Source organism: Sphingobacterium sp. UME9, from assembly GCF_014170215.1.
Taxonomy (GTDB): domain Bacteria; phylum Bacteroidota; class Bacteroidia; order Sphingobacteriales; family Sphingobacteriaceae; genus Sphingobacterium; species Sphingobacterium paramultivorum.
The window spans coordinates 230,687-346,029 of sequence record NZ_LZZP01000003.1 but is presented as its reverse complement, the minus strand read 5'-3'; the positions used below and the strand labels follow the sequence as shown (position 1 = coordinate 346,029).

Here is a 115,343-nt window from a genome sequence, read left to right as displayed (position 1 = left end):
ATTTTGCTGGCGATCCGTACCATAGAGGTAATTGTAATACCCCAATGTATGATTGTAAGTTCCATAGACATTAATCCTATTAACCCGATAGTTAAATGCAAGGTTTTCCAATTGTTTGGGACTGACACCATAGGCAAAGGCCGTGGAAATGTTTCCATTTAAGCCTTTTGTCTGATTTTTTTTGGTTTTGATATTGATTATACCTGCAGCTCCAGAGGCATCGTATCTGGCACTTGGATTATTGATAATTTCGATGGATTTGAGGTTATTGGATGACATCGATTTCAATACATCACTAAGTTCTTTTCCTGAAAGAAAAGTTTGTTTTCCGTCCAGGAGGATCTGTACCCCACTTTTCCCATTGAGTGTAATGTCTGTATCGTTTTCTATCTGCACACCAGGAGATCTCTTCAAAGCATCGAAAGCTGATATATCCTGTGAGCCTATGCTATTCTCTACATGATAGACGACTGTACCTCCATCTATAGAAAACAACTTCTTTTTACCTTCGACTTCTGCCGCTTCCAGTGTATTCTCCTGTCGGAGAAGATGTAGTGTCCCAACGTCGCCATTGGACGGATTAAACGAGCTGCTCCTCAACTCTTTATAACCAAGGTGCTTAATCAACAAATAATAGGTACCCGTTAGTTTATACGTAATCTGAAAACAGCCCGTGCTATCTGTCATTGAACTAGCTATCAGTTTGCCATCAATACTATATAAGCTTATTGTAGCCAGGAAAACAGGTACGTGATCAGGATTGACGACCTTACCCTGCACGATATTTTCCGTAGCTTGCCCATAAAGGGCTCCGCTCCATAAGAAGAATATCCCAATTGATAAGAATTTTGGTAAAGAAGTCATTCGAAAGTTGCCAATTCTAAAATCCATCCAATTTTCGGCTTTCGTATATTCAATTACAGTTTGACACGTCATCCTTTCTGTGGCAACTGGCTTAAGCGTGTCATCGGCACCTTCCTTTTCATCTTATTGGTCCATACGATTGTTCTGTTACCGCGATGCAGCAACGGAACTGGGTTTACGATCAAACATAACTGGTTTTTCACTACCGTCCAATAGAATTCCTATACCTTGAATCTGACCGTCCACATCGCTAAAGAAGTTAAAGAGAAGATTACTTGGTTCAGTATCCGCTACCCCATTTTTATCGACAGACCGTGGGTCAAAAACATCATAATGTCGGTGGATAAGAACAACCCTCTCATAACCGAGTTCACTGTATAACTTGTTATCCTTAAGCCTTACCTCAATAATTCCATATGCAGGATTTTCAAAAGAACCAGTATACTGTTTTAAGGAATGGGAAGGTTTCGTCGCTGTAACGGGCAACTTTTCTTCGTCTTCTTTTTTAATATGACGCAGTGAGTCAATTTCAGCCTTTTTTTCACCATTCCAGTCGATTGGATTCAAACCAAGAAGTATATCCGCTATAGAATTTCTGACCACCGTAGGAACTTTAGATACGTTTTGATTGGTTAATACGACAATTCCGAGTGTATCTGTTGGAAAAAATGCCACATTCGCAGAAAATCCATTAATATTTCCACCATGTTCTACTTGATAATGTCCTCTATAGGAGCCAATCATCCAGCCTAAACCATAATTGGAAAGGAAGACATCTTTATGTTTGTCTGGTAAAGCTGCATCCATCACCATTTGGGAGCTCGCAGCCTCATTTATATAATTTGCAGGAAGTATTTCTTTCCCATTGAAATAACCTCGGTTGAGCCAAACCTTGAGCCAATTAGACATGTCATTAGCACTGCTATTTATGCTTCCTGCTGGCCCCATACCACTAATATTATAATAATCAATCAGTTTTATCGTGTTATCTTTGGAAAGTGTATAGGGCAGAGAAGCATCGCTGTCCCGTTGAAATGCTAAGAGATCGGTATTAGAACGGGTCATTTGTAGGGGGGTAAAAAACTTTTCTTGTATATTTTGTTCCCATGTCTTACCACTCAATCGCTCCACAATCATTCCTTGAGCAAGGTACATGAAGTTATTATAGAACCATTTCATTCGCAGGCCTGAGCTGGGTTTCATAAATCTGACCCGCGAAATCAGACTATCTCTATTTTTGCTATTGAACAGAAACCAAGATAAATCATAGCGGGACAAGCCTGTCCTATGCGCCATTAGGTCTTTAACAACGATTTGATTATCCATCTCATCATTGTAAAACCGCAACGTTGGCAGTAAAGATACCGCTCGGTCCTCAAATGTTAGTTTGCCATCTGCTCTCAACAAACCTAACAATGAAGCAGTAAAAGCTTTGGAGCTTGAACCAATTGCAAAAAGCGTATTGGGTGTGACGGGTGTTTTATTCGCGAAATCACGATAACCAAATCCCTTATTATAAATTATTTTATCGCCTTTAACAACAGCAACGGCAAAACCCGCCACATGATGATCTTTTAAAACTTGGCCGAGAACAGAATCAATTGCTTCAAATTGATCTTTCTGCCTGCCTACTTTCCCAACCTGAGAAAATAGTGAAAAAGAAAACCAGGAACAAAAAATAAAGGTTAAAAGGAATTTCATATCAAGTTGGAATTTATACGAAAATACTTATTCAACTTGATTCCCGCAAACTCCTGAAGACATTGGCTTTAGCTATTTTATCCCCGAATGCTACTAGCAAGAGAAAGAAGAATACTGGCGCTGCAAAAGATTAAACTTCGTTTATTCTAGCGTTCACTCTTATCCCGCGATCTTACCAGTCAAATAGTTCAGAAGTTTTAAAATGATTTTAAACTTCTGCATGACGATTTTTGTTTATTGAAGGAATAATAAATAGTTAAGGTACCAAAGAGCAACTCTTCGGTTGAAGATAAGATGGAGTAATCAACTATTCCGTCGTATGAGTTATTTTAAAAGAGCTTTAACTCGATTACTGCTAACTAATATGCAATTGTTTATATGACAAAGATGACTTATTTCTGCTTGAAAAAGTAGTTTGGATATCTTAAGCGGAGGATACAATCTTTGTGGTATTTATAGTTGCTGTGTTCTCAATGTATAGATTTCTTCCATACTTGCTTTATTTTTTTCCACTTTATTGATGTCCCTTCCTTCTTTAGTCCATAAATAGGGATAAAAGATAAAAGCTTCATTGGCACTTAGTTTCTTGAAATCATCTTCCCAATTTTTCCAACGTAAATCCCTATAAAACACATCAATATTTCCACTAAAGCAGAAATTAATAAATTCTGTATAAGTTAGATCGAGCTGTTCATATTCATTATTATCGGGAGACAGATAGTATATTTTGCCTAAATCGTTTCCTAAATCACCTCCATTTAATAAGAAAAATCCACCTACAGCATCATCTGCAATAATTAAATAACCGGGTTTGTCGCCAAAATTCTGAAAAGTTTTCCCTTTATTCCAATTTGGTAGATTTCGATTTAATTTTTCGCTTCCAGAACCGTAAATCCCGATCCATCCATTATCAATCAAAATACCAACCGTATGAAAAACTATTGCACCCATTGGTGAAAGTGTTGATACTTGGGTATTAAATAATGCTTCATTGGACCTTAATGAGTCATTCTCTAAAATTTGAATCCTATTTTTTGCAGCATTTTTCCAAGCCATGATTAACTTTATGGCGTCTTCATCCTTATTAATAAGTTCTTTTAATTCTCTCATTTTGGCTTGCCCAAAAGCAAAATGAGAAAGCATGACAAATAGTAAGGTTTTAATAGTCAATTTCATACGGTCTGTTCTTTTTAGCGACTAAGCTTTCTACCTATTCTAAATTATAAAAGCATTGACTTCCAATCGCGCCACCACCATATTCCAGCACAAGCCTGTCATTTACCATAATGTAAGTGCAGCCGTCATTGTAACGCGCTTTTAAGCTATCGGCAATTGGTCTATCAAACACATTAAAGGAATATATTCCCATTCCGCTTCGTTGAAAGCTAATATTACAAGGTTCTCCGCTTGTAATACCGATACAATTTGCATTATCTAACTTTTCTTTAAGTGTTTTTAAAGTCCCTGTTGTCCAACCAAGTTTTTGCAATAAAGAGTCTGCTTTATTCGAATTAATTTTCACATCCCAGTTACTTTCAAACTTGCCGTCCACCTCCAAATGAAAGATACCTACCATATTGTTATTCTCAAATTCTATATGAACTAATTTGTTAGGTGGAATTATTTTGTTTATATAATTTTTGACTTCATAAATCTCGGCTCTTTTTTCCTCAAAGTTTTCTTTAAGTTCCGTTACAGAATAATCTTTGTCAACACCGCCAAAACCAGCCATAAACAAACCGATACCAACAAAAAGAATTAGAAACCCAATCCCGAATAAAAATAAAAATATGTTTAGAATAACTCTCATTTGTCTGTGGCACATTATTAAACTAACATCTAGCTTATCAAACAATTATGCGATAATAAATGGTTTATCGGTCTACAAATCTAATAACCTATTCTTTCGTATAATTCGACTTTCCGTTTACATCCACCTGCTTACCTAAATACTTTGGTTTTCTATTTCTCATTATATCCAAAACGGCTTTCGCAACTGATAGTTTTTCTCTCAATACATAATATTTATACCCCGGGTAAGCGCCCCGATCTGCACTATAGCCGAATGATTTTATGCCCAATTTATCGCCCAGATAAACACATCTATTTAGATGATATTTCTGAGATACCAAGATTGCCGTATCAACATTAAATATATATTTTGCCCGGTACATGGTCGAATAGCTATCGAACCCAGCATAGTCAATGTAAATTTTTGCGGTATCGATGCCATTTTTCTGACAGTACAACTTCATTACGCTAAGCTCATCGTACTCGTCTCTTCCGTTGTCTCCCGACAACAATATTTTATCCACTTTGTGGTTTTTGTACAACGAAATCCCAGCATCGAGTCTATCTTTCAAATATCTACTTGGCTGATCACCATTGATACCAGCGCCAAAAATGATGGCGACCTTGGTTCTTGGCACATCTTTAAGTTCCGTGAAAATCACCGAATCTGTTTTAGCCGTTACATTGCTATTGGTTATCACCACAACAACCAGGGCTACTAGACATAGAGCGACGACCACTAAAACGAACCTTTTAATCTTTTTCATTAGCTTGATTTGTTCATGATAAACTTATCATTTTAAACACAAATTTAACAGTACAACCTATTAAAAATCGAACCAATTATAATTCGCTGAAGATAAATTATCATTCGTAGGCACTTACGTGCTTTTCGGTATATTTCATATGGCTATTAATGCACTAGAATTTAAACATAACCAACATCGCTTTATGATCGGTTGGCCACACGCCTTCGGGCAGCAGGAAGTTATCTTCACTATCTTTTTCCTGCTTCTGCCCATACTTTACGGTTTCCACAGGACCGACAATGTTAGCTTTTACTGGCTTCAACGGCTTTTTGCTGCGGTAATAAACGTAATCGATCCGATCCCGATCATCCGCTGTGGGTGCCCATGCCAATTTCTCAATGGGAACATCCTTGTTAAAAGCAGGGTAAGTAAAACCAGGATGACTGACCGGATTGGGATGTAATTGACGGAAGCTATCTATAAATCCGGCTTTTTCTAATAAAACCGAACAGTCCCAGGGAACCACTGCCCCACGATGGTCAAAAAGATCTTTTGTTGCCAATGTCCAATCCAAATGCGAAGGCTCATTAAAATCACCTGCAATAATAAACGATTGTGATTGATCCTCTTTCTCTACATCGCTCAGGATATCCTGGATAGCTTCATCACGTTTGCTTTTCCGATTAGCCTCGATAATGGTACCTACGTCTGAAACAGGACGATCTAACTTTTTCCAGGTCACACCATCATAACCACGTGGCAAATAGCAAGCATAATTCGTGTAGTCCAAGTGTAAAGAATAACATACAAAAGAACGCTTTCCAATCTTGATCTTACTTTTTAAAACACCGCCCATAGTACTATCTTTTTCATAAAGCGCATGCTGTGATTCAATCGGATATTTGGAAATAAAACCGACATCCAGTTTTGCGTCACTGGACTGGCCAAAATATATAGCACCCTTAGCTTTGAGTTCCGTTAGTATACGCTGAATAAAATCTGTTCCCTTGTAATTGCGGACTTCACTAAAGAGAACGACGTCTGCATGCTTGGCAATAATTTCGTCTGCAATCGCAGGAAACCCATTCGGCACGACAGTCCCCTCCTGCCAGATATTGATTTGCAGTACCTTTACCTCATTTTTTGCCTGAGCGAAGAGCGTATGCCCTAAAAGGGTTATCACCAAACACAATATAATTTTTCTTAATTTCATTGGAGTTGTCTATTTCTATGAACAAGCATTACCACAACGTTCTTATCGAAATGCGGTTTCTACCATTATCTTATAAGCGAGTTTCTTACTTATTTCTGTAATAACCAAATAATTTTATCCACATTATCAACTCCACCCCATTGTCGTAGACTTGCTTCATCAACTTTTTCGCGATTTGTATCGAATTCATAAGTAGGATACCTCCAACGCAAAGGCATTTTCGTATTTGTAACATTTTGATCAGCTTCAATTGAATAGCATTATATTTAGCAGCATTCCAAAATTTATTAAATAGCGAATTATTTAATATCTTAGCCATACAAAGTTTTAGCATAACGGATAGCAAGCCAAAAGTGGGTGGCATATTCATAAATGGTCGCCCGAATGATGAATGGAACTATTATGCAGGTCCCTGGGTAAAGGCACAAAATACCGAAATAAATATTGAGACACCACTGGTCATTAACAATTAAAAAAGCATTAGCTCCGATATCGCCTTTTCACTTAAACGCCTTTAAGCAGTGTGTGAATATGCTGCTAAAATCAGATCAGCCTGAGTCGGGAAGCCTAACAATCAAATACGATGAGTTTGAAACAAACGTTTTATAAAGTACGAAGTTCTAAAATAGTTCAGGGCATTCTAATAGCCAACATTTTTGCATTTCTAATTATTGGTATGCAATCTTCATTGCTGCCCAAGGATGTGGGTGTACTTGTCTTTTCTGAGTTTGTGATTATTCCACTGTTGATGGGTATTATTATGGCTTGGTGTTGGAAAGATACCAACATGAGAGGAACACAAATAACGGCATGCTCTATCTTGGGTAGTCTCATGGCTATCTTACTGAGCTTTATATTCTTAGGTGAAGGCATTATTTGCCTCTTAATTGTTTCCCCTCTTATTTTTGGTTTTGTTATCGCAGGCGCCTTTATTGGAAGGTCAATGTTTAAAAAGAGCAATCAAAAATTGAATATAAGCATTGTTAGCCTGTTACTTGGAATTTTTATTGTTGACTCCCTGAGTGATCATCATCACGAAAATATGGTCTCCGATGAGATCTTGATTCATGCGAGTCCAGCACAAGTATGGCAGCACGTGGTCGCCTTCGATCCGATATCTCAGAAGGAAAGCTATTGGCTCTTTAATATAGGAATGCCGAGCCCAATGGCCACAACGGTAAGTGAGCATAAACTGGGCGCAAACCGAAAATGCATTTTCAGCAACGGATATATTTTCGATGAGAAGATTGTAAAATTTGACGTCAATGAAAACTTAGTTTTTGATATCATTGATCAACCCAAAGACCCTGAAATTATGGGACATATAGATATCAAAAGAGGTCAATTTATGTTGAAAGACAATGGAAATGGTACCACTACCCTTATCGGGAACAGTTGGTATAATCTCCATGTCTTCCCTACTTGGTATTATGACCTTTGGGCAGAAAGTATCACTAGGAATGTCCATTTCCGAGTAATGGAGCATATTAAACTATTAAGTGAGCGATAACCTATGTTTTCTTTTGTGGTAAGAAAACTTGGCTTTTTAAAGGATATCCCTTTATTAGCTATTCTATTTGATAGTCTTATGAGACTTTGGATGTTCATTGCGAAGCCCGAACTGCTACATTGGATCGATGACCTGGAAGAAAATGTCGAACGTATGCCCGGGACGACGGTTGGGATCCATAAATATGGCGGGACTGCGTTCAATTATTTGGGAAAGGAATTCGCACATGTACATAGCAATGGTTTAGTGGACATTTTATTAAATAAAGAGCTAAAAAAATCATTAATGATGGACGGAAAAATCAAGGACCATCATCTATTTAAAAATTCAGGATGGATCAGTTTTTACCTTTACAATAAGCAAGATGTTGCCTATGCCTGTTACCTCTTGCAAAAGGCTTACGACCGTGCTAGAGAAAAACAGAATTCTGTATTCTGTTAGACAGGCTTTGATCTTCATGAATTGTTCAGTCGCTGCAATAATTAGCGAACCTAGTTAGACAGCAACTGATTTTTCCATCAACATGGTCATTCCGAAAACGCTTTGACCATATGTAGGACCTTTCCATAATTTAGAAAGTCTTTATCTTTTATAATTAATATCTTTGCCGTATGAATATTGAACAGATCAAACAACCTTTCCTCAAAAAATTCCCTGGAGATTTTTCCAATAATCCTACACAGCGAGGCACGCCAAAAGTGTTATTTGCTACGATCGAAGCTGCTGGGTTTGAACAGCCTCAACTGATTGCTTTCAACGAGGCTCTTTCTGAGGAAATAGGGCTGGGTAAATTTGAAGAAAAGGATCTTAACTTTTTGGTAGGATCTCACCTACCTAACAATATTCAGACCTACGCTACAGCTTATGCGGGGCATCAATTTGGTAACTGGGCCGGACAACTGGGCGATGGTAGGGCTATTCTTGCAGGCGAAATTACCAATGCCGAAGGTAAGAAGACCGAAATTCAATGGAAAGGAGCTGGTGCAACGCCCTATTCAAGACGTGCAGACGGAAGAGCCGTATTGCGGTCTTCTGTACGTGAATACCTGATGAGTGAAGCCATGTATCACTTGGGCATACCTACTACCAGGGCCTTAAGCCTGGCCTTTTCGGGAGAAGATGTTCTTCGGGATATCATGTACAACGGCAACCCACAATACGAAAAAGGAGCCGTGGTAATCAGAACCGCCGAAAGCTTCCTTCGCTTTGGACATTTTGAACTGATGTTTGCTCAGGGGGAGCACAGCTTATTACAGGATCTGCTTGATTTTACGATTGAAAATTACTTCCCTGAAATTGTTTCATCCGATCAGCAGAAATATAAAGATTTTTTTGAAAATGTATGTAACCGCACGGCAGACTTAATGGTAGAATGGTTTAGAGTAGGTTTTGTGCATGGGGTAATGAATACAGACAATATGTCGATCTTAGGCCTAACGATCGATTATGGTCCCTATTCAATGATGGATGAATATAATTTAAATTTCACCCCCAATACCACGGATCTACCAGGAAGGAGATATGCATTTGGAAAGCAGGCACAGATTGCAAACTGGAATTTATGGAAACTTGCGAATGCCCTCCAACCTATCATCAACGATGAAAAATTCCTTGAAAACACCCTAAATAATTTTGGCATTTATTTTTGGGAAGCTCATGACAAAATGCTTTGCAAAAAATTCGGATTTGATGGGCTAAAAAAGGAAGATGAGACGTTTTTTAACAACTGGCAGGGTTTAATGCAAGAACTCACATTGGATCATACCCTATTCTTCAATCAATTGGAAAAAATAACTGCAGAAACTGATTTACATGAACATTTTAGCCCAGTAGCTTACGCTGTTTTAAATGAAGAAAAGCTTAGCAGACTTAAAGACTTCATGGAACAGTATCAATCCCGCTTGTATTCAAATTCAATTTCAAAAGCTGAGTCCCTGGATTTAATGAAAAAAACAAACCCCAAATTTATACTGCGGAACTATCTGCTTTACCAATGCATTGAAGAAATTAATGCTGGAAAAACAGCAATGTTAATGAAACTAACGCAAGCATTAGAAAATCCATACCAAGAATTATTTCCGGAATTTTCCGTCAAACGTCCTTCTAGCTATGACAACACCGCAGGATGTTCTACACTTTCATGCAGTTCATAGTACGAGATCCCCCTCTCGTTAAGCATTCAGGGGGGAATTAAAGTTTAGGATTTGTAGATTTTCTAAAAATAATAATACTTAGTAGCCAGCCAACAAGTAAGCCTACTAAGAGATAAGACTCTAGATGCATATCTTGAAACCGAACGCTGGGTATATCACCATCCGAAGTAAACTCGGCCCTTCTTAACAGGTCTCGTATCTGAGCAACTTTAAATTTTAAATAAACCAAGCGCACCCAACACAATATAAGTCCCGAAGTACTGATAATTAGAAGGGAAAGCCGTTGATTTCTTACCGAAGATACTTTACAATAATTTTTGACTGACAGATACAGAAAAGGGAAAATCCCAAAAGAGAAAATAAAAATCAGTGTTGGTAAAACCTGGCCAGGTAGACGCCAGCTATCCTTAAACAAGGGGCTTTCACCTATAATTTCGGTTGTAAAAAACATTAAAAACCGATCTCTAATAAAAAAGGCAATTAGACACAATACGGTTGACAATCCAATAGCAATTTTGTATTCTTTCATCTTTTTCATTTCAATGAGCTAGGAGTAGGTAAAGCCGGAAACATAGGTTATCGACTTAAACCATTTTGGATATTGCTTTTACATTGTTCGATTTGCTTTTTCATTACTTTAAGTTCCCTTATCTTAGCATCTATCTGTTCCAATTTAAGATCGAGCACTTCCATTTTACTTGTCTGAGTTAGCTCTTTTTGATACCATGCATCAATAACCTGCTTAATTTCAGCTAACGTAAAACCTACAGCTTTTGCCATCTTTATGAACCTCAGTTTTTCGGTTACTTCATCATCGTAATAAACGTAGTTATTGGAAGTTATATCCTTTTTTGTCTTGCCAGAAATGAGTCCACTCTTTTCATAAAAACGTATAGTTCCAATAGGAATGTTCGCTTCCCTCGCTAGTTGACTAATTAATTTCACTTGATAATCAATAGTTTAAAAAAATATCACAAGTATAAAGTATACTTCATACTTGTTGGTTGTAAAAATACAGTTTAAATTTGTCTATAGAAAATCAATGGTCGCTATAAATATCTTTTTATCATGAAAACAGCATATTCCGACAAAGAACTTATTAAACTTGTACCCGGCTTCACAAGCAATTTTATCGTAATAAATGACATTTCAATCCATTATGTTCACGGAGGCAAAGGAGACCCCATAATTCTTATTCCGGGTTATCCAGAAACATGGTGGGCGTATCATCATGTAATGCCTATATTAGCAGAAAGCAACCAAGTATTTGTAGTTGAAATTAGAGGAATGGGTAGCTCTGATAAACCGGAAAATGGTTACGACAAAAAGAACATCGCCAAGGATATCTACAAATTAGTAAAGCATTTAGGCTTGGACAGCGTTTTTATTGCAGGTCACGATATCGGTGCACATGTTGCTTTTAGTTTTGCTTGTAATTATCCTCAAGCAACTAGCAAATTGATACTGCTGGATACACCACATCCAGACCCAAGCATGTATCAGCTTCCTATGTTACCTGTTTTGGGGGGAACTTATCTATATCCATGGTGGCTAGCTTTTAATCAAGTAAAAGAATTACCAGAAAGGTTACTTGAGGGACGCATGTCAATCGTCATCTCTTGGTTATTTGACAACCTGCTGATTAATAAAGATAGCATAAGCCAATTTGATAAATCTGTTTATAGTGAAGCTTATGACAATAAAGATGCTATTCGTTGTTCCAATGCATGGTATCAAGCCTTTCCACAGGATATTAAAGATTACGCGAGCTACAGTAAATTAGAAATGCCAGTCCTGGCGATTGGTGCAAGTGGCTATGACCTACTGCTTCATTCATTACCGGAAATCACCCGTAATCTAACACTTAAAAAAATTGAAAACTGTGGCCATTTTATTCTTGCGGAAAAACCTATTGAAACCGCCGAATTGATCAAAGCGTTTTTATTGACAATCTAATTTCGGATGAAATCAACTTGTAATAAAAAGCAACGGTTGCAGGCCTATCCTGAAAGAATTTTTCATCTTCGAGGATATGATCTGTCCTGGTTTCAAGATAAAAACTTAAAAGCTATAATCTACCCCAAAACTAATATAACCCGGCAAAAGTTTATATTCGGTGCTGGTATTATAAAGGTCTGTCAATTCAGCATTTCTGAAAAAGCGAGTATTAAAAATATTTTTTGCTGTCATGGTAAATCTTGTCCTATGTTGCCGCAATTCATAAGATAAGGAGAAATCCGAAAAATAATAGGTCTTGGAATCCTGCCCAAGGAAACTGCCAAAGCGATAGGATTCATTCTTTAGATTACACTGTATATTTTTTCCCATATTCAAAAATACATTCAGAAATCCGCGGCTATTATTGAGTGTAGTTTTGCTATCTGAGCGATAAGTAACCGACTGCAGGGCATAACCTGTGTAAATATTCAACCTGGATTTCCATGCACTTCTAAACGATAGTCCATAATCATATGTCTCTGTATGAATTTGACGATTGCCCACGCCCACCACCAATGTTTCGTAATCTGCCGTGTTTGCACCTAAGTCCAGACGGAAATTTCCACCTACAACTTTCAGGTAATAATTGAGATCTGCCTTGTAATTGCTGCTCTTTTTGTTTTTAAGCAATACTTGTTGCACAAGGCTAAAATTGGGGTCTAAACTGCTTTCTGTACCCATATAATCAAACAAAATCTGATGTCCGGCCGAAAGGTTCGCAAAAAAACGATCTGTCATACTGCCATAGGTGTACATCAGCGTGCCACCAGAACTACTTAAGGTCGCTAGATTATCCGTTCCTCGAATAAAGTTTCGAACCCCTGTCGTATAATAATGGGGAATTAGCTCGGTGAGTGAGGTATTCTGTTGCTGAAAATAGAGATCTGTTTCCAGTCGCCCTTTTGGGTGGATAACCCATTTCCCCGATAGTCCTGGAGAAAGCAACAGGTTATTTTTATGTTTGGGTTTCCCAAAATCTGTCAACCTGTTCTGTACAAGACCTGCCTGCAAGCGGGGTGTCAATTCCCATTTATTTCGTTTAAAGGTATACTTGGAAATAAGGTTCGTCTGAAACACGTTTAAGTCCATCGCATTGGAAAATCCCGAAGGAGAGACTGCTGTCCCACCTGACTCGTCTGGATTTAATAACAACTTCAATTCAGTGTTGAGCTGTTGCTGCTGGTAGGCCATATTGAAGGCCAACTCAAAAAAATCACCATTTTTCTTTCGGCTTACATAGTGTGTAGTAGCCCCCAGATACTGCAGATTATTTTCGATATGTTGTTTTACCGCATGGATATCTTTACCTCCAAACAAATCTTCATAATAGTATTGATTGATACTGTAGTCCGATGGCGACTGTTGCTTTATCCAACGTAGTGAGCTGACCAGTACATCCCGCTCCGAAAATTTGTAGCTATAACTCAGATTATGGTTGGTCAAATATCCTTTACTTTTGGTCAGTTCCTCACTTTGAACACCATTAAACAGTAATGCACCCAAATCATTTTTTCTCAGAGAACCTAGTGTACCTGAATAGCTCAACAGTGTACGCTTATTGGGCTCCAACTGCAGTTCCAGTTTCGTGAAGTAGTTATCGATGTTTCTGGTAAACTGATAATCTTCGGTATTGGTAAATTGAATATCCTGCAAATGATAGTTCTGCACGGTATTTCGATAAAATGATTTTTTAGTAGGATTTGCAAAACCAAGCCATTTGATCTTTAACTGTGGGGTCGGATTTAAAATGGTATTCAAGGACAACAGCTTATCGTTATTGAAATTCGTTCTTTTATAATCAAAACCGGGCAAATTTGGCGTATTATCTATCAAAGTAGGTGTTGTTATTCCGACACCAATCTGACCTGGTTCATCAGGAGAACCAGACTGGATCAGGTGGTTAATACTGCTTACGGCATCGACTCCATTATTGTTAGCAGCACCTAATAGGTAATATTTGCTCTTTTTTCCAAAATTCATCAAGTTCGCATTGGCCTGATAATATTTTGGACCTATGGGAACCACCTGCGCATCCACCGAGCCAAGCCACTGTGCCCTGCTTTCCTCCTTAAGTTGCAGATTTAGTGCAATTTTGTCCGAATTTTCAATACCTTTCAGCTGTTTATTATTAGAATACCGCTGCAATATCTGAATTTTTTCCAAGGGACGAACGGACATACTTTGTGTCAGCAGGCGATAGCCCTTTTCAAAAAAATCGTCCCCTTCCACCATCACTTTTTCTACTTCTTTATTGCCTATTTTGATACTCCCATCGGTCCCCACCTGAATGCCGGGAATCTTTCGAAGAAGATCCTCTACCGTACGCTCGTCACCCTGCAAAAAGGATTTCACAGCAAGCTCAATGGTATCTCTGCCCCGGCGGTAGGGGCCTTTGGAATGGACAATCACTTCCTGCAATTGCTCCACCCCTCCAGCTGATAACTGTACATCAATCAGCGTGTCGGCCTGCGTAGGCGTAATCGAAAGTGAAGCCGGCTTAAAGCTCAGCGCCTTGAATAGCAACGTAAATGGTCCACTTTGGGCCGTTTGCACATGATATTTGCCTTGGCCGTCGCTAAACGTATAAGCCAACATTTTGTTATCGCCATCACGCCGTAAATCAATACGTACCCCTCCTAACGCTTTTCCCTCAGTACTAACGCTTCCATGGATAGCAACCTGTCCATGTACGACCATAAACAACAGACAAAAGCTGAATAAGGCCGCTATCTGCTTATTGATGTTCCCATTCATACACTTGCTCTACACTGCCTCTAACTTTTTGCTTATCAACGCTTACACCTTCCATCATTGGCATTTTGCTGTACATAATACGCATTTGTTCTTCATTGATTTGGTCGTCTTTCTTGACAAATTCTTCCAGGCTCAATTTGGGTAAAGACTGGATATATTTATCATTTACGGGAATATTTCCCGCATAGGGATAATTTACCTCCTTCAGGTACCAATAGTTCGGATTGGCACTTTCGTTATACAGCATCACAATAAGGCCCGGCAAGCCACCAAATTTCGATGGTCCCACAGGTACGGGAATATCATTGGTATAATAAGCGACCAAAGTAGTTCCACGATAAGAGGCCGTTGCTTTGTGGCATACATGTTTGCCTAAAGTATCCACATCGGTGTAATCGGTATTCCAGACCAATGCCGGAAATTTGTCCGTCACCAAATAGTTAACACCTTGAATGGAACGGGTTTCTAGCTGTTGGTCAGCATTATTTTGATGGATCACGACCCTGTTATACCTCTTGCCAGATCCGATTGTTATCGAAAATGAGGAAGCGACTTCATCATCGCCATCTTTGTTGAGCTCCTGCTTGCGTATTGGCATCGAATCACGAACAGCAATCTTCACTGTTCCATCATAATAGACATCTTCTTTAAAAGTAGCCATGGCTGATGGGATGTATTCATATATCGCATGAAGCCGCTGTGCAGAAGATAATCTGGAAAGGAATAGAAATAAAAAGAATATATAATATTTACGCATGATAATTTAGTTTAGAAAGACGGGGTCAAAGCCCCGCTTTTGTTTTTGTGTAAGAATGAATAAAAGTTTAGTTGTTTGCAACCCAGTCATGCATTGCTGCAAAGAAATTAGCACAGCCGCCAGCTGAAGAAGCATAATCTGTGTAGACAGCGCTGCCTAATAAAACACCATCACAGCTATAAATACTTACTTTAAAATTACAGCGTACGAATGCCGCATTCGTTTCCGTGGTTGCCTCGGTAACCCTAACCGTATTGTTGGCCAGGCGCTGGGAAGTTGTTTTCACAGATGCATTTCCGTTGACTGTTGTTGCGGCTGTCTTGGCCGAAGCAACAGATGATAGCATAACCATTGCTACCAAACTCATCATTAATCTTTTCATTATCTTTAAATTTACTTGTTAAACCATGGTATGTTTTGACGGCATACCCTTGTATATGGCAGTAAAAATAAAGACACATTTAATTATTTAAATGATGATTAAATATCTGTAAATGGTCACTTAGAATTCGTAGCTTATTAGTTACTATTCGCAATGGGCTCATCACTGAATAATTCGAATTATGGAGCAAATCGTTTTGAGGTAACGCAGTAAAAAGCTCTCCTAAATACCTGTTGAGGGAAGCTAAATAAAATTTTCTCGATAATGACCAATGCTTGGAGCATCTGTCGTTATAATATTCTCATTTTGGTCAAAAGCATATAGCGAGGAATTCCTGTCACTAAAATACTTGCCTTAAGGCAAGTATTTTAGGCCTTTTATGCTTTAGTTTTATAAGATATATGCTTTTTAATCATGCAGAATCTATTTATAGCTATTACAATAAGTTGTTTTGTATTATTTTGGTTCGCTGTACGCCACAAACTTTCTACGCGAGTTTATATCATTTGGTCGCTCTTCATATCATTTGCCGCTGTTGCAGGGTTCTTTATACAATTTCCCCCATCTTTCGCCTTAACGCTATTGGGTACAGTTATAACAATCGTCTGTTGTTCGATACTATTGGTTAATACAAAAATAAATATGTATTTGGCTTTGGCGATCCATATCTTGCGTATTCCAGTAGAATTTATTCTCTATGCTTTATTCAAAGCTAAAATGCTGCCGCGAGAAATGACTTTTATTGGCTGCAATTATGATATAGTTTTCGGAATTACTGCCTTAATATTTTTGATAACGGGCATATTCTTTCGTAAAATTTTCAATTTCCAGATTTTCAGATTATGGAACATATTCGGTATTTGCTCAGTTCTCATTGTTGTTCTTCTAGGAATACTGTCATCCCCAATTCCTATACAATTGATCGCTTATGATCAGCCAAATATTGCTATGTTACAATTTCCATATGCTTTATTGCCCAACCTGGTGGTACCCTTGGTAATCTTATCCCATATCCTGCTTTTGAGGAATTCAGTTACATCAACATTTAGATAATACGTCTATGGAAGAGCTTCTTTGGATTTCTATCCCTAAAGACCGCCATCTTTAGGAAGATCAGGCAATTGCGCACTATTATGTCCATCAATCTTCTGTGCCGCTGCAATTGAAACAACCAAATCATTCAGCATAGAGCTTGCTGCTGTCGGCGAGTTAGGAAGCAAAACCAAATTACTTCTGCTATTGGCGCCGATAGCATTCAGTGTATCATAATGTTGCGTAACCACGATTAACGCAGAGGCTTCCTGTGCATTGATATTGGCAGCATTCAGCATTTTTACAGATTCTTCCAGTCCCTTCGCAATCTCTCTTCGCTGATCTGCGATACCCTGTCCCTGTAGTTTTTTAGATTCTGCCTCAGCTTTTGCTACAGCAACAATTCGTATTCTCTGAGCTTCAGACTCATATTCTGCGGCTGTTTTTTCGCGTTCAGCAGCGTTGATTCTGTTCATGGCATGTTTGACCTGTTCATCAGGATCAATATCTGTCACTAATGCTTTAATAATATCGTAACCGTAGCTTTGCATCGCATCCTGCAATTCACTTTTTACGGCAATGGCAATATCATCTTTTCTTACGAAAACGTCATCTAATTTTGTTTTTGGAACTTCAGCACGCACAACATCAAAAACATACGATGTGATCTGATTTTCGGGATTCTCCAAACGATAATAAGCATCTTTTACGTTGTCTCTGATTACCTGATACTGGACAGAAACTTTCATCTTGATGAAAACATTATCGAGTGTTTTGGTATCAATAATGACATCCAATTGCTTTATTCTAAGATTCAGACGTTTAGATATTTGATCCAAAAACGGAATTTTTAAATGCAAACCAGCATGACTTACTTTTAAAAATTTACCCAGCCTTTCTATCACAGCAGCAGATTCTTGTTTTACCGTATAAAATGAAGCAAATAATGTAATAAGTCCAAAAAAGACTAGAATTCCTAAATATAGCATAACCTTAAATTTAATATTGGTGATATACAAACTTACATGTTTACATTGTTATTCTTATATCAATTCCTTCATTTTTCGGTAAATATCAACCGCTAAATTATCATCTCCAAATATCACAATGGTTCATCTGATCGTAGTAGGCATAATCAACGCTTTGCCTCTGCAATCCTGGCATAAAGCTACCTCCGCTGATACTCCCATTTATAAAACGAAAGCAGCTGCTATAACAAATACGTGAGAGTATCAAGACGATATAATTCCACAAAGGATCTTTCATCAATTCGGGCTCCCGCATATGCATAACACCTTGATAGATGGACAGCACTCCACCCAAACAAAATATGAAAATAGAAACCGCAAAAGACAAAAAACGGAGGAGTTATTATTTGGGCCAATCAAGCTGAACTTGATCTCCTGGGTTATCGTAAGGAAGAATATTTTGATTTCCCCTTCACCAGCGTTTCAAGCCAAATAGGATATAAAACTATATAGAAGAAGAACTTATGCATATTATTAATGAAAATCATGCTGATTTTATTTAACTTAGTGTCTAGATAATATGAAACCTAGATTAAACCTAATTGAAATCAATAGCGATTGTATATTACCATGGATGAAACGTCAGCCAAACTTCCTCTGGATAATGCTGTCTATTTTACTAATAACACTCAACCAATTCGCTCAAGGAGCAATTTCAACAAATAAAAATAAACTGCTTCATACTGTTAAGGTTGTTTATTTTTATCCTGCTGACACAAAACTATCTTCCGATTGGAAAAATCGTCTCGACCGAACACTGAAAGATATCTCCTCCTATTACAAAACTGAGCTTGGAAATTCGGGATTTAAGAGTGATGGTATCTCTTTTGAGACAGACGATTCTGGTTATCGGTACCACTTGGTTCAAGGGGCGAAATCCTCAAATGATTATACAATAAATTCAGGGCGTGAAATAGAAAATGAAATCTTCGAAAAACTGGCACCTGCTATCAATCCAAACACCGAACATATCCTTGTTATTAATGCTTTAAGCCATAAAGATGAAAATGGTACCTACATCTTTCATTCGCCATACTATGGAAGGGGCTCTGCTTCCTCGGGCTTGTGCATGGTTGCAGACTGCGACCTCCTAGATCCGGCACTACTCACGGACGCAAGCACCAAAATAACTTTTACTGAGATGTTTGCCACAAATAAAGCATGTACTGTAGGAGAGTTCAACAGTTGGTACCTTGGTGGGATCGCACATGAAATGGGCCACCTTTTTGGATTACCACACGATCATGGTTTTCCAAATGAGTTCAATTCAAAAACGATTTCCTTAATGGGAGAATATGGCAGCAGGCACTACAAAGACGAAAAATGGGGAGGTTTAAAATCAGCTAAATTTTCCAAAGCCTCAGTATTTCAATTAAGTAGTCATCCCATATTTACACAGCGACCAAAACCTATCCAACAAAAAAACGAATTCCTATTACAATCATTTAAGCTATTTCAAGCTGAAAATACGACAAAATTAAAGCTCCAGTACCGTGCAGGTACAGTACCATATGGCGTTGTAGCGTTGATTCACCCTTATAATACCTCCGAGTATTTGAGCAACAGCTTTACCGCTGTAGTCAACCAGAGCAATTCTGTAGAAATTGATATCGTTCCTTTTGAAGGCAATATACCCTATGAAATTAGAATGCTGTTTTTATTTGACAACGGATCAGTTAAAGAATACCGAAAAATGGTTAGCCATAGTAACGATGGAGATTTCCTAACCATTAACAATTTTGGTCAGGCTACCGTCAATGACCTGATTAGAGTAGTAGAAAATGACAGCCTGGATAATCAAAAACAGGCCAAGTTGAGTATCTTAAATCAATTGTTGCAGGACGACCAACCCATCAACCTTAAAACCATAAAAAAGGATAGTATTTTTCTTTCTGACGCAGCATGGGAAGAAGCTTACGTAGGTTGGGAAAACCCAGCGAGAAATTATTACACAGCAGAATCTAACGCTTTATTTTTCCTAGAAAACAGCGCTAAGGTATATCGCAAAGGATTATATGCCCATGCACCATCCCTATATAAGTACAAGCTTGCAAAAAAGTGGCGGCAATTAAAAATCATCGCAGCTTTACGTGACGGCGCTCAAAAACCAGAGGGCATTCAATTTATCATCCGTGGTAATGGGAAAATCCTTTCTTCCCATAATGTCAAGCCCAATGAACAGCATCTTTTTGATCTAGATATAACAGGTGTCGATGATCTTGAGCTCCTTACGCAAGATCAAAGCGGCAACAACTTTAATGCCTGGTCAATTTGGTGCAACCCATGTCTTATAAAATAAAAAAACGACGCCCCCTATTCATCCAGTTCGTAAAGGTATTTCCAGGAGCTTACATATTCCAGAGTTGGCCTGGCAATTTGATCTCACTCCTATTTTCTTTGCGGTTCAGCAGCTCATCAAAATTTTTTGCCATCACAAAAAACCGAACCTTGGCTAGGTCAATCAGGGCAAGGTAATGTGTAAATACCTTTTGTATTTCTGCTTCCGTCGGCTCAGTGCTCAGCGCCACAATGTTGTCCTTATTTGCTGCGTGCCACGTTAAAGCAATATTGGTATGGATACCTGAAAAATCGCCGTCATCATATTTTTTTGGCAGACCATACGTATACATTGCTTACTATTTGTCAGCCTATGCCACCTTCCCTATTGCCGCTGTTAGGCTTCACGAAAATTAAGATAAAAAGGCTTTTTATCCGCGCTGTAATTTGAGTTTGAAAATCATTTGCTTAACTACTATTCGTTAGCGATAAAATGGTGATTTTCCCTATATTTAATCAACGTTAGACGATGGACATAATCGTTGACAATTTGATTCATAAATGATGATGGGTAAGGTTATTGATGTTGCCAGTTATGCATGGTATTGCTTTCAGATTTGGATTGGCTAATCTTGGAGAACACATACGATGTAACCTAGGAGAGAAAGAACTGGGAAATAGGGATAAACAAAACTGTGCTTAGAGAAGGATTGAATACCTCTACTGATACAAGTAACATACGAATGATAAATAAGTCAATTTTTTGTATAAAGGATGAGTAAACTGCCTAAATCTTATTATAACAATACCGATACTTTATTCCTGGCAGAAGATCTGTTAGGAAAGGTACTCTATACGCAAAAAGACGGCCTGCTAACAGGGGGTAGAATTGTCGAAACTGAAGCTTACTTTGGCGTTATGGATAAAGCATCTCATGCATTTAACGGAAAGAGAACCTCCAGGACTGAGCCGATGTATCGTGAAGGTGGTGTGGTCTATGTATACCTATGTTATGGGATTCACCATCTGTTGAATATTGTTACTTCTGGTGCAGCGGATCCTCAATGCGTTTTAATCAGGAGTATTGAACCGCTCGTTGGCATTGACGTGATGGCGTTACGGAGACACGTGTTGCCAGAAAAACCTTCATTTTCCAACGGACCGGGTTCTGCGGCCAAAGCTTTGGGAATTGACGCGTCATTTAATGATGCGCTATTGACCGACGACCGCATTTGGATTGAAGATCAGGGATTAAAATACAATCCCGCACAAATCGGAAAAGCAGCACGAATCGGTATCGCTTATGCTCAGGAACACGCGGCTCTACCCCTACGTTTTTTTGTAAAGGAAAGTAAATATGCCAGAAAGTGACCATTCATTCGTCAGCCCCCGCAATTGGGTTTCAATTCATGTTCGTAACTCAATTTCAATTACGTTCCATATTTTTTAACTTTACTATACAGATGAAATACAAAACAATAAAACCAACATGATCAATCAAATAAAAAAATTTAAAGGCAATGCACTTGCGCTGGAATTAATAGGAACATTTACAGAAACTGATGCGCTTTTGATAGAACAGCTTTTCGAAGCAAAATTGAATGAAGGTTATGCGCATGTCAACATATTGATTAAGGTTAAAGACATGTCTGTGATGAAAGACATGAAATTAAAAGCATTTTTTGAAGGGGAATTATGGGGAATTAAACATTTCGGAAAAATCGGACGCTGTGCGGTTGTATCCCATTCTGATTTCATGAAGTCAATAGTCAATATTGAAAACAAGATGCTCCATTTATTTAACTCGGCTTTAGAAGAGCGATATTTTGATGAAAATCAGTTAGAGGAAGCATTAGAATTCATCGAGAACAGCAATAAAAAAATTTGATCTGCGAATTACGCATAAATCAAATGGCTTATCCTGAAAAAATTAATATAATTTAATGATAAAAAATAGTTTTTTATTCTTTGACTTTTCGCATATTAGTCCCTGTTAAATTAACCAATTTTGAACGAGTAACAAATTATCACCATGGAAAGACCTTATGATGGTATTGCAAATATTGACCAAACGTCAAATGGATACCAAATTACCATCCCAGCAAAAAAACATATGCCTATCATAGCATTCCTTAGTTTGTGGCTGGTCGCTTGGTTTATTGGATTAAATTTTGTTGGAGGCTCGTTCGTAAAGGACTTTTTTAATAACGGAAATAGCGGATTAGAATTTGATCGGTTGTTTCAAGTAATCTGGTTGATTGGCTGGACTCTGGGGGGCTTATTTGTGATTAAAACATTATCGTGGTACTTAATTGGAAAAGAAATCATCGTGATAGATCGTGAGCAGATCAGCATCGCCAGAAAAAATGATATATTCTTCAGAAATAAGATATTTGATCTACGGGAAGTAAAGAATTTTCATATCGAAGAGGAGCCCTTTGAATTCGTTTTTTGGGGCCGCAGGAATGATTTGTCGTTGTTTAAAAATAGAGGGACTATTCGATTTGAATATGGTTTTAAAACAATAAAATTCGCGAATGATATGGATCAAGCTGAAGCGAATTACATCTTAGAAACATTAAGATCATCGGGGTATCTGAACTCAGCCAATTTTGATTAATTTGATTAAACAAATAGTGAGACAGACGACAATGATGCAGTTTTATTGCTTAACTTTCGGAGCAGCCTGCTGTTTTTCGATTATTTTTCTGAACAGGACAAATTCTAAGACGGTGCTGGCTAGATAAACAACAGAAAACAGGAGCAGCATTTTTAACGGGTCGAGAACCATATTATATTTATAAACTCCAACCAAAATATAAATAATCAGTAAGACCAGACAAACAGCAGGTATTCCCGAAAATGTCAGAAACGATAATACTTTATTTCGGCGAATTTTTTCGATGTGATTTAGAAAAAATAGTAAAGAACATAAAATCACTACGAAAAGATAAATTGTTGAAAAACCTAAATTGACAACAATGTCCAGTATAACTATAATCGTCTCCAGAAATCCTGTAGCAGCCGTATTCGTCTCTGCGATAACAAGTCGGTATAGGATAAATAGCGCGACACTTATCAGTACATTAACCAACCAAAATCTGAATATAATTTTTCCCATATTATCCGTATTTTTTATAATTACTGTTGTCTATTCATCGATACCACTTTCAAGTACGCTTACAAAGATATCAAGTTATTTTCCGGGAGTGATGTACGAATATAAATTCTGTCTACGCGAATAATAATTGTTCCGCTGTCCAATAAGCCTAACGGAGGATGAAACGATGCCAAATCCAGCTCGCCCAGAATTAATCAAAAAATAACCAACTGCTAAAATTAATCGCTTGAAACTAGCCCGTTTTTGGAGGATGTACGGATCAAGCACAGATCAAGCACGGATATAACACTGATCAGGCACAAGGGATTAGTGCTTTGAAAATGCTTTAAACGTACTTAGGTGGCACCTCCGTGTTGGATAAAACGGCTATTTTTTTCCTTCGGAAAGCATACTTAATATTTAACTTAAAAGAAACACAATCTTAATATACCGCTTATATTCGAGGTCAATAGAAGAAATTATACAAGTCTTCTACGGCAAATCGTATTTGCAACCAAAATTGGTATATTGCACTACAATATAGTGTAAATTTTAAATTATCCGGATCGATTGACTGAATACCCTAAAGCAATTAAATTCAAATATTCATGGCGCAAGTACCAACTACGGGTACTTGAAGAATTACAAGAGCATCTTAAAGATGGTCATTTACATGTGGTGGCACCTCCTGGTTCAGGTAAGACGGTTTTGGGGCTTGAAGTCGCTATACGCATCAATAAACCAACACTAATTCTCGCACCGACACGTGCAATCCGTAACCAATGGATACAAAGGTTCTGTGAACTTTTTCTTCAAACGGACACCATGCCGGACTGGATCTCCAGGGATATCCGGAATCCGAAATTTTTCACCGTAGTAACCTATCAGGGGCTGCATGCTGCCTGCAATGATCAGGATGCACCGGAGCTCGGGTCAAACCTTGAGCTTATCCTAAAGGGATTGAAATCGCAAAAAATCGGCACGATTGTCGTCGACGAAGCACACCATCTTAAAAATGAATGGTGGCATACATTAACCCATATAAAGAAAAAGCTGAAGCCGACGGTTGTTGGTCTAACAGCAACTCCACCTTACGATGTCACTCCAACAGAATGGCAGCGCTACATGGATCTCAATGGCCCCATAGATGCAGAAATTTCGGTTCCCGAACTTGTCATTGAGGGTGATCTATGTCCGCATCAGGATTATATCTATTTCACCAATCCTAGCCAAAAGGAAAGACAGTTTATTGCCGATTACAGGGATAGCATGCTTAAACTGTTTAAGGAAGTAAGCAGCGACAAAATCGTACTTCAGGCGGTCCAAAATCATCCAATATGGTTAAACCCGATGGGTGATCTCGACTGGGTCTATAATAACCTGAAATATTACTCAGCATGCTTAATTTTTCTCCATGCCAACCAAATTCCAATTCCCGAGCTCCATATAGAGATCATCGGTGGCAAAGATTTTAAAATACCTCGCCTGGATTATGAATGGCTCGAAATTCTACTTGAATTTTATCTGTACCAAGAAAAGGTACATTTCAATGCGTTTGAAGAACACCGCAACATGCTAGAAAATAGATTACAAAGGCATGGTGCCACGGAAAGAAAACGGGTGAACTTTTCCCAAAATAGCCGTGTCCGACAATATTTGACATCCAGTATCAGTAAAATGGACGCTATTACAGCGATTGTGGATTTTGAATATGAAAAATTGGGTAAAAACCTACGGTTGGTAGTCCTTTCGGATTTCATCCGAAAAGAATTCTATGTAAGCACCGATCACAATACGCTTGAATTGAACAAAATAGGTGTCATCCCTATTTTCGAAAAATTGAGACGGGAAAATAAGAATAATAAGAAAATCGCTGTGCTTACAGGATCCATGATCATTATTCCGGCTAGCACTTACGCTGCATTTCAAACCACTGCTGCTAAGTATGATATTTATGACAACGCTGCCAGCCCTGTTCCTTTTGATGCAAATTACCTTTTAATAAACCAGACAGAGGGACTTAAACACGATATCGTTCACATCGTCACACAGCTATTCCAGGCTGGAGAAATTGAAGTCCTAATGGGGACCAAGTCATTGTTAGGTGAAGGCTGGGATGCTCCGGCAATCAATGCACTGATTTTAGCGAGCTTTGTCGGCTCATTTGTACTTTCCAATCAGATGCGGGGTCGGGCTATCAGAGCGCAACAGGGCAATAAGGACAAAACGGCAAATATCTGGCATTTGGTATGTGCAGACTCCACTTCCGCAACAGGCGGTGATGACCTTAAATTATTAAAGCGACGGTTCAAAAGTTTTGTCGGCGTCTCGCTGCGACAAGAACCTGAAATTGAAAATGGTATAGGCCGTTTTGATCTACCCGAAAACATAAACAACGTTGGGGAAATTTCACGGAAAAATGCGGAAATGTTACTATTTGCTGCCAACCGAGAGAACCTCAGACAGCGGTGGAATGATGCGCTTAGCAAAGGAGTGAATCTCGTCGAGGAGATCAAGATACCTTTTACGGAAGAACAAGATTACCAACGTGTAAAATCATTGTATCTCAACAAAACAATTAGAAATGTACTCGCGACAGTGGGCGCTGCCTGGCTTAGTTTTGGACTTGACAATGTACAGGGATTTTTTAGAGCATTAAAAAATATGCAAAGCCTAAAAGATTTTTATATTTACATGGCCAGTTTGGGTGCAGTCGGAATGCTGCTTTTCGGTAGAAATACAGTCAGGTCACTCAGACTATATTTGAAATACCGAGATATTTCCAAAGATCTCAACCAAGTGAGTTATGCACTCTTAAATGGCTTGCTAAAAGCTCATATCATACGGACTGATCGAAACGAAGTACGCGTAGAAACGCAAGTTGATCGCTCGGGTTCCGTCTACTGCCATTTAGAAGGGGGCACAACATACGACAAATCAATATTCATCAATGCATTACAGGAGATTATAGCACCGATCAATAATCCGCGTTATGTGATTGTCAGGAAAAACAAATTTGCTTTTTTTGTCAAGCAGGAAGATTATCATGCTGTTCCGGAACTGCTGGCACGCAAAAAAGAGTTCGCCGAATATTTTAGCAATCAGTGGGAAGCACACGTAGGGAATTGTGATTTAATCTTTACCCGAACAATTACTGGCAGAAAATTGATCTTAAAAGCACGGGCGAAATCATTAGCGGCACAACTGGATGAAAACGTACTGCAGGTAAGTAAGTGGCGGTAATCCGAAAACGTTATGTCAGGTAAAATAAAAGATTTTCCACTATAAAAAATTAAAAAATGAAAATAGTTTCCTCACTCTTATTGTTACTGGTATTTTCATCAGGATGCAGTCAAACCAAGCAAGAAGCCATCATAGAAAAATACCTCAAAAACGGTGCTTATCGCTATCATTATACCCTACAGGGGTGGGAGGATAATATTAATAAAGCCCTTCAAAAGGATTCGACCATTGCCATATTATGGCAAAACAAGGCTCTTCCCTACTGGAAAATGAAAAAATATGATTTAGCATTACAATGCTATAACAAAGCGGTCCTTTATGACCGCGAAAGCTACCTCGGAAGGAGGGGATATTTAAAATGTATTTTTCAAAAAGACTATACAAGCGCAATTGCCGATATGGAAATGGCTGAAAAAGAATTTGGTTACGGTTATCAAAATGATCACTCCTATCAGTTCTATATTTCATTATGCTATTTACAACAGAACAATTTTGAAAAAGCAGCACAAATCTTGACAAAAGACTTCGAAAAAACAATAAAAGATCGCGGAGAGAACTGGATTCATTTTTTGGATTTATTTTATATGGGAATTATTCAATATGAATTAAGGGAGTACGATAAGGCAATTTTATATTTTGACAAGTCTTTGCGTGAATATGTAAATTTTTCAGATGCAAAATATTATAAAGGACTTTGCTTACTACAGAAAAAAGATGCTGTCAATGCCGAAAAACTCATGCGAGAGGCTAAAGTCAATGCTGAACAGGGATTTACAATAACAGAGGACGACTCATTTTATGAGTCCTTTCCGTATAAAGTAAATTGGCATATGGCAAAATGGACCATACCGAATTACGTAGAAAACTAGGATTCTCCTCAGATTGATATTACTCGAGCAACGCCACAATTGCAGGATCCTCGGGATCTGTTTTTGGAGGAAAATGCTTCATAAGCCTGCCATTTTCATCGATTAGATATTTCTGAAAATTCCACAAGACAGCAGAACTTTCTACGCCGTTCAAGCTTTTGTTGGTCAACCACTGATAAATAGGCGCCTGCCGTTTTCCTTTAACATCAATCTTTGCTGCCATCGGAAAAGTTACGCCGTAATTCCGTTGACAAAAAGCAGCTATTTCGGCATCCTTACCAGGTTCTTGGTCTAAAAAATCATTTGAAGGAAAACCTATAATAACCAACTTATCACTGAATCTTTTATATAAGCGTTCAAGTCCCTCGTACTGAGGTGTAAACCCACATTTAGAAGCGGTGTTTACGACGAGTATCTTTTTACCCTTAAATTGCGTGAAATCGATGGACGAGCCGTCCAGCCCCTTAACTTTAAATCCATATAGCGTAGCTGATTTCAAAGCCATATCTACTTTAACGTTACCATTGGTGAATAAATAATAGGCCACACCTGCGGCGACTACCGCCACAATGAATAAAATTATAAAGAGCATTTTTTTTATTTTTTTTTGAAACATGACAATCGATATAAGCACGAAACCATCCCAGAATCGTCTTTACTCAGGTCGATGAACACCCTTGGACTTGCGACCAAGGACGATACATAAGAACCTTGTCGATCAACGTTGTACAAGGCAAAACGTATTCTGCAAAGTCTTGTAAACGATGAGTTCAGCGTTTACAATGGATTAAAGTTACTAAAGAAAGTCTGAATTGGAAATGAAAAATGCTTTTCTGATCGGATAATAAAACAAGATAAAAAACCGAATCTTCATGACAAAGATTCGGCTACACTATTAAACTATATAAACCAATTGTGTACGTTAAAGTTGACTTATTGAGGGGATGTTGGTCTATTTGGGCTTAGCCCTATCTGTCCCTTTAGCATCTTTCCACCATCCATTGTAATCCGGAGATAATAATCTGAAGAACAAACAGTCCCATCTTCATCCATAGATTTAATCCCCAGCCCAACAGGAACATCCTGTTGAGTTGCAGCTGTCTTCGCTATCTGATTGGATTCGTTGTACTCATCAAACATGGACACATAAATACTCTTGACACCAAGCGCGGTCAAATTATAGAATTGTCGCCACATAAAATCACCATGTTTTCGTTGCCCCTCCTGCAGTGACCCCGGCAATACACAGGGCTGATAGTCTATGTTATTTAAATTGCAAAACTGTAGATCAGCATTTTGGATATGCTGCGCATAATGATCCACGTCTGCAATGGTTCCGATGCGGCCTACCATCCAAGGTGACAACATATCAAATGATTTGTAGACATCGATATAGCCTTGTCTCGAATCTCCTCCTGTTTGTGCCAACCTCCAGTGTGTTGGCGTACCGCCCATGACATAACAGCCTTGATCGCGAAACCACTGAATAACCTCCAGACAGACGGCTGCTGACCAGGGATGGTTGTTGTCATTAAAACCGAATCCCCAAATACCGACCACAGGCTTGCCGTTCTGTTTGGCATAGGCAGTAGACTGGGTATATTGTTTCATCAGATTTAGCCAATCATTTTTTATCTCAGCCTGCATATTAACCCAGGCCGACACATCATACATGATATAGAATTTGATACCATGTTGCTCGGCGGCAGTTTTAACTTTAGCCGTAATCGCATTACGAATGGGACCTTCTATCCCTGTGGGATTAAATCGCTGCAATGCCGCCGTGTGGATACCGTAATCCTTCATCCATTTAAATTGGACATTGACTGTCTGATCGTCAAATGAAGAAAACAGAGATGCAGGCGAACCATTGCCCAATGCCGGTAAATTGGTATTGTATTTTTTTGGGTATTCGCTGTTGTCAGGCCAAGAAGGAATATGGAAATTACCTTGGGTCGGGGTCTGCTGCCAAGCCTCAGTCCAGTGCCACCAATGTGTTCCCATGGGTGAATTGTCACCCGCACAGGAAAACCAGCCCTGGTATCCCACGGTAATCTGCCCAACGACATCGCCTGTCGCGGAAAGCCCATTGTTGCCATTCGCTTTTTTGGCCCCCTCTTTCGGGATAGATTCTTCAATCTTCTTTTCGCTCTTCGAACAGGACATCATCAAAGCGATCAACAAGAAGATTATACATACTTTTGTTTGCTGTTTAATACTCATAATTAAGTGATTTTTTTATAAATGGTTGAAGACTGGTTTATAAATATTGGTTTATTTCAATGCTAGTCCCCATACTGCCTCGCTGTTCCGGAAGGCTAAATTTTTACTGGGGTTATTCTTGAAATCAAAGTTATTATGTACCATTAATGAACTATTAACAAGAAATTAACAGCTTCCATAAATCTGTATAAAATGAAAAATTATTTATAAATACGTTTAATGTGCGTACAGTAATTTTGCTGTATATTGAAAATAAATGCTGCACCAGTTTATTTATAAAGAAGTAATTGATCTGAGCGATCCGAAGAGGTTTTCTTTCGAAAAAAGAAAACAATACGATCTAAATTCTGTATATTAAATGAACTCAATGGTCCATTTTTTTCTTGACTACAACTATTTCTTCTTTAGCGGAAGACCAAAGTTCCCTTGGGTAATCGTTATTTAATTCGAATAAATTAAACTAATATAAATCTCAATCCGATTTTCTATGAAAATTACGTTAACATTAACCCTTATCATGTTTGTACAAGTCCTATTTGGACAGAAGTCTTTAACGCCTCAATGGCAATCGGACACCACCCTAAGATCTCCAGAGTCCGTTTGGGTAGATGCCAAAAACAAAGTACTCTATGTTTCAAATACGATCGCCTTCGAACCTAATACTACAGCATTCATCAGTAAACTGGATATGGACGGAAAATTTATCAAAAGAGATTGGGTTACAGGACTCAATGCTGTTTTGGGTATAGGAATCCACAAAAACCGGCTCTACGCGGCTGAAGCATTCTCTAAATCCATTGCCGTCATCGATATAGATAAAGCAAGCATCGTCAAAAGAATTACCATCGATGGTGCTGAGCTGCTCAATGACATTACTGTTGACTCAAAGGGTATCGTTTATGTAAGTGATACGCGACTTGGAAAAATCTATCGCATTGAAAACGACTCTCCTATGCTGTATGCAGAAAACCTAAAAGGTGCAAATGGGTTGCTGGCTGTCGGCAAAGACTTGTATGTGCTATCGGATGGCGCGCTTGTTAAGATAGATCAGGATAAAAAAACTACCGTAATATCGAAAGGTATGGAAGGCGGATTGGACGGTGTCGTACAAATTAAACCCAACGAATTTGTAGTTTCTGGCTGGCAAGGACTGATCTACCATGTCAAACCTGACGGCTCCAATGCTGTATTACTTGACACACGTGACAAAAAGATAAACGCTGCCGATATCGGATACGACAAATCTTCAGGTATGCTGTATGTGCCTACCGTTAGGAGTAACAGCGTTCAGGCTTACAAACTGGACTAGATGATTTAATGGATATACAGGCAGATGAAGCTTTCCACGTTTACCCCTTATACCAAGTCATTTAGAAAGGCTTTTTTGATTATTCCTTTTTTCGTTGTGATCGATGTATTTTGCGAGATTGTACAACCCCGTCTGATGTCTATCATTGTCGACGACGGAATCTTGCATAAAGATATCAACTACATTTTGAAAATTGGATTGGCCATGATCGGATTAGCCATCGTTGCTATCGTTGCCAATTTATGCAACATCTATTACTCTGCACACGCGTCGGTGGGTTTTGCGACGAATCTCCGAACGGCCTTGTTTCGAAAAATACAATCCTTTGCTTTTGCGGATACCGATTATTTCAGTTCGGCCTCGCTTACAACACGGCTCACCAACGACACCAATATGATGCAGCAAGTCATGATGATGTGCTTGCGTATGCTTCTAAGAGCACCCCTTATGATGGTTTTTGCCATTATCTTTGCAGTTTCTATTAATAAGGATCTGTCCATCGTGATGGCCATTGCATTGCCTATATTGGCCTTAAGTATTTTTATTTTATTACGCAAAGGACTCCCCTTTTTTATCAAGATGCAGCAGGCAGTTGACCGTGTCAATAGTGTTGTGCAGGAAAATCTGCTCAATGTGCGGGTGGTAAAAGCTTTTGTACGACAGGATTTTGAGAAAAAGAAATTCGACAAAGTGAATTTCGATCTGATGGATGTTGCCACCAAAGCTTCGAGCATCGTTGTCCTTATCATGCCTGTCATGCAATTGGTGATGGGTTTGTCGCTTGTTGCCGTGACTTGGTTTGGCGGACAGAAAGTAATGACCGGAACGCTTGCGCTGGGAGGATTGATGTCATTTCTAAGTTATATCACGCAAATCCTTATTTCTTTGATGCTGCTTTCATTGACTTTCATGATGATTTCAAGGGCAATCGCTTCTGGCGATAGAATTGAAGAAGTTTTAGAGAAACAACCCTCCTTAACGGATACTGCGGAAGGCCTCCAAAATAGATACGCCATTACAACGGGACGGATCGCATTTAAGCAAGTCACTTTCCGTTACAACACACAAAGTGAAAAACCCAACCTTGACAATATTAGCTTCGAAGTAAAGCCTGCGACTACCCTAGCAATCATAGGTGGCACAGGTTCGGGAAAGAGCACTTTGGTACAATTAATTCCACGACTATATGATGTGTCTGAAGGTGCTGTTTTAGTAGATGGCATCGATGTCAGAAATTACCAACTACAGGAACTGCGCAGCCAGATTGCGATTGTGTTGCAGCAGAACCAACTTTTTTCAGGAACGATTTTAGAAAATCTCAAATGGGGAAATGAGCAGGCAACAGAAGAGGATATTTATGCCGCTGCTAGGATTGCCTGTGCAGACGATTTTATACGCTCCTTTCCCAGCGGCTATCAGACACTACTGGGACAAGGAGGCGTCAATGTTTCAGGAGGACAAAAACAACGCATATGTATTGCCAGGGCTTTATTGAAGAAACCTAAAATCTTGATTATGGACGACAGTACAAGTGCTGTGGACATCGATACCGATCGAAAAATACGTGAAGGTTTAAAAAATTATCTGCAGAACACCACACTATTGATTATCGCGCAGCGTATTTCGAGCGTCATGCATGCCGACCAAATATTGGTCATGGAAGAAGGCCGCATTGTCGGTTCTGGATCACACGATGTACTTCTGCAAACAAATACCAGCTATCAGGAAATTTATCAGTCACAACACCTGCAAAAAGAAGAAGCCTAATGAGTACCTCAAACAAATCCATTCCCGTGAGTTTACCTGGCCCCGGTAGTTCAAGACGCATTAAAAATGAAAAGCCTCAACAGGGATTTAAAGCTTTATGGCGATTGATGCGCTACCTTTCTTCGCAACGGCTGATGCTCCTGCTGATTTTAATTTCACTTTTGCTGGGAACTGCGGGGACACTGGCAGGCAACTACCTTTTACGGCCTGCGATCAACAATTATGTCCTCAAAAAAGATATTGTTGGTCTAGGACAAATTTCCCTGGTCATGATCGGAATTTATATCGCTACAGGAATTTTCAACATGTTGCAATACCGACTGACCATAAAAGTGGCACAGAAAACGATTTCTAACCTCCGAAATGATCTGTTCGACCGCATGCAGTACCTCCCTTTGCAATTTTACGATACCCATCAGCATGGCGATCTGATGAGTCGCTTCACCAATGACATGGATACAGTAAGCGATGCCCTGAATAATAGTATCACACAGCTTTTAATCAGCTCAATTACTTTGTTGGGGACACTCGCCCTCATGCTGTATATCAGCCCTATCCTATCGATTATTGCATTAATCATGATTCCGCTGATGTTATATCTGGCGAAACTGATCATCAACAAGAGCAAGAGTTTTTTTGCCGCCAACCAAGCTGCGCTCGGCAATGCCAATGGCTATGTGGAGGAAATGATCAGCGGGCAAAAGGTAGTGAAGGTTTTTGGCCACGAAAACGCCGCCATCGAACAATTTGAGCAGCTTAATCAGGTACTGCGAGAAAAAGCAACAAAGGCCCAGTTTTATTCCGGAATGATGATGCCTTTGATGGCGAATATGAGCACCATTAACTACGCGCTGACTACCATCGCAGGTGGTATTCTAGTGATCACACGTGGATTTGATTTAGGGGGGTTAACTGCATTTTTACAGTATGCACGGCAATTTGGACGGCCTGTAAACGAGATTTCCAGCCAATACAACAGCTTACAGGCAGCTCTTGCGGGCGCAGAACGTATTTTTGCTGTTATTGACACTGCTCCTGAAAGTGAAACGATAGATTCATTGCCAATGCCGGCCCCGATTCAGGGCCAAGTGACACTATCGCATGTAAATTTTGGCTATGTACCCGAAAAACAGGTTTTATTTGATATTGACATCGACGTAAGACCAGGACAAAAGATCGCTTTCGTGGGTGAGACCGGCGCCGGCAAGTCGACAATTATCAATTTGCTACCTCGCTTCTACCCTTTGCTATCCGGGGATATTCTTTTAGACAAGACATCGATTTTTAAGTTGGATCGCAATGAACTGCGTAAAAAACTGTCTATTGTATTTCAGGACACCCATTTGTTTACCGATACGGTCATGGAAAACATCCGTTATGGCAGGCTCACCGCAACAGATGATGAAGTGATAGCGGCAGCAAAGCTTGCTGCCGCAGATAGCTTTATCATGCAACTGCCACAAGGGTATAAAACCGAATTGACCAATGACGGGGCCAATCTGAGTCAGGGACAGCGGCAGTTAATTAACATCGCCCGGGCAACTGTGGCCAATACGCCAATCTTAATATTGGATGAGGCGACCAGCTCAATCGATACACGCACTGAAATTGCTATTCAGGAAGGTATTGACCGGTTAATGCAAGACAAAACAAGCTTCGTCATTGCCCATAGACTCTCGACCATAAGGAATGCCGACGTAATCTGTCTGATCGAAAAAGGGAGAATCGCCGAGTTCGGTTCGCATGCAGAACTCTTAAAGCAAAAAGGTAAATATTATCGTTTGTATATGGGACAGTTTGACTGATCATTTCGAGGTTTTAATACGATACTCCTTTCATGACAGAAGCCTTGTTTTGAAAAATACTGCAGCTTACGAAATACAAGTTCATCGATTTTCTGAAAGATGGCTACAACATTCTGACATTTGGATACATCTGCGGGCAACTTTACACAGAACTTTGTCTCAAGAAAAAAAGATTATGAAAGTATTTATAACTGGAGCTTCGGGCTTCATAGGTTCAGCAGTCGTTCAAGAAATGATCGATGCGGGACATCAAGTAACTGGTTTAGCACGCTCAGAAAAATCAGCAGAGATAATCGCCAATTTGGGTGCTAAGGTAATCCGTGGCGATCTTCAACACTTGGATATATTAAAACAAGCCGCTTCAAACGCCGACGCCGTCATCCATACGGGGTTTTCCCACGATCTGATGTTTGCAAATGAATATGCAAAAGCTGCCGAAATTGATATCAATGCGATCAATGCCATGGGCGAAGTGCTGCTCGGTACACAAAAACCGCTTGTCGTTACAGCTGGAACCTTGGGTCTACCACTTATCAACGGGTTCGTCACAGAGGAAAGTACACTCCTAAATTCACCGAGAGGTTCAGAACCTTCGGCAATGGCCCTGGCAGCAAAAGGTGTCCATGCTTCAGTGGTTCGCTTACCACCCTCTGTTCACGGCAGCAGTGATCTTGGCTTTATGGCAGGCTTCACATCAAGTCTGATCCAATTTGCGCGCAATCATGGTGTTTCGGTCTATCCCTTAAATGGGGACAACCGTTGGCCAGCAGTTCATCGCTTGGACGCTGCAAAAGTTTTCTGCAAGGCGGCCGAGAAAGCCGAAATTGGGGCATTGTACAACGCTATTGGTGAAACTGGCATTAAAATCAGTGCAATTGCTGAACTGATCGGCACGAAATTACATTTGCCTGTTACTTCATTACGGGGTGAAGATATTGTCAAACATTTCCAATGGCTGAGCCATTTCATCACCTTCGATAGCCCGGCGACAAGTTTTGAGACACAGCAGCAATTAGATTGGTCGCCTACGCATATCGGTTTATTGGAAGATGTTCATCAGAATTATTTATAAATTTGTTATATGCCACAAAGTCGAACACAGCGTATAAAAACGATCAGTGAATTTCATCAATTAAGAGGTTTACCACAGCCTGAGCATCCATTGCTGAGTGTTGTGGACTATTCAAAGATGAAACGTTCTCCTTTGGATGATGCTTCGGCCTTATTGTTTGATTTTTATGTCATTTCCAATAAAAGAGGCATCACAGGCAAAATGCGCTATGGGCAGCAGCTCTTTGATTTTGACAACGGTGTACTCGGCTTTATGTCGCCCAATCAATTGCTGAAACTGGAAGAAAATGATGCTGTTTCCAACGTAAACCGAAGCGGATGGATGTTGCTTATTCATCCGGACTTTTTATGGAATACCACATTGGCGAAAACCATTAAAGAGCATGAATTCTTCGATTATTCGGCAAATGAAGCTTTATTTCTTTCAGAAAGTGAAGAGAAAACACTAAACGATATTATTGGAAATATCCAACAGGAATATCGAGCAAATATGGACAAATTCAGCAAGAACATTATTGTATCAAACCTCGAAACATTACTGAATTATTCGGAGCGTTTTTACAACCGACAATTCCTGACGCGAGAGAAAGCCAATCATCAGGTTTTAAATCGCCTGGAAGAACTGCTGAATGCTTATTTTTCTGCAGATGGTTTGATCTCAAAGGGTCTTCCATCCGTTCAATATATCGCAGATAGCTTAAATATTTCCTCTAAGTATCTCAGCAGTTTGCTTAAAGTACTAACGGGGAAAAGTACCCAACAGCATATTCACGAAAAACTGATTGAAAAAGCAAAGGAGAAATTGTCAACAACGGCACTTTCTGTTAGTCAAATCGCCTATGAATTAGGCTTTGAACATTCACAGTCATTCAGCAAATTGTTTAAAACAAAAACCAAACTTTCGCCTCTGGAATTTCGAGCCGGATTTCACTAACGAAAACCATCGAATGACCATTGGATATGGGAGAAATGATCCATCTGGTCATGGACATTATAATTTAAGAGGTGAAGATCAAAAAAGAAACAGCAGACCGCACAATGTCTATTGCCAGTTCTGCTGTTTGAATCAAAAGTTATTTTTCTTTTTGATCTTTAACTGCATCCTTAATCGCTTTTGTCTCTTCGGCAGTCTTAGCACTTATTTGACCTTTATACTTATCAAATTCATCAGAGACCTTATCAGCCACATGGCCTACTGTCTCGCTAATTGAGGATGACACATGATCATACTCTTCTTTCACTTTATCGGCTACTTCTTCGTATGTATGTTTTGCCTGCTCTTTGAGATCCCTTGTCTTTGCCTTGATTTTCTTTCGCGTTTTTCTTCCACTATTCGGTGCCACCAATACCCCTACCAATGTACCAAGTGCCGCTCCCGCCACCATTGCCAGCAGTAATCCCGTTGAATTATTTTTTCCGCCGCACATCTTTAATTTTTTTAAACAATCGTAATTAAGCATATATTTCAAAATGATTATGTTGTTAAACTCTTACAAATTCTAACAATAAAAGCAAAAGATTAGTTTGTCATATTTTAAATAATGTACAACAAACTAGATTGCGGCATCACATGAACCGAAAGACACTAAAGATGAGCATTCAGGAACGGCCTGGATCAAATAGCTCTACTGGACACGACTTTTTAGTTCTGCCCCCAATTTAGTGTTGATTTTCTTTTGTTTGAAGTATTGAAAAACGGCTGCAATAATAAAAAGCACAAAAAGGACAAGAAGGGTCTGTCCAATAATTGGATCATTTATATCCTTTGCCAAGGGGTGTCCGATTGGAACTCTGGTAAAGGTCTCATTAACGGTGGGCACCAGCGACAAGAAAAAACTGAATGACCATAGAAAATTCTCAAAATACCGAGCCTTCGTACTACTTTTCTTTGTTGCGTGCAGCCAATAAGCCACCGCCACAAGAACCAAGATGAAGAGTGAAAAAACATGCCCGGCATTGAAGCCGCCCTGTTTCGAAATTCCTAATGCCGTAAGAGAAGTGATGACTGTCGCATAAAAATATAACTTCCCCGATAATACTTTAAGATTGATCTTGCCATAGCTGATAAATCCTAATACAGCGCCTAAAAGTGCTGTAAGACCAATAACTGTGTGGAAAACTCCTAAACCTGATAAATTCATTTTTTCTATTTTTAACGTTGATAATTTTCAAAAAAATGTTCCTGTAATGTAAGGTCGTTGTCAGGCTTTCACGGCACAATCCATGGAATAACAACCCTTTAATGGAACACTACAAAGTTGCAATAGAATAAGAAAAATGGTTTTTTGATTTCGTTCAAAGATTTGATATTTTAGTTCAAATAACAGGACTACAATCTTATTGGAGAAAACTTGGTCCCCTCGATAAAAATGGAATACCATATACAAATGACCATTGGTTTTTAGTTGCTTTTAAGCTGTCGACGATAATTTGTTGGCGATATGTGGTATTTGTCACTAAAATTCTTTGTAAATGTTGCGAGGTCGTTAAATCCACAGTTAAAGGCAATTTCGGAAACACGCTGATTGGAAACCAAAAGGAGCTCTGCCGCCTTTTCGAGCTTCTTATTTTTGATGTAGCTGGCAGGTGTATCATGATATAATTTGGCAAACTCTCTTTTAAATGAAGAAACACTCAGATTATTCTGTTCCGCAAGCTGCTCAATGGTCAATTGGGAAAAGAGATTGGCTTCAATGATCTGTTTAAACGAATAGGTACTTGAAGAAAAAAGCTGTGATAATATCACCCGTATGACCGACGCGTTTCTCGTTTGGGACAGGAGCAATATAATTTCTTTTAATTTGAGCACCAGTATATCTTCATTGACCAATGAAGGATTTTCAAAATAGAACAGCAAGCCTTCCACATATTTCTGGATCAGGAAATCATTGTCAATTTTTTCTTTTGATTGGTTTGAAATGATATTTTCGGGTTCAAGCAGCAACGAGGGTAACTCTCTATCGTAAACTTTCTTCAAGGTATCTGGATAAAAAGTGACGATTAACAGCTGACAATCTTGCGTTGGATTCACATCGTGGATTCGCTTTCCAGAATTAATACAATTCAGCAATAAGGAATAATGCTTCGAAATAGTTAGCTCTTCGTCATTTGCTTGGTATTGCATCTCCCCTTCCAGCACATAGAGGAAGCAAGCCTGTTCCGCTACTGGAAATTCGAATGTAAATGGTGCCTTCAATGCAATTTTTTGCATCATCGGTCTTCCAAATAGTTCATATTTCTTGTAATCATTTACCATTGTGCCGCTCAATTTCACAAATTTAACGATTGAGTTCCGTATAATTAAAATGACGGTTGTGCAATAGAGTCTTATTTTCTAAATTTCCGTTAAAATAGATTCATCCAATCGATGTATTTTAAATTGGTTAAACGCCTGTTGATATTAGTCTAAATTTACGTCTATTTTGACACCAAGATTCTTGCAGCTTGCCTTTAAAACATGATCTACCCAAATGCATAACATTGGCTGTTTTCCTGGTTTGTTTTGATCCCAGTCTTCTTTCCAGACAATGTCGATCGTTTTCCCATGATAGTCTAAGTTTCCGAGGTAAAAATAATCCATTTTGCCCGCAGGTATCAGCGGCTGAAGTTGAAAGCTGTTGTGATGGGTAGCCTTAAAGCCAATGAGATCTGCTATGATCATGTCAGGATAGGTTGAATGAAAATAATCATTCTGTCCACCAAATTGCTCGCCATCACTTGGTATATACCATTCACCGATATTTGGGTGGGTATAACCGTGAAGTCTGGTAAGCTTCATAATTTGTTCGTAGAGGATCTCTCTGTCCTGCGCAGTGATTTGATTTTTATAATTTCTCAAATAGTTGCTGTATGCCTTATAGACGACCGAGTTTTGAAAAGGCCATCCTCTGCCGTTCCAGGCGTAAGCTTGTTCATTGTAATAGGGATGTTGCCTTTCGGCCGTGGTCATTCCTTTGTGGTTATTGAAACCTTTTTCAGACGTAAACATCGCCCAGGCTACCTCATACTTTTTATTATTCTCACGCGGTATCATATTGAAATACCAGGGGGTATAACCAACGGATTCCCGCACCCGCGCTTCGTAATCCCGAACACCATAGATGTTGTCACCTGCTGTCAAGGTATTAAAAAATCCATCATCTGAATTCCAAAGCGTCCTGAGAAATTTCTGCTGTATTTCCTGACTTCTGACCTTATAGTAATCTGCTTTCGCCTTATTCTTAATCGAAGGATGTTGTTGCTGTTCCAGTCTATAGAGATTGTACAATGCGTTGTTATTTCCAAAGGAATAACTTCCAACGGATGGGCGTACCAAATAAAAATCAGGATAACCTTTGGTAAAGGCTAATGGAAAGTCCTTCGCTGCAGTCGTATTTGCAGCCTTGTCTGTCGTCCCCCAACCTAAATAAAGATCTCTCCATGTACTATCGGTATAAATAGCATAAGGTCCTTTACTTTCAATTAAGCCAAGTACCGCCGAAAGGCTGAATTCCATACCATCGTACAGATCCAGAATTTTGTACATGCCGTCGGTCTTCGCATTTGGATTTTTTACAGTGAATAGGCTATCCAAAAGATGCTGATGGGCCTCCATTGCGGGAAGCATCTTTTGCGTCCAGGCCTGATCGGGATGAATTTTTAAAAATGATTCAATACCATCGACCATCCAGCTGGAAAAATGAACACTTTCGGGCCTGCTCAGATGGGTCAAAAAATTACCGTTTTCCCGTTGATTTATTTTGGAAGCTGATCCAAGCATAAAATATTCGGCATAAGATCGAAGATATTTTGGATCACGAAGCCAACGTACATCGTAAAACTGATGCGCTGTTGGGCAGGTAATCGCTCCACTCAAGGATCCCCAGGCGGGATACCCGAAAAATTCTGTTATAACCCAATATTTCTTTGAATCATATGGATCGTAATAATCCCGAAGATGCTTGCTGATCATCCACCAACGATAATTATACACGCGACTTAGGGTATCGTTGGAACTCTCAAAATACGGAATGTTATTGACCAAGAATTCTTTGTTGTTGGATTCGTCAAAAGCACCGTCCGATTTTGGCCGGTGCTCGTAAGCATTGAACTCCTTTATATTGTCTGTTAGGTTATTTTTTGCCACTTCCTTTAAACGATCAAGTTCATGGCGATATATCGACTCCTGCTTACCCGAAAATCCTCGATTACTCGAACAGGAAAAAAGAACACCTAGAACCAAAAAGGCTGTGCTGCTTAAAACAATAGATTTTAGAAAAACGGAGCGATGTTGTCTTTTCATGTGGTTATATGGAATAGAGCGAATTTATAGTTGATCTGCTATAACTTAAAAAATTAGCATTAACGTCCATCCGAAGGAATCAACAGGAGATTGATCGGCTTTCATCGCAGTAATTTTCTACAGGGCAATTCTTGATGAAGTTAAACACAAGATCTAATCCAAAGCTATAACAAACAAAGGCCTAATCAACAGAATTTTTATGACAATTCAGCATGGTGGAACAAATCGGCGGAAAATTGATACAATGTATCATATTGTACCAATTTGAGCTCGTACTTTATCGTTCAAAATAGATAACAATACATGTAAATCTGCCCCCTTAAAAAGTCTTTAGCAGCAATCCAGCCATAAGCAATGAATTGGGTTGTACAAGCATAAAAATGGAGCGCATCTGCGCAAAGAAAGGCCGACAAGTTGTCGGGCTTTCCATGAAATTAAGGGTAATATTTTGATCAGACGATGATCGGAATATCGACATTTCCGTTGGAAACGTCTGAATTGAGTAGCTGGGTCACGATTCCTTTTTGCACAAGAAGGAGTAGAATCAAATCGCTGACCCTGCCTTTAGTCTTCACGAACAAATAAGTTAAATGATCGTCCAGATAAATCGCAGTAAATAAAATTCCGGGAACCCTTAGGTTCAGGTAATCCAAAACTTCTTTCTTCTTCGTCAGTACCGTACTACTGATCGAAAATGTATGTACAAAATGGCTCATCTTATTTTTTTATTATTCTCTTTAATTAAAAAAAACCTAAATTCGATTGAATCCTGTATGTCTGCCCTGCTATGGCAGACATACCGATAAAGTTCATCTAGCCGATCGATGATCATGACTGATTTGTCCATATTTTCAAGTTGAAGTGCCAGATGATCTAAAAAATCCAAATTTGCATCGACGAGCACAAACTCCTGATATTTTCCAATAAACTCATGTCTTATCGTAAGCTCCGGTGGTCTGGTGCTTGGATTTATCAAAATACAAATAGTCTTTTTCATCCTATCAAGCGTTCATTTTATAACCAGCCTCCGCCCAAAGAGCGATACAGCATGGCTATGCTATTAAGTTTTTGAGCTTGGACTGTTGCTAGATCAATTTCTGCCTGTAGTCTGTTCGTTTGTGCAATAATCACTTCCAGATAAGTACCTTCATTATATTTATAAAGCAGCAGTGACTTGTCAACAATTTCCCGAGACTGTTTGATAACATCCGCAGCAATTAAACGCTGTTCATCCAATTTTTGAATTTTCACCAATGCGTCGGAAACCTCGGCTACACCCAAGAGTACAGCTTGTTTAAACTGGATTTCAGCCTGTTCTGCCATGATTTTGGATTGTTCATATTTTGTCTTTAGTTGGCGACCATTAAATATTGGCTGCGTAATCGCACCCGCCGCAGTTCCAAAAAGCGCACCAGGAATAGTAAACCAATTACTTGCTTTAAAAGAGTTAAGGCCACCCTGCGCTGTGATGTTCAATCCCGGATACATGCTCACCCGCGCAATGTGAACTCCGAGATAACTCTTTCGAAGATCCAGTTCTTTCGAACGCACATCAGGTCTAAAGCTCAACAATGCAGCGGGAATACCCGCAGCAAGCTGATTGGGTACATAAACTTCATCCAGGCCTTTTTCCCTTTCAATGCGCCGCGGATAATTTCCCACAAGTACATTTAGCGCATTTTCCTGTATCGCAATTGCGCCTTCAATATCCGGTATCCGCTTGGATACCTGCTCTTTCACCAAAAACTGCTGCTGTACGGCCAAGGCCGTTGTCATCCCGAGATGCTGTTGTTTCACTAATATCTGCCAAGTACTGTCGGCAAAAGATAAATTTTCCTTCGTTATGGCAAGTTGCTTATCGAGCATGAGGAGATTATAGTAAGCCTGCACAATCTCCGCGACCAGTCTAGTTTTTACCGCATTGGCTGCCTCCTTCGTTTTTAACAGCTCGATAACGGCATCCTGCTTCTGAGCTTTGAGCTTGCCCCAGATATCCAGTTCCCAAGAAATATTGACCGCACTGGTGTAATCGGTCGTATAATGCTGTCCCATAAACTGGGACGCCATCATGCCGTTCATACTATTATTGGATGGCCTATTAATACTGGCATTTGCCAAACTGGCATTCACAACCGGGGCATAAACCCATTTCGACTGCTTAAACCCCTCGGAAGCAATAGCAATCTGCTTTATCGCGACCTGAAGATCATTGTTTTTGGCTATACCCAAATCTATTAATTCGACAAGCACGGGATCCTTGAAAAAATCCCTATAAGTCATTTTAGCCACACTGCTATCTGCCGGAACAAAGTTATTGTCAAAAGATTCCGGCAGTGCCAGATCCGTTTTTTTAGCTTGCTGCACCGCACATGAATCTAGCAGAACAATCGAAAGCAAGGCAGCAAGGGGCATCAATTTTATATGTTTCATTGTATACATTCACACTAATTTTTAAAATTCCCATTCGGTGTCATCCTTCACTTTACCACTCATTTTTTCCTGGAAGAATTGGAAGACAACAAAAAGCAAAGGAGTCAAGAACAAACCCAAGCAGGTACCAACCAACATACCGAAGATTGCTGCATAACCAATGGAATGATTCCCCATGGCTGATGGTCCCGTCACAAATATCAAGGGTACAATCCCTGTCATAAAGGCAAGTGAAGTCATCAAGATCGGGCGAAAACGAGCCTTTGCTCCTTCCACCGCCGCTGCCACCAAACTTTTGCCCGCCTGACGTCGTTGTGAGGCGAACTCTACAATCAGGATTCCATTTTTAGCCAACAGACCAATCAGCATCACCATAGCGATCTGCACATAGATATTATTCGCAATTCCAGCAAAGCCTATTCCAAGGAATACGCCCGACAGTCCAACGGGAATTGAAAGCAATACGGCAAATGGGAGGATATAACTTTCATACTGTGCAGATAACAGAAAGTAAACAAACACGATGCACAGAACGAAAATGATGGTGGACTGTGCGGTCGACGTACTTTCTTCTCGGCTCATTCCTTTATAATCATACGTATAACCTGGAGGCAGCACCTGTTGACCAACTTCCTTAATGGCTTGCATAGCTTGTCCAGTACTAAATCCGGGAGCCGGCATAACGGTCAGATTGGAAGCGTTAAACAGATTAAAACGCTCCACCACCTCTGGCCCTGTAATGGCCATTAGCGTCACCACCGTATTGACGGGAACCATCTCTTGGTTGGCATTTTTGACAAAGATGCTATTCAGCGACTTTTCATCCACACGTGTATCAGGTGTTGCCTGCACAAGCACTCTGTAATACTTCCCAAAGCGATTGAAATCCGAAGCCTGAATACTTCCGTAATAGCCTTGCATCACCTGAAGAACATCGCGTACAGCTAAACCAAGCTGTGCAGCTTTTGCTTCGTCTACCACCACTTCATATTGTGGATAAGAGACATCAAAAGTCGTAAAAGCAACGGCAATCTCCGGTCGCTGCATTAATGCTCCCATCATGCCGTAGGAGATATTTCCCAAGTTTTGTAAAGACGCATTGGTACGGTCCTGTAAAACGAGCTCCATGCCACTAGAATTACCGAACCCCTCTACCGTTGGGGTATTCAGCACCAGAAAATTCGCCCGTTTATCTCCCGAAAGCATGCCCTGCAATTGCCCCATGACAGCGCCCAAATCCTTAACTTCTCCCCGTTCTTTTACATCTTTTAACCGAATAAAAAATGTACCGGCTGCGGAAGACATTGCACCGGAGAATAAGCTCAGACCATTCACCGAAATAACCTCCCGAACAGCGGGATGTGCAACGAGCTTATGTTCTGTATCGGACATCAGTTTGGTCGTACGATCCTTGGATGTACCAGCAGCCAGATTGGCCGTCACGATAATAAAAGACTGGTCTTCATCAGGTATAAAACCCTTTGGTGTCCGCAAAGAAAACCAGGCAAACAGACCTGCAAAGGCGAGCAATATTCCTATGCCAATCCACTTTTTCTTGATCAGAAAGAGTACTGATTTGCCATAGCGGTAAGTCAGTTTATCGAAACCAGCATTGAAAGCGGTAAAGAAACGCTGTTTAAAGTTCAGTTTCTCCTGGGCGTGACCGTCATGGCCCTTAAGCAACAAGGCACACAAAGCTGGACTAAGCGTCAATGCATTCACTGCTGAAATAACAATGGCGATCGCCAGGGTCAATGCGAACTGTTTATAAAATAACCCCGTTGATCCCTCCATAAAGGCGACCGGAATAAACACAGCCGACATCACCAAGGTAATCGATACAATTGCTCCGGAGATTTCTCCCATAGCGGATACCGTAGCTGCCTTGGGCCCCAGCTTGCGGCGTTCCATCTTCGCATGCACAGCCTCGACAACGACAATAGCATCATCGACCACAATACCAATGGCCAGCACCAAAGCAAACAGTGTCAGAATATTGATGGAGAACCCAAAAATATGCATAAAGAAAAATGTCCCCACAATGGATACCGGAACAGCGATTGCAGGAATCAATGTCGAACGAAAATCCTGTAAAAAAATAAAGACAACGATAAAGACCAGAATAAACGCCTCAATTAGTGTCTTTATCACCTGCTTGATAGACTGATCCAAGGACTCTTTCGTGGCATACGGAATTTTATACTCCATTTTGCCCGGAAAAGATTTTGAAAGTTCTTCCATCCGATTTTGCAAGGCGATCTGAACCTCATTAGCATTTGAACCACTCATCTGAAATATCGCCATGGTGACCGAGGGCTTTGTATTGTAGTTGGACTGTACAGTGTAACTGTAGGCAGCAAATTCAACCCGCGCTAGGTCCTTAAGCCGAAGAACTGAACCATCATGCTGTGCTTTCACAATGATGTTCTCATATTGCTCCGGCTCCGTAAACTTCCCTTTATACCGCATGACATATTCTTTCACCTCGGTAGACTGTTCGCCAAACCGCCCCGGAGCAGCCTCTAAATTTTGCGCCTGTATCGCTGCCGAAACATCGTTTGGAGTCAAATTGTAGGCATTTAGTTTATCTGGATCTAACCATATCCGCATCGAGTAGTCTTTGTTTCCATAGACCATGGCATCTCCAACGCCCTTGATACGTTTTAATTCGGGTACAATATTGATTTTAGTATAGTTTTCCAGAAATAGATCGTCCATGCTACCATCCTCGCTGGTCAGCGTTACCATTGCAATCATGCTATTCTGTCTCTTAATGGTCGTTATACCACTCTGTATAACTTCTGCTGGTAGCTGGTTGGTCACCTGGGAAACCCTATTTTGCACATTGATGGCCGCCTGATCCGGATCTGTACCCAATTTAAAAATCACAGTAATGGTCAGCGTACCATCATTACTGGCCACAGAGCTTATGTAATCCATATTTTCAACCCCATTGATCGCATTTTCCAATGGTGGCGCCACAGAGCGGCCGATCGTTTCAGCATTTGCACCGGGATAAACAGCTGTTACAGTCACTGTCGGTGGTGCAATGTCAGGAAATTTGGTAATGGGAAGGCTCAGCATTCCCACACACCCCAAGATAACAAGCAATACGGAGATCACCGTCGCCAATACGGGACGTTTTATAATTTGTTTTAACATGAAAATCGACTAGTTTATTTGTGTTCAATCGGGGACTTTTCGACGACTGGCATTCCTGCCTGTAAACGTTCAAAACCTTGAGCAATGTACCTATCCCCTGCTTTCAGCCCACTGGATAGGATAAAGTTATCGCCGGACTTGCCAGAGACCGCGATAGGCAATTGCACTACTTTTCCGTCTTTGTCTGCCGTATAGACAAAAATTTTGTCTTGATAGGTTACTGTGGAGGCAATTGGTAATAATGGAACCTGCATGATATTTCGCTCCAAAAGCACTTTGCCGGTATTTCCGCTGCGCAGGATATCCTTCGGATTATCAAATTTAGCCCGTAGGGTTATTGAACCTGTTGATTTATTAAACTGCCCTTCTACGGCATCAATTTTCCCTTTCAAATCATAAGGACGACCATCCGATAGCAATAAAGTAACTGGGCTTGTACCCTTTAGCTTCTCTGCGATCGAATTTCCCGGATGCTGATTTTGGAAGGCCACAAAATCATTTTCACTGAGGCTGAAGTAAGCATAGACCTGTTGATTATCCGAAATTACGGTCAGGGCCTGTTGATTTGTTGGGGACAATAAACTTCCTAAACGATAATTAAACCTCCCCACATAACCACTGACAGGTGCTTTAATCAACGCAAAGTCAATGTTGATCTGTGCCGATTGAATGGCAGATTCAGCTTGTGCCACGGCTGCTTTGGCTCCAAGATAGGCCGCATTTGCTTCCTGCACTTGCAGTTCTGACACAATTTTATTGCGAACAAGTTCTGTTTTTCGTTCCAGTTCTATCTTGGCAGTTATCAGACTTGCTGAGGCAGACTGTAAAGAGGCTTTCGCATTGTTTAGCTGTTCTCGATATAAGCGGTCTTCCACCTTAAAAAGTGGCTGTCCAGCTTTTACATAAGCCCCCTCATCCATATAAATTTTACTCAGGTAACCGGTCACTTGTGGCCTAATCTCAATATTTGAGCGGCCTTCAATGGCACAGGTATATTCATTTTTCACCTCTGCATCGCCAGTTTTAACAGCAGCAAAGTTGACCTCCGTCGGTCCCCCTGGATACCCACCTTCACCAGGTCGATTGCTGCATGACATGAACAGCAGGGGCACAAGATAGAGTGTCGATGATTTAACAACGAAATTTCGCTTCATAAGTATATTATTGCTTTATTTATTCAGTGTTTACAAAATTACTGAAAATTAAAACTATATAACTTAACGTTAAGACTCCATTTCTTGTCAAAAAGACAACAGTGAAACATCTGAATTTCCGAACGCGCTAAAAAATTCTTACAATATCGACCATTAAAGACACTAAAATGACATTTTTAATTTTTTATAAAATGAAAGCGAGCATTAATAATTAGAAAACAGCAAGAAAACAACAGGGAAATAATAAATCTTATTAATTAATATTAAGTGCATGAATTTAAAACTCTGCACTTACTTTATAGCAGCTCGGATTTTTGCCCGTCAGTTTTTTAAAGAATTTGCTGAACGTAGCTTGATCTGCGAATGAAAGCTTCACGGCGACATCTTTAACGCTGAACTTATTATTTTTCAACAGTACCTTCGCCTCGATAAGCAGCACATTATTGATAATCTCCTTGGGGCTTTTGGTCAAGGTTGTATTCAGCACCTTAGTTAAATACTTTCTGCTGATTGCCAGCTTATCGGCATAGAATTGTACATCGTGATTGTTAACGTAGTGCTCATTGACCAGATTAAAGAAATCTGCTGTAATTGCTTCAAGTCGAGGGGAAATATGACTTTGCTGTTCAAGATACCTGTTAAAATTCTGCACTTCATACATCAACAGTGAAAAATGGTGCCATATCATATCGTTGGAATAGTCAATCCGGTCGCGACTAACATTCAGGAACCCGAGCTGGGTGATATGGTAGTCGATTCTAAAGAAGATCTTTTCCTGTTTTGATAAGATATAAAACGGCGTACTGGAGAAACTTTTCAGAATATCGTTGGTTTTATAATTGAAGCCTGCCTCCTCGATCAATTTCTGTGTAAAATAAATACTTTTCATCTGCATATCCGGTGATATGGTGTGGATTACAAAAGCTTCCATAGGACCGCAGAATAAAACATCTCCAGCTGAGGCTACGAATTTCCGCGCGCCAACACTAAACTCAACGGTCCCCCGTTTGATCAAAATCAGCGCATAATATTCTGAACGGTAATAGAAATCAAGGTACAGCGAAAAATTTGCCGCATCTTCCTCGGCGACTAAATAATGGTTGTTTTTTACCGGAAACAAGGAGGTCCCTAATGCATTACTTAACTGCATTAACGTTACGGTTTTTAGATCAACAAATTTTGTCCCCATAAGATGCTTATACCAATAAATTAGAGATCCCATTTGATTCGTAATAGACCAGATTACATTATTGAAACGGGATAAGTGAAAGAGGAAAATAGCGGAGCTAAATTAACCAATAGGCTGCTCTTTTTTTAAGTTAAAAAAGAAATATTTCTTTCAGATGACCTTAAGGGCACCCTATATAAGCTACTTTTTCGGCCGGTCTTGTGAAGATTTTTCCTGGATAAATTTTTCGATATTCCAGGCTTGAGCCTAAAATATTATGAAAGAGGATGATATTTTTTTTTGCAAAAAACCAAATATTCCCATTTTCACATAAAAAAGTATCTTTTTCATATTCTTTCTACTGTTATTCTAAGTTACATTTGTCTCATAAGTAAACTTGACTCAAGAGAAGTAATTGCTGAAATGAATGGAGATGCCTATCTCATCATTTTAAATTTCTGAATTGATTCGATAAGAATACTGTAAAAAGAATCCTACAATACTACACTGAAAAACATTTTGTGGAACGATGTTGTCGTTCCACATTTTTAATCTATTAAATCGGTCTCCACCCAACCTTCTACGGCAGCCACTTTAGCTTGCTCGCCGGCTTTTTCATACTTTAGTCCCCGGTAGTTCCTTCCGTTGTCATTTCAATTTTATGGATTGTACCGTCTGCACGATAATTTAGGGTATCTATGCATATCGAACGGCTAAAACTGCCTCCATCTGGGTTAATCCCCCCATTATGGTAAATGAAATACCATTGGTTTTTAAAAGGGACAATTGCTTGATGGTTCGTATTGCTATTGCCTGCTATTTCATTCAGAATCCCTTTATACACATAGGGACCTGCGATCTTATCGGCCATGGCATAAGCGATCTTCTCCGGAAATTCCGTGGCATAACTCAAATAATATTTTCCATTGTGCTTGTGAACCCACGGTGCTTCCGTAAAAGCCAGTCCTTCAAAATTCAATTGCTTTACTTCGCCATCAATCTCAACCATATTTTCCTTGAGCTTTGCGTAGTAGCACTCACGGTTACCCCAGAAAATCCAGGCTTGGCCATCGTCATCAATAAAAACAGCCGGGTCGATACAGGCCCAAGAATGGGAAGAAGCAAAACAGTCCTTATTGGTCAATAACGGTTTCCCCAATGCATCTCTAAAGGGACCTTCGGGTCTATCTGCGACAGCAACACCTATTCCGGACCAATTAGAGCTGATGTACCAGTAATATTTTCCATTACGTTCGGTAACGTGTCCCGCAAATGCATCGCCGCTTTTTGCCCAGGTAAAATCACTTATTCTCAAAGACACTGGATATTCCGTCCAATTTTTTAAATCCGTTGTAGAATAAACAATCCAGTCTTTCATCTTATAGCCTTGCTGACCACCTGCAAAATCATGGCCTGCATACAACCAAAGTGTATCCCCCTTGACCATTGCTGCTGGATCAGCCGTAAAATGATGCTTAATAATCGGATTTCCCTTTGCGGTAAAACGATACCTGTCATCCACATCCTCTGGAGATAGTAATTCACCGGGTACACCACCCCATTTACTATTCAGAAGACGAGACTCTTCCTTGCTAATTGAAATCACACTTCCATGTCGCGGGTTAAAATTTTTACGCAAAGCCTCAGGTTTCGAGGAGAAATTAAAGAGATCATCTGTGCGCTGAAATTCATATCTTCCATTCGCATACAGATCATACATCAAGATATAATCGTCTGTTCCGTTCAACTTAAAAAGACTCGATCCTTCGACAACAACAGAAGTGTCTGCATAGGCATCGAGATACCGGAAGTCTTCTTTCCATGGTCCTTTTAGGGATTTACTTGTCGCCTGCTGAATCCCATTTTTCACTTCTTTGCCCGCACCATCTTTTGTATTGCCCTTAAAGAAAAAATGGTATAACCCATCTTTATAGACGATGTCGCCATCAATACCGCCAAATTTTGGACTGAACAATAAGGTAGGTTCCCTTTCAAATCCGCTAAAATCTTTGTTCGCATAGGCTGCATAAAAATCAAGTTTATCGTTCTCACATGATTTCACCGTAAAATACACAAGGTATTTTTTCGCAACTGGATCATAGATCGTCTGTGGTGCCCATACCCATTTTACGTTTTTAAATTTTTTAGGGTATAATTTTGCCAGATCAACAGTATTGTGTTTCCAATCCGTCAGGTTATCAGATCGCATCAGAATAATACCAGGATTACTTCCCCAACCATTCTTGGCAGTAAACATATCAGTTGCGACCATATAAAATGACTTTTTGTCCTCTCCCCTAAGGATGTGCGGATCACGAATCCCTCCCGTTTGGGATATATCCGCGGATGACAAAATAGGTTTATTGTTATTTAATGCAACCCAGTTTTGTGCATCCTGACTGACTGCAAATCGCAATTGCTCTTGTGTATTTTTATCCCCCGAACCCTCAAAATAAGCAAAAAGATAACCCGCCGCCTTATCTGCATTGTATATTTTTTGCGCTATGGCATTGGTAAAACTCATTAATGCAATACTCAATACCCCCATTTGTTTTAGTTTCATGTCTGATCAATTTTTAGGTTTCTCTAAATGTTCATTTGTCAAGCAAACCTTCTTTATTAAAACTTAACCATGGATTGTTTAATGCACAAATTCCAAATTATCTTGATCTCGAAAGGATATTCAACACGAATTTAAATTTGCTCAAAAACACTTTTCCACGAAGCTGTAGAAGAATACGATACGAGGCTCACTTTTATTAATGTCAAATATACATTTATTATTCAAATAGGCGGTATTTTTTATGATAAGTATCGTTTAAAAAGGGACATTTTCCAAGGGTAAAAGTCTTGAATCCGAGATAGCTGCAATCCGATGCCCTATAATCTTCATATAAGCTGGGTTTTGTTCAAATGAAAAAAAATCGGACACACTTTTCTGTTTAATCAGCATACAGATATCCCACTGTTCCTGATCGGGTCCTATCAGAAACCGGTCACCATGCCCAACAAAAAGTAGCTCACCGCCGCTTTCTTCCACAAAAGGTTTGGCTAGCTTTATATAATTCATAAAAGCATCGTATCCCGAAATTTCTTTGATTGGTGCAATCTCCGGAAAATTAGTATAGTCCGCGATTTTCCTCAACTGAATTAAATTGAGATTTACAATAGGACCTTGGATATTTTTCAATGCCAGATTCCTTCCGGCTTCATAACCGGGATACAAATACGTCTTTCCTGTCATATCAATAGATACTTGTTGTTTCACTCACTTTACTTTTCAACTCAGTTGCGGCGTGAAGTACGACTTTTTTATAATCAATGATTTTGTCGTTTTCAAATGGAATAATAACTGCATTTTCAAACAGGAAATTTCCCTCACCCAATCGGTTCCAATCCGCCTGCAAGTTTTTGTCGTCAAATTGCCCCATGTTTAACATAAATCTGATTCTGTTAGAAAGAGCCGTTAAATTCATGCTATCAGCGATATATATTTTATTTTCGGCCCTATTGTAAATTGTTAAAACTCCCATCAATGGTTTACTTTCCAGGAATTCGACTTTCAATTGTTTTTTATCTATTTTGTTCATGTGCTTTTAAATTAAAATTATAAATCACCACCCAATGATTTCAATTGCGCAGCAAAAACAAGGAGATCTGTTACGGCCATTCCGTCCAATAGCTTATTGGCGATGTGCTCAGCTGTAACAGTAGCCTCTTTAAAAATTCGATCACCAGCTGCTGTAAGCTTCACATAGCTGACCCGGGCATCTCTATCATTGTGTTCTTTTACAACAAGCCCCATCTTTTCCATAGGTGAAATAATCCGTGTAATCCCTGAGGCCGTTAAACCGGTACTTTCAGCCAGATCAATTCGCCGTAACCGGTTCCCGGAAGCCTGACTTAAAATATGTAGGATCATAAAGTCTGTCAGACTTAGTCCATGCAAGCTCAACCCATCAAACTTTTTGGTGATGACAGATTGAACTTTTATAATGTTAAGAATCGTATTAATTGCGGTCATATTATTATTATTTGCAAAATACTTGAGTAATCAAGTATTTTGCAAATATAATAGTTTTACTTAAATGGTTGAACAAAATAAACAAAAGATTCTGCGAACGGGGTGATTACACTAAAGCTCATTAATTCTATTTTCTTCGCGGGAGAAGGAGGTTTGTATAAAACTACACTTAGGTGTAGCATTGATTGACATAATCTATAATATTTTTGGACAAATTCTAATCGATAAGGAGCAAAAGCCAACGATCTACATAACATGATAAGGATAGAATCCTCGAATATTAACAAATTTATTACCTATAGCATAGTATAAACATGACAAATTGCAAAAACTGTGGGACTGATATAACACTGAATTTCTGTCCGAAATGTGGGCAGCCAGCGGTCCTTAAAAGAATTGATGCGCATTATATCGTCCACGAAATTGAACATGTTCTTCATTTCGAGCGCGGAATCTTATATACGATTCGTGAACTTATTACCACGCCGGGAAAAAATGTAAAAAAATATATTGCCGAGAACCGAAGCCGCCTGGTAAAACCCATTATTTTTATCATCATCACCTCACTGATATACTCTATAGTAAGCCATTTTTTTCATGTAAACGACAAATATGTGAGTTATTACGAATCCCAGCATTCTACCACGGGTTCGATATACCTCTGGATCCAGGACCACTATGGTTACGCCAATATCATGATAGGATTGTTTATCGCTTTCTGGGCTAAATTATTTTTTAATAAATACGGTTTTAATCTTTTTGAAATTGTCATCCTGCTGTGTTTTATTTTAGGAATGACGATGTTGATCTATACTATTTTTGCATTAGTAGAAGGTGTAACACATACAAGCGTTATGGTGCAAGCTAGCATCGTCGCTATGTTATATAGCGTCTGGGCTATTGGACAATTTTTCGATCCCTACAAAATACCCAGTTATTTAAAAGCGCTCGCAGTTTATATTTTAGGGTATCTGTCATTTACTGTCGTCGTCGTTATTATTGGCCTATCGATAGACTTAATTTTAATGAAAAGATAGTTATCCACCCTTTTTCCTTGTGAGACCTAATTAAAAACCAGATGGGTAAGTTTACGCTGTACACTTACCCATCATATTACTAGTTGCCTGTTACAGATTATTTCTCAGATATCCCTGAAAGTTATCTTGAAACTGAAGGCCAGTCCCCAACCTATATTTACTTAATTTATTGTTGAGCGTAAGTCCCCATAATACAAATTCGGTCAGAAAATGGAGATCTTCGGGCTTCGTTTCCGGCTGGTATTGCTGAATTAAAGCATGTATAGGCTTCACTTGATCCAAAACCTGCTGATAGGTTGAATCGTTGAGTTCATCAGATAATTCGATCCCCTCTGATTCTGAAAACCAACGAACAATATCGTCGTAGGGATAACGTTCGTTTTCTCTTTCCAGTTTCTCAATTTTTGGGAATAAAATCGGAAAAAGGTTTTTAATCGCGTTTTCTATCAGCTGCAATGCGACGATACCCGCTCCTTCCTGTTCGCCTTCATAAACGAGCTCAACTTTACCGGTTATCGCAGGCACAATACCCATAAAATCACTCAGCCGTACTGCAGTTGCTTGCGCCCCACTTCTGAGCATGCGCAATTCAGCGGTGCTTAATAAGTTTTGAAATGCTGTAATGCTCATACGCGCACTCACGCCACTCTTTTCATCAACATATTCACTATTTCGTGCTTCAAAACTTATCTGCTCAATCAGTTCCCTAGCCAGCTCAGGAACGTATATCTGCTCCTTCTGGGCCGCTTCCAAGTTCGCCTCCTGCGCTGTAATTGCCTTTGCTATCTCAACCGATGCAGGGTAATGTGTGAGTATCTGCGATCCTATGCGATCTTTCAGTGGCGTCACAATACTTCCTCTATTGGTATAATCCTCCGGATTTGCAGTAAATATAAATTGTACATCTAACGGTAAGCGTAACTTAAAACCACGGATCTGAATATCTCCCTCCTGCAATATATTGAAGAGGGCTACCTGGATTCTAGCTTGAAGATCAGGCAGCTCATTAATGACAAATATAGAACGGTTTGCCCGAGGAATCATACCAAAGTGAATCACGCGATCGTCTGCATAGCTCAGTTTTAAATTTGCGGCTTTGATGGGATCTACATCACCAATCAAATCAGCGACCGTCACATCTGGCGTAGCCAGTTTCTCCGCAAAACGATCACCTCTACCAAGCCAACTTATCGGTGTATCATCGCCTTTCTCCTGCAGAAGTTCTAGCGCATAACGCGATATAGGGTTAAACGGATCATCATTAATCTCTGAACCTTGAACCACAGGCACATATTCATCCAATAAGTTGACCATGAGCCTAGCTAGACGTGTTTTCGCCTGACCGCGAAGGCCCAAGAAATTAATGTTGTGTTTGGAAAGAATTGCTCTTTCAAGTTCTGGAATAACGGTATCTTCATAACCATGTACTCCATTAAATACGGTTTCAGCCGCCTTTATTTTTGTAATCAGATTCTGACGCAATTCTTCTTTTATTGTTTTAGGTTTATAACCCGAAGTTTTTAATGCACCAAATGTTGTAATCTTCGTGTAATCCATATATTCTTATCGTATTCTTTTTTTTCGATTTTCTTCGTAATCCTCAAAAATCATTTCACCTAGATCCCCAAGTCCTGTGTAATAAGCCTTCCCTTGATTTGAAGCTGTAAACTCATCGACAAATTGCTGTAGATAAGGATCCGAAGCAATCATAAAGGTTGTAATTGGTATTCCCAGCTTTCGGGCTTGCGCAGCCATACTATAGCACTTGCTAGTGATAAAAGGATCCAAACCCATAGGATTTTTATAATAAGTACCGTCCGGCATATTTAAACAGCTCGGTTTTCCATCGGTTATCATAAATATTTGCTTATTCGCATGCCGTTTTCGCCTTAGCAAGTCCATCGCTAGCTTTAAGCCTGCGACCGTATTGGTATGAAATGGTCCAACTTGCAAATAAGGCAAGTCTTTTATTGCGATAGGCCATGCATCGTTTCCGAAAACAATGACGTCAAGTGAGTCTTTCGGATATCGGGTCAAAATAAGTTCTGATAAAGCCATCGCTACTTTTTTTGCAGGAGTAATCCGATCCTCGCCGTATAAAATCATACTGTGGCTGATATCGATCATCAACACTGTACTCATCTGCGACTTAAACTGTGTATCTTCTACGACGAGATCATTTTCTGATAAGGCAAACTCGCCTATCCCATGATTGATCTGCGCGTTTTTCAAGCTCTCTGTCAAAACTATTTTCTCCAAGCCATCTCCGTACTGATAGTTTCTGAAATCGCCCATATTTTCGTCACTCCGTCCCTGGTGATTGGTTTTATGATTGCCTGATTTCCCTTTCCTCATTTTCCCAAAAATCTGGTCCAAGGCATGCTGACGCAAGGCTTTCTCCAGCTTTGAGGTAATATCTACGCCGCCTTCACCACCAAACTCCACTTTTTCTCTGATATAACCTTTATCTTTCAGATCCGCAATGAAATCGTCTATCGTATAGGCTGGAGTCGTCAGTTTGAACTCTTTATCCAATTGCCTAAGCCAGTCAATGGCTTCATCAAAATCACCAGAGGTATGGGTAATCAGTTCTTTGAAAATGTCAAATAATTTATCAAAAGGCGTTTGAAACGGCTCTTCATATTGTTTGAAGAGAAAACCTTTACTTCGTTTCGTGCTTTTCATGCATTCCTTTTATTAGTATGAGGAAGCTATCCAAATAGTGTATCGGATACTTCATAGTATGAATTTACGAAATAATAATTTTTGTGAGCACCGTCTGTCCATTTAACTTTAAAAACTGGCTATAGTATGACGCACGAGCGACAACTTTCTATTAGGAATTAGTTTCAGATTTTTACGCTCTCCAGTCAAAACCCGCAAAGAATTGGTATTCCTTGCGGCTTTTTGATCCGGTTATTCTAAATACAAGAGAATTACCCTGAAATAAGTACCGGTTAATAAAGCAGTTCCAACGTTGGCTTATTGGCGGTTGCTTCCCTGCTACTAAAAGACATATCATTTGTAGAAGAAGCCGCAGCTGTATTTAAAAATAGAAAGGATACTTTACGATCAGTACCGGTAAGCAATCTGTTAATGGCCGAGGTGACGTCGATGGTCTGTAAACCTATCCCTGAAACAGAAATCTTACCGACAAGTACAGTATCCATTGGTGCATTGTTCCAATTAATGCTATTTTCCAACCAAGATGTCGTGGAGGTTGTATAAATATTAATAGTCCGTTGTGGTGCTGTATTCACTCCTGCAACATACATTTTTAATTTTGCCGAACTCACTTTAGGTTTAGTAATCATCGCAATATCAAATTTAGCGTATGCTTTACGTGCGTAAGATGTAGCGTCGGATTTGATGACAAGATCAGCTGTAGTTCCATAATTTGTACTCGCATAGGTACCGTTGCGGACATAGGCATCGGCAAGAGAACTTCCGGCATTGGCTACAACAGCATGCTGAAACGCTCCAACATCTGGATTACCCAATGGCAGCGCATTTCCAGCGAAATCCTCGCCTCCATTGTTACTTATAAATACACCAGCATTAAGGGCAGCCGAACCGGAACCGACATCATAACCTTTTGCAGCGTCAAGGCCGTTTCCACCAATTGGATTGACAAATACAGGATCTTCATAGAAATTGTTGTTCCGCACGGTAGTTCCCCAGTTCAATGACGTAAATGTACTTGACGGAAATAAACAATTATTGTTAAACTTCAGTCCGTTATCGGCCTGCGTAGACAGACTACTAATGGTCGAGGTCGTGTAAAAAATATTATTTGAAAATGTTGCATAAGGCTTTCCTGAACTCACGCCATTCATGACGTTAAACAGGCTGGCGGTTGGATTTTTGATGTAGAATACATTATTATAAATCTCACGAGAATCGTATGTTGTTTTTTCGATCAAAAAGAGCTTCTTTAACCTTGTTGTACCGATATCGTTGACAGAAACGTTGTAGCGGACTTTAATATTCTTAGACTGGTTCATAAAAAGCATAAATCCGCCGTTATTATCATGCGAATAATTGTATTCGAAGATATCTCCATCGGTTACTGAATTGGTATCATAACCATCGGCATCGAACGCGACTCCATCGTTGGCCCCTCCGCCTGTCATACCGTAAACCTCATTATAAGCCACCAGCGTATTCAAGCTGCCAATTGTCCAAATACCCGCATAATTTTCAGAGCCTGTGTTCATACATGCCTTATAGACGGTATTGTGTGTAATTTTACTTCCTCCCGTCACGCCAGACATAACGATGCCGTCGCCGTAGATATATTCAATCAAATTGTTATCGATAATAATATCTTTTGATCTTGCTGCCATAGCCCTATCGCCGGTGGTCCTTATCCCTTCAACGGAACAGTTGGCGACATGACAACTTTGTACCAAAGCCCCGTATATTTTACCGTCTAAGATAATCCCGCCAGAGCTTTTGTTATAATTGGTCTGTCCATCGATAGCACCATTGACGTCATGGACATAACAATTTCTAATGGAGACATTGCTGATTGCTGTTCCTGCAGAACTACCTCCAATCACGCGGATCCCCGTGGCAGCATAACTTGTCCCGCTTGGGATTGTATTCGTCAGTTCGAGGTTATTTACCTCAAAATAAGACACTTTATTAAGGTATAGCGCATTTGATCCATTCCTCTTTCCACCGCCGTTGATAATCGGACGAACATCACCGCCATATTTATCTATGATAATGGGAGCTTCAGCCGTTCCCGAATTTTTCATATGCAAAGTGTCATTCCATACGCCACCGCTCTTGAATAAGATACGGTCGCCGGGGCCAAAAACCGAGGCATTAATTTTGGCCAATGTTCTCCATGCTGTAGTTGTGCTCATTCCTGTACTATCATCGTTTCCGCTGGGATCTATGTAGTAAGTATTGCCCACACTTGCCAGATTCGCCTTCGCTTTTGTTTTTAGCGATGTCGGAGAATCTAGTTGAACGGATTTTTGGCAGCTCAGTAGCCCAATGACTCCAATAGAAATCACCATCATAAATTTTCTCATAATGTTGTTTTTAGTTTTATAATTTGTTATAATTTTTACAGACGTATTCTAATTCCGACGAATACGAATTTTATAATTTGATTAATAACATTAAATTATAAATAACTTATCAACTAAAGGGGGTAAAATCACAAATAAAGAGGGGTAAAATTTTAAATTAGAACCTGAAATAGAAATTCAACATATTCTTTATAAAAGAATATGCCGCATAGCAAAAAAACTAAGCAGCATATTCAATAAGTATTGAAATTGGATTGATTTTTAGTACTTATTTCCAGTCTGGATTTTGAACCAAATTTGGATTCTTATCTATCTCCGTTTGTGGAATTGGGAACCAATAATTCTTTGTTGTAAATATGCGCTTTTGATAAACTGAGCGTTTGAAAAATGCTTTGGGATTAGATTCATTGTCATCCTTTTCTGTACCAGAAAAATTCATTCCATAGAAATTCCCATTTAACACAGCTTCACCAATTTTCCAGCGTCGCACATCACGATACCGGATACCCTCATTATTTAGTTCTACCCGACGCTCGTCTCGGATTGCTTTGCGCATCCCCTCCTGCGAAGATGGCACAGATAAAGCATCTTTTCCAACACCATATTGTGGTACACCTGCGCGTACCCTTATCAAATTGACATACTTTAATATATCAGGATGATTAGCGTCGGACTCATTTAATGCTTCGGCGTAGTTCAGATAAACTTCGCCAAGCCGATAAAGTATTCCCGGTCTATAGGGATTTGTTCCATTGCGGGGGTCGTGATCTGGATGGACTTTCTTACGTACAAGATACCCATTTTGCGGGGCATCATGTGTAGGTCCCCCATCCCAGTTACCACTATAAAATTCGGTTCTCCGATTTTCTCGTCTATACCAAGCACCATTATACAAGACCGAAATATAAAATCGTGGTTCGCGATGGGTATACATATTATAAGTACCTTCCAAAGTCACCTTTCCATTTCCCTGAGATTCAGCCCAGCGTGTATTTCGCACTTCTGCGGTCTTTGAGAATCCTTTTTCCTGGTATCCAGATAACGGGTCATCAATCTTCCGGCCATTCTCCATGAAAAAGGCATCCACTAAAGATTGTGTAATTCCCAGTCCTCCGTTTCCTCCAGTACCTCTTGGTTGTGCGTGCCTATCATATTCCCAGATATTGCAATCAGGGCGAGCAAAAAGAATCTCATCATTCCCATCTTGAGGTCGTCTAAACAACATGTTTTGATACGAGAGAAACGGATCTATAGACCCATCAGCATTATATTCAATATATAATTTATGACCAGCTGATTCAGCTTTTTCCAATAGTAATTTTGAGGCCGCTGCTGCAGTTTTCCATTTATCTACACTATAGTTCCCGTTGAATATGGTTTCTCCCTTATTATTTACAAAACCGGTGTATGCGGTATTACCATTGACTAATGGGCTTGCAGCAAATAGTAGAAGACGAGCTCTGACTGCCAAGCACATAATAGACGTCGCGCGACCATATTTCTGAGCAGCACTATATTTAGCAGGTAAAATAGCAGACAAATCCAATAGCTCCTTTTCTGCCCATTGCACGACCTGATCAAATGGTGTCTGTCCAATCATCAATTCTTCGGCCGATGCATTCGGATCGGTCAATCCAAGATGGAACGGTATAGCACCATAGGTTTCTAGCAGAAGTGTATAATAATAAGCGATCATAAAGCGAGCCTCAGCTTTCATAAGATTTACCTCCTCCTCGGTCACCAACTGCGCAGGGTTTGGTTTTACATTGTCCAGAAAAATATAAGCTGAACGAATACGTTTGGGAAGTTCTACCCAATAATTAGGATCCCATGAAGTACTGGGATTCCAATTGCCGGTCTGCATACCTATAACTGACCAGCCAAATTGCTCCCAGCCCGTAGACGGTGCCATATCATCCGAAAGTGGATCCCAGCCAAGTGTTCGCGTATTTCCCCAATATGGATCTGGTACATTGCTATATATTCCTGCCAGCCAGTCCTCTGTTCTGGTTTTGTCTTTAAAAATCATATCTAAAGTAAGCTGATCATCAGGGCTCTTGTCCAAATATTTCGAACAAGAGGTCGCTGTAAAACCCAGCGCTACAAGTAGTAATATACGGGTAACATTATATTTTATAGTCTTCATTGTATAGGTTATTTCTATTTAAAATTCAATTCCAATCCCATAGAAACAGATTTCATGATCGGATAGCGCATACCATTATTAACCCCAAGCTCTGGATCCCAAAGCTTAAAATCACTCACTGTTAGCAGGTTATTACCACGCAGAAATATTCTAAAATTACGGATAGCGAGGTGATCAAGAATTTTTGATGGTAAGCTATAACCCAATTCAATATTACGTAGTCTTATAAAACTCATGTCCCTAAGCCACCATGTTGAGGCCAAATTATTATTCGCACTTTGATAATCAGAAAGCCGCGGATAGAAGACGTCCTGCCTAGGATTATCCAAGGTCCATCGATCGGAAACATTGTCGAAAATATTTCCCATTGCTCCATTGGCACTTCCGGGAATAAAATTTGAACCACCAATGATCCTGTAGGTACGAGAGACACCTTGAAAAAAGAAACCGAAATCAACAGCTTTGTACCTTAGGTTGGATCCGAAGCCAAATACAATCTGTGGATCTTCCGTTCCACCGATAGCAGTCCTATCGAGGGCATCTACCACACCATCACCATTCAAATCCCGATATCTGATATCACCTGGACGCACCGGTCCAAAAGTATGTCTTGGTATATCTGATCGAAGAGTACCGTTAGCAATATCTAAAAAATCTGCGTCCGTAAATAGGCCCTCGTCAATAAAGCCAAACAATTGGCCGATCGGCTTTCCGGTAGAAGACCTTGAGGTACCAATCACTGCGCTAGGTTCGTCCTGTTCTAAAATCTTGTTTAGGGCGTAAGTAAATGTGCTACGAACAGAAAGAAATAGGTTTGGATTTAATTGCTGGTTCAATTCAAGCGACATATCGATGCCTTTATTGTTTACGCGTCCAAAATTTGCCCAGGGCGCATTGGTAAAACCGCTCGAACCGGGTATAGAACGACGTTGCATAAATATATTTTTCCGGTCCTCATTAAATAGGTCAAGCTGAAATTCCAGCGTTTTCCATAAGCCTAATTCGAAACCGATATTGGATTTAGCAACTGTTTCCCAAGTAAGTCCACTATTACCTTGATCACCTTCCATACGACCACTACGTTTAAAATCGTTATTTAAGCCCCATGAATATCCACCGGTCTCATTAATGGTTGTGATATAGGCAAACCGACGACCATCTAACTTATCGTTCCCCACCAATCCATAAGATCCGCGCAGTTTGATTTTGGAAAATGTACTTTTTAGATGTTCCATAAAAGGCTCTTCGGAAATATACCAGCCTAATGCAAAGGAAGGAAAGAACCCATAACGTTTTCCTGGAGCAAAGTTTTCGGATCCATTATAACCAAAATTAAATTCCCCAATATATCTGTTGCTATAATTGTATGAAAATCTACCTGCGATTCCTTGATTCCGATAGGGCAAAAGATCTCCATTATCATAATTTCGCTGATTGTATAAAAACATTCCCTCTACGTTATGGCCACCAAAAGATTGAACATAATTAATCGCTCCCTCAAGATACATGCTTTTATCGCCCCAGTCTGAATTTTTTTCATAGCCTAAGAATTCCTGTCCATAACTATCAATGACTAACTTTAATTTTCCATTTTCGTCCCTTCCGATAGCTGGATTATAGTAATCGGGGCTTTTACTTCTAACGACCGACGTATTAGAGTATCTATCAAAGGAAAACAGCCCACGAGCCTTTAATCCTTTCAACCAAAACGATAAGTCTTGTTCTACCGCAAATAAAGATTCGATTTTACTTGCGCTAATACGTTCATATCCGCGTTGAGTCGCCAATGCCCAGGGGTTTGTCCGCTGGGGTGTCCTAGGTATTTCACCAGAGGAATAGATGGTAGGATGTACATAGGGAGGAATAGTGAAAGCCTCCTGAAATAGTTCATCAACACTTTGGGGAGCTCTTGTCCTATCCTGGAGATATCCGCCAATATTCAACCGGAAGAGAGTGGTTGGACTAACATTGATATCTACATTGGAACGCACATTATATCGGTTTAACCGTGAAGATGAATTCCAAGCCTGTTTTTCATCGCGTTCAATCAACCCACCTTCCCGATAATATGAAGTTACTAAGGAATAACGCAAAATATCAGATCCTCCATTGACACTAACATTCGCCCGTGAATTTCCAGCTTGGTCCCGAAGTACTGCATCCAACCAATTGACATCAGGATAAAGGTCTGGATCCGTATGATTACGGATGTTTTCGATCCGCTCTTTCGAATATAAGCCTTGCTCCCCACGTTCCTCCCGAATACTATTCATTACCTCCAAATAATCAGCTGCACCAACAAATTTAGGCAGCTGTACTGGTGATGTGATCCCTTGCTCAAAACGAGCAGAAACATTGGGCTTACCCACTTTTCCTCTCTTTGTATTGATCAAAATCACTCCATTTGCCCCTCTTACGCCATAAACTGCACTCGCTGCCGCGTCCTTCAATATCGAAAACGACTCGATTTCTTCGGGATCCATATTATCCAAAGACCGCTCTACACCGTCCACAAGAATCAATGGGCTTCTGCTTCCACCGAAAGTACTGATACCACGTATCCAAAAGTTTGAATTATCGTACCCCGGTTCTCCAGATCGCTGTACGGCAATAATACCTGCAAGCTGTCCCGCAAGATTGTTACTCATAGAACGAGATGTTCCTATTTGCAAGCGTTTGGGTTCTATCGTCGTGATCGCCCCTACTACAGAGGCACGCCTTTGGGTACCAAAACCGACAACAACGACCTCGTCCAGTGCGCTGATACTATCAGCTAATATCACCGTATATTCTCCGTTTGTCTTAAGTGGTACACGCTGACTTACATAGCCGACAAGACTAACCATGAAATAACTGTCCTGCGGGTCTAGCTTGAGTGTAAACTGACCTCGGTCATCTGTCGATGTGCTATTCTTGCCAAGGCCTGTCGCGACAGTAGCATTTGCCAGGGCCGTCTGTCGCTTATTAAGAACCCGACCCGCAATGACGCGGCCTTCTTGTATTGAAGCTTGTTGAAGGCCACGCTTCACAATAATTGTATTGTCATTTAACGTGTAAGAAATCTTTAAACTTGAAAAGATCTTATCTAGAACAGTCTTTATCGGCTGCTCTCTAAATGTCATGGATATACGCTTCGAGTCGTCGATGTCATTTGGGGAATAAATAAATTTTAAACCGGTTTTACTATTTAACTCTTTAAAGACCTGCTTAACCGGAATATTATTAAAATCGATTGTTATGTTTTTCTGTACATCAAAGATTGGCTTGGCCGAACTAAATAACCAGACAAGGCTGCCAAAAAAAAGGCACAAAAAATTGCGTGCAAACTTATTTTGTTTGCGGGATGTCATAAGTAATTTATACATTTGAAAATTGATTAATAATTGATCATTACCAAAAGCCGTTAAGGCGCGATTAGGAATGTAGCAGCATTCCTAATTTTTTATGGATTTGCTTCTGTTACATATATTGTTCCTTTCCTTTCTATATAGTTTATATTATTGGTCATCTTAATGATCGCCAAAACCTCGCTGATATTTTCATATCTGCTGATCATTCCTGTAATGGGAAGTCCTGCAATTTTTGAATCTATAACAATTGGAATTCCGTACCATTGTTCAAATTCGAGAGCAACTTCAGCGAGCTTCTCATTATCAAAATAAAACAAACCTTTACGCCAGGCATTTGCTTTTTCGATATTTTCAGATTGAATAAGTAAGATTTTAGGTTTATCTTTTTCCAAAAAAGCCTGCTGTCCCGGCTTAATAAGCACCTGTGTTCCATAGCGATTATGCGTAAGACGAATACTCCCTTCTGTAAGCAATACATTTTCTTCGGAATTGCCCGATGTATTTACATTGAATTTTGTTCCCAATACCTCAATGGTCTGCAAGGCAGAGTGGACTGAAAACGGAATCCTTTTACCTGCAGAATATTGTTTATGAACATCAAAATAAACCTCCCCAGTAATATGGACAGAACGGTTATTCTTATTAAAATCAGGTTCAAGTTCAATTGTTGCCAAGTAATTAAGCCACACTTGTGTGCTATCGTTCAGTAAAACAGAAAATACAGTTCTCGAAGGATTTTCTATGCGCAGTTTCCCTAAATCTGTCCCATTGGCAACCGTACTTAATGCTAGTACTTTTTCATTATTGATGGTTGTGTAATGAGCTCCTTGTGGCAAGGTATCTAACAAATCAAACCGTTTTTCTTTCCCGATTATTAACGACGGATTATGATTAGTGACATGAAGAACTTTTTCGCTTGTTTTTGAATTATCGATGAGCCTATAGGATATAAATATCCCAAAAAGGATCATAATGCTTGCTGCAGCATACCCTATTTTGGGTATATGAAAACTTAAAGTACGCTTTTTAATACGATGATGAACCTTTTCTTTAATCTCCTCTCCGATGCGGTCCATATCATTTTGCACCTCTCCCTCCCTGTCCATTGCATCGTACAGGTATTCAACAAATTGTCGTTCTTCAGGATTGGTATCTCCCGAAATATACCGATCGAGAAGATCTTTTAAGACTGTGCGAACATGACGTTTCCTTTCAGACATATAAGATGGTTTATATTGGTTCCTTTCTTATATGTCGTTGTGACTAATGATAATTCCCAAAAAAAAATTAAAAAAACATAAAAAGAATTTTTTGGATTAGAAGCTTAAGTGTATTTGTTGTATTAAGCAATTGATTTTGAACAGTTTTCGTCGACAACCCTAATAATTTCGCAATTTCCTTAACAGTTTTATCCTCATTGTAGCGAAGCAAGAATATTTCTCTGCGTTTTTGTGGCATACGTGCAATCCAGTTATGCAGCATAGATTCTAATTCAGTTTGAATATAGTTGCCATCGGCGGTTGATCCATCGCTTAGCTCTTCAACCATTGTTTCTAATTCTTCAAAATACCTCTTTTCCTTTCGAAATCTGTCAATCACTTTAAAACGGACGGCTTGGCAAAGGTAATGATCGACATCTTGAATTGTTTTCCGATGCCGCTTCTCCCATAAATCAATGTAAAGATCCTGAATAACTTCTTTTGCTGTGTTTTCATGTTGTAGGCGTCTGAGAGCAATTTCATACAATTTTTTCCAAGTTCGATGATAAAGTTCGTCAAATGCATCTTCATTCGACTCTTTCACCAAAAGAAAAAGATCCTCAAGACTACTATTGCACATAACTGAAGATTTATATTGTTGAGAAATTAAATGTTGGTTTAAAATTGATAGATGCAATATATAAAATCTAAACGGAACTTCCTATAAGTGTCATAGTACAACAATAGGTCCGAATCGACACAAAATATGTTTACAACACAATATTAGGGTAGCCACAGAATCATACCACCGCGAGAAAATCCTCAATAATTTCTTTTAAGCAATCCTTAGCCATAACCCGTCGAATCTTTTTCTGCTGGCCTACATCGATATAAAAGAAAATTTAATATTTTTAGCGAACAACTACAGCCCTTATGGATAATAAAAAATTAATGGAAATAGATCAATATATTGATACACTTTCAGACACTGAGCAACAAATAATTCGTCAATTCCGGAAAGCGATATCAGAAAATGACAATACCGTTTCGGAAAGCTTTGGAAAATTCATGTCAAACCCTAATGCAATCAGCTTTAATGAACAAGGTGTATTTAAATACGGGTTAACAGTCGCGAAGCATTATATTTCATTCCATTCCTTGGTCATCTATACTAACCCCGAATTAATGGAAGAACTAAAATTAAAAATACCAAAGGCCAAGTTTCAAAAAGGTTGTATTAATTTCAAAACTTTGGATGAATTTCCCGCCTCAGTATTGGCAGAACATATTCAGGTTTCATCCAAAATAGATTTTAGCCCCATGATAAATCGTTATTTGAGAAAGAAATAAGTACCAGGTCGATTCCCAGAATTTTATTTATTCACTTTTACGCGCAACAATAGCGTAGACCATCGGAATCTTATTTCCCAAATGGGCTATTCTGAATTTTTTAGGATCTAGCTCTGTCATGTTTTTAAAAATGGGATAAGGTGAATAGTCAAATTCGTTCAGGTTTTGAATGTTCAGCCCATTATGAAGTAAAGCACCAACGACCTCACTCATACTATGATTCCAGGTGACATAGGACTGCGAAATAGCAGCATCTTTATCGGCATAGGTTCCCTGCTCTGTTTCAACAATTGGAGCAATATTAAAATAATTATAGCCAATTTTATCAAAATTGTCGTCGAACATCCAAACAACTGGATGAAACTCGACAAAAATAAACTTTCCTTTCGGTTTCAAGAAACGTGAAATTATTTTCGCCCATTTATCTAAATCAGGTAACCAAGTAATCGTTCCGTAACTTGTAAAGACTAGATCAAATTGTTCATCAAGATGATTTTCAAGCTCATACAGATCACAACAGATAAACTGCACATCAGTATGCATATCTTTCGCAATTTCGCGGGCGCTTTCTATAGCCTTGTCAGATAGGTCAACACCAGTAACTTTTGCGCCAAGTCTACTCAAAGAAATTGTATCCTGTCCGAAATGACATTGTAAGTGTAATATTTTTTTCCCACTGATATCACCCAATAATGCTAATTCAATTGAATTTAATGAAGTCTCCCCTTTTAAAAATCCTGTTAGATTGTAAAAATCTGATTTTAAATGCGTATCCGTCCTGTTATTCCACGAGTGTTTGTTTATTGCGATGTAATTCTCTTCCGGGTTCAAATCGTTCATTTTGTTTTTTAATTAAATGGTTAATTAGCTACTAAATTACAATAAAAATTAATCTCTATCGGATTCATCGTTTCCTCAATCTAAAAATAAATGTTTTAAGAAATAAAGCTTGGTGAAAATTATCATAAAGGTTCTCTATATTTAAATCGATTATCAAATACTTCCAAGTTTAAAAGGATGAGGCAAGAACAACGCCTATTTACATGAAGAAAAGAGATGACGATAAAAATATATAGACCAGAGAGCTTACTCCTAAAAAAATATATTGAATGCTTCTATATACTTGAGAAAACTGACGAAGAAAAAGCGACGGCATATTTTACGTTTCCGAGTATTTACACCATTGTGACGATAAGTGAGCAGACCCAAACGATGGTAAGCCCAAATAAGGTGATTACGAAGCATTTTCCATCCAATTCGATAGAAACAAACCTTGTATGCAATTTTAATGAACCTGTTTTAGTGTGTTACGAGGGGAAAATAAATGAAATTACCACTTACTTCAAACCTCTTGGGATAAATGCCTTTATACCCAATGATTTAAGCGATTATAACAGCGGAACATTTCCCGATTTTAACCCACACCTGGATTATAAAGATGCTATGAGATCCATCCTGTCCATAGATGACCAGGACGAGCGAATCAAGGCATTAGAACACTATTGGATATCAAAATTTTGGCCATTTGAAAATGCGTTGCTCGAAAACATAATTACCGAAATGTTAGATACAAGCAACGTCAATCAATCGATGTCAGAATTTTCGCTAAAAACAAGAAGATCGAGAACAACCATAAATAAGCAATTTGATCAACATATCTGTAAAACCCCCTCCCAATTCAAAAAAATCATCAGATTTCGAGCAGCAATTCAAAGCCACCTCGAAGATAGAAACAAAATAGGTCTGTCTTATAACCTGGATTATTTCGATCAGTCCCACATGATTAGAGATTTTAAAAAATTAACAGGATTTACGCCAAAAGTTTTCTTTTCCAAAATAGCTAATCTCGAACGGAGCCAGATAAAATGGATTTTTATTTAGCAGGTTTACAAAAATACAATCACACTATGTTATTAAACAGTAACATTGCTCCATAATTATTTATGCAATACGTTATGAAGCTTTTAATCCTACTTATGCTTTGTCCAGTTTTTCTTGTGGCCCAAGAAAAAACATCGGCCAAACTTGCAGCCTATATGCAGGCACAAGCTGATGTAAATAATTTTAGTGGAACAGTTCTTGTCATGAAAAATGGCGCTATTTTATTAAAAAAAGCCTACGGTTTGGCAGATTATGAATGGAATATAAAAAACACGTTAGACACTAAATTCCAGTTGGCATCGGTCACAAAACAATTTACCGCAGCCGCTATTTTACAGCTCGTCGACAGTGGGCGGTTATCCCTAAATGATAAACTCAGTAAATTTTTCCCCGATTATCCAAAAGCCGATAGTATCAGCATCCACATGTTGCTGTCACACAGCTCCGGACTTGCTATGGGCTTCAAAGAAATCGCGTTAAGCAGCATAAGTCGCGATTCTGCTTATGCCGCCATCAAGAAAATTCCTTTCGAATTCTCACCGGGAACAAATAGCGCCTATAGTAATATCGGTTATTATTTGTTAGCAAAGATTATTGAAAAAGTCTCCGGCGAGCATTACGCTACTTTTTTAAAGAAAAATATATTTGATAAAGCTGGGATGAATAACACCGGAGTTAGTAACAATGAATCCATCGTGACGAAAAAAGCAAAAGTATATTATCATAATGACGAAGGTTTTATCCATAACCCCTATATCAACTGGGAGATCAACCTAGGTCACGACGGTATTTATTCAACCGTGGAAGATCTAGCCATTTGGGACCAAGCACTTTATGGAACAACGATTCTATCAGCCGCAATGAAGGAAAAAATGTTTACACCATATAACTCCGAAAATTGGGGCTATGGATTCATCATCAATCCATTTTATAATCACGGACATTATTTGATTGCACATGACGGCGGATTCTTTGGGACAATGACTTCTTTTAATCGATTTACTGACGACAAACTCTTTGTCGCTGTCCTTTCTAATAACGGCTCAGCCTCCCATATCATAGGTTACGGACTTTCAGCAATTGCCTTTGGTAAAGAAGTAGAAATGCCCTACAAACATCGTCGCGCCAAAATAGATACGACCATATACAATAACTATGTGGGTGAGTATGGAAAAATACGGATATTAAAAATTGATGGCAAACTCTATTATAATGATGCGGATATTGAACTCATTCCCGAGTCTAAAACAAAATTTTTCAGAGCAGACGACAACGACAGAACGATCGAGTTTGTTGAAGACAAAACAGATGGCTATAATTCCATTATTTTAACAAAAGGTGGAGTTAAGGAAGTTTTCCCGAGATCCAATAGAAATGAATGAAACGCTATGCATGCTGCTAGAATACCGATTTTAATCTATTATTTGAAACCTTAAAGAAAAAAGTTAAATTACACCTATATCGGTCCAGCGTTAGATCGGATATAGCGTATACTAAATTATAAGATATTGCAACAGATAGATCAGGAACCGAAGAAAGCCAAAAAGAAACTGTTATTGAAGTCTTTTATATTATGCCTAATCTTTATGACGGCATATCTCATCAGTTTTTTCGTTTTTGATCTAAGCAGCAGTGAAAAGTTGAGTTATATTATTTTTTCACCTCTTGTTTGCTTACTGAGCTGGATATTTTTCCATTTCTTTTTACTGGTAAAGGATACACGCAATTTGAAGTACTACTTACTGGGATGTGCCCTGATCGCATGCACTATTATTTATACAAATGGTATTTTTGATATCGATATTAGGCTTCAAAACTTTTTCCACTCCTCAAAACTGCCAAATGAATACAGCAAATATGATGACATTAGCAAGCTAAAAAACCAGTTTGGGAAACATGAAATCATACTCTTCAAGGCAAGTGACAACCCTATAGATCAGTTTTTGACTAAAAACAATGAATTAATCATTCATTGTTTAACCGGTGCAACCGACACTGATAGTCCATCAACAGTTATTCATACATTCTATAGACTGGATAAAGATGGTAAGCAGATTGATGAATACTCCTTTAAACAGGACAAGGATGAGGATTCAGAAGTTTTATTTGAGGGGTATTTGATCAACGTTTCCAAACATTACTTTCGCAGCTGGCCATTGAATGGAGATACTACAAAAAAAACAATTGAAGTATTCAACGCAAATCTAAATTGGTCCACAGATAAACAAGACCAAAAACTAAATGATATTAAAAGTAAAGCCACCTATCTGCTGTCAGAGAAAATCTATCATTTCGAACAAAGCAATTCGAAAAGCTATACGAAGCGAACTTATTTTATGGACGATAAATGGTATGTATTCAACGAAAACATATCGGATGATAATAATTTAGACCCACAAAGCTCATCTAAGGGCCGTACCGTAAATGATCTCTTCGGTCGCTGGGATAAGAATGAATGGGTAACGAATACTACTCCCCCTAACATTAGATCAGTTTATTACCAGAAAATCAAACGTATTCGCAATAGACATGACGTCAAAACGGGAAAATATGAAAAAGGAGATCTTTGGCAAGGCTGCCTATTCTCACAGCTTATTGTCGAAAATGACACCTTAAGATTTAAAGACAGCTTATATTTGGACGAAAAATGGCATTGGTCTCAAGTCGATATCAACAATAAAAACATCGGCACACTAACCTTTGAGAATACCGACCAATTTAATGCCTATGGTTTTTATACGAATCCAGCTTTAAATTATCAACTTTTCACCAACCAACGCAACAAACTTTATTTAATCACAAAGAAATGATTTGTAGCTTGGTACCGCTAAATTTCAGCAAACATTAACGGTTCAAAATACAAGCCTACTTTTCGCTATCCAAAATAATGACTATATTACAACAAATCGCTTTTTTGTGAAAATATATCCAATTTAGTAGCCATTGGATCCTAGTTAAAAATTAAATTCAGGAATAGTAGAAAATAAATCATATGAACAAAAGGTATTTTTTCTATATTATCATCGTTATCAGCTTGTTCACTTCGTGTGGCCTTATCCATAATCTTCCCGATTCGGCTACCCCCAATACCGGTGTAGACCCTAACCTATGGTACTCATTTGTGGATCAAAATGGTAATTTCTACCCCGACAATTGGAAGAAAAATTATGGCATTCCTTCCAATAAAGCTGCTCGAGATCCTTATTCGCTTATGAAAATTGCCACCGACAGAGGGGACCGCGAACAATTACTCGCTTTTGAACGCGGTAACATGCTGCGTTTGTCTAAACGTATTGCCCCAAAAAAACGTGTGTTCATTTTAGTCCATGGCTTCAATGCTGATGAAGAATCTGTTGTAAAACAATATAAATATATTTCCGATCATATCGTTACAAACCCTAAAACCGATGAAATCATTCGATTTTATTGGGATGGTCTACGATCTACCTCCCCTTTTCGTTCCGCCAAAAACTGGTTTTCAGCGGCCTCTTTTAGCCAGATGGCCGGTGAGTTTGGATTAAGACGTATACTGAACAATATGGCCGATAAGGATGTCTTCATCATATCACATAGTCGTGGAGCATCTGTGGTTATGAGCGCTATTTCAAATCCTGAATACAATAGCTCATTTTCTGCTCAAGCAAAAGACGTTCACAATGTTGATATCGAGCGGGCAAAGCCATTGTTAGAAAACAAAAATAGAATTACCTGCATTATGCTGGCTCCAGCGATAGGACTTTCCGAGTTTCAATATACGGATACAGCAAGTAACACAAAAAAATTTGTGAATCTCAGCTCACAAGTCAAGAAAATACACATCACTATCAACGGAACGGACAAGATGTTGAAGAAGTTTTTTGGATTCTTATCGAACAAACTTAATCCAACTGATCTTGGATACAAAGAGGAAAGTTATAACGCCCTTAAGAAAAATTACAGCATCTTTTCTATGACTGATTTCACAGGAATGTCAAGCCATGATTTTAGTCGTTATATACGAGATCCCAAATTCAAACAGATGCTTCGGGAAGAATCAATCCAAGTGCAATAAGGTATTTGCTCGTCTGACTAAGTTGATAAGCTATACGTGGTTCTTGGAATTTTTCGTTCAGATCTACTCCAGCTAGCTATCTTATGAATTGAAAAGTAGCTGCTGTCATCAGGCTCTCCTAATTATGCAATGCAACTAGGGGGCAGCAGGAAAAAACTCAATCGTATAATGCGCATATTCCGGAAGTGAAATCTCATTAGCATATTCAAGATTATAATCCTGTGTATATTTTTCCAAATAGGCCTGATTAATTTTTTGATGAATAGGATGATTATCCCCAAGCTTCCTTACAGTTACATCAATTATTTCCGCACCAAATTTTATCATTCCAACTTTATTAGTTAAAAATTCATTCATCCAGCCACTTTGGTTTTTATTCCAACTTCTGGCAAAAACCCTTTCATCTACGATAACCATCCAGATTTCTGTAAACCTGGTTCTATTTTCGCCACTTTTGATTTCCACTAAGGTGTTTTCTTCTAAATATTTATAGAATCCTACAGGAAACTTTTTTTCACCATTCATACTTCTTTTTTTGATTAGACTTTTAATGCAAACTAAAAAAATGTGTTTGCCAAACTTGCAGTTTTAGCACAATTCAATTTAAGAAAAATCGCATTTAACACCGTTCTTTTAAAAATATTAAACATATAAATTGAAATAGTACAACTACATACCGACATATAGTTACATAAAACATAAAGGTTAATGACACTAACTTTTTCATGTAATCGCAACTATTCTCTCAAAACGGCCATGGTTACTTACAGAAACGGGTAAGTGTGTGCCGCTATCTTTCAGAATGATGCTTGGTATCCCCTGAGCATCTTTAGCAATTTCACCTTTTTCGATTTCTACAATATTGCCTAAATGAACCAATTCGCCAACTGCGATGGTATGTATAAAATCAGGGCAAACAATGGTCTTAGTGTAATACCTCTTCCCTTCGCAGATGACTTCTCCCGTTGCGTTGCAAGAAGACCGTTCAATAACTGAACATAGCAATCCTTTAGGCATATATTTCCGAATTCCTGTCTGTCTATTCCATATTTTATAGGCAGCCTCTTTCATGCTCCATAAGAGCCAAACAACAATTTCGGGATCTGGACTGTTCCCAATCAACAGTTGTTCATGCTCATTAAATAGCTTTGAAACAAAGCCTCTACGTCTCCAATTACTATCTTTTCTGGACTGAACCAGGTCGACAATGTCATTACCAATCATTTTTCTTGTAACTTGCTTTCGATTATTTCGACTGCAGCTCCGACATTAAGCATACGCTCCATATCGGAATTTTCAATAACGATCCCAAATTGATCTTCGATATCCAGGACAATATCAACCAAATTTGCTGAATTGATTTGTAGATCACGCATAAAATCAGTCTTTTCAGTAAGCTGTCCAAATGCTTCTTCATTTGTTGTGTAAGGTGCTATAATTGGCTTTAAAGCACCGATCAATTCTTCTCTGTTCATAGGTTTAGTTATCAAATTTTTTAAATATTAAACAGGCATTTACATCCCCAAATCCGAAACTCGCTTTGGCTATAATATAAGGTTTGACATCAACTTGATGTAATGGTACTCTTGATGGATCTATCATTGCTGCAATCTCAGGATGTAAATCAGTACAATTACTATTTCCAAATACAAATCCATGATATAACTGCAAAACTGTGGCCACGCATTCTATGCTCCCTGCCGCACTGAGACAATGCCCAGTCATTCCTTTTAACGAGTTTATCAATGGAAAATCTTTCCCTTTACGCCCAAGGGCCTCAGTCCAGTTTTCTATTTCAAAAGCATCTTTGGCCGTTGCCGTTAAATGACCGTTTATGGCATCGACATCCCATCCGGAGACACTCGAATTTTTTAAGGCTTCCGCAATACATCGGCGTACAGCATCAGCATTTGGAGCTGTCATACTGCCCGTTCCCCGTTGCCCTCCAGAATTTACTTGACCGCCCAATAACTCGCCATATATCATGGCCTTGCGTTCTAAGGCACTTTCCAAATCCTCCAATAGCAGGGCTCCAGCTCCACTACCCGGGACGAATCCTGCGGCTGTTGCACTCATTGGGCGAGAACCTTCCGCAGGGCGGTCATTATATTGCGAACTACAGACACGCAGTGCATCAAAACCGCCCCAAATATAAGGTCCACTATCTCCAGTACTACCTGCTAGCATGCGCTTTGCTCTTCCGGACCTAATCCGGTCATATGCCATTAGAATTGCTTCGGTCCCAGTAGCACAGGCAGAGGAATTGGTGGTCACCTGATTTCCGAGCCCTAATTTCCCACCTAAATATGCACTGACACCACTGTTCATCGTTTGGGCAACGACTGTACTGCCTAGCCTACGTGTTTGCAGCTCATCAATTTTATAAATACTCTCCCGAAACTTATCGATACCTGAGGTGCCTGAACCAAAGACCGTTCCGCTATCCCAATCGGGGACCGAATTTAAGGCAATAGGAAAACCTGCATTTGTCCAAGCCTCCATTCCAGCTATGACACCGTATAATATGCCTGTACTGTTAAAACCCCTGAGCTCAAGTTCCGTGAAATATTGTCTTTTGAGATCATCCGATACTTGTGGCATTCCAGCAATCTGACAGGAAAACTGCAATTTTTCCAACTGCACATCATGTCTAACACCGGAGACACCCTCTTTTAGCGCCTGTGTAAAGGCCGGTACTCCCACTCCATTGGGTGCAACGACCCCTAATCCAGTAATAACAACTCTCTTCATAGCTCCTCAGTAATCATACCTGCCAATATTCCTTTACAAACCTCCTGGCCAACTTCATTTTTCATTGTAACCGCACACTTTAACTTTCCAAACCTAAAATATATTTTTTTTGAAATTACCGTCACTTTTTCCTTTGGATACACGGGTTTTAAAAATTGTATTTCAGTAGAAGTCAATGCAATAGAAGATCCTTGTATCAAGTCTTTATTGAGCAGAAAAATTCCCAAACAAGCTAAACCTATTTGGGCCATCGTTTCGATCAGAATAACTCCTGGAGTGATCGCTTTTTCATTAAAATGTCCTCTATAAAAATCCAGATTTTCATCAAAGGTATAGGTACCTGCAACACCTTCTTCATCGACGTGAATCAACGCATCGACAAATAAAAACGGGGCACTGTAAGGCAATTTCGCTAGTATAGAATTCAGATCCATCATTCAAATTTTGTAGGTTACCACTGTAATAAAACGCGCTGCGCCGAAAATCCAGGACCGAAACTCAGCATCAGCCCTAATTCACCGACCTGAGGACTACGTTTCATAATACGTTCGAGGACATATAACACCGTAGCGCTCGACATATTACCATACTGTGCCAGCACAGCCTTAGTATCCTCAATATCTTTATCAAATCCAGCAAAAATATCTTCGATTGTAGCTACAATCTTTTTTCCACCTGGATGAAAAATCATATAATCAATATCTTTAATTTTAAGTTGGTTCTTCTTCAAAAATGGATGTATAACAGCGTCAAAATGAGACGCGATCACATTCGGCACTTCAACATCCAGTATCATCTGCATACCGCTGTTTGTCAGCTTAAATCCCATAATATCTTCCGCATCGTAAAAATGGTACATCTCCTGATCGAGAATCACCGGACCATTGTCTGACTCGTCGGAGGAAAGCAGACAGCAAGCTGCACCATCACCAAATATTGCGGCACTGACCATATTTGACATGGAGAAATCTTCCAGCTGAAAAGTTGCTGTTGGCGCTTCGACGGCTATGACCGCAGCACGTTTGCCTGGATTAGCCTGAAGAAAATTTTTAGCATAAATAATACCTGAAACACCGGCAACACAGCCCATTTCGGTAACTGGTAACCGCACAATATCCTGTCGGAGTTTCATCTTATTGATGAGATACGCGTCTAGGGAGGGGATCATAATTCCAGTGCAACTCACTGTAATGATATAATCCAGAGACTGCGGGTCCCATCCCGTCTGTTCAAGGGCCTTACGAAGTGCTTGCTCCCCTAGGACCGTTGCCTCCCGGCAGTACACATTATTTTTTTCTTCAAAAGACGTCGCAGTGAAGACCTCTCTCGGATCCATAATAGCATATCGTCTTTCCACAGCGGAGCCTTCGAAAAGTTTCTTGATCTTCTTAATAAAGCGAGGCTCTTGTCCATGGAGCCAAATATCCAATAGCGGAAGGATATCAACGGTAGCACAAGAGTATCTAGGGAGTTGCTTCGCAACAGTTATTATTTTAACATTCATATATTGGAAATTATCCACTGGTAACGAAAGGCCCATTTCCATTGGATGCTATAATTTTCTAATTTCAGTTTATTGGAGAATTGTGTAAGTTCCTCTTTTTTAAACCCACGCAGTATAGAAACAAGCCCGTCCACTTTTGTCATTCTATTTAACCTAAAAAGAACAGCAATGGTTTGAAAAAGCCGGTAAGCCATTTTACTCCTTTGTAAATCATTAATGACGACCCCCAATTTTGATACGTTGACCAGACTACCTAGCAAACGAAGAATCTCTTCATCGTCAAAATGATGTATGGTAAGCGTACACAGAACAATGTCATACTTGACATCTTCAAAATTCTCTTCAAAGATATCCGCACACAAATAGGATATATTGGTATAATCTTTCGACAAATCCCCCGCATAATTTATTGTATAGGGGTTGGCATCTATACCAAGCATTGAAAGCTTAATATGATGTCTATTGCCATAATCGCTCAACATGCGAAGCATGTCCCCATTGCCACAACCGATATCCACAATCGTTATTGTTTCATTCTTGCAGCTGGTTGAAAGCAATTTTTTTACACCGTTCAGCGTAATGTTATTTCCGCCTAAAAAACGATTAATCTTTGCTATCCTGTCTAATGTGGTCCGAAGTTCTTCTCCTTCGAGCAGAAAATCGTCCATGATCTCATGCTCCGATGTTCTCTGTTTTGTGTTTATTCCCATTTTATTGACCTTGCATTTCCATGAGTTTGTTTAATAATCCAGCTGAGCATTTTCGGAAAAAATGAGGCAGTCTTCATCAAAACTGCGATCCCTATTTTATAGCTTAACAGCCGCGACAGAAGTCGTCCGAATAAGAGGCGTCTTTTAAACGTTCGATTCCATTGCTTGACATAAGCCTTTTCCAATTGCTTTCGTGAATGAATATGGCCCCGATAATATTCCAGGACAAGCTCAGAAGCTATTTTTGCACTGTGTATCGCCATCGCCATCCCATTTCCGCAGAATGGATGAATAAGACCGGCTGTATCACCAATCATAAGAATATGGTTTTCTACCGTTGATTTCTTATCAAATGAAAATTGACTGATCGTGAGCGGTTTTTCAAAAAGTAGCCTGTTGTGCTCAAAAAAATACTTAAGATGTCTGTTTTTAGACAAAACATACTTCTGATAATCATCGATGTTTTTGTATCTCTTGAACGTTTTTACATCGGCCAGATAACATAAATTTATCCGGTCATCTTCGACCTTGGAAATCCCACAATAGCCTCCTTCAAAATGATGCAAGGCAATTAAGTCATTCGGAAAATCGCCCGAATAGTGTGCCTTAACAGCCATCCAAGGAGAGGTTTTCGTTATAAAATCACGGGATAAGAGCTGATCGATATTGCTGCGTTTTCCATACGCGCCCAGTACAATTTTTGATCTTAATACCTGATCTTGAAACGAAACAGTAAATGTATCAGCGCTAAAGGATATACCCGTTACAGTCGCAATAACAATTGTACAGCCATTACTTTTTGCTTGCTGATATAACAGATCATCCAACGCGTAACGACTGATACCAATCCCACCCAAGGGTAACCTGACCCTATTCATCTGTCCATCTTCTGTCGTGAACTCAAGCTCATGAATATGTGTTGGGCATAGCGATTCAACATCCACTTTCAGCCAATGCAGGTAGGCCAAAATTTCGTTCGAAACATATTCGCCGCAAACCTTATGACGAGGAAAAACATGTTTTTCGATTAACGTTACGTTGAATCCTTGTTTAGACAGATGCAATGCACCTGTAAGTCCAGCCAAACCACCGCCTATAATAATCACATCAGGATTTATTGTCATATATCCAAGTTTGCTCTATATGAGTATCATCTACAAAAAATCAACGCCATAAATCGTACTTCAGTTTCCTAAATTGGTTGCCCCCCACTATTCAATAAACGATTCTTGATAAATCTATCCACTGTCTAAAATCCCCCTATACAGGACAATATCGCCCATACGCTTTCATAAAAAGTCTATCTGATAACAGCCCTTGGCAATAAATAGTTTTTATTTGGCCTTAAAATAAAAAAGCACTTTAATTTACCTGATAGATAAACGACTTAACCACTGCTATAAGTTGAATAAATAAGGCTTTTATCTGGATTTATATTCACGGTCGACAAACAATTTATCCAGAAAAAGATATCTGTTCCGAAATTCTTCGGCAGATACTTTTACTTTGATATTCAAATTCAGAATATTCATGCGCTTATCTTGTGCTGTTGTTTTCGGCCATGTTGACAGCCCTTTTCCATTTGGATCGCCCGTCTTGATAAAATTAACAAAGTACCGCTGACCAAGTTTTGACACCTTGTAATCATCTTCAGTCCAGGCAAAAACATCATTACTCTGCAGATTTCCCAATAAATATTCAATATCACTTGCATGGAAAGCACCCGGCAGGGGCTCTGGGCTTTTTTCCTTGGCTTCCTGTGCAGATTTCTTGCTAATTCCTCCGGCAAGCCCGGTTTGTGCATCGCGATATGCCGGTTGCATGGGTGGTCGCGGTTTACCGAATATATAAACGAAGACTGGCTGACCGCTATTTCTTCGTTGCAAATCAAGCCATTTCCAGGTACTATAAACGATAAAATTATCGCTACCTAAGGCAGTTGCTGACCGAATGACTTCCGCCTCTGTCTTTCCTGGATAAAGCGTGAGCACTTCGTCAGCCTGAACGCCATATTGTGCTCTTACCAACTTTTCATAATTCTCCGGAGATGGATACAATTTACCCATGTAGGCGGTATATGGGGCTTCCGTAGACGTCCAGCCTGCAAGTAGCGGGACTTTAGACTGTTCCCCTGCCTCAAAAATAGCCAAAGGAGATTTAGGCAGAAAATAGCCGTCAACAATCAAACGGGTCGCAAAGGCCCCTGGCTCGCTGGCTTTATCAAGGAGTTCGGCCGCAGGAATTTTACGCAGTTGATCAAGCCCTTCGGCATTTATGCGCGTTGCAAACGCAGTCCCCTGTTGCTCTTGCTCCGTAATAGAGGCAGTGCCATACCGCAAGTTAAAAACACTTCCGCTCTGACCGATAGCACGTTTAAATAGTCCTTTGGACAACGGACTCGTCATCTGGGCAGAAACCGACATACTCCCTGCCGACTCACCACCGATGGTGACGGCATCGGGATCCCCACCAAATGCAGCAATATTTTTCTTGACCCAAACCAAAGCTGCATGTTGATCCAGCAGTCCATAATTTCCGGAAGCATGTTTCGGAGATTCCTCGGTTAATGCCGGATGCGCAAAAAAGCCAAAGATACCAAGGCGATAGTTGACAGTAACGACAATAAGACCTTCTTTGGCAAAACTTTCACCATCATAGCGATTTTCCGATCCATCACCAGCATTGAAACCTCCGCCGTAAAAATAAACTAAAACAGGAAGTTTACCTGAACCAAGATTCTTTGGACGCCATACATTCAGGTAGAGACAGTCTTCGCTGATGCCTGGTGACCGAAATCGCATGTCCCCATAGATCGGTTTCTGCATCGGAGAATAACCAAAATGATCTGCTTTACGGATGCCAGACCAATGTTCAGCAGCTTGAGGTTCTTTCCACCTCAGGTCACCTACTGGCGGTTTTGCAAAGGGAATCCCTCGAAAGGACTCTACCCCGCTTGACAAAGTAATTCCTTCTAATATCCCCTCTTCAACCTTTACCTGGGGCATTTGTGCGAAAACAAATGATACAACCAAAAGCTGAACAACAGTGAAAATAATATTTTTCATCATAACTTCCATTTAAAACTCCATGGTCTTGTTCTTACAATTAAAATACAAAATAAAACTTATACCGTCGTGATATTCTGTTATTTCAGCACTTGCTTGCTTGCTTGCTTGCTTGCTTGCTTGCTTGCTTGCTTGCTTGCTTGCTTGCTTGCTTGCTTGCTTGCTTGCTTGCAGTGATCAACACATTTAGTTGGCCAGCCACACAAAAAGTAGAATAAGCCATTGCGCAAGAATACATAGCCAAAATGGTTTGCTACTTGGTTCTGTTAAGATTTCGAGTACCTGGATAAACTTCGATCGTACGATCGCATAAAAGCTATCGTTCTTGTCTAAATCGAGGGCATCAAATCTCACTTTATTCAGACCAAAAATGACAATGCGTCGCACCCAATGGTTCTCGATTTTATTATTTTTCACGTCATTGATCAATTTAAGTTTTGCAAAAGAATAATCAGCGACATTTTGTATTACATCGGGCTGATTCGATTGAAAAATTAATAATACTTTGTCAAATGCCGGAAGAATGAGATCATCCTGCCTTTCTTCTACAACAAGACTTGCAATCTTTGAAAACACATATTTGTTGCTAAAAATAAAAAGTAGTACAGGTAGCAGGATCAGTCCAATCAGCCAAATGAATTTAGCTGCGGCTTGCACAGGACTGACCGTCGAAAAGAAAGCTTCATGACTAGCCTTAAACTGAAAACTGCCAACCACCAAATACAGTAAAGTCGAAACAATAGCCAGCAAATAATATTTGACTAAGGTTTTCGTCCCTAATACGCTTAATTTTTTTAAATACGATAACTGTGTTTTCATCCTGCTATAATTAATTACGCTAATTTAGCATTATTCACCAAACATTGATCCATAGGTTTAATTCCCGATCGCTTTCATTTTAAATTCGCCAGGAAAAAATTTTTATTCGTTGATCCACGTTAGCTCCACCCCCATCTATTCCGTTATAAATAATTTATAAAAAATTTGCGTAGTCAAATAACTACACTTATATTAGTAATCAAATAGATCAATATGAACTTAAGACGAGATGTTTTCCAAGCTATAGCAGACCCAACCAGAAGAGCAATTTTACTTCTTCTAACCTCACAAGCCATGACTGCTGGTGCAATTGCAGCCAATTTCAATACAGCAAGACCGACCGTTTCAAAACATTTGCAAATATTGACGGAATGTGAATTATTAAAGTCTCAACAAAATGGACGCGAGATATACTACCAATTGAACCCACCAAAGATGAAAGAAATTGCGGATTTTATTGAACCTTTCCGTCAAATGTGGGACGACAGATTCAATAAATTGGAAACTATTATGCAAAACTACAAGAACAAATAATATGGAGTCAAAAACTAACGTCCAGGCTGAGGATAATAAACAGGAGATTATCATTACAAGGGAGTTCGATTTGCCTATTGAACTGCTCTTCAAAGCATACGAGGATCCCGAAATTTTCGAACAGTGGATGGGAACTAAAGTCCTGAAATTGGAAAATAAAAAGCATGGCTCCTATGCCTTTGAAACTTCGCACAATGGCCAGGTCATGTTCAAAGCAAATGGAACGATACACGAATTCCTCCCCAATCAACGCATCACACGGACTTTTGAAATGGAAAACAGCGCATTTCCTGTGCAGTTGGAATATTTAACATTTGAAAAAATAAGTGCAGAACGCAGCAGGCTTCACATCCATATAATATTTCAGTCGGTCGCATTTCGGAACCAGCTGTTACAGATGCCCTTTGCGCAAGGAATCAATATGGCGCACAACAGATTACAAGAAATTCTTGCTAAACTTACCTAAAGCACTACATGATGAATCTAAAAATTGAACATTTTTTTGAAAATGCGACAAGATGGAATGAAGAATTCAATCTGTTGAGAGAAATTGTCCGTGGCAATAAAACACTGCAAGAGGATTATAAATGGATGCATCCTTGTTATACATTTGAAGGTAAAAATGTCGTATTGATACACGGGTTTAAAGAATACTGTGCGCTGCTATTCCATAAAGGTGCATTATTAAAAGATCCCAAAAATATACTGATCCAGCAAACCGAAAATGTTCAGTCAGCCAGACAGCTTAGATTCACCACTATTGAGCAGATAGAATCATTGCGAGAAGTGATATCGGCTTATATTCAGGAGGCCATCGAAATTGAAAAATCAGGCAAGAAAGTTGACATGCGGAAAGCTGCCGATTACCCTGTACCGGAAGAATTTAAGCGTGCCTTACTTGAAGACCCTTTACTTCAAAAAGCTTTTCAATCACTTACACCAGGTCGACAAAAAGGGTATCTATTCTACTTTAACCAGGCAAAACAAGAGAAAACACGAGCGGCGAGAATCGAAAAATACTATCAGCATATTCTAGATGGAAAAGGTATTGATGACTAACATATTTATTACAGTTTATCCGTTATATATTTGTCTATAAAGAGTAGATTTGTCTACAATCAAATGGACAGAACCAGACCGAGACGAACGATTATAACTATTATTGCAATCCGATATAGTCAATTCGTCGACCAATATATAGCTGAATTCACATGAATAAAAAATTTGTATTGCTCATCTGCGGCCTATTGCCCATTTTTTCACAAGCACAGAAAAAGAACAACGCAACACAACGCCCCAATATCGTCTTTATCCTAACGGACGATTTCACAGCCCAAGCATGGGGCGTATATGGCGGTATTTTAAAAGATTTTGTCAAAAATCCGAATATTGAAAAATTAGCCAGTCAGGGGGCGGTACTCAATAATACATTCTGTACCAATTCAATTTGCACCCCTAGCCGTGCAACCATACTGACAGGACAGTACAGTAATAAAAACCAAGTCTACACACTGGAAGATGCGTTGGATCCCGATAAGGAAAATATCGCCAAGGATCTGCGCAATGCGGGCTACCAAACTGCTGTGTTTGGGAAATGGCATCTAAAAAAAAGGCCAAGTGGATTTGACGATTTTAAAGTTCTTCCTGGACATGGTGTTTATCATAACCCGACTTACCTCTCTAAAGACAACTGGAATGATAAGGAAGAGGCTGGTACACCCTACGAAGGCTATGTAGATGATATCACCACAACGATGAGTTTGGACTGGTTAAAATCACGCAACCCCGATAAACCCTTCTTCTTAATGTGTCATTACAAAGCGACGCATGAACCCTTTGATTTTGCCGAGCGATTCAAAGATTACTACAAAGATGTGGAATTTCCTTATCCCCCGACATTTTTGGATTCAGGAGCAATCACAACCGGACGCTCTTTCGAAGGGCAGCCCTTGGAAGAGCTTGGCCGCCGTTATGAGCAAGCTTCGGTAGGCCCCTTTTGGACATCTTATCCTGAGCTTCCGTTTTCAACAAAAGGAATGGACCCTTTGGAAGCCCGCAAAAAGATCTACCAAAAGTTCCTCAAAGATTATCTGCGTTGCGTCGCTGGAATCGATGATAATCTAGGGAAAATTATGCGCTATCTTACAACGGCAAATTTGGACGAAAATACCGTTGTGATCCTGGCTTCCGACCAAGGATACTTCTTAGGAGAACACAATTTTATGGATAAACGATTGATGTACGAAGAATCACTGCGCATGCCTTTTGTGATCAGCTACCCCAAAGAAATCAAAGCTGGTAGTCGATTAGATGACATGATTCTAAATATCGATTTCGCTGCACTATTTGCAGATTATGCCGGCATCAAAAAACCTGCCTACATCCAAGGCGAAAGCTTTCGGAATAACCTCAAAGGAAATACATCCAAAGCATGGCGGTCTGCCATGTATTACCGTTACTGGCAACATGCACCAATACGCCCGGCGCATCTTGGAGTCCGTGATGAACGCTACAAACTGATCTACTTCTATGGACAGCCATTAGAAATGACAGGCAGCGACTCTAAAACAACGGCTCCAGCTTGGGAATTCTATGACCTGCAGCAAGATCCCATGGAAACACACAATGCCATTCTAGACAAAAAATATGTCAAAGAAATTGCCAGGTTGAAGAAAAAATTGGCTAAACTTAAAGCTGAAGCGGGCGATGATGATGCAACAAGAGCAGCTTTTCAGCAGGTTCTCAAACAAGAAAACTTAACCGTTAAATAATTAAATGCAAACGATGGATTTGAACTATATATTTTCTTTTATACCATTCTTATTTACCCTTGGAGCTTCTGCAGCTTCTATTACGGATGAGAATAAACCAGCTCCACCCCCAAACATCATTATTATTTTAATGGATGATATGGGCTATGCCGACCCAGTCTGCTATGGTGGTGGCCCCTACCAAACGCCAAATATCGATAAACTCGCAGCACAAGGTTTGCGTTTTACCGATTTTTATGCCGCGCAGCCAATCTGTACAGCTTCCCGAAGTGCCCTATTAACCGGCTGCTACCCTACGCGAATTGGCATTAGCGGTGCGATTGACCATAATGCCAAATTTGCACTTAACCCCGATGAACAAACGATCGCCGAACTATTGAAAAGCAAAGGATATAAAACCGGCATGGTCGGAAAATGGCATCTTGGACATAAAGAGCCTTACCTTCCCCTTCAAAATGGCTTTGACGAGTTCTATGGACTTCCCTACTCCAATGATATGTGGGCCTACGATTATGAGGGAAAAAAATGGCAAGATTCAACTTTTTGGCGGGCCCAATACCCCCCACTTCCTTTAATCGAAGGCAACAAAACAGTTAAAATTATCGATTCTTTTGATGGTCAGGATCAATTGACCACCGATTATACAAACCGAGCGGTCTCTTTTATCAAACGTAATAAAAACAACCCTTTCTTTCTCTATTTAGCCCATGCCATGGTTCATGTCCCACTTGGCGTTTCCGAAAAATTTAAAGGTAAAAGCGGTGCCGGTATGTTTGGGGATGTTATGGAAGAAGTAGACTGGTCCGTAGGCGAAGTGATGAAGACGTTGGAACAAAATCATCTGCTCGAAAACACTATTGTTATTTTCACGAGTGACAATGGTCCATGGCTCACGTTTGGAAACCACGCCGGTTCGACAGGAGGGCTCAGAGAGGGTAAAGCAACTATATTTGATGGTGGATTAAAAGTACCTTGCATTATAAGCTGGCCCGGTCATGTTAAACCGGCAACTGTAAGTAATCAGCTTTTGACCAATATGGACTTACTACCAACGATTGTCAATATTACCCAGGCAGCCAAGCCAACAAAGAAAATCGATGGGATTGATTTTACAGAGCTTCTATTGGGTAATACCCAAAGTACTCCACGAGATGAACTCGCTTATTATCATAATAAAAACAATTTGAAAGCAATCCGAAAAGGAAAATGGAAGCTTGTTTTTCCTGCTGAAACCGAAACATACGAAGCACCTGCAACCATAGGCGGCGATCGGTATCCAGGAAAATATGCTACAGTAAAAGTCCCCTTGGCATTATATAATCTTGCAATTGATCCCGGTGAAGATAGAGACCTAAAAGATCAATATCCCGAAATTGTCAAACAACTCCAACAGGTAGCAGATAAATATCGTCGCACGTTGGGTGACGGATTAAATAACATGGAAGGGACTGAAATACGTCCAGCAGCCCAGTTATAGTGCAAAAAAAGGGATCCAACACGACACATTTGGATCCCTTTTTTCTTAAACTGATCTGTTAAACAGCAGTATAACCACCATCAACTAAGTAATACCCACCGGTCATAAAAGACGATTTATCCGAACTTAGAAAAAGAACCAGCTCAGCGACTTCCTCTGCCTTTCCCAAACGTCCAATGGGGTGTTTACTGATTAACGCATTGATATGCTCTTTATCCAACTTAGCCAATAACGGTGTATCAATATAACCAGGTCCAACCGCATTACAACGAATATTTTTTTGACCATATTCTGCGCCGATGTTCTTTGTCAGTCCCACTACAGCATGTTTGGCTGAAGTATAAGCACTTGACATAGGTGCAGCCACGGTACCATGAATGGAAGCCATATTGACAATAACACCGCCTCCATTCCTCTCCATGGCTTCTATTTGATATTTACATCCATAAAATACGCCATTGAAATTAATATCAATTACTTTTTTCCATCCATCGAGACTGTAATCTCCCGTTAGTGCAGCCTCTCCACCAATACCAGCATTATTGCATGCAATATCAAGCCGGCCAAATGTCTTGACAGCGTAACCAACCAAGGCCTCATTGTCAGCGGGAGATGAGCTATCTGCTTTGAAAAACACAGCTTCTCCTCCTAGAGATTCAATTTGTTTTACGGTTTCATTCCCCGCTTGCTCGTTGATATCCGAGACAACGACTTTTGCACCTTCTTTACCATAAGCCAATGCAACTGCCAGTCCGATCCCCGAACCCGCACCTGTTACTAAAGCTACTTTATCTGCTAAAATTTTCATATGATATAAATTTTATGATACAGACAATTTACTAAAAGCAATGCGGAATCAAGTCAAAAAGGCCACTTACTTCAATTAAAACGAAACTAAAATGACATTTCTCGGCGGCTTAGTTCTGTAGCTGCGGATATTTTTTATATAATCTATCCAAAAACAAACGCCCCATCAATTGAAGTCTCGCCTGTGTTTCGAACATACCTGAACCTGGAGAAATAATACCATGTGGCATACGCTGAACAGTGCCGTAATAAATAATATCGAGCCCATTTTCATTGACGTCAAGATGCATTTTCTTAGGTTTCAAGCCCATGACAGAGCCCATGCGTGTTACTTTTTCAGAATTAGTAATCTGCGCAGTTCGCGCATCGAGCAAGGTTTCATGATCAAAAACCAAATGATCTCTCACCTCCCCCTCATCAAAAAATACGTAATGCAACTCGTTGTTGCTAAGCACCAGATAAGAAGCGTTATCCCGTTCATTATAACGAGCCTTTACACCTACCGCCGCCCAAGCAACAGTCTTGGCCGCTGTAGCTGCAGCTGAAGCAACTTTGTCCCCAACTGTTGCAATATACGCGCATTGCGTAAAGGCGTCGATCGGAGCGCCGTTCAACTGTTTTCTTAATTCACCAAATTCATCACTTAACAATTCATCCTTTACGCCTGGAGCTAAGGCAATCCCGGATTCACCTTCATACTTTTTGGCCGTCTCCTTTTGCTTTTTCATCATCATAAGAGAAATGAATACGCAAGCCACAACGATAACGGCAAAAATACCAATGTACAACATCATAAAATAAAATTTAGAATGGGTTTATAATTCAATAAAAAGTCCAAAAAGTGAACAACCTATTCAGGTTTCCTCTTTCTGGTACGATCGACTACAAAAATTTTGCCAGACTAAAGAATTTTATCCGGGTAGTGAATATTATTTAAAGCTGTCTGGTGCATATCAACCCAAATATCATTGTTTGACTGCTGTATAAGCCAATTTGGAGAGCTTCGCATGTCGGCATCCGCATCATTATTGTAAATGGATGGAAAATCAGACTCTTTGGCCCGAAGCAAAACAACGATCGTACCAGCCATGAGCAAAGGGATATCACCCAAAACGAGATTATAAAAACCATCTTCAAGCAATCCTGGACTAAAACGCTGTAAACTGTCATAACTACGTTCTAATTTGCCAATCAATTTTTCCAGTTCATACGGATAATGAACCTCAACATAAGACTCAAACAAAGCCGAGCCTTTATTGTAGAATCCCGCTTTCATGAGGTTTAATGCTTCATTTCTATAAACCTGCAACCATCGATCCGAAGCAAGATCATGATATTGCGCATCCGCCTCTTTACCATCACGCTTCAAGGCCCAAAGCTTAAACTGCTCAAGCCGCTCCGTTGTTTCCATTCCATTTTTTTCCATAAGGCTATCGCTCCCGCTCTTTAAGTTCCATTTGTAATAGAATATCCCGCTTCTTACCTTCAATTAAAGACAAATTGCCTGCAACAAAAACACCTTTCTGTCCCGAATTTTTGCTAATACCATACACCGACGATTCATCATCAGGATCCGATGCACCTTCATAGCGAAATAAGTAGTCAATTCTGTACTGATCTGCATGAGCCAACAAATCGTCAAATTCAATATTATAATCTATCGTGTAACCTAAGTTGTTTAACTTTTCCAAGGCAACACTTGCAGAGGAGTATCCATGCATTCTTTCCATAGTTGATTGTTCTAAATCCGATCTAAATTCTAATTTTTATTATAAAACGATTGACAAAAGAGTTTTGTTTTCCGCAATTTGAAATAGTTTATTCGAAATCATATTTCTACTTTTGTGCTACCAAACACGATGAAATATGGCAAATCTAGCAGCACCAGCGTATCAGCATACACCTCAACTAGCTTTTCAACGATTACTCGATGTCTTATATACCTTACGGATTGAATGTCCCTGGGATAAAAAACAGACCATGGAATCCCTTCGACATTTGACTATGGAGGAAATGTATGAATTAACCGACGCCATTTTAGAAAAAGATTATCCAGAAATCAAAAAAGAACTTGGTGACGTCTTGATGCATCTTGTATTCTATGCCCGCATTGCCGAAGAAGAAGGACATTTCAACATCGTAGACGTACTCAATGCAATCTGCGATAAATTGATTACGCGCCATCCCCATATCTACGGCGACACCAGTGCTGATACAGAAGATCAAGTCAAATCCAATTGGGAAACAATCAAGCTGAAAGAAGGCAATACATCTGTTCTTTCTGGCGTCCCGAAAGGCCTACCCGCTTTGGTAAAGGCCTATCGTATCCAAGATAAAGTTCGCGGTGTCGGCTTTGACTGGGAAGATAAGAAACAAGTATGGGAAAAAGTAGAGGAAGAGCTTGCCGAATTTAAAGCAGAATTTAATCTGGAGACAGCACTTCCTATGGATCAGGAAAAAGCAGAAGGGGAATTTGGCGACCTGTTATTCTCCTTAATAAATTATGCACGGCATATTGGTATCAATCCTGAAAATGCTCTAGAACGCACCAACAAAAAATTCATTGAACGGTTTACCTATTTAGAACAAAAAGCCGCTGAAAATAAGCAACAGCTGCAGGAAATGAGTTTAGAAGAAATGGACGTTTATTGGAATGAAGCTAAAAAATTAAAAAAATAACGCAATTCCTAAAAAGGGAGTCACCGACCGAATTTAATTCGACTTTGTCAAATTTATGCGTAAATTCGCAGGAATATGGAAACAGTTGTTAGCGGTATCAGAAGTACCGGAAAATTACATTTAGGAAATTACTACGGCGCATTGAGCAATTTTGTGAAAATGCAAAACGAATATAATTGCTTTTTTTTCATTGCGGATTTACATTCACTAACGACCCACCCCACTCCTCATGGACTTCAGGGAACGGTTCGCCAAGTTATTGTTGAATATCTAGCTGCAGGAATAGACCCCGAAAAATCGACTATTTACGTTCAATCAGATGTTCCAGAAGTTGCGGAACTCTATCTATACATGAATATGAACGCCTATCTCGGCGAGCTTGAACGTGCTACAGCATTTAAAGATAAAGTTAGAAGCAATCCCGACAATGTTAACGCAGGTTTATTGACCTATCCGGTCTTGATGGCCTGTGATATATTGATTCACCATGGCACAAAAGTTCCAGTAGGAAAAGATCAGGAACAACATTTGGAGATGACCCGGACTTTTGGCAATCGCTTCAATCGCTTATACAACGTAGATTATTTTAAAGAAGCATTTGCATTCTCCTATTCCGACAAATTGGTGAAAGTTCCCGGACTTGCAGGCCAGGGAAAAATGGGTAAATCCAATGGTGAGGCAGATTGTATTTATCTATCGGATAGTGAAACCGTAATTCGTAAAAAGGTGATGCGTGCTGTATCCGATTCTGGTCCAACTGAGATGAACCAGCCTAAGCCTGAAGCTATCCAAAATCTTTTTGATTTAATGAAGGTCGTATCTACTGCAGATACGTTACAGCATTTTGATAAACTCTATAACAAATGTGAAATTCGTTATGGTGATTTCAAAAAACAATTGGCAGAAGATATGGTACTTGCAACCAACGATGTACGCTCCCGTATTGAGGATATATCAAACGATGATGCATACATTGCTAAAGTTGCAAAAATGGGCGCTGAAAAAGCAAGCGAATCTGCGCACAAGACACTGAAAGAGGTTCGTGAGATTATTGGTATTAAAAGATTTTATTAAGCTAGAAATAATATGCACATAGCTATCGTTGGAAATATAGGTGCCGGCAAAACAACGTTGACTGAAATGTTGGCCAGTCACTTTAAATTTGAACCTCAGTTTGAAGCTGTAGACAACAATCCTTATCTAGAAGATTTTTATTCGGACATGAAACGCTGGGCATTCAATCTTCAGATTTTTTTCCTCAACAGTCGCTTTAGACATATTGTAAAATTGCAGGAAACTGGCATTGATATGATTCAGGATCGTACCATTTATGAAGATGCTTATATCTTTGCCGAAAACTTGTATGATATGGGCTTAATGAGCGCACGTGATTTTGAAAACTATAGTAATATTTTTCAAAGCATTATCCACTATATCAAACCTCCAGATTTATTGATTTACCTCAAAGCCTCTGTCCCTACCCTAGTGAATAATATCCAAAAAAGGGGCCGTGACTATGAATCCGCAATTCGCTTGGATTATCTGTCGAAGCTGAACGATAAATACGATAAATGGATCAATAATTACAAAGAAGGTAAGGTAATGATTCTGGACAAGGACAATCTGGACTTCACCAAAAACCCAGAAGACCTCGGCGATATCATTCAAAAGATCGAAGCCGAATTATTCGGATTGTTCGAATAATCAACGAATCAAAAAGCCTGTAAAATAACGTTATTTTACAGGCTTTTTGATAAATTCCAATTGCCCATCCATTGATAAAAAATAAAAGATGAAATTTTTAGGTATTATCCCTGCTCGATATGCATCGAGCAGATTCCCTGGAAAACCCCTGATCGACATCGAAGGAAAAACGATGATCCAACGTGTCTACGAACAGGTCAAAAAATCAACAAAATTAAACGAAGTTGTTGTCGCAACCGACGATCAACGCATAGCACAAACTGTACTTTCCTTTGGTGGCAAAGTCGTCATGACAGCAGAGCACCACCAATCGGGAACAGATCGTTGCGCCGAAGTTATAACGGATATAGAAGGTTATGATGTTGCCATCAATATACAGGGTGACGAACCCTTTATTGACCCCGCGCAAATTGATCTTTTAGCACATTGTTTTGAAGATACCACTACGCAGATAGCGACCCTAGTCAAGGAAATTACTGCGGAGGAGGAACTATTCAATGTAAACATCCCTAAAGTTGTCCGAAACAGCAAAGGAGAAGCAATCTACTTTAGTAGGCAGACCATTCCTTTTTTAAGAGGTGTGGAAAAAGACCAATGGTTACAAAAGCAAACATTCTATAAACATATCGGAATATATGCTTACCAGGTAGATACATTAAAAGCCCTGACACAACTTCCCATTTCTATGCTAGAAGAAGCAGAGGCATTGGAACAGCTGCGCTGGTTAGAAAACGGTTACACCATTCAAACGGCAATTACAATGCATGAAACTGTCGCGGTGGATACAAAAGAAGACCTCGCTAAAATATTAAGACTATTTTTTAATAAATAGTAAAGCTTACCGGTGTTCGGTATAGTATAACGACCGGACACCTTCCAATAGTACCTGCTTATCCGAATCACTTAATTTGATAATCTGCGCTTTTGCTCTGATCAATTCATCCAATTGCAATTTGGTACTCACACCAACGAGTGCTGTACCAACAGCTGCGTTAGAAAGCACATAAGATAGTGCAACAATCATATTGTCTTTTCCGATACGTTTGGAAAGATTTGCCAAGTTTCTCACGATATGGGCCACCTCTCCCGAACTATACTGAAGAAAAGGTTCAATAGGATTGTTGATGAGAACACCTTTGGCTAATACACCGCGTACGACGATACTTACACCCCGTTCTTCCAACAAGCCACTGATTTCTTCTTCTGGTCTTCTATCCAATAGACTGTATTGCATCATTACCGAGGCAATGTCAGATTTGGACAAAAATGCCTTGATAACGTTTGGGCGAATTGATGAAAGGCCGTAAGCACGGATTTTCCCTTGTTTCTTCAACAACTCAAACGCTTCAACAATCTCCTCTATCGGATCTTCTATTGTACCACCATGTAACTGATAGAGGTCGATGTAATCCGTTTTTAAACGTGACAACGAACCTTCCACAGCCTTGAGAATATAGTCCTTCGAAGCCTTCCAATCCCAACCGGATCCATCTGCACGCCAAAGGTTACCAACTTTCGACGCCAAAACAATATGCTTGCGAAAGCTTTGCACACTCTCCCCGACGATCATCTCGTTTAGGCCTTTATCGTAGAGATCAGCGGTATCGAAGAAAGTGATCCCGTTCTCGTAAGCTTTTTGGATAATATCTTTGGATTGTTTGGACTGATTGCTTTTTAAAGACATACAGCCCAAACCTATTTCCGAAACGATTAAGCTTGTATTTCCTAATTTACGTTGTTCCATCTGCACCAATATCAAGCAATTCTACCTCAAACACCAATGTGCTGTTTGCAGGAATTTCACCTGTTGCCCGTTCGCCATAGGCTAATCTGCTTGGTATAAAAAATTTATACTTTGCACCTTTGGACATTAACGGGATTCCAATCTGCCAACCTTTGATCACCTGTCCCAAGGATAGTTTCAATGGCTCCTTACGGTCATATGAGCTATCAAATTGCTTTCCATTAAGTAAGGTACCTCTATAATGTACTGTTACCTCATCGTCACTTTTTGGTTTTGGACCTTCCGTCTGATTTAAAACAAGATATTGAATTCCCTCGGCCGTAGATTTCATCCCAGCGACCTTTGCATTTTCGGCAAAAAATTTATCTTCTTCAGCACGGCTAGCAGCCTCTTTTTTAGCACGAACGTCCATGATCGCCTGCTGGATAACAGCTCTTCCTTGGCCTTCCTCCAATAGCGATTTATCCCCTTTCAAGACATCCGAAATTGCTTTTGCAATAACATCTGACTTCAAGTAATCGATCTCAATAGATTTTAGTGAATTTCCGATATCGGCACCAAACGCATAAGACACAGAATCGGCCTTCGTTTTCAGTTGATTTGTTGTACTTGATTTAGTTGCGACGACCTTCTTCTTCGCCGTCGTGTTCGTTTTTTTTTGTTGGGCAAATCCTGTGACTGTTGTCAAGGATAATAGGGCTAATGCAATATACTTCATGTTTGTTTAACGGTGCTTCTGCACGATTTCATTTATAATTTCTTGCGTGATATTAGGGTAATCAACTTCAACCCTAGATTTACTGTTGAGCCAGGCTTCTATCGCCAGCATGTTTTTCTGTTTTAAGCTCGAAATTACAGGCACCCCCATCTCTTCCAATGACGCTGCATTCAAATGCTGCTCATATTGGTTCTTCATCGGGATAACTAACAGTTTCTTTTTCAAATATAACGCTTCTGCCGGTGTTTCAAAACCTGCCCCACATAAAACTCCAGAAGAAGATGCCATACTATCAATAAAAGATTGGTTATTGATCGGTCTTATCGTTACATTTTTCATGTCAAATGCCTTCGAATTATGTTTGCTGAAAACATCCCACTTCACATCCGGAAACTTCATCAAATGCTTTAAAAGATGCGCATCGTCATATGCCGGGAGGTAAACCGTATAATGTCCCTGATCTGTCACATTCAATTCACGAACAGCATTACGGATAACCGGTTGGTAAATATTCTTGGCGTACCGCTTGAAATGGAAACCATAGGAATGAGTAGACGGAGCATAATTTTTCATAATAAATTTGCCCAACATATCACTATCTTCTGGCTTAGGACTCGATGGATCTAAGGCAGCAATCTGATGGCTCAACCCAATGCATTCCAAATCTTTTGAATGACAAGCCCAAGCAGAAATTGGTTCAAAATCATTGATCACCAAATCATAGTTTTCTATGGGCAAGCTCTTAATTTCATTCGTGAATTTACGGATCGTCGAACTCATAAATGTTTTCCACAGATCTACTCCGCCGGATTTACCAAAGATAAAACTCAACCCGTGAAAACGGTATTTCACTTCGAAAGGTAATGATAGATCTGCTTGAATTCCACTAACCAAAACATCGACTTCCCCTAACTCCCTCAAACAGGGAACAATATCCATTGCCCGGCTCAGATGTCCATTTCCTGTCCCTTGTACGGCATACAATATCTTCATAACGACTGCATTTTGTGTCGGCAAATTAATCAATTTTAACGAGTATCAATATTATTTTATTGTTTAGTTATGTTAAGAAAATATAAATTAACATCAATAAAAAAATTCGTTAATCCATTTTTAATTTTCCTTTACGTATATTTAATATCAACAATTAATTAATAGCCAGTTTAATACCCCATGAAGTCTCTATTTTATCGGATGCTTTGCATAGTCGCCATGCTAATTTTAACATCATGGGGATTTTTTGCTCATAAAAAAATTAACCATTATGCCGTCTTTGCGCTCCCCGCTCAGTTGGCCAAGTTCTATAAATCCAATATTGACCTTATTACCGAAAAAGCCGTTGATCCAGATAAACGCTGCTTCACAGACAGCGCTGAAGGCCCAAGACATTTTATAGATTTAGAGGACTACCGCAAGGAAAGTACAGTTGACTCCATACCGATACATTGGTCACAAGCCAAAGAGAAATTTCAAGAAAAGCAATTGTTAAAAAATGGCATTGTGCCCTGGCAAATCAATCTTACCTACCAAAAGCTTGTTAAGGCCTTTCAAGCAAAAGATTATAAACGGATCATCAAACACTCAGCAGAACTCGGCCATTATATTGCTGATGCCCATGTTCCATTGCACACCACTAAAAATTATAATGGACAGCTAACGCATCAACAAGGTATACATGCATTCTGGGAAAGCCGTTTACCGGAAATGTTTTCAGAAAAATACAACCTTCGCGTTGGAAAAGCCAACTATATCAAAGATCCCTTAGCGGAAGCCTGGACTATCGTCCGTGAAAGCAATCGCCTTGTGGATTCTGTATTGAGCATCGAAGCCCGGCTCAATCGTCAATTTAAGGCATCTCAAAAAAAATCTTTTATTGAGCGAAACAATCAATTGGTATGGACCTATTCCGACAGTTATGCTAGAGCTTATCATGAAGCCATGAACGGTATGGTTGAAAGGAGAATGCAAAAAACCATTTTACGCGTTGCTTCCTATTGGTATTCAGCCTGGCTCGAATCCGGCCAACCCGACTTGACTAACATCGAAAAAATAAAAAGCAGCGACAAGCAAGATCACATCGATATAACGGGGAAAAAGCGTATCGGTCGAGAAGAATGGATGTAAAAAGGCTACAAAACATCACCCGGACTACCAGTATTATTCACACCGGACTATTTATTTTTTAGTCAGCTAAGCTACTTTTGCAGCGTAAAATCTAGGAAAGCATGTTGAATAAGAATATTACGTTAACAAACCTTGCATTAGTGCTGAGTATTGGAGCTGCGACTGCTCAGATTAAAGACACAACCGCTTTGGGCGAAGTCATCATTAATCAAAATCGCTTACAGATCCCTTTTTCAAAACAAAGCAAGAATATCCAAATATTGACGCAGGAAGATATACAGAGACTACCAAATCGATCAATCAACGAATTGCTTAGCAATATCCCAGGCGTTGATATTCGCCAACGTGGACCATTCGGTTCGCAGGCAGATATAAGTATCGACGGTGGGTCTTTTGAACAGACGGCGATCCTACTCAATGGTGTTAAAATCACCGATCCGCAGAGTGCCCATCACAACATGAACCTTCCGGTTCCGCTGGAGGCCATCGAGCGTATTGAAATCATTCGGGGGCCAGCTTCACGAATTTTCGGTATTAATGCACTAACCGGTGCCATTAACATCGTAACAAAGAAAATTGAATCAAATCAAATTAGTGCCCAGGTGTATAGTGGTTCTTCATTCAAAGATAATGAGCAGACAAGTGCAGGCAAGTATTATGGCAAAGGTGTTCAGCTTGGCTCACAGTTCTTAACCAAGCAAACAAGCCACGGTTTATATTTTGGCCACGAAGATTCGAATGGACAACGCTATAATACAGCCTCCAACAATAATAAACTCTATTATGACGGGACATACCAACCGAATACAGCCAATATGATAAAAGCCAATGTTGGCTATATCAACAATCAATTTGGAGCCAATGGTTACTATGCTGCACCGAGTGACAAGGAAGCTTATGAACAGGTTAAGACTGCTTTCGCTTCCCTGCAGTCCAAGCATCAATTAACACAGGCATTTTCCATCAGTCCACGTATCAGTAATCGCTACAACGAAGATGAATATTGGTATTTAGGCCGAGAAACAACCAAAGGTAGATCCAAACATTACAGCAACGTCTTCGGAGCAGAAATCAATGCTACATTGGAGCAAAGTTATGGTACATTTGGCTTAGGATTAGAAAGTCGATTTGAACGCATCAATAGCACCAGTATTGGCGACCATAACCGGGAGAATTATGGTGGCTACCTTGAATTTAAAACAGAGGCGATCAAAAAACTGATGATCAACTCTGGTGCCTACATCAATTACAACTCAAAATTTGGCTGGCAAGTATTCCCGGGTCTAGATTTGGGATATGATATTACCGAACATTGGAAGATTGTAGTCAACGCAGGTTCTAGCCAGCGGATCCCTTCCTTTACGGATCTTTACACCAATCAGACAGCCAACGTCGGAAACCCCACACTGAGCTCTGAAAACGCCTATCAGATCGAAGGTGGTATAAAATACTTATCCAATCGGATTATTGCTCAAGCGGGCTATTTCCATCGAAGGATAAGCGATTTCATAGACTGGCAAAAAGAGGATGCCACTACAGGAAGCGGAACGGTTATTCCGTGGAAACCAATAAATATTGGAAAAAATAAAATTGATGGATTCAATGCTTCATTCCGATATAATATCAATGATCCCAGCGCCACGACACGATACTTTACAACGCTAAGTTATAATTATCTCAATCCAACCATAACATTAGCAGATGGGATACTATCTAAATATGCAATTGAGAGCCTAAGGCATCAAGTTATTGCCAACTTTACCATAAACCACAAGAACTGGATGCTAACTTCTGCAAACCGCTTTAATGAGCGTATCAGTTACAAATCTTATTTTATCGCTGACGTAAGAGGATCGTACCAACTCCAAGACTTAAACATCTTTGTGGATGTTCAGAATATATTTGACAAGAGCTATATAGAAGCTGCCGCCGTTCCAATGCCCGGTCGTTGGTTTAGTATCGGCGCAAAATATAAACTGAACTATTAAACCCAAGCAAATGGCAAAATCGGTTCTCTTCCCTTTTCCCCGTCAATTATAAAAAAGTCCCAAATGGAATGACCATTTGGGACTTTTCATTGTGTTATTGATACATAGAAGCATGTACCATGCCCTATTTAAGAAAACGCCAACTATAAAATAAGTTACTTTTTCTTGGGAAGAACAGATAAAATTCCTCCAATTAAATGTTTTTGGAACTCAGGTTCGTCATAGGACTCATCGGTATGTCCAAGCCCGGTATAGAAGACTTTCCCTCCATCGTAGCTCTGGGTCCAGGAGATTGGATGTTGATCCCCCATTTTTCCACCTTGGTAGCTTTTTTCATCCAAATTCATCAACACATGCAATCCGTCCTTCACGTCCTTGAAATTATACCATTCATCCTTGTGCCACCAGATCGGATCGAGGTGCTTGGTGGCCGGATGTTTTCTGTCCAGTACATCAATTTTGGCTTTTTGTACGGCAGGATGAGACGCAAAATATGCTCCTACAAGGCCGTTATACCATGGCCAATCAAACTCAGTATCCGTCGCGGCATGGATACCCACAAACCCTTTTCCTGATTGGATATACCGCACAAAAGCTTCCTGTTGCGCATTATCGAGAATATCGCCAGTTGTGCTCAGAAAGATAACAGCGTCATATTTTTTCAATCCCTGATCTGTAAACAGAGCAGCATCCTCCGAATGATCAGATTTTATCTTTTCTTTATCTAGCAATTGTTTAAGTACCTGTGCACCCTTTTCGATGCTTCCGTGTCTAAACCCTTTTGTCTTGCTAAAGATTAATACTTGCCTTTGTGCCTGAACAGCAGCTGATATCCCCAACAGGAGAAACAGAAAAATGAAGATTCTATTCATGATATAAATGGTTATTATGATGATTTAAGTTTAGGTTTACTATTTTCCGCAACGAAATTGCGATAAAAATAGCTGTAAAGAAAAGCCGTGCATTCTCCCGATACACGGCTTTTCTGTTTTATTATTTTGTGATTAGCTCACGGTAAAAATCAAGACTTTCTATAATATCATCCTCAGAAACGTAGATATCATATTGACAACTGCCAATTTGGTCAAGCAATGCGAAACCGATCTGATTGGACAGGTTTTTCTTATCATTTCGCATCAGATCCAACAAGGCTGTATCAATGGATGAATCGAATGTGTAATCGTTGAAATATTTTCTGAAGGTTTGGATCAAATCGTTTAATTCATCCAAAGGCAAACCATTCAATTTATGCGATAGATACCCCTCACAAATCATTCCTACAGCAATGGCTTCTCCATGTAATAAAGATGAAGCATCGTTCAACAACGAGTATCCCTCAATAGCATGACCAATTGTATGACCGAAGTTTAAAATTTTACGCAGTCCTTTTTCTTTCGGATCCTCAAGGATAACACGGTTTTTGATCGAAACAGAATGTTTGACCAAAGAATTATCGATTTGATCGATCTCCAATGTTTTCACTCGCTCATAATAAGCCCGATCGAAGATCAGTCCATGTTTAATCACTTCAGCAAAACCTGAGATTAACTGACGTTGATCTAAAGTTTTCAAAAACTGGCTTGAAATAAAAACAGCCTGGGGTTGTGCAAAAGTTCCAATAATATTTTTCACACTTCCCATATCAATACCGGTTTTACCTCCTACTGATGCATCTACCTGGGAAAGTAAAGTCGTCGGAATTTGAATAAAATCCATCCCTCTTTTGAAAGTCGATGCGGCAAACCCTCCCATATCAGTCACCACACCACCGCCAAGATTGATCATCAATGAATGTCTATCAGCTCCGAAATCGAGCATATTATGCCATACACCAATACAGAAATCAATATTTTTATTTTCTTCGCCCGGATCTACTTCTATCACATCATAATTCGCTAAATTGGGTAAAGCTTGCTGAAACAGCGGTAAACAATTATCCAAGGTATTGGTATCCACCAATACGATGATCTTTGAGTAATTGCGCTCAGCTAAAAACGCCTCTAAAGAGGCCAACGTATCATCAAAATATACCTGATAGCCCAAACTTTCTATGACTTCCATTCTACGATTCTTTAAGGTTTAAGTTTTCTATTTACCAATATTGTTTAATATTACACCAATTTTATTTGCATCCCATCAAATTCAACAACATCTCCTGGTCTTAATTTGAGTCTTTTCCGGTAATCAACCTGCCCATTATACTTCACATACCCTTCCGCCACAACCCATTGAGCCATAGCACCATGCTCTACCCAATTTAAAGCTTTAAGTAACTGTATAAGTTGGATATATTCGCCCTCGATTTTAAATTCTTGCATTTCACAAAAATAGTGGTTTAACTGAGGAATACAAGAATTATCATCGTTTTAATGCTTACTAAATTGCTACATTTGCCTTATTGCAAATAAAGATTATGATTGAGAATTCTGAGCCCAAGACATTATCCTTTGATAATACAGAGATTGCTTTTAAAAGTAAAAGCGATAAGGATTTGGAAAGAGCGTATTGGTTATTCAAAATAATAGCGAATAACTTCTTGACAAAAGTAGGTCCGTCAATGACCAACTTTGCCCTGAACATAGGACTGCCTATCCAAGGCATCATCCGTAAAACAATCTTCAAACATTTTTGTGGTGGAGAAACCATCGCGGGTTGCGAAGCAGCAATCAACGAATTGGGAGAGAATGGTGTAGGGACAATATTGGATTATTCCGTTGAAGGAGAAGAAACAGAAAGTGCATTTGACGCTTGCTGTGAAGAGGTATTACGTACCGTAGTTGCGGCCAGTAAAAACAAGTACATTCCATTTTCGGTATTTAAACCAACTGGATTAGGACGTTTTGAGTTATTTGAAAAGGTCAACGCCAAAGAAACTTTAACAGCGGCAGAACAAGGAGAATACCAACGCATGTTGGATCGTACTGACCGTATCTGTAAAGCATGTCATGCCGCCGGTGTAAAAGTTTTAGTGGATGCTGAACATTCATGGATTCAAGATGCGATCGATGATATTGCACGTGAAATGATGGAAAAATACAATATGGAGAAACCAATTGTATATAATACTTATCAATTGTACCGTAGTGATAAGTTGGCATCTTTGAAAGCCGACTTTGAATACGCAAAAGTTAGAGGCTTTCACATGGGTGCTAAGATCGTTCGTGGTGCCTACATGGAGATCGAACGTGCTCGTGCTGCACAAAAAGGTTATTCCGATCCCATCCAGCCAAATAAAGAAGCTTCAGATAGAGATTATAATGAAGCTATTGAATTTATCTTGGACCACCTGGACAACTTTGGGCTAATGGCGGGTACACACAATGAGGACAGTAGCATGTTATTGGCGAAGGAAATTGACAGACGTGGTATCGATAGATCTACCGATCGCATCTTCTTTGCGCAATTATTGGGTATGTCTGACAACCTGAGCTTTAACTTAGCGGCACATGGCTATAATGTTGCTAAATACATGCCTTATGGACCGGTTAAAGCGGTGATGCCATATCTTTTCCGTAGAGCACAAGAAAATACTTCCGTCGCAGGAGCGACAGGTCGGGAGCTCGGGCTTTTGATCAAAGAAAAACAAAGAAGAAAAGCTAGTCGATAACGACTAGCTTTTTTTATAATTGGCGGGCATCAAGTCCATCTACTCAAGGAACTATGCTCAAATGGTCTCCAGGAAACACCCTACTTTTGAAAAGCACAAAAGCACTTTACCTATCACTCGCCTCCCCTTCGTCCTTTTGAAACAAGCTAATTACAAAATCATTCCATATTCTTGAAACTATTATTTATGTTTGCAAACTTTTCCCTTAAAACAAAGTTCATACTGGAAGGGTGCTCCCCCGGAGCTTAAAAGAATACGATTTGAAATGGAAGAAAAACTTAGATTATTTGATCTTGCACGTCAACAGATGGGCAAATACCCCGATCTTGATATGTTTGCACACAAAGTGGACGGCAAGTGGAATTATATCAAAACAGCAGATTTTCTTGAACAAGTAGACAGCCTCTCCAAAGGGCTGATTGAACTTGGCGTGAAACCCAACGAGAAAGTTGGTCTCATTGCCGGCAGCAGTATGGAATGGCATTTAATTGACTTTGCAATCCAGCAAATTGGTGCAGTAGTGGTCGCCATCTATCCCAATATTACGGATACAGACTATCAATATATCTTTAATGATGCCGAAATCAGGGTTTGCATCGTCAGTAACAAAAGCCTGTACGATCGCCTAATGAATCTAACCGATTCAATCTATACATTGAAGTATATTTTTTGTATCGCAGATCAGGAAGGCACACGTAGCTGGAAAGAACTGAATGATATAGGCTCCAATTGCTCCTTAGAAAAACTAGCGGCACTACGTGACCAGGTTAAACCTGAAGATCTCGCTACCCTGATTTACACTTCCGGTACAACGGGCAAACCAAAAGGCGTAATGTTGTCACACAATAATATCTTTTCCAATGTATTGGGCGCAGCAGAAATTACCCCTTGTAAAGCTTATGACCGCGGACTGACCTTCCTCCCTCCTTGTCACGCCTATGAACGTATGGTTTTATATACCTATATGTATCTTGGCTTTACGATCTATATCGCAGAATCATTTGACAAGATTGGTGATAATCTGAAGGAAGTAAAACCTCATATCATGACCGTTGTCCCACGTATTCTTGAAAAAGTTTATGAGAAAATCATGAAAACAGGTCATGATCTCAGTGGCTTCAAACGCAAAGTATTTGATTGGGCTGTTTCAGTTGCAGAAGAATATGATCCAAATCCTGAGAAAAGAAGTCTATCCTATAATCTCAAACTAAAGCTTGCCAAGAAACTTGTCCTTAACAAATGGTATGAAGCATTGGGTGGCGAATTACTTACCGTTGCTTCTGGATCAGCCTCTCTTCACAGCAAGTTAACACGTGCCTTCTTAGCTGCAGGAATTCCATTATATGAGGGTTACGGCATGACCGAAGCCTCCCCACTCATTTCGGTCAATCATTATATCAAAGGAATACGCATAGGTACTGTTGGCCTTCCTGTCCGTTTTGTTGAAATAAAACTTGCTGAAGACGGAGAAATATTAGTAAAAGGCCCTAATGTCATGATGGGATACTATAAGAACAAGGCCGAAACGGATAAAACAATCATTGATGGATGGCTACATACCGGAGATATTGGAAAGTGGGAAGATGAAAAATTCTTGAAAATCATTGACCGAAAAAAAGAGATGTTCAAAATTTCGGGCGGGAAGTACGTCATACCACAGCCAATAGAAACAAAGCTCGTTGAATCTAAATTTATTGAACAGGCAATGGTTATCGGTGACGGGATGAAGTTTGCTTCTGCCTTTATTGTACCAAACTATGCCCATTTGTTGGATTGGGCCAGAACAGATGCTCCTGAACTTGCAACCATGACAAAGGATGATTTTCTGACTGACCCTGCCATAGTAAAAAAAGTCAATCAGGAGGTACGTCGTGCGAACCAGCACTTTGGTAACTGGGAGCAGATTAAGAAACCAATTATTTTAACAGATGAATTTACTATTGAAAATGGAGAGTTAACACCAACCTTGAAAATGAAACGAAAAGTAATTCTCGAACATCATCAAGAAGAGTTCAATAACCTCTATCAAATGGAGATGGATTAAGGATTAACAAATCAAAATTTTGACATAGCGCGCTATATTTATACGAGTAAAACATGAAATTATTAAAGGATAGAATCCTTCATGACGGTAAAAGTCTTGCAGGAGGCATACTTAAAGTAGACAACTTCATCAATCACCAGATGGACCCCGTATTGATGAAATCTATTGCGGTGGAATTTGTCCGTCGTTTTGCAGACCTCCCGATCAATAAAATCATTACAATTGAAGCAAGCGGAATAGCCCCAGCGATCATGCTTGGCTACCTTTTGGAATTACCGGTTGTATTTGTAAAAAAAGCAAAACCGACCACCATGGCTGATATGTATGTAAGCCAGGTGCATTCATTTACCAAGAACCGAACCTATGACATCTGTGTCAGCAAAGAGTTTCTTACACCGAGCGACAATGTTCTTTTTATAGACGATTTTTTGGCCAATGGGAATGCCGCTTTTGGTATGCTCGATCTCGTTAAACAATCGGGAGCTTCAGTATTGGGCATGGGATTTATTATCGAAAAATCCTTCCAGGAAGGTGGCAAAAGATTAAGAGAATTGCCCGATTTAAGAATCGAATCACTAGCGCGGATAAAGTCGCTTGAAGTGAATAAAGTCAGTTTCGAAGAAGACTAGCAAAAAGAAAAGCCTCATCTTCCTAAAGATTGAGGCTTTTATTCAAACAACAAGATAAATTCTTTCTAATCCCAACGGTAGTCGTTGTAAAAATCTTCAGGATGTCTGCGAATTGCAACATCTTTTACAATCCGGATATTGGCTGCTCCCAAGTTGACATTCAACATAAATGAAGGTACATTTGCTGAAAAATTCCAACGACCATTGCGCATATACACGTAACCTCCCCTGTATGGGTCGTAGAATGTTTTGTAATCTCTAAAATATACATGGTGTCTACTATCGTAACGATGTGCATTTGCCCAGGCCGGTGCTCCATGACGGTATCCTTTTCGATAAGACTTTGCAACTTCTTTATGATATTTACGATCTTCTTTTTCGCGTTTTTCTAAATATTTTCGATATTCCTTATCCCTTTTCTCTTCATATTTTCTACGCTCTTTGTCCTGTTTCCATTCACGTTCATGTCCACGATGTTGAGCCGAAGATTGTTGAGGTGCGATTAAAACCAGTCCTCCAATTGCCAACGCGAAGTATATCATCTTTCTCATAACAGTATAATTTAAATTTAAAAATCAATTCCACCCCGCCTGTATTCCATTCTTTTTTACAAGCGTTTCTATGGGTATGACTTCAATGTTTGAACAAAGGTTTAATCGATCAAGATGAATTTAATTTGTGCTGCAATATATAGAATCCATTACTCCAATTTAACGTATCTTTGTACCATGTCAAATACGGGATATATCACTGAAGATACCATTGTTGCATTAGCGACATCTTCCGGAACAAATGGCGCTATTGCTGTCATACGCGTTTCGGGCCAAAATGCCATAAAAATTACGAACGAAATATTTAAAGGAAAGAACCTACTTCAACAAGCATCACATACCATCCATTTTGGAACCATACGCGATGGCGAAGAGATCATTGACGAAGTATTGGTCTCCTTATTTGTAGCCCCGAACTCCTATACGAGAGAAAATTCGGTGGAAATATCAACACATAATTCCAAATATATTATTGAGCGCGTTGTAAATTTACTCATTAGAAAGGGAGCACGTGCCGCCCGTCCGGGAGAATTTACCCTACGTGCATTTCTCAATGGCGGAATGGATTTATCCCAAGCAGAAGCAGTTGCCGATTTAATTGCATCCAATTCTGCCGCCTCACATCAAGTAGCCATGCAGCAGATGCGTGGAGGCTTTTCCAATCAGCTTAAATCCCTTCGTGAAGATCTCATTCACTTTGCTTCACTGATTGAATTAGAGCTTGATTTTTCGGAAGAAGATGTGGAATTTGCCAACAGGGATCAGCTAAAAAATCTAATCAATAAAATACAGGTTATTGTTCAAAAATTAGTGCAATCTTTTGAACAGGGGAACGTCCTAAAAAATGGTGTTCCTGTTGTCATTGCCGGGAAACCTAATGTAGGAAAATCAACCCTATTGAACGCTTTCTTAAACGAAGAACGTGCCATTGTTTCTGATATTGCAGGAACAACGCGCGATACCATTGAAGATGAAATTAATATTCATGGCGTCACATTCCGATTTATTGACACAGCAGGTATACGTGAGACGGCAGATGTTATTGAAGCAAAAGGTGTTGAGCGTACCCGTGAAAAGATGAAACAAGCGCGATTGATCATTTACCTATTTGACCCTACACAGGACAAAGTTGAAGAAGTACAAGCGCAATTACCTGAAATCGAGCGCCTACAAATTCCATTTGTCACCATTATCAATAAATCAGATTTGCTTTCTGAGGCGCAAAAAGAGGTTTACAATGTCCTTAATCCGCTTTACATTTCAGCGAAAGAACAAATCGGTGTCGAGGAACTGAAAGACGAATTGATCAATCGTGTACATTTAGGAAATTTAAATACCGACGATGTCATGGTCACCAACATCCGTCACGTAGAGGCGCTACAAAAAACAGCAGATTCACTGGAACGCGTAATCTATGGTATTGACAATCCTGTCACTTCTGATTTTCTAGCGATGGATATACGCCAAGCCTTATATCATCTTGGTGAAATCACGGGAAGTGTTTCTACAGACGATTTATTGGATAATATCTTTTCCAAGTTTTGTATCGGAAAGTAAACAGATAAAATAGAACTAGCCAACATACTGATGATTAACTTATTTACAGGATTTAATTTTGTAGTAATTAACGAGTAAGTTGGCTTTTTTTGCTCCCTGCTGTCCCCTATTGTGCTTCAAACTGGTAATATCTTTCTAAACCCAGGAGAGATAACTTCGCTTTAGGTATTTTAATGCATATCCTGGAAGTATATCTTCCAAAATTATACTTTGAGTCAGAGGCCATTTAATTTTTAAAATCCGTTGATGAGGAAAGACTTTTCCATTGTTCTATTTGTTCTGAAAGCTGGACAATTTTATCTTTTGCTCTTTGAAATGCATCAGTTCCTAAAAATAATAACACTGGAGGGTTTGCGTTAAATATCAATTGAATTAAAACATCAGCAATCTGACTAGGGTCGCCTAATTGATTGCCATCTATTTCGTTCATTCTTTGATGAGCCGTCCGCAAATGCTGATAAGCGTCAATCTGATTTTGGCAAAAGGCAATCGAATCTTGTTTAGCAAAATTGGTACGAAACCATCCGGGCAAAACTGCCGTTACATTAATTCCCAATAGTTTTAACTCATTGGCCAACGCCTCTGATAGACCTGTCACTGCGGATTTTGCGGAAGAATAAATGCTCCATCCCAGCCCTGGTGCAAAACCTGCAATAGATGAGATATTAATAATGTGCCCAGAACCCTGATTTCTTAAGTAGGGTAATGCCTGTTGAATAACTTTTACTACAGCAAAGAAATTAATCTGAAAGTTTTCTTCTATTTCAGCAGCATTGAGCTCCTCCAATGCTCCCCCTAATCCATAACCTGCGTTATTGATCACAACATCCAAACTTCCAAAATACTTCGTTGTTTTTTCAAGGGATTTGGCGATAGATTGTTCATCTTTTAAATCAACTTCCAGAGGAAGAAAATTCTCTCCTTTAATAGGTAATGCTTCAAAAGCAGTAACTGTTCTTGAAGTTGCCGCTACCTTATGACCTTTGCTCAACAGTTGTTTTACTAGTGAAAGTCCTATTCCCTTGGATGCTCCGGTGATGTACCAAATTTTTGTATTATTCATAACATTAATTTTCATACAAAATTATTCTACTCTCACGGGTATATTTTATGGATTTAACACCAATGCTTGCAAAATTCAAACCTGCCTAAAACTACCCGGAGTTATATTGGTATATTTTTTAAAGAAATTGGTAAAATGAGATTGTTCTTCAAAGCCCAGGACATAACTGATTTCTGAAATGTCCCATTTAGTATATTTTAAAAGAGCCTTGGCTTCTGAAATTAGACGCTCAGCGATATGATCTGTAGTGGTACGCCCTGTTTGTTTTTTTATACAGCGATTCAAGTAGTTTACATGTATAGAAAGTTGATCGGCAAACGTTTTAGGTAGGCGAAATTCGAAACGTTGAATTTTTAACTCTATGGGAAACTGGCGCTCTAATAATTCCATAAATACAGAGGTGATTCTATAGGCTGCATTTACAGCTTCTGTATTGTATTCAATAGGTTTCAGCTTCATGCCATAATAAATTAACTCACAGAGGTAATGTTTAATCAGCTCGTATTTGTAAACATAATCAGTATCCGCTTCTTTTATAATCTTTTCAAATACTGCTTTTATTTCAGAAAAATCATCACCCTTTATGCTAAAAACAGGTTGGTCTTTAGTCGTAAAAAGTGGTAGTTTCAGCAGATCTAACCGGAAGTTCCCATTCAGGAACTCGTTACTGAACACGCAAAATATCCCCTTAGAATCTAATGACAAGGGTTCGTAAGTATATGGTACATGCGGGTTGAAGAAAAGCAATGTGTTTCCGGTAACAGGAATACTTTTGTCCCCATAATGAAATATACTGTCTCCCTGTAACAACATTATTTTAAAAAAATTACGCCTTATAAAAGATGGGGATGTCGTGCCGGTACGAATTCGATCTTCAACTCTAAAGACACCAAATTGCCCGGTATTTTTTTTAATTTCAATACATAAATCTTCATCATATTTATGTTTATAAAACTGCTCTATCGTTTCTGGTGTTCCTTTCATACCTATTGACTGAAATTTTTATCAGAATAATCTTATATCATTAATCTACCCTTATTAAACTATCGGTCATTTAGGCAATATCTTGTATATGCATATCAATAAAGCTTTGTAGTGCTCTGGAAGGTGCTTTATCCTTCCTGTAAACCAGTAAAGTTGTCATTGTTCCCAGCTGTTTATTCAAGGGATAAGTACAAATATTTCGTCCCTGATAGTATCTTGACACGACCTCTTCCGGCAACAAACTAATGCCTAAACCTGCATCAACAAAATTAATAATACCTTCAATAGAATTGAGTTCAATACTTTTGTAATTATGAATTCCTTTATGGCTAAACCAGGATTCTAATCGCTCCCTAAAAATACAGCCATTGTCAAAAACGATACTTTTCATAGGCTCCTTCGCCAATAGTTTATTTAATCCCGCTTCTTTTGAAGATGCTAAAATAACAAGCTGCTCTTCTTTTATCTTTATTTTTTCTAACCCACTTATATTTAAAGGTCCAGATACAAAAGCTGCATCAAGTTTGTAATTCAAAACAGCTGAAATAAGTGAATCTCTGTTATCCGATTTAAATTCTAATTCTACAGCAGGATATTTTTCTCCAAAAGCCAACAGTATTTCTGGCGCTTTTAATGTCATCGTTGTTTCCATACAACCTATAGTCAAATGCCCATTAACAGTCTCATTGCTTATTATTTCATTTTTAGCTTCCTCTACTAAATGCTGAATTTGTTTTGCATAGTTCATCAGTATCTTTCCTTCTTCAGTTAACTCAACTTTACGGGAAGTACGGGAAAATAGTTTTGCATTGAATTCTTCTTCGAGACTTTTTATTCTGGCTGTAACATTGGATTGTACAGTGAACATAATGTCAGCAGCCTTAGTAAAGCTGCCGCTTTCTATAACTGCTTCAAATATTTTTAAATCGTTTGTGTTCATACATAAATCGTTTTTTGTGATTTTTTAAATCACATTTAATCGTTTTTAACGATTAAATGTATAGCTTATTTTTGACATTCAAAATAATTAAGATGAACAAAGTAATTAGACAAACCATAGCAAGCCTATCACTAACGCTATGCATGAGTAACATTTCAATGGCACAACTACCACAAAATTTAATTTCAAAAAATAAAAACATGGACAATCATTCAATTCACTATCAAAACATTAAAATAAATGGATTAAACATATTCTATCGAGAATCAGGAGATGCAACTAAACCAACTCTACTACTGTTACATGGGTATCCAACCTCGTCTCATATGTTTAGAAACTTAATTCCTATTTTAAGCAAAGACTATCATATAATAGCACCTGACTTACCAGGCTTTGGCTTTTCGGATGCTCCTGATCACAATAAATTCAAATACACATTCGACAATTTAGCTAAAACAATGCAGGACTTTATTGACCATCTGAAAATGAAACGTTTTGCGGTTTATGTATTTGACTATGGTGCTCCTGTAGGATTGCGATTAGCGATGAACAATCCGGAAAAAATAACAGGAATTATTTCTCAAAACGGTAATGCTTACAAAGAAGGACTTAGCAATGAGTGGGATGCCATTCAAAGATATTGGAATGAGCCTACACAGGAAAACAGAATGGCCTTAAAAGATTTTGTATCCAAAGAAGCAACGTGGTTCCAGTATCATCAGGGGGTGTCCGATACGTCTTTAATAGCACCTGAATCTTATACGCTAGATCAACAATTTTTAGACCGAGACGGAAATATTGATATACAACTCGATTTGGTTAAAGATTATAAAACCAATATCGCATTATATCCAAAGTTTCATGAATACTTTAGAAAATATCAGCCTAAAACATTACTTGTCTGGGGTAATAAAGATCCTTATTTCTTACCTCAGGGTGCGGAAGCTTATAAAAAAGATTTACCTAAAGCAAAGCTTATGTTCTACAATACAGGCCATTTTGCATTAGAAACAAATGTCACTGAGATCGCTGCAGAGATCCTTGAATTTATGCATAAATTGCCCAATTAATTATTTACCTAAAACGCTATTACTGCGAAATATCAATCTCTCACTAATAGCGTTTTTCACCCTTTTGATTAAACATCCAGGTCTTTACCTGCTTAAAAACATTACAATGAAAGCCGCAATTTTAAATGAGTTTGGTTCTGTTGAAAATTTTAAAATTTTAGAAATTCCAACACCAAAGCCACAGTTTAAAGAAGTTCTAGTAAAAGTTATTGCTTCTTCTGTCAATCCTTTAGATTACCAGATCCGTCGTGGAGATTACAAAAATGAATTAACCCTACCTGTTATTACAGGACACGATATCTCTGGTGTAATTGTAGAAGTTGGCCCCGGAGTAGAAAATTTTAAAGTTGGAGACGAAGTTTATTATTCGCCAGAAATTTTTAACGGACAGGGAAGTTATGCACAATATCATTGTGCTCATGAATCCATCATCGGTCTCAAGCCTGAAAACATAAGCCATTTAGAAGCCGCAACACTTCCTTTGGCTGCCGGTACTGCGTGGGAAATGCTGGTTACAAGAGCGCAACTTAAGATTAACCAGACTATTTTGATTCACGGAGGCGCAGGTGGTGTAGGAATACCAGCTATTCAGATTGCTAAAGCTATGGGAGCAACTGTATTTACGACTGCGAGAAAAGTTCACCATCCGTTCCTACTTGAGTTAGGGGCTGATTATGTTATTGACTACAAAAATGAGGATTATATCCACACGATTAATTGATTAACTCATGATAAAGGAGTAGATGTAATCATTGATACTATAGGAGGTAATACTCTCGCTGATAGTGGAAAAATACTTAGTCAGATGGGACAGGTTATTACACTGGTTGACATTGAGCAGCCGCAAAATCTTATTGAAGCATGGGGAAAAAATGCAACTTATCACTTTGTTTTTACAAGACAAAACAGGAATAAGCTAGAGGAGCTTACTAAGCTGGTGGAAAGCAAAAAACTAAAGCCTGTTTTTACCAAGACCTTTTCATTGTCAGATATTGGTAAAGCTCATAGCCTTTTGGAAACCAAAGCAGGTGTTGAAGATTTTTATGGTAAAATTGCAATAGAAGTTGAACACTAAATGTCCCTTCGTAAGAAAAGTACTTGACAAGATATAAAAACCATCAACTAAGGAGGTTAGTTCATCACAGTATCTAATCTTTCCATCTTTTACTATAAGCACGATACAACAAAGAGCAAGATCTTACCATGGTAAGATCTTGCTCGTATTAGTAAAAAAATATACAAATCCAGCGCAGACCAGAGCCAAGAACTAATTGGCTTCAAGTTGAATAACCCCCGAAATTAGTCCTTCACTTTTTGCCCTTACCCGTATTTTACCTTTGTTTTTGCTCGTGACAATCGCCAAGGCTTTACCATGAAAAGCATTGCGTAAAGCTGATTGGAAGCTTGTCAGATCCGTCGTATTGCCATTGTCTGTCGCCAAAATTTTTGCACCGTCTCCCTCCACCTCAAATTCGATTTTATCGTATGCATCAGGAACAATCGTACCAAACTCGTCCACGATATAGGCATGCACAAAGGAAAGTTCTTTGTTTGCCGAATTGAAAGTCACGTTTTCTGAAGACAATTGTATACGATGCGCTTTCGCTGCCGTACGGATCGTTTTACTTAGCAGTTTCTTGCCACCTTGAAACGATATTACTTCAATCTCCCCTGGTTCAAATTCAACGGCCTTAAATACAAGGTCGTACCGGCCGGGGTCTTTGGACTGCTCCCCTATCTTTTTACCGTTCAGATAAAGCTCCACCCGGTCAGCCTGATTAAAATACACGACGATATCTACCCGATCACCTTGCTTCCAATTCCAATGAGGCAATACATGTAAGACCGGCTTTTCTGTCCATACGCTTTGATACAGATAGTAGACATCTTTCGGAAACCCGGCTAGATCCACAATACCAAAGTACGAACTTCGTGCCGGCCAGGTATACGGTGTGGGTTCGCCGAGATAATCAAATCCCGTCCATACATACATCCCAGCAATATGGTCATACCTTTCCATCAACCTCAAGCTTGTCTGATGATTTGATCCCCATGGTGTAAATACATTGTCGTAAGCCGATATGTTCCTGTCTTCATTCCCGCCAGAAAAAGGAATATCCCATCGTTCAGGCCACATGCGACTAGAATCATAAGGAACCAAATCATACGTTCCGCGGCTTTCCAACGCCGAAGTGCTTTCCGTTACGATAAACTTCTTTCCGGGATGGTCCTGTGGGAAGCTTGCCCATTTCTTATGGTTATAGTTGTAGCCAATCAGATCTACCGCCGAACTCATCAGCACCGGATTTGCTTTGGAAAGCTCATTATTGGCAATGGTGGTTGGACGTGTACCATCTAGACTATCGACGATTGCTGCCAGCGCGATCGGAATAGCTGTACCATCAGCTTTGGAATGCCATTGCTCCTGCGCTTCATTGCCCAGGCACCAGATAAACAGCGACGGATGATTCCGGTCCCTTTTGACATGGTCAACAAAGTCCCGCTTGTACCATTCATCCCAATATAAATGATAGTCATAGGGATTTTTATGCCCTTTCCAGACATCGAAAGTTTCGCTCATCACGACAAAACCCAAGCTATCGCAAAGGTCCAAAAACGCTGGAGCTGCAGGATTGTGTGAGGTACGTATCCCATTGACCCCCATTGCTTTCATGATGCGGAGCTGACGTAATGCTGCCGACGTATTGAATGCCATGCCCAAAGCGCCGAGATCACTATGTAAACAGACACCCCGGATTTTAAGCTGCCTCCCATTCAGTATAAAGCCTCGTTGCTGATCGAAACTAAAATTACGTAAGCCAAATTTCGTACGCTGTTCATCTACAACCCGACCATCAACAATAAGTTTAATTTTTGCAGTATATTGATAGGGATTTTCAATACCCCATAAGACGGGATTTTCGAGGACTATCTGCTGAGCGATGGAGTGCAGACCTGCTTTGACAGCGCTCAACGTGGTACGTTCGCTTGCGACAACAGCACCTTGAGCAGAAAGAACCTCTGTCAGTAGCGTAATCTTTTTTGATTCCTCAGGGTTATGCTCAATTTCCAGGGAGAGATCCACGACAGCACGTTTCTCACTGAGCTGCCCAGCTCTTATGAAGGTACTGTTCGTTCCTATGCTGACTGGATTCCGGCTGATTAATTTGACATCCCGATAGATCCCCGACCCCGAATAGAAACGCGAGTTGGGCTGATTCTTATTGTTTACTTTTACTGAAAGCAGGTTGTCTCTACCATCCCAGTATAAATAAGAGGAAAGCTCATATTCAAATCCGATATAACCATTGGGTCTTTTTCCTAAGAAATGCCCATTGATCCAGACTTCACTGTTTTCGTATACACCTTCGAATGCAATAAATATCCGTTGCCCTTGCTCAGCCTGAGCCAGCTTAAACGTTTTTTGATACCATCCTACGCCACCATCGAGGTAAGCAGCCCCGCTACCTGCGGGGCTGTTTTCTCTAAATGGCATTTCGATACTCCAGTCATGGGGTAGATCGAGCTTTCGCCAGCCCTCTCCTTTTCGTCCATGGCTATATTGCTGGCTGCTGTCCAGTTTAAACCACCAGCCCCCATTAAAATCAATAACCTTTCTGGACTGTCCACTTAAGGAACCCGCCGTCGCCAATAACAGGAAGAGCAGGATCATCATTCGGCTATATCCTGTGTGAAATAGTCGCTTCAACATAGGCTTAATTAGTCTTATTGGTATCCGAGGCATTTTCGGTCAAACTCTCCTTGTAGGCCTTGCTGATAAAATTAAAGGTCAGCATAGCTGCTCCGTCGTTCGAAAGCACAGGATCCCGCAATACCGCCAGTTGCATCGTATTCTCGGTCAGTGACATAATACGGACATCGCCCCAGTCGACAACGATCCCATCTTGTGGCTTTCCATGTAAAGGCGAAGCCCCGGTCATACGGATGGTTTTCTTTTCGGTATCGATATTAAAAGTCCCCTTCTGAACTTTCCCCAGCATAGCATGATTCACATTGATGTTTGCACCGCCTTTCAGATCAAAAGTCATACTTCCATAATCGCCGGCAGGCATAAGCCAGCTATTGCCTTTCCAATCGGGTTCCCAACTCCAGCTATCGCTGTTTAAAGGCGCGGCTGTTTTATTGATGCTTCCCCACCAGTCACCGGTGCCGTAAAAATACATTGGACCTTTAAAGTAGCGGGAAATGCCCTCAGCATCCAGATCGAGGTACCAGGTTTTCTCTTCCCCTGCCCCGCCCGTCAGTAAGGTCCAGGTCTCGTCACTGATAAACTCGGCATACATCTGATCGATTTTAAATGTCACAGGCTCGCCGTAGACAATACCACCACGCGTCTCGACACCAAATTTAACGGTGTACTCACCAGGAAAAGGCATTTTCAGAGTTACCTTTTTCTCCTGACTCCGTCCTTGTGGATGTTCCCACAATGGGGTGTATTTTGAATCCATCAAGCTGGTTAAATACACAATATTGGGATTGCTGGCATCATGTTCAACAGTAAAGGCCTTTCCCTTCTCCAACTGCGCCGAAGTGACATCGATGTCTCCCAGTGTATAATTCTCGGGAGAACAAGCTCCAAAGAGTACCATCGCCGCAAAAAAGCAGATG

General features: G+C 39.5%; 101 protein-coding genes and 1 pseudogene (2 of these 102 running past the window's edge). 39 read left to right on the top strand and 63 right to left on the bottom strand.

Annotated elements, in window-relative coordinates:
• From A9970_RS02940 to A9970_RS02915, 6 genes are all read right to left on the bottom strand, one after another.
• A protein-coding gene (locus A9970_RS02940) for a TonB-dependent receptor (protein WP_182981223.1) crosses the window boundary here: on the bottom strand, window positions 1-891 show its 5' end (the start). 1,560 nt of this gene lie to the left of the window's left edge; only the first 891 of its 2,451 coding nucleotides appear in the window; it begins with the start codon at window positions 889-891; its stop codon lies beyond the left edge, outside the window.
• A 120-nt stretch (window positions 892-1,011) separates the two neighbouring features.
• A complete protein-coding gene (locus tag A9970_RS02935) occupies window positions 1,012-2,565 on the bottom strand; it encodes a serine hydrolase (protein WP_182981222.1) in 1,554 nt (517 codons plus the stop codon).
• Window positions 2,566-3,018: 453 nt separating this feature from the next.
• On the bottom strand, window positions 3,019-3,741 hold the full coding sequence (locus A9970_RS02930; protein ID WP_182981221.1) for a DUF2625 domain-containing protein: 723 nt from the start codon (window positions 3,739-3,741) through the stop codon (window positions 3,019-3,021).
• Between the two features lie 34 nt (window positions 3,742-3,775).
• Entirely contained in the window at window positions 3,776-4,375 is a 600-nt protein-coding gene (locus tag A9970_RS02925) for a hypothetical protein (protein ID WP_182981220.1), read from the bottom strand.
• 88 nt (window positions 4,376-4,463) lie between these two features.
• The gene (locus A9970_RS02920) at window positions 4,464-5,123 is read right to left on the bottom strand and encodes a vancomycin high temperature exclusion protein (protein WP_220801503.1); all 660 of its coding nucleotides are present in this window, start codon (window positions 5,121-5,123) and stop codon (window positions 4,464-4,466) included.
• A 154-nt stretch (window positions 5,124-5,277) separates the two neighbouring features.
• Window positions 5,278-6,318, bottom strand: coding sequence for an endonuclease/exonuclease/phosphatase family protein (locus tag A9970_RS02915; protein WP_182981219.1), 1,041 nt, complete (start codon window positions 6,316-6,318; stop codon window positions 5,278-5,280).
• A 583-nt stretch (window positions 6,319-6,901) separates the two neighbouring features.
• Here A9970_RS02915 and A9970_RS02910 point away from each other — a divergent pair.
• The 3 genes from A9970_RS02910 to A9970_RS02900 all read left to right on the top strand — a co-directional run bounded on the left by A9970_RS02910 (window position 6,902) and on the right by A9970_RS02900 (window position 9,981).
• Complete coding sequence (locus tag A9970_RS02910; RefSeq protein WP_088161176.1) at window positions 6,902-7,828, top strand: hypothetical protein; 927 nt, start codon at window positions 6,902-6,904, stop codon at window positions 7,826-7,828.
• 15 nt (window positions 7,829-7,843) lie between these two features.
• Window positions 7,844-8,269, top strand: a complete 426-nt coding sequence (locus A9970_RS02905) for a luciferase family protein (protein WP_310889262.1) — start codon at window positions 7,844-7,846, stop codon at window positions 8,267-8,269.
• Between the two features lie 170 nt (window positions 8,270-8,439).
• Entirely contained in the window at window positions 8,440-9,981 is a 1,542-nt protein-coding gene (locus A9970_RS02900; protein ID WP_182981217.1) for a YdiU family protein, read from the top strand.
• 576 nt (window positions 9,982-10,557) lie between these two features.
• On the opposite strand, the gene A9970_RS02895 is transcribed toward A9970_RS02900, so the two are convergent.
• Window positions 10,558-10,926 (bottom strand): MerR family DNA-binding protein, encoded by a 369-nt coding sequence (locus A9970_RS02895; RefSeq protein ID WP_075992126.1) that lies wholly within the window; start codon window positions 10,924-10,926, stop codon window positions 10,558-10,560.
• A gap of 123 nt (window positions 10,927-11,049) precedes the next feature.
• Here A9970_RS02895 and A9970_RS02890 point away from each other — a divergent pair, with 123 nt between their 5' ends.
• Window positions 11,050-11,937, top strand: a complete 888-nt coding sequence (locus A9970_RS02890) for an alpha/beta fold hydrolase (protein ID WP_120334570.1) — start codon at window positions 11,050-11,052, stop codon at window positions 11,935-11,937.
• A gap of 105 nt (window positions 11,938-12,042) precedes the next feature.
• On the opposite strand, the gene A9970_RS02885 is transcribed toward A9970_RS02890, so the two are convergent.
• From A9970_RS02885 to A9970_RS02870, 4 genes are all read right to left on the bottom strand, one after another.
• Complete coding sequence (locus tag A9970_RS02885) at window positions 12,043-14,733, bottom strand: hypothetical protein (protein ID WP_182981216.1); 2,691 nt, start codon at window positions 14,731-14,733, stop codon at window positions 12,043-12,045.
• Complete coding sequence (locus tag A9970_RS02880; RefSeq protein ID WP_182981215.1) at window positions 14,714-15,490, bottom strand: GLPGLI family protein; 777 nt, start codon at window positions 15,488-15,490, stop codon at window positions 14,714-14,716. Before A9970_RS02880 ends, A9970_RS02885 begins: the two co-directional genes overlap by 20 nt.
• Window positions 15,491-15,557: 67 nt before the next feature.
• The gene (locus A9970_RS02875; protein ID WP_147420919.1) at window positions 15,558-15,872 is read right to left on the bottom strand and encodes a hypothetical protein; all 315 of its coding nucleotides are present in this window, start codon (window positions 15,870-15,872) and stop codon (window positions 15,558-15,560) included.
• A gap of 1,088 nt (window positions 15,873-16,960) precedes the next feature.
• Window positions 16,961-17,893 carry an SPFH domain-containing protein gene (locus tag A9970_RS02870; protein ID WP_075992121.1) on the bottom strand — a complete coding sequence of 311 codons (933 nt, stop codon included), beginning with the start codon at window positions 17,891-17,893 and terminating at the stop codon, window positions 16,961-16,963.
• A gap of 559 nt (window positions 17,894-18,452) precedes the next feature.
• On the opposite strand from A9970_RS02870, the gene A9970_RS02865 reads away from it, so the two are divergent.
• Window positions 18,453-20,231 carry an NPCBM/NEW2 domain-containing protein gene (locus tag A9970_RS02865; RefSeq protein ID WP_182981214.1) on the top strand — a complete coding sequence of 593 codons (1,779 nt, stop codon included), beginning with the start codon at window positions 18,453-18,455 and terminating at the stop codon, window positions 20,229-20,231.
• A 49-nt stretch (window positions 20,232-20,280) separates the two neighbouring features.
• Here A9970_RS02865 and A9970_RS02860 read toward each other — a convergent pair whose 3' ends face one another.
• Complete coding sequence (locus A9970_RS02860) at window positions 20,281-20,562, bottom strand: hypothetical protein (RefSeq protein ID WP_182981213.1); 282 nt, start codon at window positions 20,560-20,562, stop codon at window positions 20,281-20,283.
• Between the two features lie 421 nt (window positions 20,563-20,983).
• Here A9970_RS02860 and A9970_RS02855 point away from each other — a divergent pair, with 421 nt between their 5' ends.
• The 3 genes from A9970_RS02855 (at window position 20,984) to A9970_RS02845 (ending at window position 22,829) form a co-directional block, all read left to right on the top strand.
• Window positions 20,984-21,580, top strand: a complete 597-nt coding sequence (locus A9970_RS02855; RefSeq protein WP_182981212.1) for a DNA-3-methyladenine glycosylase — start codon at window positions 20,984-20,986, stop codon at window positions 21,578-21,580.
• A 118-nt stretch (window positions 21,581-21,698) separates the two neighbouring features.
• Window positions 21,699-22,097 carry an STAS/SEC14 domain-containing protein gene (locus A9970_RS02850; protein ID WP_182981211.1) on the top strand — a complete coding sequence of 133 codons (399 nt, stop codon included), beginning with the start codon at window positions 21,699-21,701 and terminating at the stop codon, window positions 22,095-22,097.
• Between the two features lie 144 nt (window positions 22,098-22,241).
• Window positions 22,242-22,829: a hypothetical protein gene (locus tag A9970_RS02845; RefSeq protein ID WP_182981210.1), complete on the top strand. Its 588-nt coding sequence runs from the start codon at window positions 22,242-22,244 to the stop codon at window positions 22,827-22,829.
• Window positions 22,830-22,871: 42 nt separating this feature from the next.
• Here A9970_RS02845 and A9970_RS02840 read toward each other — a convergent pair whose 3' ends face one another.
• Entirely contained in the window at window positions 22,872-23,330 is a 459-nt protein-coding gene (locus tag A9970_RS02840) for a hypothetical protein (protein WP_153845486.1), read from the bottom strand.
• A 549-nt stretch (window positions 23,331-23,879) separates the two neighbouring features.
• On the opposite strand from A9970_RS02840, the gene A9970_RS02835 reads away from it, so the two are divergent.
• Window positions 23,880-26,552, top strand: a complete 2,673-nt coding sequence (locus A9970_RS02835) for a DEAD/DEAH box helicase family protein (protein WP_182981209.1) — start codon at window positions 23,880-23,882, stop codon at window positions 26,550-26,552.
• Window positions 26,553-26,608: 56 nt separating this feature from the next.
• The gene (locus A9970_RS02830) at window positions 26,609-27,421 is read left to right on the top strand and encodes a tetratricopeptide repeat protein (RefSeq protein WP_182981208.1); all 813 of its coding nucleotides are present in this window, start codon (window positions 26,609-26,611) and stop codon (window positions 27,419-27,421) included.
• A gap of 19 nt (window positions 27,422-27,440) precedes the next feature.
• On the opposite strand, the gene A9970_RS02825 is transcribed toward A9970_RS02830, so the two are convergent.
• Window positions 27,441-28,013: a glutathione peroxidase gene (locus A9970_RS02825; RefSeq protein WP_182981207.1), complete on the bottom strand. Its 573-nt coding sequence runs from the start codon at window positions 28,011-28,013 to the stop codon at window positions 27,441-27,443.
• 341 nt (window positions 28,014-28,354) lie between these two features.
• A complete protein-coding gene (locus tag A9970_RS02820) occupies window positions 28,355-29,644 on the bottom strand; it encodes a glycoside hydrolase family 71/99-like protein (RefSeq protein ID WP_182981206.1) in 1,290 nt (429 codons plus the stop codon).
• Between the two features lie 487 nt (window positions 29,645-30,131).
• Here A9970_RS02820 and A9970_RS02815 point away from each other — a divergent pair, with 487 nt between their 5' ends.
• The 5 genes from A9970_RS02815 (at window position 30,132) to A9970_RS02795 (ending at window position 36,530) form a co-directional block, all read left to right on the top strand.
• Window positions 30,132-30,953, top strand: a complete 822-nt coding sequence (locus A9970_RS02815) for an ATP/GTP-binding protein (protein ID WP_159728506.1) — start codon at window positions 30,132-30,134, stop codon at window positions 30,951-30,953.
• Between the two features lie 24 nt (window positions 30,954-30,977).
• Window positions 30,978-32,720, top strand: coding sequence for an ABC transporter ATP-binding protein (locus tag A9970_RS02810; RefSeq protein ID WP_182981205.1), 1,743 nt, complete (start codon window positions 30,978-30,980; stop codon window positions 32,718-32,720).
• The gene (locus tag A9970_RS02805; protein ID WP_182981204.1) at window positions 32,720-34,525 is read left to right on the top strand and encodes an ABC transporter ATP-binding protein; all 1,806 of its coding nucleotides are present in this window, start codon (window positions 32,720-32,722) and stop codon (window positions 34,523-34,525) included. Before A9970_RS02810 ends, A9970_RS02805 begins: the two co-directional genes overlap by 1 nt.
• A gap of 175 nt (window positions 34,526-34,700) precedes the next feature.
• Complete coding sequence (locus A9970_RS02800; RefSeq protein ID WP_182981203.1) at window positions 34,701-35,597, top strand: SDR family oxidoreductase; 897 nt, start codon at window positions 34,701-34,703, stop codon at window positions 35,595-35,597.
• A 9-nt stretch (window positions 35,598-35,606) separates the two neighbouring features.
• Complete coding sequence (locus A9970_RS02795) at window positions 35,607-36,530, top strand: AraC family transcriptional regulator (RefSeq protein WP_182981202.1); 924 nt, start codon at window positions 35,607-35,609, stop codon at window positions 36,528-36,530.
• A 139-nt stretch (window positions 36,531-36,669) separates the two neighbouring features.
• Here A9970_RS02795 and A9970_RS02790 read toward each other — a convergent pair whose 3' ends face one another.
• From A9970_RS02790 to A9970_RS02725, 14 genes are all read right to left on the bottom strand, one after another.
• Window positions 36,670-37,023: a YtxH domain-containing protein gene (locus tag A9970_RS02790; RefSeq protein WP_075994736.1), complete on the bottom strand. Its 354-nt coding sequence runs from the start codon at window positions 37,021-37,023 to the stop codon at window positions 36,670-36,672.
• Between the two features lie 198 nt (window positions 37,024-37,221).
• Window positions 37,222-37,737, bottom strand: coding sequence for a hypothetical protein (locus tag A9970_RS02785; RefSeq protein WP_182981201.1), 516 nt, complete (start codon window positions 37,735-37,737; stop codon window positions 37,222-37,224).
• Between the two features lie 260 nt (window positions 37,738-37,997).
• On the bottom strand, window positions 37,998-38,852 hold the full coding sequence (locus A9970_RS02780; protein WP_182981200.1) for an AraC family transcriptional regulator: 855 nt from the start codon (window positions 38,850-38,852) through the stop codon (window positions 37,998-38,000).
• A 144-nt stretch (window positions 38,853-38,996) separates the two neighbouring features.
• Entirely contained in the window at window positions 38,997-40,877 is a 1,881-nt protein-coding gene (locus A9970_RS02775) for an MGH1-like glycoside hydrolase domain-containing protein (RefSeq protein WP_182981199.1), read from the bottom strand.
• A 452-nt stretch (window positions 40,878-41,329) separates the two neighbouring features.
• The gene (locus A9970_RS02770; protein ID WP_120334590.1) at window positions 41,330-41,593 is read right to left on the bottom strand and encodes a hypothetical protein; all 264 of its coding nucleotides are present in this window, start codon (window positions 41,591-41,593) and stop codon (window positions 41,330-41,332) included.
• On the bottom strand, window positions 41,590-41,874 hold the full coding sequence (locus tag A9970_RS02765; RefSeq protein WP_182981198.1) for a hypothetical protein: 285 nt from the start codon (window positions 41,872-41,874) through the stop codon (window positions 41,590-41,592). Before A9970_RS02765 ends, A9970_RS02770 begins: the two co-directional genes overlap by 4 nt.
• A 17-nt stretch (window positions 41,875-41,891) precedes the next feature.
• Window positions 41,892-43,307 carry an efflux transporter outer membrane subunit gene (locus A9970_RS02760; RefSeq protein WP_182981197.1) on the bottom strand — a complete coding sequence of 472 codons (1,416 nt, stop codon included), beginning with the start codon at window positions 43,305-43,307 and terminating at the stop codon, window positions 41,892-41,894.
• A 21-nt stretch (window positions 43,308-43,328) separates the two neighbouring features.
• Entirely contained in the window at window positions 43,329-46,469 is a 3,141-nt protein-coding gene (locus A9970_RS02755) for an efflux RND transporter permease subunit (RefSeq protein WP_182981196.1), read from the bottom strand.
• A gap of 14 nt (window positions 46,470-46,483) precedes the next feature.
• On the bottom strand, window positions 46,484-47,623 hold the full coding sequence (locus A9970_RS02750; RefSeq protein ID WP_182981195.1) for an efflux RND transporter periplasmic adaptor subunit: 1,140 nt from the start codon (window positions 47,621-47,623) through the stop codon (window positions 46,484-46,486).
• Window positions 47,624-47,900: 277 nt separating this feature from the next.
• Window positions 47,901-48,845: an AraC family transcriptional regulator gene (locus A9970_RS02745; RefSeq protein WP_083663572.1), complete on the bottom strand. Its 945-nt coding sequence runs from the start codon at window positions 48,843-48,845 to the stop codon at window positions 47,901-47,903.
• 568 nt (window positions 48,846-49,413) lie between these two features.
• Entirely contained in the window at window positions 49,414-51,354 is a 1,941-nt protein-coding gene (locus tag A9970_RS02740) for a family 43 glycosylhydrolase (protein ID WP_182981194.1), read from the bottom strand.
• Window positions 51,355-51,609: 255 nt separating this feature from the next.
• The gene (locus A9970_RS02735; protein ID WP_220801502.1) at window positions 51,610-52,059 is read right to left on the bottom strand and encodes a hypothetical protein; all 450 of its coding nucleotides are present in this window, start codon (window positions 52,057-52,059) and stop codon (window positions 51,610-51,612) included.
• Entirely contained in the window at window positions 52,037-52,381 is a 345-nt protein-coding gene (locus tag A9970_RS02730; protein ID WP_182981193.1) for a GIY-YIG nuclease family protein, read from the bottom strand. Before A9970_RS02730 ends, A9970_RS02735 begins: the two co-directional genes overlap by 23 nt.
• Window positions 52,382-52,398: 17 nt before the next feature.
• Window positions 52,399-52,815 (bottom strand): MarR family winged helix-turn-helix transcriptional regulator, encoded by a 417-nt coding sequence (locus tag A9970_RS02725; protein ID WP_182981192.1) that lies wholly within the window; start codon window positions 52,813-52,815, stop codon window positions 52,399-52,401.
• 314 nt (window positions 52,816-53,129) lie between these two features.
• Between A9970_RS02725 and A9970_RS02720 the strand changes: the two genes are divergently transcribed.
• Window positions 53,130-53,852 (top strand): DUF3667 domain-containing protein, encoded by a 723-nt coding sequence (locus A9970_RS02720; protein ID WP_182981191.1) that lies wholly within the window; start codon window positions 53,130-53,132, stop codon window positions 53,850-53,852.
• 90 nt (window positions 53,853-53,942) lie between these two features.
• Here the strand turns inward: A9970_RS02720 and A9970_RS02715 are convergent, their stop codons facing one another.
• From A9970_RS02715 to A9970_RS02685, 7 genes are all read right to left on the bottom strand, one after another.
• Complete coding sequence (locus tag A9970_RS02715; protein ID WP_182981190.1) at window positions 53,943-55,409, bottom strand: sigma 54-interacting transcriptional regulator; 1,467 nt, start codon at window positions 55,407-55,409, stop codon at window positions 53,943-53,945.
• A 6-nt stretch (window positions 55,410-55,415) separates the two neighbouring features.
• Window positions 55,416-56,537 (bottom strand): VWA domain-containing protein, encoded by a 1,122-nt coding sequence (locus tag A9970_RS02710; protein WP_153845468.1) that lies wholly within the window; start codon window positions 56,535-56,537, stop codon window positions 55,416-55,418.
• A 272-nt stretch (window positions 56,538-56,809) separates the two neighbouring features.
• Window positions 56,810-58,897, bottom strand: coding sequence for a DNRLRE domain-containing protein (locus A9970_RS02705; protein ID WP_182981189.1), 2,088 nt, complete (start codon window positions 58,895-58,897; stop codon window positions 56,810-56,812).
• 268 nt (window positions 58,898-59,165) lie between these two features.
• Window positions 59,166-61,043, bottom strand: coding sequence for a RagB/SusD family nutrient uptake outer membrane protein (locus A9970_RS02700; RefSeq protein ID WP_182981188.1), 1,878 nt, complete (start codon window positions 61,041-61,043; stop codon window positions 59,166-59,168).
• A 14-nt stretch (window positions 61,044-61,057) separates the two neighbouring features.
• Complete coding sequence (locus A9970_RS02695; RefSeq protein ID WP_220801501.1) at window positions 61,058-64,408, bottom strand: SusC/RagA family TonB-linked outer membrane protein; 3,351 nt, start codon at window positions 64,406-64,408, stop codon at window positions 61,058-61,060.
• A 77-nt stretch (window positions 64,409-64,485) separates the two neighbouring features.
• Window positions 64,486-65,613 (bottom strand): FecR family protein, encoded by a 1,128-nt coding sequence (locus A9970_RS02690; RefSeq protein WP_182981187.1) that lies wholly within the window; start codon window positions 65,611-65,613, stop codon window positions 64,486-64,488.
• Window positions 65,614-65,680: 67 nt separating this feature from the next.
• Window positions 65,681-66,232, bottom strand: a complete 552-nt coding sequence (locus A9970_RS02685) for an RNA polymerase sigma factor (RefSeq protein WP_182981186.1) — start codon at window positions 66,230-66,232, stop codon at window positions 65,681-65,683.
• A 293-nt stretch (window positions 66,233-66,525) separates the two neighbouring features.
• Here A9970_RS02685 and A9970_RS02680 point away from each other — a divergent pair, with 293 nt between their 5' ends.
• Entirely contained in the window at window positions 66,526-66,942 is a 417-nt protein-coding gene (locus A9970_RS02680; protein ID WP_182981185.1) for a DUF1801 domain-containing protein, read from the top strand.
• A gap of 27 nt (window positions 66,943-66,969) precedes the next feature.
• On the opposite strand, the gene A9970_RS02675 is transcribed toward A9970_RS02680, so the two are convergent.
• On the bottom strand, window positions 66,970-67,782 hold the full coding sequence (locus tag A9970_RS02675) for a class I SAM-dependent methyltransferase (RefSeq protein ID WP_259655320.1): 813 nt from the start codon (window positions 67,780-67,782) through the stop codon (window positions 66,970-66,972).
• A 216-nt stretch (window positions 67,783-67,998) separates the two neighbouring features.
• Between A9970_RS02675 and A9970_RS02670 the strand changes: the two genes are divergently transcribed.
• The 4 genes from A9970_RS02670 (at window position 67,999) to A9970_RS02655 (ending at window position 72,874) form a co-directional block, all read left to right on the top strand.
• Complete coding sequence (locus A9970_RS02670; RefSeq protein WP_120334608.1) at window positions 67,999-68,823, top strand: AraC family transcriptional regulator; 825 nt, start codon at window positions 67,999-68,001, stop codon at window positions 68,821-68,823.
• A gap of 74 nt (window positions 68,824-68,897) precedes the next feature.
• Window positions 68,898-70,205, top strand: coding sequence for a serine hydrolase (locus A9970_RS02665; RefSeq protein WP_182981184.1), 1,308 nt, complete (start codon window positions 68,898-68,900; stop codon window positions 70,203-70,205).
• 204 nt (window positions 70,206-70,409) lie between these two features.
• Window positions 70,410-71,633, top strand: coding sequence for a hypothetical protein (locus tag A9970_RS02660; RefSeq protein WP_182981183.1), 1,224 nt, complete (start codon window positions 70,410-70,412; stop codon window positions 71,631-71,633).
• 182 nt (window positions 71,634-71,815) lie between these two features.
• Entirely contained in the window at window positions 71,816-72,874 is a 1,059-nt protein-coding gene (locus A9970_RS02655; protein WP_075992083.1) for an alpha/beta hydrolase, read from the top strand.
• A gap of 135 nt (window positions 72,875-73,009) precedes the next feature.
• Here the strand turns inward: A9970_RS02655 and A9970_RS02650 are convergent, their stop codons facing one another.
• From A9970_RS02650 to A9970_RS02600, 10 genes are all read right to left on the bottom strand, one after another.
• Window positions 73,010-73,399, bottom strand: coding sequence for a DUF2255 family protein (locus tag A9970_RS02650; RefSeq protein WP_182981182.1), 390 nt, complete (start codon window positions 73,397-73,399; stop codon window positions 73,010-73,012).
• Between the two features lie 198 nt (window positions 73,400-73,597).
• Complete coding sequence (locus tag A9970_RS02645; RefSeq protein ID WP_182981181.1) at window positions 73,598-74,098, bottom strand: 4'-phosphopantetheinyl transferase superfamily protein; 501 nt, start codon at window positions 74,096-74,098, stop codon at window positions 73,598-73,600.
• Window positions 74,095-74,349 carry an acyl carrier protein gene (locus A9970_RS02640; RefSeq protein ID WP_182981180.1) on the bottom strand — a complete coding sequence of 85 codons (255 nt, stop codon included), beginning with the start codon at window positions 74,347-74,349 and terminating at the stop codon, window positions 74,095-74,097. The genes A9970_RS02645 and A9970_RS02640 overlap by 4 nt, the downstream gene beginning before the upstream one ends.
• A gap of 4 nt (window positions 74,350-74,353) precedes the next feature.
• On the bottom strand, window positions 74,354-75,625 hold the full coding sequence (locus A9970_RS02635) for a beta-ketoacyl synthase (protein ID WP_182981179.1): 1,272 nt from the start codon (window positions 75,623-75,625) through the stop codon (window positions 74,354-74,356).
• Window positions 75,622-76,062, bottom strand: a complete 441-nt coding sequence (locus tag A9970_RS02630) for a 3-hydroxyacyl-ACP dehydratase FabZ family protein (protein WP_259655319.1) — start codon at window positions 76,060-76,062, stop codon at window positions 75,622-75,624. The genes A9970_RS02635 and A9970_RS02630 overlap by 4 nt, the downstream gene beginning before the upstream one ends.
• A gap of 14 nt (window positions 76,063-76,076) precedes the next feature.
• Complete coding sequence (locus tag A9970_RS02625) at window positions 76,077-77,129, bottom strand: type III polyketide synthase (protein ID WP_182981178.1); 1,053 nt, start codon at window positions 77,127-77,129, stop codon at window positions 76,077-76,079.
• On the bottom strand, window positions 77,126-77,839 hold the full coding sequence (locus tag A9970_RS02620; protein WP_182981177.1) for a methyltransferase domain-containing protein: 714 nt from the start codon (window positions 77,837-77,839) through the stop codon (window positions 77,126-77,128). Before A9970_RS02620 ends, A9970_RS02625 begins: the two co-directional genes overlap by 4 nt.
• Window positions 77,830-78,963: an NAD(P)/FAD-dependent oxidoreductase gene (locus A9970_RS02615; protein WP_182981176.1), complete on the bottom strand. Its 1,134-nt coding sequence runs from the start codon at window positions 78,961-78,963 to the stop codon at window positions 77,830-77,832. The genes A9970_RS02620 and A9970_RS02615 overlap by 10 nt, the downstream gene beginning before the upstream one ends.
• A 297-nt stretch (window positions 78,964-79,260) precedes the next feature.
• Window positions 79,261-80,907 carry a carboxylesterase/lipase family protein gene (locus A9970_RS02610; RefSeq protein WP_259655318.1) on the bottom strand — a complete coding sequence of 549 codons (1,647 nt, stop codon included), beginning with the start codon at window positions 80,905-80,907 and terminating at the stop codon, window positions 79,261-79,263.
• 183 nt (window positions 80,908-81,090) lie between these two features.
• Window positions 81,091-81,723 (bottom strand): hypothetical protein, encoded by a 633-nt coding sequence (locus A9970_RS02600; RefSeq protein ID WP_182981175.1) that lies wholly within the window; start codon window positions 81,721-81,723, stop codon window positions 81,091-81,093.
• Between the two features lie 213 nt (window positions 81,724-81,936).
• On the opposite strand from A9970_RS02600, the gene A9970_RS02595 reads away from it, so the two are divergent.
• The 5 genes from A9970_RS02595 (at window position 81,937) to A9970_RS02575 (ending at window position 86,505) form a co-directional block, all read left to right on the top strand.
• Window positions 81,937-82,257, top strand: coding sequence for a helix-turn-helix transcriptional regulator (locus tag A9970_RS02595; RefSeq protein ID WP_120334617.1), 321 nt, complete (start codon window positions 81,937-81,939; stop codon window positions 82,255-82,257).
• A gap of 1 nt (window position 82,258) precedes the next feature.
• Window positions 82,259-82,723 carry an SRPBCC domain-containing protein gene (locus tag A9970_RS02590; RefSeq protein WP_182981174.1) on the top strand — a complete coding sequence of 155 codons (465 nt, stop codon included), beginning with the start codon at window positions 82,259-82,261 and terminating at the stop codon, window positions 82,721-82,723.
• Window positions 82,724-82,731: 8 nt separating this feature from the next.
• Window positions 82,732-83,316: a YdeI family protein gene (locus A9970_RS02585; RefSeq protein ID WP_232475750.1), complete on the top strand. Its 585-nt coding sequence runs from the start codon at window positions 82,732-82,734 to the stop codon at window positions 83,314-83,316.
• Between the two features lie 152 nt (window positions 83,317-83,468).
• Entirely contained in the window at window positions 83,469-85,028 is a 1,560-nt protein-coding gene (locus A9970_RS02580; RefSeq protein ID WP_182981173.1) for a sulfatase, read from the top strand.
• Between the two features lie 13 nt (window positions 85,029-85,041).
• Window positions 85,042-86,505 (top strand): sulfatase, encoded by a 1,464-nt coding sequence (locus A9970_RS02575; RefSeq protein ID WP_182981172.1) that lies wholly within the window; start codon window positions 85,042-85,044, stop codon window positions 86,503-86,505.
• A 58-nt stretch (window positions 86,506-86,563) separates the two neighbouring features.
• On the opposite strand, the gene A9970_RS02570 is transcribed toward A9970_RS02575, so the two are convergent.
• From A9970_RS02570 to A9970_RS02555, 4 genes are all read right to left on the bottom strand, one after another.
• Entirely contained in the window at window positions 86,564-87,313 is a 750-nt protein-coding gene (locus A9970_RS02570; RefSeq protein WP_075992070.1) for an SDR family NAD(P)-dependent oxidoreductase, read from the bottom strand.
• A gap of 109 nt (window positions 87,314-87,422) precedes the next feature.
• On the bottom strand, window positions 87,423-88,106 hold the full coding sequence (locus A9970_RS02565; protein WP_182981171.1) for a hypothetical protein: 684 nt from the start codon (window positions 88,104-88,106) through the stop codon (window positions 87,423-87,425).
• Between the two features lie 107 nt (window positions 88,107-88,213).
• Entirely contained in the window at window positions 88,214-88,738 is a 525-nt protein-coding gene (locus tag A9970_RS02560) for a hypothetical protein (protein WP_182981170.1), read from the bottom strand.
• Window positions 88,739-88,742: 4 nt separating this feature from the next.
• Window positions 88,743-89,042 carry a hypothetical protein gene (locus tag A9970_RS02555; protein ID WP_153848806.1) on the bottom strand — a complete coding sequence of 100 codons (300 nt, stop codon included), beginning with the start codon at window positions 89,040-89,042 and terminating at the stop codon, window positions 88,743-88,745.
• 136 nt (window positions 89,043-89,178) lie between these two features.
• Between A9970_RS02555 and mazG the strand changes: the two genes are divergently transcribed.
• The 4 genes from mazG to kdsB all read left to right on the top strand — a co-directional run bounded on the left by mazG (window position 89,179) and on the right by kdsB (window position 92,527).
• Window positions 89,179-89,991, top strand: a complete 813-nt coding sequence (gene mazG / locus A9970_RS02550; protein ID WP_159728580.1) for a nucleoside triphosphate pyrophosphohydrolase — start codon at window positions 89,179-89,181, stop codon at window positions 89,989-89,991.
• Window positions 89,992-90,066: 75 nt separating this feature from the next.
• On the top strand, window positions 90,067-91,065 hold the full coding sequence (trpS, locus tag A9970_RS02545) for a tryptophan--tRNA ligase (RefSeq protein ID WP_182981169.1): 999 nt from the start codon (window positions 90,067-90,069) through the stop codon (window positions 91,063-91,065).
• 12 nt (window positions 91,066-91,077) lie between these two features.
• Entirely contained in the window at window positions 91,078-91,695 is a 618-nt protein-coding gene (locus tag A9970_RS02540) for a deoxynucleoside kinase (protein WP_075992064.1), read from the top strand.
• An 88-nt stretch (window positions 91,696-91,783) separates the two neighbouring features.
• Window positions 91,784-92,527 carry a 3-deoxy-manno-octulosonate cytidylyltransferase gene (gene kdsB, locus A9970_RS02535; RefSeq protein ID WP_182981168.1) on the top strand — a complete coding sequence of 248 codons (744 nt, stop codon included), beginning with the start codon at window positions 91,784-91,786 and terminating at the stop codon, window positions 92,525-92,527.
• A 6-nt stretch (window positions 92,528-92,533) separates the two neighbouring features.
• On the opposite strand, the gene A9970_RS02530 is transcribed toward kdsB, so the two are convergent.
• From A9970_RS02530 to A9970_RS02520, 3 genes are read right to left on the bottom strand one after another with little or no spacing between them, the layout of a single operon-like run.
• Entirely contained in the window at window positions 92,534-93,439 is a 906-nt protein-coding gene (locus tag A9970_RS02530) for an aldo/keto reductase (RefSeq protein ID WP_182981167.1), read from the bottom strand.
• Window positions 93,426-94,157, bottom strand: a complete 732-nt coding sequence (locus A9970_RS02525) for an FKBP-type peptidyl-prolyl cis-trans isomerase (RefSeq protein WP_182981166.1) — start codon at window positions 94,155-94,157, stop codon at window positions 93,426-93,428. The genes A9970_RS02530 and A9970_RS02525 overlap by 14 nt, the downstream gene beginning before the upstream one ends.
• Before the next feature lie 6 nt (window positions 94,158-94,163).
• Complete coding sequence (locus tag A9970_RS02520) at window positions 94,164-95,150, bottom strand: glycosyltransferase family protein (protein ID WP_120334628.1); 987 nt, start codon at window positions 95,148-95,150, stop codon at window positions 94,164-94,166.
• A 219-nt stretch (window positions 95,151-95,369) separates the two neighbouring features.
• Here A9970_RS02520 and A9970_RS02515 point away from each other — a divergent pair, with 219 nt between their 5' ends.
• Together A9970_RS02515 and A9970_RS02510 are read left to right on the top strand one after the other, a co-directional pair.
• Complete coding sequence (locus tag A9970_RS02515) at window positions 95,370-96,281, top strand: zinc dependent phospholipase C family protein (RefSeq protein WP_259655317.1); 912 nt, start codon at window positions 95,370-95,372, stop codon at window positions 96,279-96,281.
• Window positions 96,282-96,382: 101 nt separating this feature from the next.
• On the top strand, window positions 96,383-98,269 hold the full coding sequence (locus tag A9970_RS02510; RefSeq protein ID WP_182981164.1) for a TonB-dependent siderophore receptor: 1,887 nt from the start codon (window positions 96,383-96,385) through the stop codon (window positions 98,267-98,269).
• 155 nt (window positions 98,270-98,424) lie between these two features.
• Here the strand turns inward: A9970_RS02510 and A9970_RS02505 are convergent, their stop codons facing one another.
• From A9970_RS02505 to A9970_RS02495, 3 genes are all read right to left on the bottom strand, one after another.
• Window positions 98,425-99,141 carry a ThuA domain-containing protein gene (locus A9970_RS02505; protein WP_120334631.1) on the bottom strand — a complete coding sequence of 239 codons (717 nt, stop codon included), beginning with the start codon at window positions 99,139-99,141 and terminating at the stop codon, window positions 98,425-98,427.
• 121 nt (window positions 99,142-99,262) lie between these two features.
• The gene (aroB, locus tag A9970_RS02500; protein WP_182981163.1) at window positions 99,263-100,330 is read right to left on the bottom strand and encodes a 3-dehydroquinate synthase; all 1,068 of its coding nucleotides are present in this window, start codon (window positions 100,328-100,330) and stop codon (window positions 99,263-99,265) included.
• A 50-nt stretch (window positions 100,331-100,380) separates the two neighbouring features.
• Window positions 100,381-100,587, bottom strand: coding sequence for an RNA-binding S4 domain-containing protein (locus A9970_RS02495; protein WP_070568728.1), 207 nt, complete (start codon window positions 100,585-100,587; stop codon window positions 100,381-100,383).
• Window positions 100,588-100,682: 95 nt separating this feature from the next.
• Between A9970_RS02495 and A9970_RS02490 the strand changes: the two genes are divergently transcribed.
• From A9970_RS02490 to xpt, 3 genes are all read left to right on the top strand, one after another.
• A complete protein-coding gene (locus tag A9970_RS02490; protein ID WP_182332650.1) occupies window positions 100,683-101,876 on the top strand; it encodes a proline dehydrogenase family protein in 1,194 nt (397 codons plus the stop codon).
• Between the two features lie 265 nt (window positions 101,877-102,141).
• Window positions 102,142-103,920, top strand: coding sequence for a long-chain fatty acid--CoA ligase (locus A9970_RS02485; protein WP_075992053.1), 1,779 nt, complete (start codon window positions 102,142-102,144; stop codon window positions 103,918-103,920).
• Between the two features lie 53 nt (window positions 103,921-103,973).
• Entirely contained in the window at window positions 103,974-104,549 is a 576-nt protein-coding gene (gene xpt / locus A9970_RS02480; protein WP_075992052.1) for a xanthine phosphoribosyltransferase, read from the top strand.
• A gap of 65 nt (window positions 104,550-104,614) precedes the next feature.
• Here the strand turns inward: xpt and A9970_RS02475 are convergent, their stop codons facing one another.
• The gene (locus tag A9970_RS02475) at window positions 104,615-105,100 is read right to left on the bottom strand and encodes a hypothetical protein (protein WP_182981162.1); all 486 of its coding nucleotides are present in this window, start codon (window positions 105,098-105,100) and stop codon (window positions 104,615-104,617) included.
• Window positions 105,101-105,277: 177 nt separating this feature from the next.
• Here A9970_RS02475 and mnmE point away from each other — a divergent pair, with 177 nt between their 5' ends.
• Window positions 105,278-106,657, top strand: a complete 1,380-nt coding sequence (gene mnmE, locus A9970_RS02470; RefSeq protein WP_182981161.1) for a tRNA uridine-5-carboxymethylaminomethyl(34) synthesis GTPase MnmE — start codon at window positions 105,278-105,280, stop codon at window positions 106,655-106,657.
• A 226-nt stretch (window positions 106,658-106,883) separates the two neighbouring features.
• On the opposite strand, the gene A9970_RS02465 is transcribed toward mnmE, so the two are convergent.
• The 3 genes from A9970_RS02465 to A9970_RS02455 all read right to left on the bottom strand — a co-directional run bounded on the left by A9970_RS02465 (window position 106,884) and on the right by A9970_RS02455 (window position 109,644).
• Window positions 106,884-107,720 carry an SDR family NAD(P)-dependent oxidoreductase gene (locus A9970_RS02465; protein ID WP_182981160.1) on the bottom strand — a complete coding sequence of 279 codons (837 nt, stop codon included), beginning with the start codon at window positions 107,718-107,720 and terminating at the stop codon, window positions 106,884-106,886.
• Window positions 107,721-107,795: 75 nt separating this feature from the next.
• Window positions 107,796-108,704, bottom strand: a complete 909-nt coding sequence (locus A9970_RS02460; RefSeq protein WP_182981159.1) for a helix-turn-helix domain-containing protein — start codon at window positions 108,702-108,704, stop codon at window positions 107,796-107,798.
• A gap of 70 nt (window positions 108,705-108,774) precedes the next feature.
• Window positions 108,775-109,644 (bottom strand): LysR family transcriptional regulator, encoded by an 870-nt coding sequence (locus tag A9970_RS02455; RefSeq protein ID WP_182981158.1) that lies wholly within the window; start codon window positions 109,642-109,644, stop codon window positions 108,775-108,777.
• A gap of 92 nt (window positions 109,645-109,736) precedes the next feature.
• Here A9970_RS02455 and A9970_RS02450 point away from each other — a divergent pair, with 92 nt between their 5' ends.
• The 3 genes and pseudogenes from A9970_RS02450 to A9970_RS28430 all read left to right on the top strand — a co-directional run.
• The gene (locus A9970_RS02450) at window positions 109,737-110,714 is read left to right on the top strand and encodes an alpha/beta fold hydrolase (protein ID WP_182981157.1); all 978 of its coding nucleotides are present in this window, start codon (window positions 109,737-109,739) and stop codon (window positions 110,712-110,714) included.
• A 106-nt stretch (window positions 110,715-110,820) separates the two neighbouring features.
• Entirely contained in the window at window positions 110,821-111,435 is a 615-nt protein-coding gene (locus tag A9970_RS28435) for an alcohol dehydrogenase catalytic domain-containing protein (protein WP_220801499.1), read from the top strand.
• Between the two features lie 18 nt (window positions 111,436-111,453).
• Window positions 111,454-111,789, top strand: a pseudogene (locus A9970_RS28430) (zinc-binding dehydrogenase); the annotation flags it as partial.
• A gap of 192 nt (window positions 111,790-111,981) precedes the next feature.
• Here the strand turns inward: A9970_RS28430 and A9970_RS02440 are convergent.
• Complete coding sequence (locus tag A9970_RS02440) at window positions 111,982-114,426, bottom strand: glycoside hydrolase family 2 TIM barrel-domain containing protein (protein WP_182981156.1); 2,445 nt, start codon at window positions 114,424-114,426, stop codon at window positions 111,982-111,984.
• Between the two features lie 4 nt (window positions 114,427-114,430).
• Window positions 114,431-115,343 carry the 3' portion of a hypothetical protein gene (locus tag A9970_RS02435; protein WP_182981155.1) on the bottom strand. Its footprint extends 23 nt past the window's final position, so the window shows 913 of its 936 coding nt (coding positions 24-936); the start codon falls outside the window, past its right edge; its stop codon occupies window positions 114,431-114,433.

Excerpts from the sequence above, each read along its gene's own strand:
- A9970_RS02935 (WP_182981222.1), bottom strand. The coding sequence starts at position 2,565 with ATGAAATTCCTTTTAACCTTTATTTTTTGTTCCTGGTTTTCTTTTTCA.
- A9970_RS02930 (WP_182981221.1), bottom strand. The coding sequence starts at position 3,741 with ATGAAATTGACTATTAAAACCTTACTATTTGTCATGCTTTCTCATTTT.
- A9970_RS02925 (WP_182981220.1), bottom strand. The coding sequence starts at position 4,375 with ATGAGAGTTATTCTAAACATATTTTTATTTTTATTCGGGATTGGGTTT.
- A9970_RS02920 (WP_220801503.1), bottom strand. The coding sequence starts at position 5,123 with ATGAAAAAGATTAAAAGGTTCGTTTTAGTGGTCGTCGCTCTATGTCTA.
- A9970_RS02915 (WP_182981219.1), bottom strand. The coding sequence starts at position 6,318 with ATGAAATTAAGAAAAATTATATTGTGTTTGGTGATAACCCTTTTAGGG.
- A9970_RS02910 (WP_088161176.1), top strand. The coding sequence starts at position 6,902 with ATGAGTTTGAAACAAACGTTTTATAAAGTACGAAGTTCTAAAATAGTT.
- A9970_RS02900 (WP_182981217.1), top strand. The coding sequence starts at position 8,440 with ATGAATATTGAACAGATCAAACAACCTTTCCTCAAAAAATTCCCTGGA.
- A9970_RS02890 (WP_120334570.1), top strand. The coding sequence starts at position 11,050 with ATGAAAACAGCATATTCCGACAAAGAACTTATTAAACTTGTACCCGGC.
- A9970_RS02885 (WP_182981216.1), bottom strand. The coding sequence starts at position 14,733 with ATGAATGGGAACATCAATAAGCAGATAGCGGCCTTATTCAGCTTTTGT.
- A9970_RS02880 (WP_182981215.1), bottom strand. The coding sequence starts at position 15,490 with ATGCGTAAATATTATATATTCTTTTTATTTCTATTCCTTTCCAGATTA.
- A9970_RS02875 (WP_147420919.1), bottom strand. The coding sequence starts at position 15,872 with ATGAAAAGATTAATGATGAGTTTGGTAGCAATGGTTATGCTATCATCT.
- A9970_RS02870 (WP_075992121.1), bottom strand. The coding sequence starts at position 17,893 with ATGCTATATTTAGGAATTCTAGTCTTTTTTGGACTTATTACATTATTT.
- A9970_RS02865 (WP_182981214.1), top strand. The coding sequence starts at position 18,453 with ATGAAACCTAGATTAAACCTAATTGAAATCAATAGCGATTGTATATTA.
- A9970_RS02860 (WP_182981213.1), bottom strand. The coding sequence starts at position 20,562 with ATGTATACGTATGGTCTGCCAAAAAAATATGATGACGGCGATTTTTCA.
- A9970_RS02855 (WP_182981212.1), top strand. The coding sequence starts at position 20,984 with ATGAGTAAACTGCCTAAATCTTATTATAACAATACCGATACTTTATTC.
- A9970_RS02850 (WP_182981211.1), top strand. The coding sequence starts at position 21,699 with ATGATCAATCAAATAAAAAAATTTAAAGGCAATGCACTTGCGCTGGAA.
- A9970_RS02845 (WP_182981210.1), top strand. The coding sequence starts at position 22,242 with ATGGAAAGACCTTATGATGGTATTGCAAATATTGACCAAACGTCAAAT.
- A9970_RS02840 (WP_153845486.1), bottom strand. The coding sequence starts at position 23,330 with ATGGGAAAAATTATATTCAGATTTTGGTTGGTTAATGTACTGATAAGT.
- A9970_RS02830 (WP_182981208.1), top strand. The coding sequence starts at position 26,609 with ATGAAAATAGTTTCCTCACTCTTATTGTTACTGGTATTTTCATCAGGA.
- A9970_RS02825 (WP_182981207.1), bottom strand. The coding sequence starts at position 28,013 with ATGCTCTTTATAATTTTATTCATTGTGGCGGTAGTCGCCGCAGGTGTG.
- A9970_RS02820 (WP_182981206.1), bottom strand. The coding sequence starts at position 29,644 with ATGAGTATTAAACAGCAAACAAAAGTATGTATAATCTTCTTGTTGATC.
- A9970_RS02815 (WP_159728506.1), top strand. The coding sequence starts at position 30,132 with ATGAAAATTACGTTAACATTAACCCTTATCATGTTTGTACAAGTCCTA.
- A9970_RS02810 (WP_182981205.1), top strand. The coding sequence starts at position 30,978 with ATGAAGCTTTCCACGTTTACCCCTTATACCAAGTCATTTAGAAAGGCT.
- A9970_RS02805 (WP_182981204.1), top strand. The coding sequence starts at position 32,720 with ATGAGTACCTCAAACAAATCCATTCCCGTGAGTTTACCTGGCCCCGGT.
- A9970_RS02800 (WP_182981203.1), top strand. The coding sequence starts at position 34,701 with ATGAAAGTATTTATAACTGGAGCTTCGGGCTTCATAGGTTCAGCAGTC.
- A9970_RS02795 (WP_182981202.1), top strand. The coding sequence starts at position 35,607 with ATGCCACAAAGTCGAACACAGCGTATAAAAACGATCAGTGAATTTCAT.
- A9970_RS02790 (WP_075994736.1), bottom strand. The coding sequence starts at position 37,023 with ATGTGCGGCGGAAAAAATAATTCAACGGGATTACTGCTGGCAATGGTG.
- A9970_RS02785 (WP_182981201.1), bottom strand. The coding sequence starts at position 37,737 with ATGAATTTATCAGGTTTAGGAGTTTTCCACACAGTTATTGGTCTTACA.
- A9970_RS02780 (WP_182981200.1), bottom strand. The coding sequence starts at position 38,852 with ATGGTAAATGATTACAAGAAATATGAACTATTTGGAAGACCGATGATG.
- A9970_RS02775 (WP_182981199.1), bottom strand. The coding sequence starts at position 40,877 with ATGAAAAGACAACATCGCTCCGTTTTTCTAAAATCTATTGTTTTAAGC.
- A9970_RS02770 (WP_120334590.1), bottom strand. The coding sequence starts at position 41,593 with ATGAGCCATTTTGTACATACATTTTCGATCAGTAGTACGGTACTGACG.
- A9970_RS02765 (WP_182981198.1), bottom strand. The coding sequence starts at position 41,874 with ATGAAAAAGACTATTTGTATTTTGATAAATCCAAGCACCAGACCACCG.
- A9970_RS02760 (WP_182981197.1), bottom strand. The coding sequence starts at position 43,307 with ATGAAACATATAAAATTGATGCCCCTTGCTGCCTTGCTTTCGATTGTT.
- A9970_RS02755 (WP_182981196.1), bottom strand. The coding sequence starts at position 46,469 with ATGTTAAAACAAATTATAAAACGTCCCGTATTGGCGACGGTGATCTCC.
- A9970_RS02750 (WP_182981195.1), bottom strand. The coding sequence starts at position 47,623 with ATGAAGCGAAATTTCGTTGTTAAATCATCGACACTCTATCTTGTGCCC.
- A9970_RS02745 (WP_083663572.1), bottom strand. The coding sequence starts at position 48,845 with ATGGGATCTCTAATTTATTGGTATAAGCATCTTATGGGGACAAAATTT.
- A9970_RS02740 (WP_182981194.1), bottom strand. The coding sequence starts at position 51,354 with ATGAAACTAAAACAAATGGGGGTATTGAGTATTGCATTAATGAGTTTT.
- A9970_RS02730 (WP_182981193.1), bottom strand. The coding sequence starts at position 52,381 with ATGAACAAAATAGATAAAAAACAATTGAAAGTCGAATTCCTGGAAAGT.
- A9970_RS02725 (WP_182981192.1), bottom strand. The coding sequence starts at position 52,815 with ATGACCGCAATTAATACGATTCTTAACATTATAAAAGTTCAATCTGTC.
- A9970_RS02720 (WP_182981191.1), top strand. The coding sequence starts at position 53,130 with ATGACAAATTGCAAAAACTGTGGGACTGATATAACACTGAATTTCTGT.
- A9970_RS02715 (WP_182981190.1), bottom strand. The coding sequence starts at position 55,409 with ATGGATTACACGAAGATTACAACATTTGGTGCATTAAAAACTTCGGGT.
- A9970_RS02710 (WP_153845468.1), bottom strand. The coding sequence starts at position 56,537 with ATGAAAAGCACGAAACGAAGTAAAGGTTTTCTCTTCAAACAATATGAA.
- A9970_RS02705 (WP_182981189.1), bottom strand. The coding sequence starts at position 58,897 with ATGAGAAAATTTATGATGGTGATTTCTATTGGAGTCATTGGGCTACTG.
- A9970_RS02700 (WP_182981188.1), bottom strand. The coding sequence starts at position 61,043 with ATGAAGACTATAAAATATAATGTTACCCGTATATTACTACTTGTAGCG.
- A9970_RS02695 (WP_220801501.1), bottom strand. The coding sequence starts at position 64,408 with ATGTATAAATTACTTATGACATCCCGCAAACAAAATAAGTTTGCACGC.
- A9970_RS02690 (WP_182981187.1), bottom strand. The coding sequence starts at position 65,613 with ATGTCTGAAAGGAAACGTCATGTTCGCACAGTCTTAAAAGATCTTCTC.
- A9970_RS02685 (WP_182981186.1), bottom strand. The coding sequence starts at position 66,232 with ATGTGCAATAGTAGTCTTGAGGATCTTTTTCTTTTGGTGAAAGAGTCG.
- A9970_RS02680 (WP_182981185.1), top strand. The coding sequence starts at position 66,526 with ATGGATAATAAAAAATTAATGGAAATAGATCAATATATTGATACACTT.
- A9970_RS02675 (WP_259655320.1), bottom strand. The coding sequence starts at position 67,782 with ATGAACGATTTGAACCCGGAAGAGAATTACATCGCAATAAACAAACAC.
- A9970_RS02670 (WP_120334608.1), top strand. The coding sequence starts at position 67,999 with ATGACGATAAAAATATATAGACCAGAGAGCTTACTCCTAAAAAAATAT.
- A9970_RS02665 (WP_182981184.1), top strand. The coding sequence starts at position 68,898 with ATGAAGCTTTTAATCCTACTTATGCTTTGTCCAGTTTTTCTTGTGGCC.
- A9970_RS02660 (WP_182981183.1), top strand. The coding sequence starts at position 70,410 with ATGACGGCATATCTCATCAGTTTTTTCGTTTTTGATCTAAGCAGCAGT.
- A9970_RS02655 (WP_075992083.1), top strand. The coding sequence starts at position 71,816 with ATGAACAAAAGGTATTTTTTCTATATTATCATCGTTATCAGCTTGTTC.
- A9970_RS02650 (WP_182981182.1), bottom strand. The coding sequence starts at position 73,399 with ATGAATGGTGAAAAAAAGTTTCCTGTAGGATTCTATAAATATTTAGAA.
- A9970_RS02645 (WP_182981181.1), bottom strand. The coding sequence starts at position 74,098 with ATGATTGGTAATGACATTGTCGACCTGGTTCAGTCCAGAAAAGATAGT.
- A9970_RS02640 (WP_182981180.1), bottom strand. The coding sequence starts at position 74,349 with ATGAACAGAGAAGAATTGATCGGTGCTTTAAAGCCAATTATAGCACCT.
- A9970_RS02635 (WP_182981179.1), bottom strand. The coding sequence starts at position 75,625 with ATGAAGAGAGTTGTTATTACTGGATTAGGGGTCGTTGCACCCAATGGA.
- A9970_RS02630 (WP_259655319.1), bottom strand. The coding sequence starts at position 76,062 with ATGATGGATCTGAATTCTATACTAGCGAAATTGCCTTACAGTGCCCCG.
- A9970_RS02625 (WP_182981178.1), bottom strand. The coding sequence starts at position 77,129 with ATGAATGTTAAAATAATAACTGTTGCGAAGCAACTCCCTAGATACTCT.
- A9970_RS02620 (WP_182981177.1), bottom strand. The coding sequence starts at position 77,839 with ATGGGAATAAACACAAAACAGAGAACATCGGAGCATGAGATCATGGAC.
- A9970_RS02615 (WP_182981176.1), bottom strand. The coding sequence starts at position 78,963 with ATGACAATAAATCCTGATGTGATTATTATAGGCGGTGGTTTGGCTGGA.
- A9970_RS02610 (WP_259655318.1), bottom strand. The coding sequence starts at position 80,907 with ATGATGAAAAATATTATTTTCACTGTTGTTCAGCTTTTGGTTGTATCA.
- A9970_RS02600 (WP_182981175.1), bottom strand. The coding sequence starts at position 81,723 with ATGAAAACACAGTTATCGTATTTAAAAAAATTAAGCGTATTAGGGACG.
- A9970_RS02595 (WP_120334617.1), top strand. The coding sequence starts at position 81,937 with ATGAACTTAAGACGAGATGTTTTCCAAGCTATAGCAGACCCAACCAGA.
- A9970_RS02590 (WP_182981174.1), top strand. The coding sequence starts at position 82,259 with ATGGAGTCAAAAACTAACGTCCAGGCTGAGGATAATAAACAGGAGATT.
- A9970_RS02585 (WP_232475750.1), top strand. The coding sequence starts at position 82,732 with ATGATGAATCTAAAAATTGAACATTTTTTTGAAAATGCGACAAGATGG.
- A9970_RS02580 (WP_182981173.1), top strand. The coding sequence starts at position 83,469 with ATGAATAAAAAATTTGTATTGCTCATCTGCGGCCTATTGCCCATTTTT.
- A9970_RS02575 (WP_182981172.1), top strand. The coding sequence starts at position 85,042 with ATGGATTTGAACTATATATTTTCTTTTATACCATTCTTATTTACCCTT.
- A9970_RS02570 (WP_075992070.1), bottom strand. The coding sequence starts at position 87,313 with ATGAAAATTTTAGCAGATAAAGTAGCTTTAGTAACAGGTGCGGGTTCG.
- A9970_RS02565 (WP_182981171.1), bottom strand. The coding sequence starts at position 88,106 with ATGATGTTGTACATTGGTATTTTTGCCGTTATCGTTGTGGCTTGCGTA.
- A9970_RS02560 (WP_182981170.1), bottom strand. The coding sequence starts at position 88,738 with ATGGAAAAAAATGGAATGGAAACAACGGAGCGGCTTGAGCAGTTTAAG.
- A9970_RS02555 (WP_153848806.1), bottom strand. The coding sequence starts at position 89,042 with ATGGAAAGAATGCATGGATACTCCTCTGCAAGTGTTGCCTTGGAAAAG.
- mazG (WP_159728580.1), top strand. The coding sequence starts at position 89,179 with ATGGCAAATCTAGCAGCACCAGCGTATCAGCATACACCTCAACTAGCT.
- trpS (WP_182981169.1), top strand. The coding sequence starts at position 90,067 with ATGGAAACAGTTGTTAGCGGTATCAGAAGTACCGGAAAATTACATTTA.
- A9970_RS02540 (WP_075992064.1), top strand. The coding sequence starts at position 91,078 with ATGCACATAGCTATCGTTGGAAATATAGGTGCCGGCAAAACAACGTTG.
- kdsB (WP_182981168.1), top strand. The coding sequence starts at position 91,784 with ATGAAATTTTTAGGTATTATCCCTGCTCGATATGCATCGAGCAGATTC.
- A9970_RS02530 (WP_182981167.1), bottom strand. The coding sequence starts at position 93,439 with ATGGAACAACGTAAATTAGGAAATACAAGCTTAATCGTTTCGGAAATA.
- A9970_RS02525 (WP_182981166.1), bottom strand. The coding sequence starts at position 94,157 with ATGAAGTATATTGCATTAGCCCTATTATCCTTGACAACAGTCACAGGA.
- A9970_RS02520 (WP_120334628.1), bottom strand. The coding sequence starts at position 95,150 with ATGAAGATATTGTATGCCGTACAAGGGACAGGAAATGGACATCTGAGC.
- A9970_RS02515 (WP_259655317.1), top strand. The coding sequence starts at position 95,370 with ATGCTAATTTTAACATCATGGGGATTTTTTGCTCATAAAAAAATTAAC.
- A9970_RS02510 (WP_182981164.1), top strand. The coding sequence starts at position 96,383 with ATGTTGAATAAGAATATTACGTTAACAAACCTTGCATTAGTGCTGAGT.
- A9970_RS02505 (WP_120334631.1), bottom strand. The coding sequence starts at position 99,141 with ATGAATAGAATCTTCATTTTTCTGTTTCTCCTGTTGGGGATATCAGCT.
- aroB (WP_182981163.1), bottom strand. The coding sequence starts at position 100,330 with ATGGAAGTCATAGAAAGTTTGGGCTATCAGGTATATTTTGATGATACG.
- A9970_RS02495 (WP_070568728.1), bottom strand. The coding sequence starts at position 100,587 with ATGCAAGAATTTAAAATCGAGGGCGAATATATCCAACTTATACAGTTA.
- A9970_RS02490 (WP_182332650.1), top strand. The coding sequence starts at position 100,683 with ATGATTGAGAATTCTGAGCCCAAGACATTATCCTTTGATAATACAGAG.
- A9970_RS02485 (WP_075992053.1), top strand. The coding sequence starts at position 102,142 with ATGGAAGAAAAACTTAGATTATTTGATCTTGCACGTCAACAGATGGGC.
- xpt (WP_075992052.1), top strand. The coding sequence starts at position 103,974 with ATGAAATTATTAAAGGATAGAATCCTTCATGACGGTAAAAGTCTTGCA.
- A9970_RS02475 (WP_182981162.1), bottom strand. The coding sequence starts at position 105,100 with ATGAGAAAGATGATATACTTCGCGTTGGCAATTGGAGGACTGGTTTTA.
- mnmE (WP_182981161.1), top strand. The coding sequence starts at position 105,278 with ATGTCAAATACGGGATATATCACTGAAGATACCATTGTTGCATTAGCG.
- A9970_RS02465 (WP_182981160.1), bottom strand. The coding sequence starts at position 107,720 with ATGAATAATACAAAAATTTGGTACATCACCGGAGCATCCAAGGGAATA.
- A9970_RS02460 (WP_182981159.1), bottom strand. The coding sequence starts at position 108,704 with ATGAAAGGAACACCAGAAACGATAGAGCAGTTTTATAAACATAAATAT.
- A9970_RS02455 (WP_182981158.1), bottom strand. The coding sequence starts at position 109,644 with ATGAACACAAACGATTTAAAAATATTTGAAGCAGTTATAGAAAGCGGC.
- A9970_RS02450 (WP_182981157.1), top strand. The coding sequence starts at position 109,737 with ATGAACAAAGTAATTAGACAAACCATAGCAAGCCTATCACTAACGCTA.
- A9970_RS28435 (WP_220801499.1), top strand. The coding sequence starts at position 110,821 with ATGAAAGCCGCAATTTTAAATGAGTTTGGTTCTGTTGAAAATTTTAAA.
- A9970_RS02440 (WP_182981156.1), bottom strand. The coding sequence starts at position 114,426 with ATGTTGAAGCGACTATTTCACACAGGATATAGCCGAATGATGATCCTG.